Source organism: Bradyrhizobium sp. 604_D8_N2_3 (assembly GCF_051810765.1).
GTDB lineage: Bacteria > Pseudomonadota > Alphaproteobacteria > Rhizobiales > Xanthobacteraceae > Bradyrhizobium > Bradyrhizobium barranii.
Genome location: NZ_JBPWPM010000001.1, coordinates 8,459,026 through 8,571,152, shown reverse-complemented (window position 1 = coordinate 8,571,152; position 112,127 = coordinate 8,459,026). Strand labels below are relative to the sequence as shown.

Genomic DNA, 112,127 nt, shown 5'->3' with positions numbered 1-112,127 from the left:
GAGCGGCGTGATCAGCGGCGAGGATGCTGAACTCGTCGGCCGTTTCCAGGCGATGCTCTTGCGCGCGCCGGGCACGCGCGTCGAAGGCGGCACCGACGAGATCATGCGCAACATCATCGCCGAGCGGGTGCTGGGCCTGCCCGGCGATATCCGTGTCGACAAGGACGTGCCGTTCAACAAGATCCCGACGAAGGGAAGAGGTTAGAATCGTAGGGTGGGCAAAGGCGCGTAGCGCCGTGCCCACCAATTCTGTCGAGAACGAGGGAAGGTGGTGGGCACGCTTCGCTTTGCCCACCCTACGCACCGAGCAAGAATTGAGAGGTTCGCCATGAATTTCGACGACACCCCGCAGGAAGCCGCTTTCCGCGAGACCGCGCGCAAATGGGTCGAGGCCAATGCGCCCAAGGAATTGCATACCGAGCTGTCAAATTCCTCGCTCGGCCGCATCCGGCTGGCCAATCATGACATCGTCGATGTCGGCAAGGCCTGGCAGAAGAAGAAGTTCGAGGGCAATTGGGCCTGCCTGCACTGGCCAAAGGAATATGGCGGCCGCGACGCCACGCCGATCGAGAAGGTGATCTGGCAGCAGGAGGAGGGCGTCTACGGCAAGCTGACGCAACCGTTCCAGATCGGCGAGGGCATGTGCGGCCCGACCGTGATGGCTTTCGGCAGCGAGGACGCCAAGCGCCGCCATCTGCCGAAGCTCGCCTCCGGCGAGGAGATCTGGTGCCAGCTGTTCTCCGAGCCGTCCGCCGGCTCCGACGTCGCGGGGCTGCGCACCCGCGCGGAGAAGAAGGGCGACAATTGGGTCGTCAACGGCCAGAAGATCTGGACCTCGGGCGCGCATTATTCCGACTTCGGTCTGTTGATCGCGCGGACCGATCCGAATGTGCCCAAGCACAAGGGCCTCACCATGTTCTTCCTGGACATGAAGAGCCCGGGCGTCGAGGTCCGCCCGATCAAGCAGGCCAACGGCATGCAGGAGTTCAACGAGGTCTATTTCACCGATGTGGTGATCCCCGACAGCCAGCGCCTCGGCGCCGTCGGCGAGGGCTGGAGCGTGTCGCTGACGACGCTGATGAACGAGCGGATGTCGATCGGCTCGCGGCTTGCGACCGGCGTCCCTGAAATGTTCGAGTTCTGCTCCAATCTGATGCTGGAGGACGGGCTCGCCATCGACGATCCCGCCGTGCGCTCGAAACTCGCGAGCTGGGCGGTGAAGTCGAGCGGGCTGAAATACACCAGCTACCGCGCGATCTCGGCGCTCTCGAAGGGCGATCGCCCGGGGCCGGAGAATTCGATCGGCAAGCTCGTCTCGGGCATGATGCTCCAGGACATCGCGACCTACGCCATGGATCTTCAGGGCGCGGCTGGTGTTCTCACCGGCGCCGACGAGGAGACGGTGCAGGGCCAGTTCCAGCAGATGCTGCTGTCCTCACCCTCGATGCGCATCGCCGGCGGCACCGACGAGATCTTGCGCAACATCATTGCCGAGCGCGTGCTGGGATTGCCGGGCGACATTCGCGTCGACAAGGACGTGCCGTATAACAAGATCCCGACCAAGGGTCGGTGATCCAGCCTCTCGCTGTATCGCGTAGGGTGGGCAAAGCGAAGCGTGCCCACCATATGCAGATGCGCCGGGGCAAGTCTGTCGGTGGGCACGGCGCTATCGCGCCTTTGCCCACCCTACGAGGAGCGCGAGCTAATTCATGGATGCAAAAGTGAGCCAGACCCAAGACCGCATCGGCGTGCTCGAAGAGCTCCTCAACGAGCGCTACTCCGTCCGCGCCTTCTTGGCCAAGGAGGTCGACCGCGCGACCATCGAGCATGTGCTCGCCACCGCGCAGCGCACCGCGTCCTGGTGCAACAGCCAGCCCTGGCAGGTCATCATCGCCAGTGGCGCGGCCAAGGAGCGCTTCCGCCAGGCGATCTACCAGGAAGCATCAGGCGGATTGGGTGACGATTACGACTTCACGCCACCTCGCGAATATGCGGGCGTCTATCTCGAACGCCGCCGCGAGAGCGGCTTTCAGCTCTACAACACGCTCGGCATCGCCCGCGGCGACAAGATGGCTTATGCAAAACAGGCGCTGGAGAATTACAATTTCTTCGGCGCGCCCCATGTCGCGATCATCCACACCAACGAGCCGCTCGGCATCTACGGTGCGATCGATTGCGGCGCCTATGTCTCGAATTTCATGCTGGCCGCGCAGGCGCTCGGGCTCGGCACCATTCCGCAGGCGGCACTGGCGCGCCACTCCGGCCTGATCCGCCGCCACTTCAATCTGCCCGACGACCGCCGCGTCGTCTGCGGCATCTCGTTCGGCTATGCCGACGACGCCGACAAGGTCAACAGCTACCGCACCTCGCGCGCGAGCGTCGCCGACACCGCCACGTTCGCGGACGAATGATCCCGTCTCACGCGCGCCGTCCGGTTTTCACGCACGCGCAAAGGCGGCCGCAGAAACGGCCGCCTTCACATTCGTCTCGGTCCGGTTGACGCGGCCGTTATCCGCCGCTGCCGCCGATCACGGCGCGCACGGTCTCGTCGGGCCCGAAGTCCTCGGCGCCATCGACATAAAGCAGCGCAGCGAGCTTTGAGCGCGCGCGATTGACGCGGCTCTTGATCGTGCCGACTGCACAGCCGCAGATCGAAGCTGCGTCCTCATAGGAGAAGCCGGAGGCGCCGACGAGGATCAAGGCCTCGCGCTGGTCCTGCGGAAGCTTTTCGAGCGCGCCGCGGAACTCCTCGAACTCGAGATGCGCGTTCTGCGACGGCTGCGTCTTCAGCGTCTTGGCATAGTTGCCCTCGGCATCCTCCACCTCCCGCCGCCGCTTGCGATAGTCGGAGCGGAACAGGTTGCGAAGGATCGTGAACAGCCACGCCGGCAGGTTTGAGCCGGGCTGGAACGAGTCGATGTTGGCGAGCGCACGCAGAAGCGTTTCCTGCACCAGATCGTCGGCGCGGTCGGCATTGCCGCTCAGCGAGATCGCGAACGCGCGCAGACTTGGCACGGCCGCGAGGATGTCGTCACGAAGGGAGTCCGTGAGAGGCATTAATCCCTCCCATTGTTGTCGTTGGAGCCCCTGTCAGGTTCCACTTGGGGTGCGCCTCCGGGCGCATCAAGCTTCTTGATCAGTTCCGCGAACCGGTCCGGAACCCCCTGCCGCACCACGTCGTCGTACATGGCGCGCAGCTGGTGGCCGATCCGGGACTGAATCTCCGGAGTGAGGCCTCCCTTGCCGGGGGTCGTGCTTTTGCTGGCTTGAGACTTGAGATCTTTCATGACCTGTTCCACGTTTCCCCGAGTTAAGTAACTGTAAAATCGAGAAGTTCTCTCAACCGGGAGCCGTTCCCTGAATAGGCACAATTCCAGGTTCGACAAAAAGTTCCCAGATAAGCGGAACTTTTCTTGGCGTGAGGCGTAGACAGCCCAGCAGGGGAACCCGGGCCTCCCCGCTTGTTGCCTGGTTCGTCAAGGTTGGCCCGAAGATGAATGGAGTGGGGATGTCCCGTTCGCAGCTTGTTGCTGAACACTTGCCGTTGTTGCGCCGGTACGCGCGCGCCCTGACGGGCAGCCAGGCCTCCGGTGACGCCTATGTCGCAGCCATGTTGGAAGCGATGCTCGGAGATCCGTCCGTGCTCGACGAGAGCCATGGTCCGCGCGCCGGCCTGTTCCGGCTGTTCACCCAGATATGGAATTCGGTCTCCGTCAACGACGATGCCGAGGTGACGACCTTGCCGATGCCGCCGGAGCGGCGGCTGTCGAACATCACGCCGCTGCCGCGGCAGGCGTTCCTGCTGCTCTCGCTCGAGGGATTCTCGGAAGAGGAAGTCGGCTACATCCTCGGCACCGACGTCGCCGAGACGCGGCGGCTTGCCGATGCCGCGGGACGCGAGATGGCGGCCGAGATCGCGACCGACGTGCTGATCATCGAGGACGAGACCTTCATCGCCATGGACCTCGAGAGTCTGGTGAAGAATCTCGGTCACAATGTCGTTGGTGTCGCGCGCACCCATGCCGATGCGGTGGCGCTGGCCAAGAACAAGCGGCCGGGCCTGATTCTCGCCGACATCCAGCTTGCCGACGGCTCGTCGGGCCTGGACGCCGTCAACGAGCTGCTCCGCACCTTCGAGGTGCCGGTGGTGTTCATCACCGCCTATCCGGAGCGCTTCCTGACCGGCGAGCGCCCCGAGCCGGCGTTCCTGATCTCAAAACCGTTCCAGCCCGCGATGGTGTCGGCGGTGGCGAGCCAGGCGCTGTTCTTCCAGCGGAACTCGCGCAACCGCGCGCCCAAGGCGCCGGCGGCGTAAGCAAGCCTCTATCGGACTAAGGAAACGGCGCGTCGCAAGGCGCGCCGTTTTTGCATGTGGCAGAGAGTTGTTCTGTTCTGCTTCAGCAGCCGCGGCAGATGCTGCGAAGCATGGAATTCAGCTTGGTATCGTCTGGCCCAGGGGACTTCGCATTCAGCCTGGCCTGGTCCTCGATCCAGGATTTGAGCAATTTTTCTCGTTCCGGCGACGGCCCTGGGTTTAGCCGCGTTCCGTCGAAGCTCATGAGGACGGTCACTCTCTGCAGGTCGTCCTTCGCCTCAGCGGGCGGTTTCGGGAATGGCACGGATCGCTCGACCATGGCGAGCGTTGCGGCATCTAGCGGCGCGAAGCCTGTGCTTTCTACCAGCACGTTCGAGATCAATTTGCCTGAACGATCGACCACGAACGTGACGCCGGTATCGCCCCTCTGACCGATCGCCTCCGGAGGAAATGCCCTGTGGCGCCAGACGTGTTGGGTGACCGTCTTGCGCCAGGCGGCCATGGGATCGGCCTCCGTGGAGGCGGGATCCGTGGAGGCGGGATCCGGCCTGCTCAGCACGACCCCTAAGGGCGGCACCTGAAATTGACGGCCGCTGAAGACAATCTGCACCGTGAAAGGGAACGAGTCCTCCTTGAGCTCCGAAGGTGGCGCCGGAAACGGTTCGGCGCGGGCGATGATCGCCAGCGCAGCATCGTCGAGCGACCGCGAGCCGGCGCTTTCAGCCAACGCCCGCGAGATCAACGTGCCCGACCGGTCGATGACGAAAGTGACTCTGGCCTTGCCGGTTTGCCCCCGTGCTCCAACTGGAAAGAACCTGTTGCTTGCAATATGTGCCGACAGCCCCGCCTTCCAGGCTTTGACGGTCTCGCTCTGCGGTTCAGTCTGCGCATGTGCGGGGAACGCCGCCAACAATCCGAGAAGCGCGGCCAACAAGGGGAATTTCATCTGCATCGGTGCGGATACTAATCGCGGTCAGGTTGATTGCAAGGCTCCCTACCCGTATCGCGCTCGCGCGGCTGTGGGCAATTCGAAGGGCTGGGAAGCCCGCTTGACGGCGGCCAAATTGCCTCGTTCATACGTCGGGTCGATGACATCAGTCGCGACCTCGAGCCGCCAGGGGATTTTTCATCATGGACCAGCAACTCCTCGACCGCCTCGCCATCCGCGACCTCGTCGAGAACTGGGCGGTGTGGCGCGACGCCGGTGACTGGGAGCGTTTTGCTACGGTCTGGCATGACGAGGGCTGGATGTCCGCCACCTGGTTTCAGGGACCGGCGCGGGATTTCATGCGGGTCAGTCAGGAGGGGTTTGCCAAGGGCGTGCGCATCCTGCATTTCCTCGGCGGCACCAGCATCGATCTCGCAGGCGAGCGCGCCATCGCGCAGACCAAGATGACGATCTCGCAGCGTGCCCCGGTGCATGACGTGCTCTGCGACGTCGTCTGCACCGGGCGCTTCTACGATTTCCTGGAGAAGCGGCATGACCAATCCGGTATTGGCAAATGGGGCATCGTCCGCCGCCAGCCGATCTACGAGAAGGACCGGATCGATCCGGTCGATCCCGCCGCAACGCTTCAACTCGACCAAAAAGCGCTCGCCGCACTGCCCGAAGGCTACCGCCACCTCGCCTACATGCAGGAGCTGATCGGCTACAAGGTCAAGCGCGACATGCCGGGCCTGATCGGCACTGAAGTCGAGAAGCTCTATGGCGAGGGGCGGAATTGGCTGGCGGGGAAGTCGAAGTGAACCGCAGACAAAAGTAAGGCGCGACTGGCATCACCACAGTCGCGCCCTACGTCGCCGGCTTATGGGGCAGGGGGGAATAGCCGGCTGTTGAGACGACTCTCGGGCCTGAGAGTCGTTCCAGGCGGGTGAAAATTTTTTTGTGCGGCCTTTTTATGCGCCCTGCCGTGAATTTCGCACACGGTTAAGTGATCTTAACGGCTGAGAACTGCCGGTCCTCCCATCGCGTTGTTCCCGCGATCGCCATGGGGCGAGGGATCGACAGCCATGTTGCAGATGCAAAAGGTATTTTTGGGTGTTGTCGCGATTGCCGCGACGCTTGGTGCCGTCCAGGTCGGTGCCGTCCAGCTGGCCTCTGGCCATGATCTGGCCGACCGCTGGCAGGCGGTCGCCGACAGGCCCACGCAAGATGCGGGTCACAACGTCAACCGTTCCGGCAAGGCCGACCGGTTCGCCGACGTCAAGCAGGCCCCGGTTCCCACCCGCACCGTGTCGATGCGGCTGAACGATCTGGCCGAGACGTCGGTGCTGCTGCGGGTCCGCGCGGTCATCGAGACCGGCAACGCCAAGCCGCCGGTGCTGCTCCAGAACCGGAAGCAGGGTCCCAAGAGGCCGACGATTGCCTGCGAGCCGATGGTCAGCTCCCTGACCGAGGTCGCAAAGCTGCTCCAGCCCGGCCGCTGTGTGACCTGATTCGTCTTCGCCGCCCTTGGCCGCCACGGACAAATCGCCTTCCCGCCGGGAGGGCGATAGTTCACGTCCACTTGATCCCCTATCCCCTCGCGTTATATCCCGGGTTTCTTTCCCCTTTGATTGACCGGGTAAACGCATGACGACGTCAGATACGGCCGCGCATACGCAGCCTTTCCAGGCCGAGGTTTCCGAGCTTCTGCACCTCATGGTGCACTCCGTCTATTCCGAGACCGACATCTTCCTGCGCGAGCTCGTCTCCAACGCATCGGACGCCTGCGACAAGCTGCGCTATGAAGCCATCGCCAGCCCGGCGCTGCTGGGCGAGGGCGACGCGCTCAAGATCCGGATCATCCCCAACAAGACGGCCGGAACGCTCACGATCGCCGACAACGGCATCGGCATGGAGCGCCAGGAGCTGATCGACCATCTCGGCACCATTGCCCGTTCCGGCACCAAGGCGTTCGTCTCGAAGCTGAAGGAGGCCAAGGACGGCCTCGGCCTGATCGGCCAGTTCGGCGTCGGCTTCTATTCCGCCTTCATGGTCGCCGAGAAGATCGTCGTCGTCAGCCGGCGTGCCGGCGAGAGCGACGTGTGGAGCTGGACGTCCTCCGGCGGCTCCGGCTTCGAGATCGCGCACGCAAGCGATGAGGAAGTGGCGCGCGTGGCACGCGGCACCGAGATCGTCCTGCACCTGAAGGACGACGCCAAGAAGTATCTCGAGACCTACGAGATCGAGCGCATCGTCAGTGCCTATTCCGACAACATCCTGTTCCCCATCGAGCTGGTGCCGGAAGAGGGTGAGCCGCGCCAGATCAACTCGGCGAGCGCGCTGTGGCAGCGCTCCAAGTCCGAGCTGACGGCCGAGGACTACAAGAAGGCCTATCAGCAGATCGCCTCCGCCTTCGACGATCCCGCGATGACGCTGCACTACCGCGCGGAAGGCCGCTATTCCTACGCCGTGCTGCTGTTCGCGCCGTCGACGAAGCCGTTCGACCTGTTCGAGCCGAACCGCAAGGGCCGGGTGAAGCTTTACGTCCGCCGCGTCTTCATCACCGACGATGCCGATCTGCTGCCCGGCTATCTCCGCTTCATCCGCGGCGTGGTCGACAGCGAAGATCTCCCGCTCAACATCTCGCGCGAGATGCTCCAGAACAATCCGCAGCTCGCGCAGATCCGGAAAGCCGTGGCGACCCGAGTCGTTTCCGAGCTGGAAAGCCTTGCCGACAAGGACCCGGAGAATTTTGCCAGGATCTGGGACGCCTTCGGCGCAGTGCTGAAAGAAGGCATCTACGAGGATTTCGAGCGGCGCGAAAAGCTGCTGTCCTTGTCGCGCTTCGCCACCACCTCGGGCGAGAAGCGTTCGCTGAAGGACGTCATCGCCGGTTTCAAGCCGAACCAGACCGAGATCTACTATCTCGTCGGCGACAGCATCGAGCGGCTGAAGTCCAATCCGCGGCTGGAAGCCGCGACCGCGCGCGGCATCGAGGTGCTGCTGCTGTCGGATCCGGTCGATGCCTTCTGGACCTCGATGCCATCGGAGTTTGACGGCAAGCCGCTGAAATCGCTGAGCCAGGGCGATCTCAATCTCGACCTGATCCCGCGCACCGACGAGGCCGACGAGGCGAAGAAGGACGAGCCGCAAGCCGACGAGGCCGCTACCATCGCGGTGATCAAGGCCGCGCTCGGCGAGCGCGTCAGCGACGTCAAGGTCTCGACGCGCCTCACCAGCTCCGCCTCCTGCCTCGTCGCCGACAGTCAGGGCCCGAGCCGCGAGCTCGAGCGCATCCTGTCGCAGCAGAACCGCGGCATGCGCACCAAGCCGATCCTCGAGATCAATCTGCGCCATCCGCTGGTGACGGCGATCACCGGGGCGCAGGCCGGCTCCAGGGCGGTCGACGATCTCAGTCTGATCCTGCTCGAACAGGCGCAGATCCTGGACGGCGAATTGCCCGAAGACCCTGCCGCGTTTGCGGCAAGGCTCAACCGGCTGGTCCTGCAGGGGCTGGGCGGGTAGCGCGCGCAGCGCACCCTGCTCACCTTGCCGTCATCCGCCGGAGGAACAGTCGCCTCCGGCGTGGTGTTATGCCATAGGAGGACGTCGGCATCAGATCCGACGCCGCCATCGATTCGAGGATGTCTCCATGCGCCTGCCTGTCCTGACCCTCACCGCGATTGCCACGCTGTTCGTGGCGGCAGATGCCGAAGCCCAGACCTATGATCCGCGCTATCCGGTGTGCATGCACGTCTATACTTCGGGCGGCCGGGGCGGTGGCGGCGACTATTACGACTGCTCCTTCACCTCGATCCCGCAGTGCCGGGCCACGGCGTCGGGCCGCGCGGCGAGCTGCGATGTCAATCCCTATTACGCCTACAACGAACCGCCGCCGCCCCCGCGCAAGCGTCACAAGAAGGTGCAGTAGTTGTTCGCGATGCGGCACGCAGCAACATCCCTCATGCGTTTCTCATCCGGCCTGATCATCACCGTCGGCGCGCTGACCGCAGCTGCGCCGTCGCATGCGCAGACCTTTGATCCCAGCTTTCCCGTCTGCATGCACGTCTATTCCGGCGCGAACGGCGGCGGCGGGGAGTGGTACGATTGCTCCTTCACGTCGCTGCCGCAGTGCCGCGCCACGGCGTCGGGCCGCGCCGCGACCTGCGATCTCAATCCGTATTATCCGGTCAACGTTGCGCCGCCGCGCCCACGCTACAGGCGAAGCGGCTAGCGCCCACCACCCGTTCAGCTGCGAATCCGGCGGAGCATGCAGAACTAGGTGCCGTGAGGCGCCTTGTTGGCAGCCGCGAAGATCGCGTCGGTCAATTGCCAGGTCATCTTGTCCGTGGTCCAGTCGCTGGCGTGCAGCCTGGTGTCATCGCCCGGGTCGACCAAATGGTCGAACGAGATCCTTGCGACCTTGTGCCAGCTCTTCATCAGCGCGAAGCGGCGGAAGACGTTGACCTGTTTCTCGTACGCGATCTGGCTGATCGCCTCGACCATGGCGTCCGCTTTCTGGTGCTTGGCCGGTGTCAGCACCGCAGGCACATATTGAAGGTCCATCAGGATCACGTCGATCCGCTTCGCGCCGAGCAGCTGGTCGACACCCTCACGAATGGCCTTCGTGGTGTCCGCAAACGAGGGACCGTCGGCTTGCCACACCGAATTGGTGCCGACCTGCCAGATGACGAGATCGGGATTGAGATCGAAGACGTCGTGCTCGAACCGCTTCAGCTCCAAAGGAGCGTCTTCGCCGCCGACGCCCCGGTTGATCACCTCGATTCCGACATTTGGAAATTTGATCCGAAGATCCGCCAGCAGCCGTTGCGGATAGGGAGCGATGCCTCCTTCGCCCGCCGTGGTCGACGAGCCGATCGCAACCACTCTGGCCTGCCCACCCTTCACGCGGTTGCCGAAATTCTCCAGGCGCTGGTCGAACGGCGCGGCCTGGACCGGAAACTCTGACGGATCGAAAGCCACGGGACGCCTCCCTTTCGTAGCCATGACAACGCAGGGTAGAAAAGCATAGCCCGTTTACCAGGGAGCGCATAGCCTCGGCGAGGCCGGATCGCTACCCCGTCCCGATCCCCGACAACTCGATCACCTTGCACCAGCGATCGGTCCCCGCCGTCAGCACGCCGCCCAACTCGCCCGCGTCGGACGGCCAGAGTTAATCACGTACTAACCTGGCTTTACCTTGTCTCTTAACACCTGGGCAGGGCATGCGAGCTAAGCTTGGAGAAACAGCAGACACGTTCCGAAAGAATGGACGGCATGACCATCGGCGTCATCGAGCAACCGAAAGTCGCGCGCGCACCTTCGGCTTCAAAGATCTGGCTGAAGGCGATCGAGCTCACCGCACGCATCGAGACGCTGCCGGGCCGGCTGTTCGCCGACGTCGTTGACGATTGGGCGCAGCGTCAGCCCGATCGCACCGCGCTGGTCGCAGATGAGACAACGATCGACTACGCAGGCCTCTCGAAGCGCATCAACCGCTATGCGCGCTGGGCGCGCTCGGTCGGCGTGGCCAAGGGGGATACCGTCGCGCTGATCATGCCGAACGGCATCGACTATCTTGCCGCGTGGCTCGGCATCAGCCGGGTCGGCGGCGTGGTCGCGCTGATCAACACCAGGCTCGTCGGCCAGTCGCTCGCGCATTGCGTCGATGTGGCCAGGCCGTCGCATGTCATCGTCGCGCACGAGCTCATGGAAGCCTTGGACGGCGCGTCGCCGCACCTGAAGACAGAAGCAAAAGTCTGGACCCATGGCGATGCCCGCAGCGAGCGCGCGATCGACGTCGCACTTGTCGCGCTCGAGGACGGGCCGCTCTCGCCGGACGAGCATGGCGACGTGACGATCAACGACCGGGCCCTGCTGATCTACACCTCCGGGACCACCGGCCTGCCGAAGGCGGCGAGCATCAGCCACCGACGCATCCTCAACTGGGGCTTCTGGTTCGCCGGCCTCACCGGCGCCAGCCCGCAGGACCGGCTCTATGATTGCCTGCCGCTGTTCCACTCGGTCGGCGGCATCGTCGCGCCGTGCAGCATGCTCGCCGCCGGCGGCTCCGTGGTGATCGCGGAAAAATTCTCGGCCTCGAACTTCTGGCCCGACATCGTGCGGCACGATTGCACGCTGTTCCAGTACATCGGCGAGCTCTGCCGCTACCTTCTGAAGGCGGCGCCGTCCGAATACGAGAACCGTCACCGCCTGCGGCTCGTCTGCGGCAACGGCCTGCGCGGCGACATCTGGGAGGATTTCCAGGGCCGCTTTGCCATTCCGCGCATCCTCGAATTCTATGCAGCGACCGAAGGCAATTTCTCGCTGTTCAACGTCGAGGGCCAGCCGGGTGCGATTGGACGCGTTCCGCCATTGCTCGCGCATCGCTTTCCGGCGGGGCTCGTCAAGCTCGATCCTGATAGCGGTGCACCCTTGCGCAACGAAGAGGGCTTTTGCGTTGCCTGCGCCCGGGGCGAGGCCGGCGAAGCCATCGGCCGCATCGGCACCGCGGACGAGGGCGGTGGCCGTTTCGAGGGCTATACCGACGCGGGCGAAACCGAGAAGAAAATCCTGCGCGATGTCTTTGCCAAGGGCGATGCCTGGTTCCGCACCGGCGATCTGATGCGGCTCGACGACAAGGGTTTCTTCCATTTCGTCGACCGCATCGGCGACACCTTTCGTTGGAAGGGTGAGAACGTCGCGACATCGGAAGTCAACGACGCCGTGCGCGATTTCACCGGCGTGATCGATGCCACCACCTATGGCGTCAGCATCCCCGGCACCGACGGCCGCGCCGGCATGAGCGCCATCGTCGTCAACGAGGGGTTTGACATCGAGGGGCTGCCCGCCCATCTCGCGCAGCGTTTGCCGGCTTACGCCCGCCCCGTCTTCATCCGTATCTCCCGCGAGCTCGATGCGACCGAGACGTTCAAGCAGAAGAAGGGCGAACTGGCCCGGGAGGGCTTTGATCCGGGCCTGATAAGCGAGCCGCTGTTCATGCTCGACCCGAAATCCGGCGCCTACATCGCCTTGGACGCTGAGACATATGCGCGTGTCGTCGTTGGTACGATCAGGCTGTAACTCATGAGCACGTTGCCACGAGGCAGGTGCGCTCCCTCCCCCCTTGCGGGGGAGGGCTGGGGAGAGGGGTAGCCCCGGAAAAGGACTAACCGTCATCTCGGGTGTCGCAACAGAATTTGCCAGCGCCGAGAGAGTGTGCCGTGCGGCACCCCTCTCCCTGCCCCTCCCCCGCAAGGGGGGAGGGAATGCGAGCAGCGTGCTCACCTCACTGCAACACGCAGCAAAATCCGCCAGATAGGTCCAATTTTATCTGAATTGTCCAAGAAGCCATTTACTTCTGTCGGGTAAACAACACGGGCCTTGGGGAGGCGGTCATCAAGAGCCGCTGCAACACGAACCATCAATAACAAGAGTGAGCCAGCCATGTCGGTAAGGTCTAAGGTCATCGAAGCGATCCAGCAGATCGCCAAGGAGCAGCACGTCACGCTTCCTGCGCTCTCGGACGATCTGTCCCTGCACGAGACGGGTTTCGATTCCCTCGCCTTCGCAATTCTGGTGGCGCGCCTCGAGGACGAGACCGGCGTCGATCCCTTCACCATTTCTGAGGACGTAGCGTTCCCCGCCACCGTGGGCGATTTCGTGCGGGCCTACGAAAATGTCCCCGCGTGAGATTTTCGCGCTTCGCGACTATCTAAGCCCGGAGCTCAAGAGCCGCACGATCTCCGACGCCCATCATGTGGTGTCGCTGACGGACGTCCTGGGGCATACGGTCCTGGGCGGCCGCCTGCGTGAGCTGGCGGGCCGATCTGTCCTGCTGAAGCTGTCGGACCAGCTCAAGTCGGGCCTCGCCATGATCGAGCTCGACGGTGTCGCGCGGCGCATGCTGCTGTGCCCGCCCGATCTCAATCCTGACCACCTCGACGCGCTGATCGCGGACGCCGAGATCGATGCCGTTGTCACCGATGAGCCCGCGCAGTGGGCCGCAAAGACAATCGCGCTCGCCGTCACCGCGCAATTGCCGCTTCAGGCCGCCACGCCGGCCAGGACCGAACGCGGCACGGAATGGCTGATGCTGACGTCCGGCACGTCGGGCGTACCAAAGATCGCCGGCCACACGCTGGAAGCACTGACGGGCGCCATCGTCGCCGAAGGTCCTGCGCGCGGACTCGCGCCGGTCTGGGCGACATTTTACGACATTCGCCGCTATGGCGGTCTGCAGATCTTCCTGCGCGCCATCCTCTCGGGCGGCTCGATGGTGCTGTCCGATCCGCACGAAGCGCTCGGCGACCACGTCGCGCGGCTGAACACTCGCGGCGTCTCCCATATCTCCGGCACGCCATCGCACTGGCGCAAGCTCTTGATGAGCGGCTCGGCCGCACAGTTCGCGCCGGGATACGTCCGTCTGTCCGGCGAGATCGCCGACCAGGCGGTGCTCGACGGCCTGAAGGCCGCGTTCCCCAATTCCTCCGTCGGTCATGCCTATGCCTCGACCGAGGCAGGCGTCGGCTTTGCCGTGAATGATGGGCTGGAGGGCTTTCCGGCCGATTATCTCGGCAACCGCAACGGTGTCGAGATGAAGGTCGTGGATGGCTCGCTGCGCATCCGCTCGACGCGCACGGCGCATGCTTACATCGGCCGCAATGTAGCCGCGCTGACTGATGACGACGGGTTCGTCGACAGCGGCGACATCGTCGAGTTGCGCGGCGACCGCTATTATTTCGTCGGCCGCCGCGGCGGCATCATCAATATCGGCGGGCTGAAGGTTCACCCCGAGGAGATCGAGGCGGTCATCAATCGTCATCCTGACGTGCGGATGTCGCGGGCGAAATCGCGCCGCAGCCCGATCACCGGCGGCATCGTCGTCGCCGACGTGATCCTCGCCGACGGCACCGATCAGGCGCGGGCAAAGGAGATCCGCGACCAGATCCTGGATCGGTGCCGCGCGCAGCTCGCTTCTCACAAGGTGCCGGCGGTGATCCGCTTCGTCGAGGCGCTCGACGTCACTCCGGCCGGCAAACTGGCGCGCACCGATGCATAATGTCCTCGTCACCGGCGGCAGCCGCGGCATCGGCCTTGCGATCGGCAAGCGGCTGGCTGATGCCGGCTATAATGTGATTGCGGCGGCACGGCGCGAGAGCGAAGAGCTCAGGGCGGCGATCGGCCTCTCCGAAGGGCGCCTGCATTTCCGCGCCTGCGACCTCGCCGTGATCGACGCGATCCCGGCCTTCGCGAAGCTTATCCGCGACGAGTTCGGCCCGATCTACGGCCTCGTCAACAATGCCGGCCTCGGCACCGAAGGCCTGCTCGCCACCATGCACAATTCCGAAATCGAGGCGCTGGTGCAGCTCAACGTGCTGTCGCCGATCATCCTCTCCAAATATGTCGCGCGCCAGATGATGGCCGACGGCGCCGGCCGCATCATCAATATGTCCTCGATCATCGCGACCACGGGCTACAACGGCCTGTCCGTCTACGGCGCGACCAAGGCCGCCGCCACCGGCTTCACCCGCTCGCTCGCGCGCGAGGTCGGCAAGCTCGGCATCACCGTGAATGCGATTGCGCCGGGCTTCATCGACACCGAGCTGACCCACAATCTCTCCGACGAAGGACGCAAGCGCATCGCCGGCCGCAGCGCGCTGCGTCGCCTGCCGGAGACCGATGATGTCGCGCGCATGGTCGAATATCTCCTCGGCGAGGGCGGTCGCAACGTCACCGGCACCGTGTTCACGATCGATGCGGGGAATACGGCGTAAGCGGAACTCCGCCGCCACAATTGAGTTGATCCGGGCGATGACATCAAGCCGGAATTGGTCGTAAGATGCCCCGCAATCGGTTGGGTTATGTCAATCGATCTGCCCCAATCGACAGGGAGCAGTCCATGGCCACTTCAAACATGACCGCTTCAAATCAAGCCCGGATCGAGGAGCCTCGCGCGAAGCCGGACGATGTCCATTGCCCCCCGATGACGCATCAGAATTCCGGCGGACACGGTCATGAAATGTATCCGCAGCAATTCGTGCGCCTGGTCGGCTGCCACGACCTCTCTCTCGACGCCCTGCGCAAGCGCGAGGCCGAAAAGCTGCACTAGGCGTTCACTTCGGCAGGTCAATCCGCTCGCGTGAAAATTCCGGCGGCCCTTCGGTCAGGCGGCGGATGCGGCGTTCGCGTTCGTCCGTTGGCAATGCGGGGTCGAGCAGCCGCTCGATCTCGTGCACGGCCAGCGCCTCGATCTTGGTGGCGTCGGATGCGACCGGCTGGGCCGACGAGAATGCCGGGGGCGCGACCTTCAGGCCCAGTTCGACCAGCTTGCAGATCGCAGCCGAACGCGACAAGTGATGAGCTTCAGCCCAGGCGTCGACGGCCGCGGTCAGTCCTTCCGGCATCTTCACCGCGCTGAGCGGATCGAGCCCCGTACGCCGGTGCACCGGAGCGGTCGAGTCCTTGTTGTCGAAGTCGGGCACTTCGATCATCCCATCAATCTCTGGAGATGCCCCGACCATAGCCGCTCTTCCGGCCGGCTGTTTGACGCCGATCAATGACGGATCGCGCCATTTGCGCCGGCGCGATCTTGTTGTCCGGGTGCATTTCGGCCAATGATCGGGAATCGAAAGAGGGGCGCCGGCCGGCGAACCCGGATCGATCCTGCCTCGTATCTTTCCTCGGACGCGCTTCCCAACCATCCGGCATCACCCGATGACATCAGGCGAATCCTTCTACGGCGGCATTCCCGTCTTCCGCGGCTTCACGAGCCTGATGGACCCCGCGCTCTATGCGCCGCTGCCGGATGATTGGAACATCGGCGTCGCCGATATCGTCGATTCCACCAAGGCGATTGCGGCGCAGCGCTACAAGGCGGTCAACATGGCCGGTGCGGCCGTGATCGCGGCGGTGACGAACGCATTGGAGGGGCGCGAATTCCCCTTCGTGTTCGGCGGCGACGGCGCGAGCTTTGCGGTCGCGCCTTCTGATGTCGAACGCGCCCGCGAGGCGCTGGCCGCGACCGCGACCTGGGTGCGGGAAGACCTCGATCTGAAGATGCGCGTCGCGCTGGTGCCGGTGAGTGCGATCCGCGCCCAAGGGCTCGACGTGCGCGTCGCGCGCTTCGGTCCGTCGGCCAATCTGTCCTATGCGATGTTTTCCGGCGGCGGGCTCGCCTGGGCCGACGCCGCCATGAAGCGCGGCGAGTTCGCGGTCGCCGAGGCGCCCGCCGGCACGCAGCCCGATCTTTCCGGCTTGTCCTGCCGCTTCGAGGTGATGCCGTCCGCGCGCGGTCTGATCCTGTCGGTGCTGGTGATGCCGGCGCGCGGTGTCGATCCGCATGCTTTCCGCAAGGTGATCGAGGACATCATTCATCTCGTCGAGCGCAGTCCGGATGGCGGCCGCCCGGTGCCGCCGCAGGGGCCGCCGCTGAAATGGCCGCCGCAGGGGCTGGAATTCGAAGCCCGCACCAAACGCGGCGGTCCGCTGGTCGCGCGCCGCGCCCGCGTGCTGGCCTACACGCTGTTCGTCTATCTGATCATGCGTTTCGACCTCAACGTCGGCGGTTTCGTGCCAAACGTCTACAAGCGCCAGGTGGTCGAGAATTCTGACTTCCGCAAATATGACGACGGCCTGCGCATGATCCTCGACTGCACCCCGCAGCTCGAGCGCGCGTTGAGCGACCGTCTCGCGGCTGCGGCGCGCGACGGCGTCGTGCGCTACGGCCTCTACCAGCAGGACGCCGCGATGATGACCTGTTTCACGCCATCAGCCCTGCGCAGCGACCACGTCCATTTCATCGACGGCGCGCGCGGCGGCTACGCGTCGGCGGCAACGGCGTTGAAGGCGATGATGGCAGGCGCGAGCTAGCGTCCCGCGCGCGTCCAGGTCTCGCCGCCGCAGAGCGCGCCGACGCAGCCTTCGACCCGCAGCGAATCCGCACCCGTCACGGAGACGTTGCTCGCATAGGTGCTGCCGTCATCGGCATTGTAGATCTGGCCCGACCATTTGTTCGGCCCTGAGGGCTCCATGCCGCTGAACAGCGGCAGGCCGATCATCGCGCGTTTGGCGAGCGCGGGATTGGGATTCTTGCTGTCGGTCGCAGGCTGGCCAGTCGCGGTGTCATAGGGCTCGCGCAGCCAGACGATATGGCCGCAGATGCCGCCGCCGCATTTGCTGATCTTGACGCGCGCATCGCCGGCCTGAGTCAGCCAGGTCCCTTCGGCGCTCTGCGCGTGGGCGGCAGTCGCACCAAACAGCGTAGTCAGGATGACGGAAAGGATGGCGAATCTGCCGAACATAGAGAGCCCCCGAAAATGGAGGCGCCTCCATAGCAGTCCGGCAGGATAGTGCAACGCTGGATGGAATCACATTCCTGCGTTTATCTGCCCGCTTATTTGCCTGCGCTCATTTGCCCCAGCGGGCGAAGGCGACCGAGGCTGCGGTCGAAAGTCCGAACACGACCATGGCGCCGCCGACCAGTGCGAACAAGGTCCAGGCCGGCGCCTGCGCAGTCATTAGACCGACGCCGCCGATCGCGACGATCAGCAGCCTCGCCGTGGAAGCCAGCACCGGACCGCCGACGCGCGCCGCGCCTTGCGAGGAGAAGTACAGCGACACGCCCATGCCGAAGAACGCGAAGGCCGGGCCGGCCCAGTGGAAATAGCTGTGCGCCGCCGCGGCGACGCCGGGATCCCCGGTGAAGAGCGATACCCACAGCGCCGGATCAAGCGCGATGACGAGGCCGATCAGGCCGACGGTCAATCCCGAAGCCGCGGCTGCGGTCCAGGCGACACGCCGCGCGCGTTTCACATGTCCGGCGCCCATCGCCATGCCGACCATCGGCACCGAGGCGATGCCGAAGGCGAAGGTGATCGGGATCAGCAGGAATTCCAGCCGCGAGCCGATGCCGTAGCCGGCCAGCATCTCGGTGCCGAAGGTCGCGAGGATTTTTGTGAAGATCAGAATCGTGAGCACGGTCTGGAGCGGCGACAGACAGGCGACCGCGCCGACCTTGAGGATGTCCAGGAACATCGCGCGTTCGAAATGGAAGGCGCGGACCTTCAGCGGCAGCCGGCTGCGGCCGGACAGGAGATACCAGAGGAAGAAGATCGCCGCGCAGGTGAAGGCGATCAGCTGGCCGGCGGCGACACCGGGCATGCCGAATTGCTTCACGCCGAACAGGCCGAGCCCCAGCGTGCCGCCGAGCGCGATCTGGAGCGCGCTCGCCCCGATCAGCGTCATTGAAGGCAGGCGCATGTCGCCGGTGCCGCGGATCACCGAGGCCAGCGTGTTGACGAGCCAGATCGCGACCGCGCCGGAGAACAGCATTTGCGAATAGCCGCTGGCTTCCTCGAGCACGCGCTCGCGTCCGCCGAGCAGCGTGAAGAAGCTGCGGCCGAAAGCTAGCATCATCACCGTGAAGAACAGCCCGCCGCAGAGGCCGATGATGGCGGCATGCAGCGCCAGCGTCGCGGCGCGGTCACGATCGCCTGCGCCGAGCGCGCGGCTGATCGCGGACGAAACGCCACCGCCCATTGCGCCCGCGCTCATCATCTGCGTCAGCATCGCGAACGGAAACACTAGCGCGATCGCCGCCAGCGGAATGGTGCCGAGCCGGCCGATATAGGAGGTCTCGGCAATCGCAACCAGCGTGCTGCCGACCATCGCGATCATGTTGGGGATCGCGAGCCGCAGCAGTGTCGGCAGGATCGGCGCCGTCAGCAGGCTCGCAATGGGGGAAGCGACCGGTGCACGTGGCGGCGCGGCGTCTGCGGAGGCGTCGATCGTCATGTTCACCGGGCGGAATATTGGATGACGATCGACATCTTATCGGGCGCAGCATCTTCGCGCCAGTCCTCCCCTCACGCAGGGCTCACCAGGGCAGGCCGCATAGGTCGATGGTGCCCAGCGTCGGCGCGCGGACGATGTTGAAGACGTAGGGCGCCATGTAGTCGAAGCGGATCCGACCCTCCGGCTGCTCGCAATAGACCTCGCCCTTGAAGGGCAGCCAGCTGCGGGCCTCGTAGAACGCAAAATTGTTCGATTCGGAGAACAGCAGCCCGAAACGGACCGCCTCGTTGGCGCGCATGGTGTGGATGGCTGCGTCGATCGCCATGGTCGCGTAGCCGCGGCCGCGCCGGTCCTCGCGGGTGCAGACCCCGCCGATGCCGCCGATGTGAACCTTCTGTCCATTCCAGGTGACGGTACGGAAGTAGATGCCGACGTGGCAGACGAGGCCGTCCTCGGGCGTCTCGATCAGCACGCGAAGGTCGGCATTGGCCCATTTAACGTGGCTCCACGACGGCTTCTCGGCGGCGTCGCGTCCCCAGACCGCACTGAGCAGGGGCTGTGCGATCCGCCACGAAGCGTCGCCGTTCAGGATGTCGATCTCGATGCTCATTGCCTTCTCTTTCGCATCTCCGCGCCGTGGTGCGTTCGTTCTGCCATAAGCGCCTCAAAGGCAATGATATTTTACGGCCTGTCGAAGCGCGCCCCACGATGCGTCGATTTTATGCAATCCGGCCAATCGGCCGCATCACGCAATTTCGCAAATTGGCGGTATTTAACGGCGGTGGAACCTTCTATAAGAGTCCCCGTTAAGCCAGTTCCCCATCAGTCGCGGACAACAACCCATGACCTTTACGCTGCCCCCACTCCCTTACGCCTATGACGCCCTCGGCCAGTTCATGTCGAAGGAGACGCTGGAATTCCACCACGACAAGCATCATCAGGCCTACGTCACCAACGGCAACAACGCGCTTAAGGGCACCGAATGGGAAGGCAAGTCCCTTGAGGAGATCGTCAAGGGCTCGTTCGGCAAGAACCCGGCCGTGTTCAACAATGCCGGCCAGCACTACAACCACATCCACTTCTGGAGCTGGATGAAGCCCAATGGCGGCGGCACCAAGCTGCCGGGCAAGCTCGAGAAGAAGATCAACGAGGACCTCGGCGGCTTCGAGAAGTTCAAGACGGACTTCCAGGCGGCCGGCGTTGGCCAGTTCGGCTCCGGCTGGGCTTGGCTGCAGGTCAAGAACGGCAAGCTCGAGATCGCCAAGACCCCGAACGGCGAGAATCCGCTGGTGCACGGCGCTACCCCGATCCTCGGCGTGGACGTCTGGGAGCACTCCTACTACATCGACTATCGCAACCGCCGTCCGGACTATCTGAAGGCTTTCGTCGAGAACCTCGTGAACTGGGAATACGTCGAGTCCCTGTTCGACAAGGCCTGAGCCATCACACTTTCCGGGTGCGGCGTCGCCGCTCCGGGATGACGAACTCGAAGAGGCGGTCGCATGCGCGGCCGCCTTTTTGCTGTGCGGAATTCGACTGCTGCTTCGCATGGCCCTGCGCGAGATGCGCATCGCTTCCCATCATCGTACTGTTTGCATCGCATGGGCGGCGCCCTTAATCAGGATGGGCATCACCCTCGAGCCCACCGAGCCCGTTGTCAGAGCCTTCCCCGAACAATCCGGCGCCTGCCGAGGACGCGGAGTCCGAGCCGCGGCCGGGGCGTGTGCGCAAGCCGATCGGCTGGTCGACCATCATCATCGCGGTGCTGGTGGCGGTGAGCGCGGGCCTGGTCTGGCGGCGTGATGGCACAGACGGTGTCCTGGAGATTCTCACGCACGACCTCTCGCTGTTCGGCGGCATCCTGCCGCGCGTGCTGGCGGGCTGCCTGCTCGGGGCCTTCATCTCCGAAATCCTGCCGCACGAAAAAGTCTCGCGCTCGCTCGGGCCGAAATCGGGCCTGATGGGCCTTTTGATCGGCACCGCCTTCGGCGCGATCCTGCCGGGCGGACCCTTCACCGCCTATCCGGTGGCGAGCGCGCTGCTCGCTGTCGGCGCCGATTTCGGCGCCACCATCGCCATGGTCGTGAGCTGGACCCTGATCGGGTACGGCCGCGCGGTGGCCTGGGAAATCCCGATCATGGGCACCGACTTCACACTGTGGCGGATCCTGATCTCGCTGCCGCTGCCGGTGCTCGCCGGCGCGCTCGGCCGCTTCGTCTATGTCCGGATCTATCCGCAGCCGGCCGCGAAGGACGACGAGACTTGAGCGCGGCGCTTCTGATCGACATCCTGCTGTGGGGCTCGGTGTTCGGCGTCGGCCTGATCGCCTTCCGCCGCGGCCCACCGGTGTTCAAGGCCTCGCTCCGCGAAGGCTCCATGGACTTCATCAACATCGTGCCGCGCATTGCGCTCGGAGTGATCGGCTCCGGCTACATCGCCGCCATCATCCCGCAGGAGGTGATCACCGGCTGGCTCGGGCCGGACAGCGGCTGGCTCGGGGTTGCGACCGCCGTGGTCGCCGGCGCCGCCACCCCCGGCGGACCCGTGATCGGCTTTTCCATCGGCACGGTAGCGCTGAAGTCGGGCGGTGGGGTGCCGCAGGTGGTCGCCTATGTCGTGGCCTGGGCCCTGTTCGCCTTCCAGCGGGTGATTTTATGGGAAATCCCGTTCATGCCGGCCCGGTTCGTCTGGTTCCGCTGCGCCGTCTCGGTGCCGTTCCCGTTCGTCGCCGCCGCCATCGCGATGGTGATCGGCAAGCCCTGAGCCGGCCGTGGACAGGGGTAATGTTATAATATAACGTCGCTGGCATGGTTCCCGCCGCGTCCCACGCCCATCACCACGACCACGTTCATGACCATTCTCATGGCGACGGGCATTCGCATGGGCACGACCATACCCACGCCCATGTCCATGATGCGGCCTCGCCCCATCCGGCCCAGGACGCGCCTTGGTCGATCCTGCGCATGACCATGGCCGGCCGCCTCGCGGCCGCGCTTGCCGTCTGCGCCGTGCTCTGGGGCGTGGTCTTCCTGGCGATGAGGTGACCATGGCGGCCGTGCACTTCCATAATGTCACGCTCGGCTACGACCGGCATCCGGCCGTGCATCATCTCAACGGCGAGGTCGCCTCCGGTGCGCTGGTCGCCGTGATCGGCCCGAACGGCGCCGGCAAGTCGACGCTGTTGCGCGGCATCGTCGGCATCCTCCGGCCGCTCGACGGCAGCATCCATCTCGGCGGGCTCGATAGCCGCGATATCGCCTATCTGCCGCAGAGCGCGGAGATCGACCGCAGCTTCCCGATCTCGGTGTTCGACTTCGTCGGCACCGGGCTGTGGCGCGACGCGGGCCTGTTCGGGGGCATCGGCAAGGCTGCGCGGGAGAAGATCCTGCGCGCGATCGCCTCCGTCGGCCTCAACGGCTTTGAGAACCGCCCCATCGGCACGCTCTCGGGCGGGCAGATGCAGCGCATCTTGTTCGCGCGCGTGCTGCTCCAGGACGCGCGCCTGATCGTGCTCGACGAGCCCTTCAACGCCATCGACAGCAAGACCACGGCCGATCTGCTCGCGCTGGTGAAGCACTGGCACGGCGAAGGCCGCACCGTGCTCGCCGCGCTGCACGACATGGAAATGGTGCGCAACCATTTCACCGAAACACTGGTGCTGGCGCGCGGCCCCGTGGCCTGGGGACCGACGGCGGAGGTGCTGACGCCGGAAAACCTGCTGGTCGCGATGCGGATGTGCGAGGCTTTTGACGATAGTGCCACGGCTTGCGCCGAGGACGGACACTCGCGGGCGGCGTGATCGCAGATGATCTATGACGCGCTGATCGGCCCGTTCACCGAATTCGAGTTCATGCGGCGCGCGCTCGCCGCCGTGATCGCGCTGTCGCTGGCGGGCGCGCCGATCGGCGTGTTCCTGATGCTGCGGCGGATGAGCCTCGTCGGCGATGCCATGGCGCATGCGATCCTGCCTGGCGCGGCCGTCGGCTTCCTGCTCTCCGGCCTCAATCTGTTCGCGATGACGGCCGGCGGCCTGGTTGCAGGCTTTGCGGTTGCGATCCTCGCCGGCGTGGTCGCGCGTTCGACCGGGCTGAAGGAGGACGCCTCGCTTGCGACCTTCTATCTGGCCTCGCTGGCGCTGGGCGTCACCATCGTCTCGATCAAGGGCACCAACATCGACCTGTTGCACGTGCTGTTCGGCAACATTCTCGCGATGGACGACCAGACCCTGCTGGTGGTGGCCTTCAACGCCACGGTGACGCTGCTGGTGCTCGCGGTGATCTATCGCCCGCTGGTGATCGAGAGCGTCGATCCCCTGTTCCTGCGCACCGTCAGCCGCGCCGGCGGTCCCGCGCATCTCGCCTTCCTCGCGCTCGTCGTGATCAACCTCGTCAATGGCTTTCAGGCGCTGGGCACGCTGCTCGCGGTGGGCCTGATGATCCTGCCGGCGGGCATTGCCCGGTTCTGGTCGCGCGATCTCACTGTGATGATCTGCATCGCCGTCGTCGCTGCCGCCGTCTCGGGCTATGCGGGCCTTGTGCTGTCGTTCCAGACCCGCGTGCCGTCGGGCCCTGCGATCATTCTGCTGGCGACGGTGCTTTACATCGTCTCGGTGCTGTTCGGCCGCGTCGGTGGTATCGTCCGGCAGATGTTTCCCGGCCGGCATCTGGAAGCGTGACGATGCGGCGTCTCCTGCTTTGTGTGCTCCTGCTGATCGCCTCGCCGCTGCATGCGGCCGAGCGGCTCAACGTCGTCGCGAGCTTCTCGATCCTCGGCGATTTCGTCCGGACCGTTGGCGGCGATCGGGTCGACGTCACGACGCTGGTCGGCCCCGACAGCGACGTCCACGTCTACACGCCCGCGCCAAGCGATGCGAAGCGGATTGCGGATGCAAACCTCGTCATCGTCAACGGGCTCGGCCTCGAAGGCTGGCTGCCCCGTCTGGTGCAGTCCGCAGGAAGCAAGGCGCAGGTGGTCACCGTGAGTGCCGGCATCGTACCGCTGAAGCTCGGCTCGGCCGCGGATCCGCATGCCTGGCAGTCCGTCCCCAACGCCAGGATCTATGTGAGCGACATCGCCAATGCGCTGGCCGCGGCCGACCCTGACGACGCCGAGTTCTTCCGCGCCCGGGCAAAGGCCTATCTGGACAAGCTCGAAGCGCTCGACCGCGAGGTGCGGGAGGCCGTGGCGAAAATCCCGCCGGAGCGGCGCAAGGTGATCTCCACCCACGACGCCTTCGGCTATTTCGCCGCCGAATACGGTGTCCAGTTCGTGGCCCCCTTGGGGGTCTCCACGGAGACCGAGCCCAGCGCGCGGGACATCGCCGCCATCATCGGCCAGATCAAGGCCCAAAAGATCCCGGCTGTGTTCCTGGAAAACATCAGTGATGACCGTCTGATCCGGCGGATCGCGGCCGAGACCGGGGCCAAGGTCGGCGGGACCCTGATTTCGGACGGTTTGACCGGCGAAAAGGGGCTTGCACCCACTTACATTGATATGGTCAGGCACAATATAAAGGCCCTGACCAGCGCGCTTGACCACTAGGGCAGGGGGCCACCCCGCCTCGCGTCGCGCGGAAAAGCCCGACCCGGAGTTGTCATGTCTGAAGCGTCCCAAAAAATTCCCGTGACCGTGCTGACCGGCTATCTCGGCGCCGGCAAGACCACGCTGTTGAACCGCATCCTGTCGGAAAACCACGGCAAGAAATACGCCGTCATCGTCAACGAATTCGGCGAGATCGGCATCGACAACGATCTCATCATCGGCGCCGATGAGGAAGTGTTCGAGATGAACAACGGCTGCATCTGCTGCACCGTGCGCGGCGACCTCGTGCGCATCATGGACGGCCTGATGAAGCGCAAGGGCAAGTTCGACGCCATCATCGTCGAGACCACCGGCCTTGCCGATCCCGCGCCTGTCGCCCAGACCTTCTTCGTCGACGAGGACGTGCAGAAGAACGCGCGGCTCGACGCGGTCGTCACGGTCGCCGACGCCAAATGGCTGTCCGACCGGCTCAAGGATGCGCCCGAGGCCAAGAACCAGATCGCGTTCGCCGACGTCATCGTGCTGAACAAGACCGATCTCGTCACCAAGCCGGAGCTTGCCGAGGTCGAGGCCCGCATCCGCGCCATCAACCCCTATGCCAAGCTGCATCGCACCGAGCGCTGCTCGGTCGCCCTGGCGGACGTGCTCGACCGCGGCGCCTTCGACCTCGACCGCATCCTCGACATCGAGCCGGATTTCCTGGAGGCCGATGATCATGACCACGACCATGATCATCACCACCATGGCCACGACCATCACCACCATGATCACGGCCACGGCCTGAAGCACTATCACGACGAGGACATGCAGTCGCTGTCGCTCAAGACCGACAAGCCGCTCGATCCGAACGTGTTCATGCCCTGGCTCCAGAACCTGGTGCAGGTCGAGGGCGGCAAGATCCTGCGCTCGAAGGGGATCCTCGCCTTCCACGACGATGATGACCGCTATGTCTTCCAGGGCGTCCACATGATGCTGGAGGGCAACCACCAGCGGAAGTGGAAGGACGGCGAGCCGCGCGAGAGCCGCCTCGTCTTCATCGGTCGCGAATTGCCGGAAAAGGCCATTCGCGAGGGTTTTGAGAGCTGCATCGTCTCGTGATGAAAGAATTTACGCCGGCCCCCGATTCCGCCTCGATCGTCTCCGTCACCGATCGCGTCAAGCCTGTTACGCTCGGCATGGGCGTGACCTCGGTGTATTTCCTCGGGCCCCGCGCCGCCTTCGTCAGCGGCGAGGAGAATGTCGCGTTCGTCGACGCCAAGGGCGAGATCACGACGGTCGCCGTGCATGGCGGCGGCATTCTGTCGACCGCCTCCGATGGCAAGCGCCTCATCATGGGCGGCGACGACGGCAAGGTCGTGTCGCTCGACGCCAAGGGTGAGGTGACGCTGCTCGCCACCGACCCCAAGCGGCGCTGGATCGACGCGGTGGCGCTGCATCCCGACGGGGCCTATGCCTGGTCGGCCGGCAAGACGGCCACCGTCAAGAGCGGCAAGACCGAGGAGAAGTCGCTCGAGGTGCCCTCGACCGTCGGCGGCCTCGCCTTCGCGCCGAAGGGCCTGCGGCTCGCGATCGCGCATTACAACGGCGCGACGCTGTGGTTTCCGAACATGGAAGGATCCGCCGAATTCCTGCCCTGGGCCGGCTCGCATCTCGGCGTCACCTTCAGCCCCGACAACAAGTTCCTGGTCACCACGATGCACGAGGCGGCGCTGCACGGCTGGCGGCTTGCCGACAACAGGCACATGCGCATGACCGGCTATCCCGGCCGCGTCCGTTCGATGTCCTGGAGCGCGGGCGGCAAAGGGTTGGCGACTTCGGGTGCCGACACCATCATCATCTGGCCGTTCGGCAGCAAGGACGGCCCGATGGGCAAGGAGCCCGCGATGCTCGCGCCGCTGCAGGCGCGCGTGTCGGTGGTCGCCTGCCATCCGAAGAACGACATCCTCGCCGCCGGTTACAGCGACGGCACCGTGCTGATGGTGCGGCTCGAGGACGGCGCCGAGATCCTGGTCCGCCGCAATGGCACCCCTCCGGTCGCAGCGATTGCCTGGAACGCCAAGGGCACGCTGCTGGCCTTCGCCGACGAAAATGGGGACGGCGGTCTGCTGGAGCTATGAGGCCGACTATCCACAGCCTCTCCCTGTTATGTTATTTTTGTTATCATGTAACATAACCGACAAGCAGCCTCTGTAGGGTCGCAGATGTAGAGAGCACGGCGTGCAATTTCGAATTGCTGCCGTGCGATCGAATGTGCCTGGCGCCGGTTTTTCCGGGGCCAGTGTGCATTTCGAATCCTCGCATCAACACGCGCCACCGCAGGGAATTCAGATGCCCGTCATCCCCGATCTTCCGACCATCACCAGCATCACAGCGACCGATCCGACCCAGACCGACGCCGGAACGGTGCACTACACCGTCACGTTCTCGAAGCCTGTTCTTGGCGTCACGATTGATCAGTTCAGCCTTGCAACGAGTGGCAGCATCGGCGGCGCGGGCATCACCGACGTGACACCGGTCGCCGGCAGCAATCTTTCGAGCTATACGGTCACGGTGAATACCGGATTCGGCTCCGGCTCGGTGGCGCTCCAGTTCACGGGAAGCAACGTCCACGATACCAATGGTTACTATGTCGGACCGTACCAATCCGAATCGAAGCTGACCGTAAACAGCCCGACGTCCTTCGCGATCGGCGACGTCAACGGAGACGGGAAGCTGGACGTCGTGATGGGGACAAACTTTTTCGTCAACCCGAGCTACGTCAGCGTGGCGCTGAACGACGGCACCGGTCACTTCTCCTCAGCCTCGAACACCTCGAGCCCAGGCCTATTGCCCTTGCTGGCGCTTGCCGATCTGAATGGCGACGGCAAGCTGGACATCGCACAGGTCACCCTCGACGGTACCGTGACTGTTCGTCTCGGCAACGGTAACGGCACGTTCGGGGCCAACACGAGCTATTCCGCCGGCAGCGGCGTCTATCAAACACCTAAAGTGATCGACGTGACCGGCGATGGCGTGCTCGACATCGTCGTCGGCAGTACGGTCCTGCCAGGAAATGGCAACGGTACGTTTGGGACTGCCATCACCACGAATCTCGGGGTCAGCTCCATCGCCTATGGTGACTTCAATGGAGACGGCAAGCTCGACCTCGTGACGAGGAATTCGACCAATCTGGCAATAGCGCTGAGCTTCGGCAATGGTGACGGCACGTTCCAGGCTCCGTCGTCCCCGGTCGGGACGGCGACATCTGTCCTCACCGGCGATTTCAACGGTGACGGCAAGCTCGACATGGCGGCCGTCAGCAGCGCCACAATCTCGATCCTGCTCGGCAACGGCGACGGCACTTTCACCTCGTCCGGGACGACTCTTCAGGCGGCGGGTACGATCGGATCCGGCGCGGTCGCCGACATCAACGGCGATGGCGTGGCTGATCTCGTGGTCGTCGGAACCAACAACACGCTCTCGACCTTCTTCGGTCACGGCGACGGCACGTTCGGGCAAGTGAGGATCTCGCCGCTCGACAAGACCGCCGGGCAGATCGGCGCCGGTGACCTGAACGGCGACGGCAAGGCCGACGTTCTGGTCGGATATCAATTCGGCACCAATCCTTTCACTCAAAGTTCGGGCACCGATATCCTGCTGACCGGTTCATCCAGCGAGACGGGACCGGCGTACACGATCGTACGGACGTCGCCGGCTCTGACCATCACCGACGGGGACGTCACCCTCGGCGCCGACGGCAACAATTACATCAACGCGGCGCATTTCCATGGTGGGGCGACGACGTTGGCCGGCACCGGCAATGCCGGCGACACCATCTCGGTCACCGACGCCATGACTCACGCAGTCGTCGGCACGGCCACGGTCGGCCAGAACGGCACGTGGAGCCTCGGCGTGTCCGGCCTGCAGGACGGCACCACTTACAGCTATGTCGCGGCTGCGACCGACTCCCACGGCAACAGCAGCGTCGGCCCGGCGTTCACCTTCACGGTCGATGCGACCGCATCGCTCGGGATCACGGGCATCAATTTGTCGGCCGACTCGTCGGTGTCAAACCCGAAGGTCACCCTGCAGGGGACGACCGACGTGCCGGCGCAGGTGACCGTCTCGATCGGAGGGACCGACGTGATCGTCTCCAGCGCGACCGGATCGTGGCAGTTCAATAGCCAGGTCGTGCCATACGGATTGACGACGATCGTGGCTAGATTCTCGGATGCCGCAGGCAATGTCGGCGCCTCGCCGACCTATACGCTCATCAGGGGCAACTATACGCTTGTCTCCAGCACGCAGCTCGCCAACGCGGTGGTTGTCGACAGTTTCTTCACCGTGGATTCCAACGCCGCGGAGACCGGCGCGATCGTTCTCTCTGGCGCGGGCGAAATCGTCCGCGGGACCTCGACCGGGGCAACGATATACAATGGTGGGAGCCAAGGGCTCGAATACGGCACGGCGACCGGGACCCTGGTGCAGGCTGGCGCCACTCAGCTCGTGAGCTTCCAGGGGACCGCCAAGGACACGGTGCTTTATGGCACGCAAACGGTCGGCAACACGGCGATCCACACCACGATCAAGTCGGGCGGACTCCAGAACATCTACGTCAACGGCAGCACCTACGGCACCGTCATCGAGGCTCTTGGCACCCAAAGCACGGCCGGCGCCGACCACGATGCGACTGTCTTCGGTACGCAATATGTGACGGGCAGCAGCGCGAATGCCACGATCGGCTCGGGTGGCAATCAATACGATTACGGCACAGCGACCGGCGCAATGGTCCAGAGCGGCGGCTCCCAACACGTCTATCAGGGCGGCAGTGCCAGCGGCACCACCGTTGCTGCGGGCGGCTATCAGGACGTCTACCAGGGGACGGCCACCAACACCGTGCTCGCCGGCAATCAGCAGGTGCTTGCCGGTGGCCAGGCTGCCGGCACCGTCATCAATGCCGGTGGCCGGCAATATGTCGGCTCCGGTGGCGCGACCACCAATACGACCATCGCGATCGGCGGCTTCCAGTATGTCGACGCCGGCGCCACCGACAGCGGTGCGACCATCGCTGGTGGCCGGCAGTACATCGTCGGGTCAACGACGAGCGCGACCGTTGGCGCAGGCGGCGTTCAGTACGACTACGGGACGTCTATCGCGGTTCTTGTCGAGAGCGGCGGCATCCAGCATGTCTATCAGGGCGGCAGTGCGGATGGCACGACCGTTGCGGCGGGCGGCTATCAGGACGTTTCCCAGGGGACAGTCACCAACACCGTGCTCGACGGTGAGCAGCAGGTGCTCACGGACGGCCATGCCACCGGCACCACCATCAATGCCGGCGGGCGGCAATATGTCGGTTCGGGCGGCGCAACCACCGCCACGACCATCGAGACCGGCGGCTTCCAGTATGTGGACTCCGGCGCCACCGACGGCAGTGCCACGATCAGCGGCGGCTACCAGTTCGTGGCGGGCACGGCGACCGGCGCCACCGTCAGCGGCGGCGGCGAGCAGGATGTCGGCGCAACCGGCATCGCTGCGAATTCGCATCTCGACGGCGGTAGCGAGCATGTCTACGCTGGCGGCCTGCTCCAGAACGTCGATTTCGGCGGCTCGAACGGCGCAACGCTGGTGCTCGACGCGCCGACGGGCCTGTCTGGCGCGATCGCCAATTTCGGCGCTGACGACACCATCGACTTCCGCAACACGGTGGTCAGTAGTGTCGATGTCGACAGCGCGAACAATCTGACGGTCACGACCGACGGCGGCCAGAGCTACTCCTGGGCGCTGCTGGCGCAGTACGCAGCTTCGTCCTTCGTGCTCGCGGCCGACGGCAACGGCGGAACGATGCTGAGCTATGTGCCGCCACAGCAGACCTTGCTCGCGGCCGCTCACTAAGGCAGGCAAAACCAAGACGGACGGGCATTGGCTTCCATAGCGCCGATGCCCGTTCAAATTGACCGCGGCGCAACTCTCGCATGGATCGTCTGTCGATCTTGCGAGGGACCGGTTTCTGCGAGGCACAGGCTCCCTGCGTTATGTTGTTTATCGTTAATGTGTAACATAACCGACAAGCAGTCCCTGTAGGGTCGCAGATGTAGAGAGCACGGCGTGCAATTTCGAATTGCTGCCGCGCGATCAGTTGCGCTTGGCGTCGGCCTGTCCGGAGCCGGCGTGCAATTCGAATCCTCGCATCAAGCGCCACGCCAGGGAATCCCCATGCCACTCATCCCCGTTCTTCCGACGCTCGTCAGCATCACAGGCACCGATCCGTCGTCGACCGACGCGTCCGTCGTGCACTACACCGTCACCTTTTCGAAGCCGGTGTCCGGCGTCACGGTCGATCAGTTCACCCTCGCCACGACGGGGAGCATCAATGGTGCCGGCATCACGGACATCACGCCGGTGGCTGGCAGCAACGGCGCGAGCTACACGGTCACGGTCAACACCGGCTCGGGCAGCGGTTCGCTGGGGCTGCAACTGACCGGCACCAATGTGCACGATTCCAGCGGCTATTATGTCGGGCCGTTCCAGTCCGAAACGCAGATGAGCGGTCCGCGCTTCAGCATCATCAACACGGCGGCGGTCGGCGACGTCAACGGCGATGGCAAGCAGGATATGGTGTACATCCGAACCGTCAGCGCTTCCGCATACTTTCTTGATGTCAGGAACAATGACGGCACGGGCCAGTTCACGCAAACCTCGCTGACCGGCGCCTCGGAGCTGGAATCGTCGATTCGACTCGGCGACGTCAACGGCGACGGCAAGCTGGACGTCCTGATGGGCAACATCTTCACCGGGACCCTGGACGTCAGGCTGGGCAATGGCGACGGCACGTTCGCGGCGGCGACGAAGTATGCGACGGGTGGCAGCACTGGCGGCAATATCAGGGCGTTTGCCGACTTCAACGGCGACGGCAGGGCCGACGTGATCATGTCGAACAACATCGGCACGTCGCTGCTGCTCGGTAACGGCGATGGTTCTTTCGGATCGCCCATTGCCACGAATGCCTCCAACGCCTTCGCGAGCGGAGATTTCAACGGCGATGGAAAGATCGATCTGCTTGTGCAGGACTCGTCAAGTTCGCCGGTTGCCGTGCGGCTTGGCAACGGGGATGGCACGTTCCAATCCCCGATCACGGCCGGCACCTCATCCAGAACGATCAGCGGCGACTTCAACGGCGACGGCAAGCTTGATCTTGCACTCGGAACCAACAACTCGATTGCGATCCTGCTCGGCAACGGCGACGGCACCTTCGCGTCGCCACAGACCTTCCTGACACCGGCGCCCATCTGGAACTTGGCGGCCGCGGACTTCAATGGCGACGGTAAAACGGACCTCGCCGTGGTCGCTAGCAGCAACAATACGCTTTCGACCTTCTACAGTCGCGGTGACGGCACGTTCGGCCCGGCGGTGACGTTGCCGCTCGCTTCGGGCGCCAACGGAATCACCGTCGGTGACCTCAATGGAGACGGAAAAGCCGACGTGGTGGTGGAGTGGACAACGAGCAACTCCTCGACCGGCGAGGATGTTTTCCTCACCGCGCCGAATTCGACCACCACGCAATATACGATCAGCCGCACGCCTCCGGCCCTGACGATCGTCGATGCGGACGTGACGCCGGGTGCGGACGGCAACAATTACATCAACGCGGCGCACTTCCATGGCGGGATGACGACCCTGTCCGGCTCCGGCAATGCCGGAGACACCGTCACTCACGAATGCCGGCGACAATTCCGTCGTTGGCGTCACCACGGTTGGCAGCGACGGCAGCTGGAGCCTCGGCGTGTCCGGCCTCCAGGACGGCTCGACCTACAGCTACGCCGCGACCGCCACGGATAGCCTGGGCAACCATAGCAACCCCGGGCCCGCATTCACCTTTACGGTCGATGCGACCGCCCCCGTCCTCGCGATCACGAGCATCGAAAATTCCGATGCAACGCCCTTTTCGATCACCGTCCGGGGCACGCTCGACCTGGCTGACGCGACCTCCGCGCTCACCTTGTCGTTTGGTCCAACGGATCACGCAGTCACCAGCGCCGCCGACGGCACCTGGCGGCTGGACAATCTGTCTCCGGCAACCGGACTTTCCTATGTGACGGCCCGTCTGCGCGACGCCCCCGGCAATACCGGCGTGTCGCAATCGATCCCTCTCGCCTTTGGCTACACGCTAGCGAGCGGCGCCTCACTTGAGAACGCGATCGTCGCGGCGGCCTCCTCGTCCTTCAACCCGAGCCTTGTTGTCCGCGGCACCTCGGTCGGGGCGACCGTCTTGCGCAACGGAATCGAAGAAGACTACGGCATCTCGACCGGATCGGTGGTCAAGAACGGCGGCCAGCAGCATGTTTTTGGCACCGGCACGACCGGCGCGATGATCGAAGCCGGCGGCTATCAGGACATCCGCGCCGGTGGGCGTGCGACAGATACCCTGTTGTACGGTTTCGGGCAGGTCTACGCTAACGGCACCTCGGCCCACACCACGATCAAGGCTGGCGGACAGCAGTCCGTTGCCGCCGGCGGCCGCGACGTCAACTCGACGATCGACGGCGGAACGCAATATCTGAGCGGAACGGCGACGGGCACGACGGTGGGCGCCGGCGGCAATCAATACGATTACGGCACGGCGAATGGCGTCCTCGTCGCGAGTGGCGGCTCCCAACACGTCTATCAGGGCGGTAGCGCCGCCGGAACGACGGTCGCGGCGGGTGGCTACCAGGATGTTTACCAAGGTACCGTCACCGACACCGTGCTCGACGGCAATCAGCAGGTGCTCGGCAATGGCCACGCTGCCGGCACCGTCATCAATGCCGGTGGGCGGCAATATGTCGGCTCCGGTGGCGCGACAACGGGCACGACGATCGCAGCCGGCGGCTTCCAGTACGTGGACGCCGGCGCTACCGACGGCAGCGCGACGATCAATGGCGGCTATCAGTTCGTCGCAGGCGCTGCGACCGCAACGACGGTCAGCGGCGGTGGCGAGCAGGATGTGGGGGCGGGCGGCAACGTCTCAAACGCGCATCTGGATGGCGGCAGCGAGCATGTCTACGCTGGCGGCCTGCTCCAGAACGTCGATTTCGGTGGCTCCGGCGGCGCAACGCTGGTGCTGGACATGCCGGCGGGCCTGGCCGGCTCGATCGCCAATTTCGGCGGCGATGACACCATCGACTTCCGCAACACGGTGGTCAGTAGTGTCGATGTCGACAGCGCGAACAATCTGACGGTCACGACCGACGGCGGCCAGAGCTACTCCTGGGCTCTGCTGGCGCAATACTCGGCCTCGTCCTTCGTGCTCGCCTCCGACGGCAACGGCGGCACCGTGCTGAACTACACGCCGCCCCAGCAGACGTTGCTCGCGGCCGCTCACTAAGGCGGAGAAAACAAGACGACCGGGCATCGGCTTCCACAGCCGGTGCCCGTTCAAATTGACCTCGTCGGCACTCTCGCATAGATCGTTTGCCAACCCGTGCGAGGGACCATGCGGTTTTTGACGACATTCCAGATTGCTGACTTCGCGGACACGCTGGTCAGCCTCTTCACGGCCTTCGTGCTGGGCACGCTGATCGGCGCCGAGCGGCAGTACCGCCAGCGCACCGCGGGCCTGCGCACCAACGTGCTGGTCGCGGTCGGTGCCGCCGCCTTCGTCGATCTCGCCATGCACCTGACCGGCGCCGACGGCGCGGTCCGCGTGATCTCCTATGTCGTCTCAGGCATCGGCTTCCTCGGCGCCGGCGTCATCATGAAGCAGGGCATGGACGTCCGCGGGCTCAACACCGCGGCGACGCTGTGGGCTTCGGCCGCGGTCGGCTCCTGCGCCGGCGCCGACATGGTCGCACAGGCGGCCGCGCTGACCGTGTTCGTCATCGCCGGCAACACCATGCTGCGCCCACTGGTCAACGCCATCAACCGCATTCCGCTGAACGAGAAGGCCTCGGAGGCGACCTACTATTTCAAGCTCGCCGTCGCGGCCGACGCCCTGCCCGACATGCGCGACCGCCTCGTTGAAAAGCTGGAGGCCGCGAAATATCCGGTGGCCGATATCGACGTGGTTGAGATCGGGGATGATATTCTCGAGGTCGTCGCAAAGCTGGTTGCGACCGCAGTCGATCCGAACGAGCTCAACGCGGTGGCGACCAATCTTCAGCACCTGCCGGGCGTGCGCCACGCCACCTGGGAAGTTAACACCTCAGACTGAGCGCGGCGTTTTGGCGCGCGAAGGCACGGTTCCCGCCTCGTCCGCCACGGAACCGCAGTCGGGCAAGTTCGTTGATCCCGCGGATAAAGGCGGTGATCGACATGCCCGGCCCAAATGACAAGCGCAGACTGAAACGTGACCTGATGGTCGCATGCTCGCTGCTCGCAGCAGGCGCCGTGGTGTCAGGCCTCTCGCTGGCGCAGATCCGGGCCGAGAGCCGGATGCAGACGGCGCAGGCGACCCAACCGCTCCAGGGCACGCCATCCGGCGATCAGGATAAGACGCCCGCGGAAGCCAAGCCCGGCGGCGACCGGCCGACCACGCCGGCCCCCGAGCCCGCGCGCCCCGACCCGCAGACGCGGGGTGCGGCGACCAAGCCGGCACTGCCGGCGGCGCCCGCGGAGAAGATCGCGCCGCCGATCAAGGAGAAGTAGCCCGGCGGCCGGCGTATTGTGACGCGCATTTGATCTCGCCTCGGCAACCGGCCCGTTCCATAATCTGTCGCGCCAACGACAGATGGGGCCTCCCATGAAGATCGAAGACGTCCGCCGCACCGCCTATTCGATGCCGCTCACCAACCCGGCATTCCCGCCGGGGCCATATCGCTTCTTCGACCGCGAATATTTCATCATCACCTACAGGACCGATCCCGAAGCCCTCGCCGCCATCGTGCCCGAGCCGCTTGAGGTGGCGGAGCCGGTGGTGAAATACGAGTTCATCCGGATGCCCGACTCGACCGGATTCGGCGACTACACCGAAACCGGGCAGGTGATCCCGGTCCGCTTCAAGGGCGAGGAGGGCGGCTACACCCACGCGATGTATCTGGACGACGAGGCCCCGATCGCCGGCGGCCGCGAGCTGTGGGGCTTTCCGAAGAAGCTCGCAAGGCCCAAGATCGAGATCGAGAGCGACGTCCTGGTCGGCTCGCTGCATTACGGCTCGGTCCTCTGCGCTTCGGCCACGATGGGTTACAAGCACCGCAAGGTCGACCACGACACGGTGCTGAAATCGATGGCGGCGCCGAACTTCATCCTGAAGATCATCCCGCATGTCGACGGCAGCCCGCGGATCTGCGAGCTGGTGCGGTTTCATCTCGATGATGTCGTGCTGAAGGAAGCTTGGACCGGCCCTGCCGCGCTCGGGCTGTTTCCCCACGCACTCTGCGACGTCGCCCGCCTGCCGGTGCGCGAGGTGGTCTCCGCGCTGCATTTCAAAGCGGACCTGACGCTCGGGCTCGGCAGCGTGGCGTTCGATTACTTGGCGAAATAGGTCGGCAAAAAGAAATGCCCGGCACAAGGCCGGGCATCGCTATCGACCGGAAGCGCTGAGAGGTCAACGCACCAGGACATTCCGGAACTGCCAGGGATCGCTCGTGTCGATGTCTTCCGGGAACAGTCCCGGACGATCCGTCAGCGGCGTCCAGTCGGTGTAGAAACCCTTCACCGGGCCGAGATACGGCAGCTGGATCTCCAGCAGACGATCGAAATCCATCTCGTCGGCTTCGACGATGCCTTCGTTCGGGTTTTCCAGCGCCCACACCATGCCGCCGAGCACGGCGGAGGTCACCTGCAGGCCGGTGGCGTTCTGGTAGGGCGCGAGTCTGCGGGTCTCCTCGATGGAGAGCTGCGAGCCGTACCAATAGGCGTTGTTGTCATGGCCGAACAGCAGCACGCCGAGCTCGTCGATGCCGTCGACGATTTCGTTCTCATCGAGGATGTGGTGCTTTTCCTGCATCTTCGCGGCACGGCCGAACATTTCGTGCAGCGACAGCACGGCATCGTCGGCCGGATGGTAGGCGTAGTGGCAGGTCGGCCGGTAGACCGCCGTACCCGATGCGTCGCGCACCGTGAAGTAATCGGAGATCGAGATCGACTCGTTGTGGGTGACGAGGAAGCCATACTGCGCGCCGCGGGTCGGGCACCAGGTGCGCACGCGCGTGTTGGCGCCGGGCTGCATCAGATAGATGGCCGCGCCGCAGCCGGCTTCGTGGGTGCGCGCATTCTCGGGCATCCATTTTTCATGGGTGCCCCAGCCGAGTTCGGACGGCTGCACGCCTTCCGACAGGAAACCTTCCACCGACCAGGTGTTGACGAAGACGTCAGGCTCTTTCGGCGACTTGGAGCGCTGGGTGTCGCGTTCGGCGATGTGGATGCCCTTGATACCGGCCTGCCGCATCAGGTCCGCCCACTCGGCCTTGGTCTTCGGCTTGGGGGCATTGAGCTTCAGATCGGCGGCGACATTGAGCAGCGCCTGCTTGACGAAAAAGGAGACCATGCCGGGATTGGCGCCGCAGCAGGAGACGGCCGTCGTCGAGCCCGCGGGGCGCGCCTTCTTGGCGGCCAGCGTCACTTCGCGCAGCGCGTAGTTGGAACGCGCTTCCGGGCCCTTCGAGGAATCGAAATAGAAGCCGAGCCAGGGCTCGTTGACGGTGTCGATATAGAGCGCGCCGAGCTCGTTGCAGAGCTCCATGATGTCGGTGGAGCCGGTATCGACCGAGAGATTGACGCAAAAACCCTGGCCGCCGCCTTCGGTGAGCAGCGGGGTCAGCAACTCCCGGTAATTGTCCCGGGTCACGGCCTTCTGGATGAAGCGGACGTTCTGCTTCTCGCAATGCGCCTTGCGGCCCTCGTCCTTGGGATCGATCACGGTGACGCGCGACTTGTCGTAGTCGAGATGCCGCTCGATCATCGGCAGCGTGCCTTTGCCGATGGAGCCGAAGCCGACCATGACGATGGGACCAGTGATCTTCGCGTAGATCTGCGAGGGGTGGCTCATGGGATGGTTTCTCCGGAACGTGCTGGCAGACAAAGGGTGGGGGGTGGATCAGGCGCTGCGGCGCTTGGCGGTGACTTCGATCTCGACCTTCATCTCGGGCTTGGCGAGGGCGGAGACGACAAGCAGTGTCGCAGCCGGCCTGATGTCGCCGAGAACCTCGCCGCAGACAGCGAAGTGGGCATCGATGTAGCTGGCGTCGGTGACGTAGTAGGTCGCACGGACGATATCGGCCATCTCGAATCCGCCCTCCTTCAGGGCGGCTTCGATGGTCTTGAAGCAGTTGCGTGACTGGCTCGTGACATCGGCCGGCATCGTCATCGTCGTGTAGTCATAGCCGGTGGTTCCGGCGACGAAGGCGAACTCGCCGTCGATCACGGCGCGGCTGTAGCCGACGGTCTTCTCGAGGGGAGAGCCGGTGGAGATCAGGCGACGGGACATGGTCGTGGGCCTCGACTGAAGGGGGTGTTTGGCGGGTTAAAGGGCGTTTCTCAGGCCCGCGCAACCCTAAAGGAACGGGCCTGCGCGAGCATCGCCGCGGAACGCGGCTTAAGTCGTCGCCATCATGGCAATCCCTTAGGCCGCGTGCGCCTGGAGGGCGCGAACTACCCTCCGTTTGGGCATGGCCGCGCCGGTCGGGACGATCATCCCCTCAACGCCATCCAGCGCACCGGCCTGGAATTCGATCGCCAGCAGACGATCGCGCTCGAACGGGCCGGGCAGCATCAATGCGCCGGTCTTCTCGGGCGAGAAGCCGAAGCGGGCGTAGTAGGGGGCATCGCCGAGCAGGATCACGGCGGCATGCCCGCGTGCCCGGGCGGCGGCCAGCGCTTGTTGCATCAGCGCGGCGCCGATCCCGAGCTCGCGGAAGGCAGGGTCCACCGCCAGCGGTCCGAGGACCAAAGCGGGCCTGCCTCCGGCGCTGACGTGCCACAGCCGCACGGTTCCCACGAGTGTCCCCTCGCGCACAGCCGACAGGGCAAGGCCTGCGGCAGGTGCACGTCCGTCGCGCAGGCGCTGGCAGGTGCGGTCATGGCGGTTCTCGCCAAAGCAGGCATCCAGCAGCGCTTCACGGGCGGCGACGTCGGCAGCACGTTCCGCACGGATCGCGAACGGAGCGGCTTTCGAAGTGAGGGCGACTTGTGGCTTCCGAAAAGCAGTCATGGCGCGTCAGTCCCCGCTTGAACCCGCGTGCGAGAAGCACGCCGGCTCAAGACGTCGTCAGAATGGCAATGTCAGGAAGGGAGCCGGCGGACCGGCTCCCGGGTTCGTCAGGCCTCAGAACGAGAGGCGGATCAGATGCGGCAAATCAGATGTGGTACGTCTTCAGCGGCGGGATGCCGTTGAACGCCACCGACGAGTAGGTCGACGTATAGGCCCCGGTGCCTTCGATCAGCAGCTTGTCGCCGATCTCGAGCGTGACGGGAAGCGGATACGGGGTCTTCTCGTACAGCACGTCGGCGCTGTCGCAGGTCGGGCCCGCGAGCACGCACGGCGTCATGTCCGCGCCGTCATGCGGGGTGCGGATGGCGTAGCGGATCGACTCGTCCATCGTCTCGGCGAGACCGCCGAACTTGCCGATGTCGAGATAGACCCAGCGCACCTCGTCATCGTCGCTCTTCTTCGAGATGAGCACGACCTCGGATTCGATGATGCCGGCGTTGCCCACCATGCCGCGGCCCGGCTCGATGATGGTCTCCGGAATCTGGTTGCCGAAGTGCTTGCGCAGCGCGCGGAAGATCGAGCGGCCGTAGGTCACGACCGGCGGCACGTCCTTCAGGTACTTGGTCGGGAAGCCGCCGCCCATGTTGACCATGGTCAGGTTGATGCCGCGCTCGGCGCAGTCGCGGAATACCTGCGAGGCCATCGCCAGCGCACGGTCCCACGCCTTCACCTTGCGCTGCTGCGAGCCGACATGGAAGGAGATGCCGCACGGCTCCAGGCCCAGGCGCTTGGCAACGTCGAGCACATCGACGGCCATCTCCGGGTCGCAGCCGAACTTGCGCGACAGCGGCCATTCGGCGCCGGCGCAGTCGTAGAGGATGCGGCAGAACACCTTCGCGCCGGGAGCGGCACGGGCGACCTTCTCGACCTCGGGAACGCAGTCGACCGCGAACAGCCGGATGCCGAGCGCGAAGGCGCGCGCGATGTCGCGCTCCTTCTTGATCGTGTTGCCGAAGGAGATGCGGTCGGGCGTCGCACCCGCGGCCAGCGCCATCTCGATCTCGGCGACCGTCGCGGTGTCGAAGCAGGAGCCCATGGAGGCGAGCAGGGACAGCACTTCCGGCGACGGGTTCGCCTTGACGGCATAGAACACGCGGCTGTCGGGCAGCGCCTTGGCAAAGGTCTGGTAATTGTCGCGCACGACCTCGAGGTCGACGACGAGGCAAGGCTCGGTGTCCCGGCCCTCGCTGCGGCGGGTGCGCAGGAATTCCTGAATACGTTCGGTCATAGCACTCTCCCAAACGGCCCAGCGACGGGGATCCGTTCAAAAAATGACGTCGGATAAGAGCGCTCCGGCCAGATCGCGCGATGGAGGCGCGACGAGCCAAAGACTCAAACCAGACTGTGCTGCCGTGGATTGGTTGGGATTGTTCCCGCCCGCACACCTGGCAATGAAGGACAAGCCTTTTCAGTAGCCCGCGCCGGCGTTGGACTGCCGGTAGAGACCAAAAAAGCCCGATCCGTCGTTGCTTTAAGTCGCGTCCCCCGTTGAGAGCGGGGTGCGCCGGTTCGCCTCCGGCTGCCAGTCACGGTTGCAAAAAGTGAAGTCACCTTCGACATGGCATCTCTTTGAGAGAGATGCTGGACGCTCCGGGTTTGCTTCCTCGTCCGACCTTTCGGTCTCGCGACTTCCGCACTTCCGAAGAGCCCCTCGGCTTCTTCACCCCTTGGCGGCTGTCCGGCCTCTTGTCCGGATACCTACCGACTGACACACGACCACAGGCACGTGCGAAATTGGGCAAGAGCGCACATAAGCGTTTTGACTCAGCTTCGCAAGAATTTTTTTAGGCTGAGGACAGAATTGCCTAACATCTGCTTGCGCAGTGTTGCGCGAGCGACGCGGAAGATGAACGCGCGTTAAGTTTTCTCAGCCGTGCGCGCGTCTTGCGCGCGCGAGGAAGCGTCAGCGGCGCTTCGTGAACGGCTCGACGCGCTGAGCCGCGCGGATGAACGCGGTCATCACGAGCACGCCGAGCGCGAACAGCACAGCCTGCAGGATGTGCGTGCCCTGATCACCGAGCCCGAACAGGATCGCGAGCGCCCAGCCGCCGGCGAACGCGGCGCCGAACACCTCGGCGCCGATCAGGATGGCCGCGCTGACGACAGTGATGACGCTTGGCCAGACGATCTGACGGGAAGATGAGGCAGGCGCGTTCATGAGCTTTGGGGTCCGTAGCTTCGAGGGCCGCAATCTCCCCGAAAAGGCGGCCGGGAGCAAGGGCAAATGGCCCAAAAAAGCCCCATCGCGTGCTATAGCTGACCCCAACAATCGAGCCACAAAAACCGGGACTTGCGATGTCAGACCCCCGCCAAACCACGGACCCCGAGACCAACCCGCTGCTGAAGGCCTGGGTGACGCCGTTTGCGACCCCGCCCTTCGACGAGGTCAAGCCCGAGCACTTTCTGCCGGCCTTCGAGCAGGCCTTCGCCGATCACTCCGCCGAGATCGCGGCGATCACCAACGATCCGGCGGCCGCCGACTTCGCCAACACCATCACGGCGCTGGAGCGCTCCGGCAAGCTCCTCACCAAGGTCGCGGCGGTCTTCTACGACCTCGTCTCGGCGCATTCCAACCCGGCCATCCTGGAGATCGACAAGGAGGTCTCCTTGCGGATGGCGCGGCACTGGAATCCGATCATGATGAACGCCGTGCTGTTTGGTCGCATCGCCCATCTGCACGAGAACCGCGCCGGTCTTGGTCTTTCGCCCGAGCAGCTCCGCCTGCTGGAGCGCACCTACACCCGCTTCCACCGTTCCGGCGCCGGCCTCTCCGAAGAGGCCAAGGCGCGGATGGCGGAGATCAACGAGAAGCTCGCCCAACTCGGCACCGGCTTTAGCCACCACCTGCTTGGCGACGAGCAGGAGTGGTTCATGGAGTTGGGGGAGGCCGACCGCGAGGGCCTGCCGGAGAGCTTCGTCGCAGCCGCCAAGGCTGCGGCGGAAGAGCGCGGCATGGACGGCAAGGCCATCGTCACGCTGTCGCGCTCCTCGACCGAGCCGTTCCTGAAGAGCTCGGCCCGCCGCGACCTGCGCGAGAAGGTCTACAAGGCCTTCACGGCGCGCGGCGACAACGGCAATGCCAACGACAACAACGGCACCATCGTCGAGATCCTGCAACTGCGCGAGGAGAGCGCCAAGCTTCTGGGCTATCCGACCTTCGCCGCCTACCGGCTCGAGGATTCCATGGCCAAGACGCCGGATGCGGTGCGCGGCCTGCTGGAGCGGGTCTGGAAGCCGGCGCGTGCGCGTGCGCTCTCCGACCGCGACGAGATGCAGGCGCTGATCACGGAAGAGGGCGGCAATTTCAAGCTCGCGCCCTGGGACTGGCGCTTCTATGCCGAAAAACTCCGCCTCCAGCGCGCCAATTTCGACGACGCCGCGATCAAGCCGTATCTTACGCTCGATCACATGATCGCCGCCGCCTTCGACTGCGCCACCCGCCTGTTCGGCATCACCTTCGAGGAGCGCAAGGACGTGCCGGCCTGGCACCCGGATGTAAGGGTCTGGGAGGTAAAGGGGCCGGACGGCAAGCACAAGGCGCTGTTCTACGGCGACTACTATGCCCGGCCGTCGAAGCGCTCCGGCGCCTGGATGACCTCGCTGCGCGACCAGCAGAAGCTCGACGGCGAGATCGCGCCGCTCGTCATCAATGTCTGCAACTTCGCCAAGGGCGCGAACGGCGAGCCCTCGCTGCTGTCGCCCGACGATGCCCGGACCCTGTTCCATGAGTTCGGCCACGGCCTGCACGGCATGCTCTCCAATGTGACCTATCCGTCACTCTCGGGCACCGCGGTGTTCACCGACTTCGTCGAGCTGCCGTCCCAGCTCTACGAGCACTGGCAGGAGCGGCCCGAGGTGCTGCAGCAGTTCGCCCGCCACTACCAGACCGGCGAGCCGCTGCCGGACGATCTGCTCCAGCGCTTCCTCGCCGCACGAAAGTTCAACCAGGGCTTTGCCACGGTCGAGTTCGTCTCCTCGGCGCTGGTCGATCTCGAATTCCACACCCAGCCGGCTTCCGCCGCGCAGGATGTCCGCGCCTTCGAGAAGAAGGAGCTGGAAAAGATCGGCATGCCCGAGGAGATCTCGCTGCGCCACCGCCCCACCCAGTTCGGCCACATCTTCTCCGGCGACCATTATGCCTCCGGTTACTACAGCTACATGTGGTCGGAGGTGATGGACGCCGACGCCTTCGGCGCCTTCGAGGAGGCCGGCGACATCTTCGATCCTGCAGTGGCAAAGCGCCTGCACGACGACATCTACTCCTCGGGTGGATCGGTCGATCCCGAGGCCGCCTATGAAGCCTTCCGCGGCCGCCCGCCGGAGCCCGACGCGCTGCTCCGCCGGCGCGGCCTGCTCGATGACGCAAAGGCAGCCTGATGGGCATGCGTGCCCTGTTCGGCCTGTTGCTCGCCGCTGCGATGACGTTCGCAGCCGGCGCGGCGCGGGCGCATCCGCATGTCTGGATCACCGCGACTAGCGAGCTGCTCTACGCCGCCGACGGCAGCATCACCGGCGTGCGCCACGCCTGGACTTTTGATGACATGTTTTCGGCCTATGCCCTGCAGGGGCTCGAGAGCAAGACCAAGGGCGCCTATACGCGCGAGGAGCTCGGGCCGCTGGCGCAGACCAATGTCGAGTCGCTGAAGGAATACGCCTACTTCACCTTTGCGCGAGCCGACGGCAAGAAGGAGCGTTTTAACGATCCGGTCGACTACTTCCTCGACTACAAGGATACCGTGCTGACCCTGCACTTCACGCTGCCGCTGAAGAACCCGGTCAAGCCCAAGCAGCTGGTGCTCGAAGTGTTCGACCGCTCCTACTTCATCGACTTCCAGATGGCCAAGGACAATCCGGTCAAGCTGGTCGGCGCGCCCGCCGGCTGCCAGATGAAGCTCGATCGGCCCAGCGACGGCTCCGCCACCGCGCAGAAGCTCAACGAGCAGACCTTCCTGAACGGTGAGAACTCGAATTTCGGCATGATGTTCGCCAACAAGATCACGGTGGATTGCCCTTGATTGGTCGTCTTCGTTCCCCGCTTGTGCGCGGGCTTCTGGCCTGTGCGGCCGTGTTCCTTGTTGTGAGCGTGGCGGACGCCGCGCTTCACGATCTCCTCGCGCAAAATCCGTTCGGTGCACCACGCCCGGCGCAGGCCGCGGAGCCCGAGGCCAGCGGCGTCATTGGCTGGCTGTTGGCAAAGCAGTCGGAATTCTATCGCCAGATGTCGGCGACCATTCGCGCCGCCAAGTCCGACGGCTCGGCGGTGTGGACGCTGCTCTTCATCTCCTTTGCCTATGGCATCTTCCACGCCGCCGGCCCCGGCCACGGCAAGGCGGTAATCGCCTCCTATCTCGTCGCCAACCGCGAGACCGCGCGGCGCGGCATCGCGCTGTCGTTTGCCTCGGCGCTGATGCAGTCGCTGGTGGCGATCCTGATCGTCGGCATCTCGGCCTGGGTGCTGAACGCCACCGCCAAGACCATGTGCAAGGCGGAAGGCGCGATCGAGATCGCGAGCTACGGCCTGATCGCGCTGTTCGGCCTGCGGCTGGTCTGGGTCAAGGGCCGCACCTTCATCCGTGCGCTGCAGGCGGTCCAGCCGGTGCCGGCGATCGCCGGCGTGCCGCATGACCATCACGATCACGGCCATCACCATGATGCCCATGACCATCATGACCACGATCACGGTCATGATCACCATCATCACGACCATGGTCACGCCCACGCCCATCACCACCATGCGCATGACCACGTCCATGACGAGCATTGCGGCCATTCCCACGGTCCGACGCCGAGCGAGCTCGCCGGCCCCGGCGGCTGGCGGCGCGGGTTCGCTGCGATCCTGACAGTCGGCATTCGGCCCTGCTCGGGTGCGATCCTGGTACTGGTGTTCGCGCTGGCGCAGGGCCTGTTCTGGGCCGGCATCGCCGCGACCTTGCTGATGGGGCTCGGCACCGCCATTACGGTCGCGGCCATCGCCGTCGTCGCCGTCTCCGCCAAGGACATCGCCGCCCGCCTCAGCGCCGGGCGCGACGGCGGCGGTGCCCTGTTCATGCGCGGCATCGAATTCGGCGCCGCCGGCCTTGTGCTGCTGTTCGGCGCGGGCCTGCTGTTCGGCTACATCGCCGCCGAACGGACGACGTGTTTCTAAGGTTGCTCTTTCCCTCCCCCCTTGTGGGGGAGGGTGGCTCGCCGCGTAGCGGCGAGACGGGCGAGGGGTATCTCTCCGCGAGCAAACCTCTCACGATTGAATCGTGCGGAGAGATACCCCTCATCCGTCGCGCTACGCGCGCCACCTTCTCCCACAAGGGGAGAAGGAAGAAAGATCACACCGGCAAAAACCGCTTCAGCGCCGGCATGAAGAAGATCCCGAGATTGATCGCAAAACCGATGCTCCAGAGGATCGAGCGCAGCGTCGGGCGGTTGCCGAGATAGGTCAGCACGTAGGCGATCCGCACGATCAGGAACAGCACGGCGAGCTCGTCGATCAGCCGCTGCGGCGAATCCCGGAATTCGGCAAGCAGCACCGCGAAGGCGAAGAACGGAAAGGTCTCGATGCCGTTCTGGTGGGCACCAAGCGCGCGCTGCGCCAGCGCATCCTCGAAGAAGGCGGGGTCGCGCGGCCGGGAATTGTCGAAGATGCGAAACCGCGTCCATTTGATCGAGACGATCGTCGTCAGATAAAGCAGCAGCGCTCCCAATACGCAGAATTCCGCGAGTGTCATCAGCCCCTCCCCGCTTGGGCGCGACCCTAGCGAAATCGACCTCATCTTGACAAGTTCGGAGCAACGCGCGACGCAACTGATCATGACGACAATTGCCCCCATCGCAGCGCAAAAGCCCGCCGTCCGGTCCAGCCTGCGGCGCGTCGGCGTGCTCCTGGTCAATCTCGGCACGCCCGATACGGCCGATGCGCCCGGCGTGCGGGTCTATCTCAAGGAATTCCTCTCGGACGCCCGCGTCATCGAGGACCAGGGGCTCGTCTGGCAGTTCGTGCTCAACGGCATCATCCTGCGCAGCCGTCCCCGCACCAAGGCGCTGGACTATCAGAAGATCTGGAACAATGAGCGGAACGAGTCGCCGCTGAAGACCATCACGCGCTCGCAGAGTGACAAGCTTGCGGCCGCACTGTCTGACAGCGACCACGTTGTCGTGGACTGGGCGATGCGCTACGGCAATCCCTCGATCAAGTCCGGCATCGACGCGCTGATCGCGAAGGGGTGCGACCGCATCCTCGCCGTGCCGCTCTATCCGCAATATTCCGCCTCGACCTCGGCGACGGTCTGCGACGAAGTGTTCCGCGTGCTCGCCCGCTTGCGTAACCAGCCGACGCTGCGGGTGACGCCGCCTTATTACGAGGACGAGGCCTATATCGAGGCGCTCGCGATCTCGATCGAGACGCATCTGGCGACGCTGCCGTTCACGCCGGAGCTGATCGTGGCGTCCTTCCACGGCATGCCGAAATCCTATGTCGACAAGGGCGATCCCTACCAAAGCCACTGCGTCGCCACGACCGAGGCGCTGCGCCGCCGGCTCGGCATGGACGAGACGAAACTGCTGCTGACCTTCCAGTCGCGCTTCGGCAATGACGAGTGGCTCCAGCCCTACACCGACAAGACCATGGAGCGCCTGGCCAAGGAGGGCGTGCGCCGCATCGCGGTGGTGACGCCGGGCTTTTCCGCCGACTGCCTGGAGACGCTGGAGGAGATCGCGCAGGAGAATGCCGAGATCTTCAAGCATAATGGCGGCGAGCAGTTTTCCGCGATCCCCTGTCTCAACGACAGCGATCCGGGCATGGACGTGATCCGCACCCTGGTGCTGCGCGAGCTTCAGGGCTGGATTTGATGGCGTGTCCCATGAACCGCCGCGAGACTTTGGCGCTTCTTGGGACGATCGCCGCGCTGCCGGCCTCGGTGCTGGCGCAGCAGCCGAACGCGACCCGGCGGCTCGGCGTGCTCTCGGTCACGGCCGCGGATGACGCGATCGGGCAGGCCCGCAGCACGATCCTGGTCGAGACGCTCGCCGCTCATGGCTGGAAGGAGCACGACAACCTCAGGATCGATTGGCGCAGCGGCGCCGGCGACCGGGCGCGCATCGCGCGCCTCGCCGACGAACTCGTGGCGCTCAAGCCGGACATCCTGCTCGCGGTCGGCACGCCCTCGGTCGAGGAGTTGCGCCAGCGCACCACGACGATCCCGATCGTGTTCGCCGTCGTGACCGATCCCGTCAGCCAGGGCTTTGTCAAAAACCTCGCCCATCCCGGCGGCAACATCACCGGCTTCACCGATTACGACGGCCCGCTCGCCGGCAAATGGCTGGAGATGCTGACGCAGGTCACGCCAAAAGTGTCCCGCGTCTTCGTCGTCTACAATCCCGCCACCGCGCCGTTCGCGCCCCTGATGCTGCGCACGATCGAGGACGCCGCACGGACGCTTCACGTGACGGTCGAGGCAGCGCCGGTTCAGGACGCCGGCTCGATCGCCGCGCTGGCTTCGCGAAAGGACAGCGGCCACCTGGTGCTGCCTGACTTCTTCACCATGGCCAATCGTTCCCAGCTCCTGGCTGCAATCGGTGAAGCCCGCGTGCCGGCGGTGTTCTGGAGCCGCACCTTCGTCGACGAGGGCGGGCTGATGTCCTACAGCACCGACAGCGCCGAGCAGCTCCGCCGCGCTGCCAACTACATCGATCGCATCCTGAAAGGCGCGCAGGCAGCCGACCTGCCGGTCCAGAACCCCACCAAGTTCGAGCTGGCGATCAACCTGAAGACGGCGAGGGCGCTGGGGTTGACGATGTCGCCCTCGCTGCTTGCGCTCGCCAACACCGTGGTTGAATAGGGGCGCCGAAGCTACCTTCGACTGGTGATTCCGGAATTCCTGGGGCAGAATGACGGTGGGGATGTTGCCGCGAGCGATGCGGCTCGAACGGGGCGGGCGCGATTACATGCGGGGATTGTTGCTTGTAGCCGTCGTGGCCTGCGGACTCGCTGGCTGCAACACGACCGGGGACGTTGCGTCGACCATGTATCCGGAAGCGGTGCGGGCCGGCGGTGCCGTCAAGAGTGATACGGCCATTGTCCTGGTCGCAAACGGCGGCAGCGAGACGATCAACTATCTTCAGTTCGTTCACAACGGTTTTCCCGCGATCAACGCGCGAGGGATCAGCCTTGCTCCGGACGGCTTTGTTGCGATTCCGGTCGCTGTCGGAACGACGGGGCTTGAGCTGCAAAACTATACGACGACGGGTCGCCCGGGCACCTATCTCCCGAATGGCGCGTCGATGGGATTCGTGCCGGTGCATACGCCCAAGATCGATCTTCCCGCCCCCGGACTGTATTACGTTGCGACCGTCTTTCCAGGGCAGCAACGCAGTTTCGAGACAAGGCCGACGGCCGTCCAACTGGCGAAGCTGCGCAAGGAGCGGCCCGAGCTCGCCGCGCTGAAGCCGGTGAATTTTACATGGTCCAACTAGGACACCGGTCGTTGCTAGGTTGCCTCCGTGCCCTTTCAAGGGCTTTCTCACAATACTTATCGGCGATCGTTCCGCCTCCGTACTTCTTGTGGAAATGTCGCCCCGCGCCGACGTAAATGGTGACCGCTGAACCGGTAGGGTTGCGTTCCCGACCAATGACAGCGCGGGAAAGGGCTTTCCCGCCTTGGAGGAAGTATGAGCGGTTTCGATGTTTTCGCGATTGTTCTGGTGTTGCTCGTCATCGTCACGCTGGTCGCCGGCGTGAAGACGGTGCCGCAGGGCTATGACTGGACCATCGAGCGGTTCGGCAAATACACCCAGACGCTGAGCCCCGGGCTCAACCTGATCGTGCCCTATTTCGATCGCGTCGGACGCAAGATCAACATGATGGAGCAGGTGATCGACATTCCCGAGCAGGAGGTCATCACCAAGGACAACGCCACCGTGACGGTGGACGGCGTCGCCTTCTACCAGGTGTTCGATGCCGCCAAGGCGAGCTACGAGGTCTCCAACCTGACCCAGGCCATCACGGTCCTGACCATGACCAACATCCGCTCGGTGATGGGAGCGATGGATCTCGACCAGGTGCTGTCGCATCGCGACGAGATCAACGAGCGCCTGCTTCGCGTCGTCGACGCTGCGGTCTCGCCCTGGGGCCTCAAGGTCAACCGCATCGAGATCAAGGACATCGTGCCGCCCGCCGACCTCGTCGAAGCCATGGGCCGGCAGATGAAGGCCGAGCGCGTCAAGCGCGCCGACATTCTGGCCGCCGAAGGCCAGCGCCAGTCCGAGATCCTGCGCGCCGAGGGCGCCAAGCAGGGGCAGATCCTCCAGGCCGAAGGCCGCAAGGAAGCTGCGTTCCGCGACGCCGAGGCTCGCGAACGTTCCGCGGAGGCCGAGGCCAAGGCGACGCAGATGGTCAGTGAGGCTATCTCCAAGGGAGACGTCGCCGCGCTGAACTATTTCATCGCCGACAAGTATATCAAGGCGTTCGGGCAACTGGCGGACTCGCCGAACCAGAAGGTCATCATGCTTCCGGTCGAAGCGATGAGCATGCTGGGCTCGCTCGCCGGCATCGGCGAGATCGCCAAGGCAACGTTCGGCGAAAGCGCGGCGTCCGCGGCCGCTGCCGCCCGCCGCGGCGGCTCGGTGCCGACGACCGGCCCCACGCCGCCGGCGGTACCGCCGCGACAGGGGTAATCAAAGCGCATGCACTTTCGAAAAGTGCATGCGGCAATTTAAAGCGCATGCCCCGGAAAAGTGGGGACCGGTTTTCCGATCAGGGCATACGCCAGCATAAAGAGGTCGTGTCATGACCGACATGTTCGTATCGCTCGGCACCTGGAATTGGCTGATCTTCGGCTTCATCCTGATGGCGCTGGAGGTGCTGGCGCCGGGCGTGTTCCTGTTCTGGCTCGGCCTCGCCGCGTTGCTGGTTGGCCTGATCTCCTTTGCTGTCGCCGTGTCGTGGCAGATCCAGCTCGTGATGTTCGCAATCTTCGCTGCCGCCGCCGTGCCGGTGTGGCGCCGGCTCGCGCGGCCGAAGCTGGACGCAAGCACCAGCCCCTTCCTGAACAAGCGCAGCGAGGCATTGCTCGGCCGCGAGTTCACGCTGGAGAAACCGATCATCGACGGCAACGGCACCGTGCGCCTCGGCGACACGGTGTGGCGCGTGGCCGGGCCCGATACGCCGGCCGGGACGCGGGTGAAGGTGGTGCAGGTGGACGGTGCGAATTTGACGGTGGCCGCGGCGTGATCCTTTCTTCCCCTCTCCCCTTGCGGGAGAGGGTGGCTCGCCGCGTAGCGGCGAGACGGGTGAGGGGTATCTCTCACCGAACGCGATACTGAGTTTGTGGAGAGAAAGGCAGCGTGCTTGGCTGCTCTACCTCTTCCACCTCTCCGCAAACCGGTGCAGGGGCATGAACGTCTCGCACAGCTCCCGCCCCAGTGCCGTCAGCCCGTAACCTCCACCGTCGCCCAGCTCCACGAACCCTGCGTCGCGCAGCTCCGTCAGCCGCGCCTGCAGCACTGTCGGCGAGGCCTCGTCGCAGGCGGTGCGCAACGCGCGGGAGGTGAGGGCTTGGTCGCGCAATTCCCACAAGATCCGCAGGCTCCAGCGTCGGCCGAGGAGGTCGAGCAGCGCCATGATCGGCCGCCCGGTGCGCGAGCCGCGGACATTGCGGCTCCCTGATGCTGCCTGTTTCGCCATCCCGGCCCTCTTGCGTCGTGCTACAAATAATGTAGCGTATTGCTACGATAATTGTAGCAACGGAGACAGCTGATGTCCCAGGCCACGCCGCGCATCGCGCCGCTCGTCCCGCCTTATCCCCCGGAGATCCAGGCGCAGTTCGACCGCATCATGCGCGGTGCGCCGCCGCTGGTGCTGTTTCGGGTGATGGCGGGCCACGCCCGCGCCTGGGACAAGTTCCGCGCCGGCGGGCTGCTCGATCCCGGCCCGCTGTCATTGCGCCAGCGCGAGATCGTGATCGACCGCACCTGCGCGCTGACCGGATGCGAATATGAATGGGGCGTGCATGTCGCGATCTTCGCCGGGCCGGCGCGGCTCAGCGAGGAGGAGGTGCACGCGACCGTGCGGGGCGATGCGACGTCACCGTGCTGGTCGCCGGCCGAGCAGGCGTTGATCGCCGCCGTCGATGCGCTGTATCACCGCGCGACGTTGGACGACGCTGAATTCGCCGCGCTGTCGGCGCATTACGACGAGGCCCAGATCCTGGAGATCATGCTGCTGTGCGGCTTCTACCGCACGGTGTCGTACCTGGCGAACGGGCTGAAGCTGCCGCTGGAGGAGAGGGCGGTGAGGTTTCCGGCACCGCTCTAACCGCTCGTCATTGCGAGGAGCTCTTGCGACGAAGCAATCCAGACCGTCTCCGCGGAGGCGGTCTGGATTGCTTCGCTGCGCTCGCAATGACGATGTGGAAAGAGCGGCCCTACGCCACGCCCGCCCGCAGCAGATCGTGCAGGTGCACGATGCCCACCACCTTGTCGGCTTCGGTCACCACCAGCGTGGTGATCTTGCGGGTGTTCAGCACCTCGATCATCTCGCTGGCGAGCATCGAGGGCGGCACGGTCTTCGGCTGCCTGGTCATGATGTCGTCGACCGACACCGTCAGCAGGTCCGGCCGCATGTGACGGCGCAAATCGCCGTCGGTGATGATGCCGATGGCCTCGTTCGCGGCGTTGACGATGCAGACGCAGCCAAGCCCCTTGGCCGACATCTCCATCACCGCGTCCGACATCTTGGTGCCTTCAGGTTTCACCGGGATCTCCGCGCCGGTGCGCATGTAGTCGCGGACGAATTTCAGCATCGCGCCCAGCTTGCCGCCCGGGTGGAAATGCGCGAACTCCAGCGCGGTAAAACCGCGGCCTTCGAGCAGCGCGATGGCAATGGCATCGCCGATTGCAGCCTGCATCAGCGTCGAGGTGGTCGGCGCCAGATTGTGCGGGCAGGCCTCGCGCGCCTTCGGCAGCTCGATCACGATGTCGGCGGCCTGGCCCAGCGAGGACGCCGCGTTCGACGTCACCGCGATCATCGGGATCGCGAAGCGCGCCGAATAGTTCACCAGCGTCTTCATCTCCGGCTGCTCGCCGGACCAGGACAGCGCCATGATGACGTCGTCGGCGGTGATCATTCCGAGGTCGCCATGGGCGGCCTCCGCGGTGTGGACGAAGAAGGCCGGCGTGCCGGTCGAGGCCAGCGTCGCAGCGATCTTGCGCGCCATGTGGCCGGACTTGCCAAGCCCGGTGACGATGACGCGGCCCTTGGCGTTGCGGATCAGGTCGACCGCCTTGGCGAAGGTCGCGCCCAGCGGACCGCGCAGGGCAGCGGCGAGCGCGTTGATGCCGCCGCTCTCCGTCTCCAAGGTGCGGAGCGCGGATTCGACGCTGTCGGGGTTGGGGCCGGATGATGGGGTCATCAGGGGTTTCGAGCTCGACATGTTCAGGTCCAGGGAGGAGGGGCGCTCGCCCGTTGGCGCCTGCTTAGCATGGCCAGACCGGCGAGGCGACGAGAGCGCCAGGCCCCGAAACGGGTCATTAACCATAATTGTTTTAACTCCATTAACGATGGTTCCCGCCCGCTGGCGGAGGTCGTCGTGGAAGTCTTTGATTTCGTTGGAGTTCTTACATCGTGGGGGCGCCTCCAGGCACGAGCCGGAGCAAACGCGGGCATTTCCTGCGTGCGGCTTTGCCGTGCCTGGCGCTGACTGCCCTCGGAAGCGCGCCGGCGGCCGCCCAGAGCCTCACGCCCGACCTGTTCAATCCCAATCGCGGCGGCTTTGCCGCGCCCGACACGCTGCCGACGCGCCGCACGGCGGGCGTGCCGCAGGCGCCGTTGGATGCGCTCCCGGCGCTGCCCGATCCCAATGCCGATCCGCGCAAGCGCCAGCAGGCGCCGGCGACCTCGCGCGTCGGCCAGGTGCCGACCTACGGCCTGCCGGCCGCCAACGGCGCCAGCGGCTCCGGCTACGACTCGCTCAACCGCAAGCGGCAGCAGCCAAAGCTCTATCCCGGGCAGCCGAAGCCGAAGCGCCCGGTCGGACCCGGCTCGCCGGTGCCGCCAGCAACGCCGGACCGGACGCTAGGGCCGCCGCGCATCGCGCCGCCACCGTCGGAAACCGCAAACAAGGCGCCGGTGCCGCGGGCGATGGCGGGCACCGTGCCCGGCCAGCCGCTGCGCCGCCGCCTCAAGGCCGACGACGATGCGTTCGGAGCGGTCGGCGACTATGCCGGCAGCTTCCTGATCAAGGGCGGGCTCGAGCTCTCCGCCGGCTACGACACCAATCCGGCGCGCCTGAACAAGCCGGTCGGCTCGCCGGCCTATGTCGTCGCGCCCGATCTTCTCGTGATGTCCGACTGGGAGCGCCACGCGCTGGTCGCCGATCTGCGCGGCTCGTTCTCCGGCTACACCAACAACATGCCGGCGACGATCGACGGCTTTGCCTCGCCGTCGCCGGTCGAGATCGACCGCCCCGATTTCACCGGCCATGTCGACGGTCGTTTTGACGTCAGTCGCGACCTCAAGCTCACCTCGCAGTTCCGGCTGCGGGTCGCGACCGACAATCCCGGCAGCCCGAACGTGCAGGCGGGCCTGCAGAAATATCCGATCTACGCCAGCTATGGCGGCACCTTCGGCTTCGACCAGACCTTCAATCGCTTCCAGGTGGCCGCCGGCGCCACCGTCGATCGCACCGCCTACACCGATTCCAAGCTGACCGACGGCTCGACCTTCAGCAACAACGACCGCGACTTCAACCAGTATGGCGGCATCGGTCGTTTCTCCTACGACCTCAAGCCGGGGCTGAAGCCGTTCGTCGAGATCGAAGGCGACAGTCGCGTGCACGACCAGCCCGCCGACCGCAACGGCTATTTCCGCGATTCATCGGGTGGCTACGCCAAGGTCGGCTCGAGCTTCGAGTTCTCGCGCATCCTGATCGGTGAGATCTCGGTCGGCTATACCGCGCGCAACTATGTCGACCCGCGCCTCAGCCAGCTCGCGGGCTTCCTCACCGCGGGCTCGCTGATCTGGAATGCGAGCGGCCTGACCACGGTGAAATTCGCCACCGACACGCAGATCGCGGAGTCCACGGTCCCCGGCTCCTCCGGCGTGCTGGTGCACACCTACGGGATCGAGGTCGATCACGACTTCCGCCGCTGGCTCACCGCCGTCGGCAAGTTCACCTACGGCACCTACGACTACCAGAACCAGAATCGCAACGACAAAACCTACTCGCTCGAAGGCAATCTGATCTACAAGCTCAACCGCAACATCTGGATCAAGGGCACGCTGCGCCACGACATCCTGAACTCGAACCAGCCGGGGTCGAGCTCGCAGGGGACGGTGATGTTGGTGGGGGTGAGGTTGCAGAACTAGAGGCGGTGAGCACGTGGATTGACGCGCCATCTTGCCGCTTGCTCAACAGTCATGCCCCGGCTTGACCGGGGCATCCAGTACGCCGCGGCCTCTCAGTAGGCGACAGCTGTCTCGGAATACTGGATCGCCCGCTTTCGCGGGCGATGACACCTTTCGTAAATCTGGCAGCGGAGCGAGAACCTACCGCGGCAGATCCGTCTTCCCCATCAGGAACGTATCAATCGACCGCGCGCACAGCCGGCCCTCGCGGATCGCCCACACCACCAGCGACTGGCCGCGGCGCATGTCGCCGGCGGTGAACACGTTCGGGCGCGAGGTCTGGTAGTCGAGCGTGTTGGCCTTGACGTTGCCGCGCGGGTCGAGATCGACCGAGAGCAGCTTGAGCAGGCCCTCGTGCACGGGATGCACGAAACCCATCGCGAGCAGGATGAGCTCGGCATCGAGCTCGAACTCGGTGCCGGCAATCGGCTTGAACTTGTCGTCGACGCGCACGCAGTGCAGCTTCTTGACTTGGCCGTTCTCGCCGGAAAACTTCTGCGTCAGCACGGCGTATTCGCGGATCGCGCCTTCGGCCTGGCTCGACGAGGTGCGCATCTTCAAGGGCCAGTTCGGCCAGGTCAGGCCCTTGTTCTCGCGCTCGGGCGGGGCGGGCATGATCTCGAGCTGGGTGACCGAGAGCGCACCCTGGCGCAGCGAGGTGCCGATGCAGTCAGAGCCGGTGTCGCCACCGCCGATGACGACGACATGCTTGCCGCCGGCCAGGATCTCCTGGACGCCGCCGAGCGGCTCCTCGGAGACGCGGCGGTTCTGCTGCGGCAGGAAGTCCATGGCGTAGTGGATGCCTTGGAGGTCGCGGCCGGGGATCGGCAGGTCGCGCGGGGCTTCTGCGCCGCCGGTCAGCGCGACGGCATCGTAATCGTTGAGCATCTCGCGCGGGTCGACATTGCCGTCAGCGCCGACATGGCTGTTGTAGTGGAAGGTGACGCCTTCGCCTTCCATCTGCTTGACGCGGCGGTCGATGACGCCCTTCTCCATCTTGAAGTCGGGGATGCCGTAGCGCAGCAGGCCGCCGGCCTTGGCGAACTTCTCGAACAGATGCACGTCGTGGCCGGCGCGCGCGAGCTGCTGCGCGCAGGCCATCCCGGCCGGACCCGAGCCGATCACCGCGACCTTCTTGCCGGTCTTGACGGTCGCCACTTCCGGCTTCAGCCAGCCATTGTCCCAGGCGCGGTCGACGATCGCGCATTCGATGGTCTTGATGGTGACGGGGTTGTCGTCGATGTTGAGCGTGCAGGACGCTTCGCACGGCGCCGGGCAGATGCGGCCAGTGAACTCCGGGAAATTGTTGGTCGAGTGCAGGTTGCGCGAGGCCTCTTCCCAATTGCCCTGATAGACGAGGTCGTTGAAGTCGGGGATCTGGTTGTTGACCGGGCAGCCGGGCGTGCCGGGCGCGACCGAGCCGGTGCCGTGGCAATAGGGAATGCCGCAATTCATGCAGCGCGCGGCCTGGTCGCGCGTTTCCTTCTCGGTCAAGGGAACGACGAACTCGTTGTAGTGCTTCACGCGCTCGGCGACCGGGGTGTACTTGCGGTCATGCCGTTCGATTTCGAGAAAACCCGTGATCTTGCCCATTAAACCCGAAGTCCCTGCCGCTTAAATTCGTCTTCTCTCTAGCCAGACCCTCATCCTGAGGAGCGGCGCACTGGCGCCGCGTCGCGAAGGATGAAAGGCCCCGCTGGTGACCTCATGGTTCGAGACGCAGCTATCGCGCTCCTCACCATGAGGGCTTATCGCTCTACGCGCCGATCGCGATTTTCGGCTCGGCGTCCGCGTTGGCGGCCATTTCGCGCAGCGCGCGCCGGTATTCGACCGGCATCACCTTGCGGAATTTGGGCAGCCAGTCCTTCCAGTTGGCAAGGATGTCGGCGGCGCGCTTGGAGCCGGTCGCTTTCGCATGGCGCGAGATCAGGACGTGCAGGCGCTCGACATCGGAGTCGAGCAGGTTCTTGAACACGTCGACCCGGCCGTGCGCCTCGAGGTCACCCGAGTGGTTATAGGTGCCGGCGTTGATCAGCTCTTCCGACAGCACCGGCTCGAGCTCGACCATCGACATGTTGCAAAGCTTGTCGAAGTCGCCGGTCTCGTCGAGCACATAGGCGATGCCGCCGGACATGCCGGCCGCGAAGTTGCGCCCGGTCTTGCCGAGCACGACCACGATGCCGCCGGTCATGTATTCACAGCAATGATCGCCGGCGCCTTCGACGACCGCCACCGCACCCGAGTTGCGCACGGCGAAACGCTCGCCGGCGACGCCGCGGAAGTAGCACTCGCCCTGGATGGCGCCATACATCACCGTGTTGCCGACGATGATGCTCTCTTCCGGCACGATGCCGCTGTTGGCGGGGGGCTTGACGATGATCTTGCCGCCCGAGAGGCCCTTGCCGACATAGTCGTTGGCTTCGCCTTCGAGCTCGAAGGTGACGCCTTGCGCCAGCCACGCGCCGAACGCCTGGCCGGCGGTGCCCTTGAGGCCGACATGGATCGTGTCGTGCGGCAGGCCGGCATGACCGTAGATCTTGGCGACCGCGCCCGACAGCATCGCACCCGCGGAGCGGTTGGTGCTGTTGATCCTGGCCTCGATCTTCACCGGCGCGCCGCGGTCGAGCGCAGGCGTCGCCTTCTCGATCAGCGTGCGGTCGAGCACCGCTTCCAGATGATGGTTCTGGCGCTCGGAGTGATAGATCTTCTGGCCCTTCTCTTCCTTCTGCTTGACGAAGAGCTTCGAGAAATCGAGGCCCTTGGCCTTCCAGTGCGCGACCAGCCTGGTCTGGTCGAGCAGCTGAACCTGGCCGATCATCTCGTTGAAGGTGCGGAAGCCGAGCGATGCCATGATCTCGCGGACTTCCTCGGCGACGAAGAAGAAGTAGTTGATCACGTGCTCGGGCTGGCCGGTGAAGCGCTTGCGCAGGACCGGGTCCTGGGTCGCGACGCCGACCGGGCAGGTGTTGAGATGGCACTTGCGCATCATGATGCAGCCGGCCGCGATCAGCGGCGCGGTGGCGAAGCCGAACTCGTCGGCCCCTAAAAGCGCGCCGATCACGACGTCACGGCCGGTGCGGAAGCCGCCGTCGACCTGGACCACGATGCGGCTGCGCAGCCGCTCGCGCACCAAGGTCTGGTGGGTTTCGGCAAGGCCGATCTCCCAGGGCGAGCCGGCGTGCTTGATCGAGGTCAGCGGCGAAGCGCCGGTGCCGCCCTCGAAGCCCGCGATGGTGACATGGTCGGCGCGCGCCTTGGCAACGCCGGCGGCGACCGTGCCGACGCCGATCTCGGAGACCAGTTTGACCGAGACGTCGCCCGTCGGGTTGACGTTCTTGAGGTCGTAGATGAGCTGCGCCAGATCCTCGATCGAGTAGATGTCGTGATGCGGCGGCGGCGAAATCAGGCCGACGCCCGGCGTCGAGTGACGAACCTTGGCGATGGTCGCGTCGACCTTGTGGCCGGGCAGCTGGCCGCCTTCGCCGGGCTTGGCACCCTGCGCCATCTTGATCTGCATCATGTCGGAGTTGACGAGATACTCCGTGGTGACGCCGAAGCGGCCCGAGGCGACCTGCTTGATCGCCGAACGCATGGAATCGCCGTTCGGCATCGGCTTGAAGCGGTCGGCTTCCTCGCCGCCTTCGCCGGTGTTCGACTTGCCGCCGATCCGGTTCATGGCGATCGCGAGCGTGGTGTGCGCCTCGCGCGAGATCGAGCCGAAGCTCATCGCACCGGTGGCGAAGCGCTTGACGATGTCCTTGGCCGACTCAACCTGGTCGATCGGGATCGGCTTGCGCTTCTCCTCGTCCGCGTTCTTGATCCGGAACAGGCCGCGCAGCGTCAACAGCCGCTCCGACTGCTCGTTCAGGATCTTGGCGAAGGCGCGGTAGCGTTCCAGCGAATTGCCGCGGGCGGCGTGCTGGAGCAGCCCGACCGACTCCGCGGTCCATGCATGGTCCTCGCCGCGGCTGCGATAGGCATATTCGCCGCCGACATCGAGCGCGGTCTTGTAGACCTGCGCGTCGCCGAACGCGTCGGCATGACGGCGCACCGCTTCTTCCGCGATCTCGGCAAGGCCGACGCCCTCGACGCGGGTATGGGTGCCGGCGAAGAACTTGCCGACGAAGTCCGCCTTGAGGCCGACGGCGTCGAAGATCTGCGCGCCGCAATAGGATTGGTAGGTCGAGATGCCCATCTTGGACATCACCTTGAGCAGGCCCTTGCCGATCGACTTGATGTAGCGCTTGACGATCTCGTAGTCGTCGAGCGAGCCGGGCAGGCGGTCCTTCATCGCGATGATGGTTTCGAACGCCAGATAGGGATTGATCGCTTCGGCGCCGTAGCCGGCCAGGCAGGCGAAGTGATGCACTTCGCGCGGCTCGCCGGATTCGACGACGAGGCCGACCGAGGTGCGCAGTCCGACGCGGATCAGATGATGATGCACGGCGGCGCAGGCCAGCAGTGCCGGGATCGGCACCCGGTCGCTGCCGACCATGCGGTCGGACAGGATGATGATGTTGACGCCCTCGCGGACGGCGGCTTCCGCACGCGCGCAAAGCTCGTCGAGCACCTGGTCCATGCCGGCAGCACCGAGACCGGCGTGGAAGGTGGTGTCGAGCGTGCGCGACTTGAAGTGCGACTCGGCCACATCGGAGATCGAGCGGATCTTCTCGAGATCCGCATCGGTCAGGATCGGCTGGCGCGCTTCGAGACGCTTGGTGGTGGCGAGGCCCTGCAGGTCGAACAGGTTCGGCCGCGGTCCGATGATGGAGACGAGGCTCATCACCAGCTCCTCGCGGATCGGGTCGATCGGCGGGTTGGTGACCTGCGCGAAGTTCTGCTTGAAATAGGTGAACAGCGGCTTGGCCTTGTCCGACAGCGCCGAGATCGGCGTGTCGTTGCCCATCGAGCCCGCGGCTTCCTCGCCGGTGGAGGCCATCGGCGTCATCAGGATGGAGATGTCTTCCTGGCTGTAGCCGAACGCCTGCTGGCGATCGAGCAGCGACAGGTTGGAGCGCACGCCGGTGGTCGGTACCTTCGGCAGCTCTTCCAGCACGATCTGGGTCCGCTCCAGCCACTCCTTGTAGGGATGGCTCCGGGCGAGCTCGGCCTTGATCTCGTCGTCCGGGATCAGGCGGCCCTGCTCGAGGTCGACCAGCAGCATCTTGCCGGGCTGCAAGCGCCACTTGGTGATGATCTGGTCCTCGGGGATCGTCAGCACGCCCATCTCGGACGCCATCACGATGCGGTCGTCCTTGGTGACGAGATAGCGCGCCGGACGCAGCCCGTTGCGGTCCAGCGTAGCGCCGATCTGGCGACCGTCGGTAAAGGCGATCGCGGCGGGGCCGTCCCACGGCTCCATCAGGGCGGCGTGATATTCGTAGAAGGCGCGGCGCTTCTCATCCATCAGAGGATTGCCGGCCCACGCCTCCGGAATCATCATCATGACGGCGTGAGGCAGCGAGTAGCCGCCCTGCACCAGGAATTCGAGCGCGTTGTCGAAGCAGGCGGTGTCCGACTGGCCTTCGTAGGAGATCGGCCAGAGCCGGTTGATGTCCTTGCCGTAGAGCTCGGAGCTCACGGAAGCCTGGCGCGCCGCCATCCAGTTGGTGTTGCCGCGCAGCGTGTTGATCTCGCCGTTATGCGCGATCATGCGATAGGGATGCGCCAGCGACCAGGCCGGGAAGGTGTTGGTCGAGAAGCGCTGATGCACCAGCGCCAGCGCGCTCTCGAAGTCCGCCTCGTGCAGATCGGGATAGTACTTGCCGAGCTGGTCGGCGAGGAACATGCCCTTGTAGATCACGGTGCGGCACGACATCGAGCAGGGGTAATAGCCCGCAAGGCCGCGGTCGCGACGCTGGTAGATCGCCTGCGAGATCGACTTGCGCAGGATGTAGAGCCGGCGCTCGAAATCGTCCTCGGTCTTGGCGGTGCCGTTGCGGCCGATGAACACCTGCATGCAGGCGGGCTCGGTCGGCTTCACGGTGACGCCGAGCGAGGAATTGTCGGTCGGCACGTCGCGCCAGCCAAGCAGGGTCAGGCCCTCTTCCTTGATCTGGTCGGCGATGATGCTCTTGATGACATTGCGCCAGGCGGTGTCGCGCGGCATGAACAGCGCGCCGATGGCATATTCGCCAGGAGCCGGCAACGTGAAGCCGAGCTCCCCGGCCTTGCGGCTGAAGAAGGGGTGCGGGATCTGCACCAGGATGCCGGCGCCGTCACCGGCGCGCGGGTCGGCGCCGACGGCGCCGCGATGCTCGAGGTTGCAGAGGATGCTGAGCGCGTCCGCGACGATCTCGTGGGACTTCTTGCCCTTGATGTTGGCGATGAAGCCGACGCCGCAGGAATCCTTTTCCAGGCTCGGATCGTACAGACCTACGGCCGGCGGACGCGAATTGTGTTCCTGAATCGGATCAGTCGTTTTCGAGGCGACCGTCGCCGACAGTTCTTCTGCCACGATGTTTGCGCGCTCGAATTGCGACCCGTTCATTGTTCCAATCCTCTCCATGCGGCAAGCTGCCTCACCGCTATCTTCGGCGCACCTTGGGCGTTCCGCGGCACCCGCCTCTGGGTCACCGCTCGTCCGCTGCGAGCCGCATTTTCTTAAATTCAGGCCAAGGCGTTCTTCGTCCCCGAGAACGGCTTTGCCTGTTGCCTTCCTGGCGCTCGAAAGCACCGACTTTCGTTGCAATCCGTATGCCGGAACTGCAAGCAAAATTGAGACAGTCTTCCTGTCCTAACCATCACCTTGCCAAATTTTTGTCTATCACACAAGCGCGCGGAAGTCCCGATTCCCAGAGTGTCAATCAGCGCTTTCCGCATGGCACGCGGCCCCGGTTTTGAAGCAAACGCGCCCTGATCCGGCCCTGCCGACGCCGAAATCCCGAATGAAGCTTCGGATCAGCCCTTCGAAAGGCGCGCCACGCCGCAAGAAGCGAAAGAGCGCGAGGCATTCGGGGGCCTGACAGGAGCGTGTCGACCATGAAGTTTTTCACAGGATGTGTGGCCGCTGCCACGCTGGCGCTGGTGGCAACGGCCGTCGAGGCACAAGTTCCGGCCAACGGCGCTGCGCGGGGCGCCTATATCGCGGTCTCGGATTTCGACGGACCCTATGGGCCGCCGGAAGCCGCGCCGCCGCCGCGCTACGGTTACGGCTTTGGCTACGAGGAGCGCGGTCCGGCACCGGCGCTGCTGCCGCCGACCGAGGTCTACGCCGTGCTGCGCGACAACGGCTTCTCTCCGCTTGGCATCCCGCGCCTGCGCGGCGGCGTCTACACCATCGCGGTGATCGACCGCCGCGGCGACGACGGCCGGCTGGTGATCGATGCCCGCGACGGGCGAATTTTGCGCTTCATGCCGGCCGCTGACGCCTTCGGCATGGCCCCCAGTGATGAGGTGCCGACGGTTGCACCTTACCGTCCGCAAAGCGCGCTGCCGCCGCCGACCATGGTCCGCAGCGGCCCGCCGCGTCCGCCGGCCTCGATCCCGCATGTCGCCAGCCGCACCGTGCCGCTGCCGAAGGCCGCCCCGCGCCGCGGCGAGGCGCCTGTCGCCGCCACCAAGGCGGCCGCGCCAGCTCCGCAGCAGGTACAAGCGCCGCAGGCGCAGCCCGCCCAACAGACCGCTGCCGTGCAGGCAAAGCCCGCCGAAGCCGCACCACCGCAAACCGCCGCGCCAACCGTCGGTCAGGCCAAGCCGGCTCCGACTATCATGCCGACGCAGGAGATGCCGGCGGCGCAGGGGCTGGACTAGCGCGCGCTCGCTTGACGCGACTGCGCGCCACGCTCCGGACGGAGACCTGAGCAAAAAAAAGCGCCCGAAAATCGCGGGCGCTTTTTCATTGCGGCAATCGCGCGCTCAGCTGCGCGGATACCCCGCGGCTTCCAGGATCAGATTCGCCACGTCCTTCGGATGCGACACCAGCGAGAGGTGGCCGGCATCGAGCTCGATCGTGGTTGCGTTCATGCGCTTGGCGAGGAAGCGTTCGAAATCGGGATTGATGGTGCCGTCGTTCTTCGATACCGCGTACCAGCTCGGCTTCGTGTGCCATGCAGCTTCCGTGGTGCGGCCGGCGAAGATCGAGGCGGCGGTCGGCCATTGCACGGCGTAGAGCTCCCTGGCCTGCTCCGGCTTCACGCCATTGGCAAAATACTTCAGGAAGGCGTCTTCAGAGAGCTTTGTGTAGCCGTCGCGCTCGACGATGCCGGCGCGGGCCGGGCCTGCCGGAAACTGCTTCGACAGCGCGACGAAGTCTTCGCTCGCATCGGGCGCGCGTGCGGCGACGTAGACGAGGCCGGTGACCTTCGGGTCGTTACCGACCTGGCTGATCACGGTGCCGCCCCAGGAATGCGCGACCAGCACCGTCGGGCCGTCCTGTTCGGCCAGCGCGCGCTTGGTCGCCTCGACGGAGTCCGCAAGCGACGACAGCGGATTTTGCACGGCGGTGACGTGCAGGCCCGCGGCCTGGAGGATCGGGATCACCTCCGACCAGCTCGATCCGTCGGCCCAGGCGCCGTGCACCAGCACGACGTTCTTGGCTTTCACCGTCTGCGGCGTCTGCGCGTGAGCCAGGCTGATGGGGGCCGCCAGCAGGCTCGCGGCGATGAGAAGGCTGCGCCAAAGTGACATGATCGTGCTCCGTATTGTTTTTGCTGCGATGCCCAAAGGACGGAGCGCGTGGTCGCGGCGTTACATGTCCTCACCGTTCTGTGATGCGATGCAAAACGAAAAAAACGCCCCGGGGCACCGGGGCGTTTTCGCAACTTGGTGGCTGTCGACGTGCTTAGGCGGCGACCGAACTCTCGATCACCTGCGCCTTCGGCGCGCCCGCGTTGATGGCGATCTGGCGCGGCTTCTTGGCTTCGGGAATCTCGCGCACAAGGTCGACGTGAAGCAGCCCGTTCTCGAGCGAGGCGTCCTTCACCTGCACGAAGTCGGCAAGCTGGAAGGCGCGCTCGAAGGCACGCGCGGCGATGCCGCGGTAGAGCACTTCGGACTTCGAGTTCTCGTTGGCGACTTTCTCGCCCTTGATCGTCAGCGTGTTTTCCTTCGCGACGAGGGAGAGCTCGTCCTTGGCGAAGCCGGACACCGCAACCGTGATGCGGTAGGTGTTCTCGCCGGTACGCTCGATGTTGTAGGGGGGATAACCGGGGCTGCCGTCCGAACCGGCCTGGTCGAGTAGGCTGAAGAGGCGGTCGAAGCCGACAGTGGAACGGTAAAACGGAGTCAGGTCGTAGGTACGCATGGTCTAGTCCTCCATTGAGCGACTGTTGGTAACCCGCCCGCCAATCGGGCCGGGCTTTAGTCTGTGTGCAGCCTAATGTTCCGGTTCCGAAACACTGGTAGCGGCCTGCACCATGGTGATATGGGTTCAGGGGAACGGCGTTCAAGAGGGCGGCAAGTTGCGCCTTTTCGGCGCTCCAGCCCCTTGATTTGCAGCATTTCTCGCCCAATGACGCTGATCTCGATTCCGTCCAATCCCGTTCCCGAAGACGTCGTCAGCGGCACCATCAAGACGCCCGATGGCGCCGAGCTGCGCTTTGCGCGCTGGGCGCCGCCGGCGAACCGCAAGGGCACGGTCTGCGTCTTCACCGGACGCAGCGAGCAGATCGAGAAATATTTCGAGACCGTGCGCGACCTGCGCGACCGCGGCTTTGCGGTGGCGATGATCGACTGGCGCGGGCAGGGCCACTCCTCGCGCCGCCTGCGCGATCCGCGCAAGGGCTATGTGCGCGACTTCTCCGATTTCGAGATCGACGTCGAGACCTTCGTGCAGCAGGTGGTGCTGCCGGATTGCCCGCCGCCCTTCTTCGCGCTCGCCCATTCCATGGGCGGCACCGTGATGCTGCGGGTGGCGCATGCCGGCAAGCGCTGGTTCGACCGCATGGTGCTGTCGGCGCCGATGATCGACCTGCCCGGCCGCGCCACCTCGTTTCCGGCGCGGGCGCTGCTGAAGACGATGCGCCTGATGGGGATGGGCGGTCGCTATGTCCCCGGCGGCAGCGACCACATCACCGGGCTCAATCCCTTCATCAACAATCCGCTGACCAGCGATCCCGTGCGCTATGCGCGTAATGCCGCGATCCTGGAGGAGGATCCGACGCTCGGGCTCGCGTCACCGACGGTCGCCTGGGCCGATACCGCCTTCCACGCCATGAACACCTTCAAGGGCAAGAACTACCCTTCCCAGATCCGCCAGCCGATCCTGATGCTGGCGGCCTCCAGCGACACCGTGGTCTCGACCGCGGCGATCGAGGAGTTCGCCTATCATTTGCGCGCCGGCTCCCATCTCGTGATCGCCGGCGCCAAGCACGAGATCCTCCAGGAGCAGGACCGCTACCGCTCCCAGTTCTGGGCCGCCTTCGACGCCTTCGTGCCGGGCACGCCGCTGTTCAAGTGACGGGGTGGAAGCTTCCTGAGGACGGCTGATCGTTCCACAATCTCCGTCATGCCCGGGCCTGTCCCGGGCATCCACGCCTTGTTGCGCGATCAAAGAACGTGGATGGCCGGGACAAGCCCGGCCATGACGATGAACCTTCTCTGCCTCACAGCGTCTTCAGATATTCGATCAGATCGTAGCGCTCTTGCTCCTTGAGCACGCGGCCGATGGTGCCGTCCTTGCCGGGGCCCGGCGTGCCATCGAACGAGTGGCCGGCATTGCTGTTGCCGAAGGTCTCGGTGCCATCAGACGCTCGCGTCGAGAAGCGCGACTGCCCGGTCTTGCAGCTCTCGCCGTCGACGACCGCGAAGCCGACCTGCTTCGGATCGTAGTCGCGACCACCACCCATGCAGAACGATTTGGGGCGCTCGGCCGCGGGGCTCAGCATCCAGTAGAGCGAGGGCACCGATCCGTTGTGCAGGTAAGGCGCGGTGGCCCAGACGCCGTTGAGCGGGCGCGCGCGATACCAGGGCGGCGGCTCCTTCGCCTCGGCCGGCTGCGGACCGGGATTCGGGCAGTTTTTGCGCTCGCCCCACCAGGCCTGCTGAACCTTCGGGTCGATCTTCGCATCGTCCATCGCTTTGCGGCTGACGATGTCGACGAGCACCATCAGCCCGACCGAGTACGGCATGTCGGTCGAGGAGATAGCCGGCAGATTGCAGCTCCACCAGGCATTGAGCTTCTGCGTGGGATCGAGCTCGAGAAAGCCCGGGACCTGAACCGTCCGCGTCGCCAGCACACTGGCCTGAGCGGGATCGGTGCCCATGCCTTTGACGCTTTTCTGGACCTCGTTCAGGAATTTGTCTTTGCCGATGGTCTCCCAGCGCGACGAGGACCAGATGCTCTGGTCCGGAAACTCGGTGTCGAACACGGGATCGTTGACCGGCCCGAGATGGCATTCGACGCAGATCTGCGCGTAGAGCTTGCGGCCGTTCTTGACGCGCTCGCCATCGATCTTCCAGGCATTGTCGCCGAAGATGTCGGACGGCCATTTCGGTGATGTCAGTCCGGAGAGCTGCTTTTTCGGATAGGGCGCCGACCCCTTCAGCAGATCCTCGATCCAGTTCAGGTTCTTGATATCCATCGACGAGCGGAACAGCGTGTCCTTGGGGGTATTGTCGGACAGATTGAGCAGCGCCGTCACGCCCAGCGCTTCGCCGGCGTTGCGGATCAGCGGTTGTTCGATGGACGCGTCATATTGCGCGAATTTGAGCCAGGGCACGGTCCAGATCGGCGGGAAGCTGACCGGCGCGTCCTTGGCATGCAGATTCTTTTCGAAGCCGCTGAGGCCGCTGAGCGTCATGTCCTGGGCGAAGACCTGATTGCCGATGCGGTTGAGCGCGTCGAGACGGCCGTATCCTTCCTCGGTGTCCTGCTGCTTCTCTTCCCGCTTCGTCTTCTCGTTGAACCTCGTCTTGCCGTCGATGGTTTTCGCGTAGGTCTTCTCCCAGTCGATCAGGAACGTGCTGATCGTGCGCAGCTTCTGCTTCAGCGCGTCGCGATCCGCATCGCTGGCGGAGGGGCCGAGCACACGGTCGGCGAAGCGCGTAAAGCGACCCGGCACGAGGAGCGTGTAGGCGATCGACAGACCCGTCGTGACCTCGAGCTTCCTCAGGTCGGTCATCGCCGGGCCGCCGTCGAAACGGATGTCGATGCCTTTGTAGTGAATCTGGCCGGTGTGGCAGGCGGCGCAGGTCAGGCCGATCCGGTCGTCGCCGACCTGGCCGGTCGCAGGATCGGGTACGCCGGTCATGCGAGCAAAGCCGACGGGCAGGCCGTCGACGTTTTCAGCCTGGGCGCCCCAGTTAACCGGCGGATCCCAAAGCCGCGCCGGCACCGGCTTGGTCTTGTCGTAGACATTGGCGTAGCCGAACCGGCGCAGCGTGGCGTCGTCGGTGTTGATCGTCTGCGGGCTCGGGATGAAGCCGAAGCGCTGCAGATGGTCGCTGTCATGCAGCATCCCGGGCTTTGCGAAGAAATGAAGCCGCGGCTGCTCGAGCGCCATGAACCAGCTGTAGGGCACCGGGAAGGTCGCGGTGCCCTGGCTGGCGTGATGAAACCAGTGCCGGTCCTCCAGCGCCCAGTTTTGCTCGAGCCAGTACGCGGCCCGCGGTTCGACAAGCTTCGGCAATGGCGGCGCCACGAGGTCACCGAGGATGCCGGGCAGCATCGGCTGGAATTGATCGGGAAAGCGCAGCGCCACGACGCCAAAGACGAGCAGCGCGGCGACTAACCCGCCGGCAACGCGCCATATGAGCGAGGGCGGGGTGACCGGCTGGCTGACGACTCGCTGCGTGATCCTGTCAGGGAATTTGCGCTCGTTGAACAGCGTACGCACGTCGGCGATGGCGAGATAGCGGTTCTCGCCTTCGCCCTTGCCCATGATCTTCAGCAGGATGGGCCATTCGAACTGCATCAAGATCCGATAGTACCAGCGCGCAGTGCTCCCGGCGCGCTTGAGGTTGTCGCGCATGTAAGTTTGTATTTCCGACGCGTTGATGCCGGGCTCGGTGCCGCCGCCGTTCGGATCGGTATAGTCCCTGCCGAAGCTGGCCAGGCGGGCGATCTGATCCTCATTGACCTTGCCGTCGACGCCGAGGATGCGCGAACCGGCGCCGCGCTTGTCCAGGGGGCCGCCGCGCAGGGCATCGAGCTGTGCGCCCGAAAAGATGCTCTTCAGGATGTGACCGAAGCCGTTGGCGATCAGCGCGATGCCGCGGGTCTCGACGCGGGCCACCGTCTTCATCAGCCCCTTGTCGCCGCTCGCATTCGCGATCGTCTGCGATAGCTTGCCGATCGGGACGGTCCCGCCTTCGACGAAGCCTTCGCCGACCAGGCCGCGCAGGAAGGGGCAGGGATTGTCTGGCGAGACCTGGATCGAGGGATCGAAGGGAGGCTTCGAGGCGGGGTCGTTCATGGCCCAAAATCCTGAAAACAGCGAATCGTGAAATGAAGACGCGCCGATAGAGCGCGGAAAGTCCTAACAAACCGACAGCAGCTTATACTACTTCAGCGTGTAAAGAAGTGTGGCTGAATTCACGGTCCTGTCAATAAAAGCCGGCCCGCGTTTTGCGAAGGGGCTGGGTCGAGACCGAGAAGGCCCGCCTGTCAGGACTCGGCCGCGCGTTTGACGTCGCTTTGCACCAGGGTCAGCTTGCTGAGCGGCACGCCCGCGTTCAGAAGCCCCTCGCGGTAATGGGCAAGGTCCTCGGGCCGCTTCCAGTGGAAATTGCGCAAGTGACGATCGACATTCAGCGTCGGGTAGTTGCGCATCAGCACGCCGACGGCCTCGCCAGCCTCATCGTCCCGACCCAACTGTGCCAGCGCCGCGGCACGGATCGCCAGCGCCTGCATGTGGTTCGGGTTGATGTAGAGCTGCTCGCGCGCCCAGGACAGGGTCGCGTCGTATTGCCCCAGCAGATAATGGCTGAAGGCGTTCAGCGCGGCCCATTGGTAGCGCGGGTCGCTGTTGTCGCGCTGCGCGGCCATCGAAAACAGCTCGATCGCCTCGCGGTGCTCGCCGATGACGAAATGGCAGATGCCGAGCACGCCGCGTGCGCCGTTGTCGTAGGGGTTGAGCGCGACCGCGCGCTTGGCGGCGTCCATCGCGGCCTCGTAATGCGCCTCCATGGCATGCGCCCAGGACAGGATCGAGAAGGCGAAGGAGGAGCGCGGGTCGAGCCGGACGCTGGTCTCGGCGAGGGCCATCGCCTCGGCCCACATCTCGCGCGTGCCCTTGACCCACCCGAACTGGATGCTCTGGATCTGGATCGTGGCGAGATAGGCGTGCGCGATCGACAGTTTGGGGTCGAGGCTGATGGCTTCGCGGAACAGGTCGACGGCGGTGGCCAGGTCCTCCTTGGTCTGCCGGTAGTAGTGCGACAGCCCCTTGAGGAAGCGGTCCCAGGCGGTCACGTCGGTGGAGAGCCGCGCCGGCGCCGAGGCCTCGGCACGGACGATCTCGGTGGCGATGGCGGCGGACAGATTGGTGGTGATCTCGTCCTGCATCGCGAACAGTTCGCCGATGTCGCGGTCGTAGCGGCCGGTCCAGAGCTGCTCGCCGGTCTCCGGCGCGACCAGCTCGGCGGTGACGCGGATCTTGGCTCCGGCGCGCCGCACCGAGCCCTGGATCAGATAGGTGGCATCGATCTCGCGCGCGATCAGGCGGGTGCTGGTGTTCTTGCCCTTGAACGCGAAGGTCGAGTTGCGGCTCAGCACGCGATAGAAGGATTGCAGCGACAGCGCGTGGATCAGATCCTCGGTGAGGCCGTCGGAGAAATATTCGTCCTGGGCGTCGCTGAGATTGGCGAAGGGCAGCACGCCGACGATCGCTGTGCGGTACTGCTGCGACAGCACCGACGCCTCCCGGAGCTCGGGCGCGAGCGCCGGCGCACCCTCGGGCATCCAGGTCCAGACCCCGATCGGGTCCTTGATGTTCTTGAAGCGATGGTTGCCGGCATCGACCAGCAGCGCGGTCAGGTGCTTGCTCGCCTCCCGGTAGGCCTTGGCCGAGATGGCGAAGCCGCCGGGGCTCGCCACCGCTTCGAGGCGGACGGCAATGTTGACGTCGTCACCGAATACCTCGTCCTCGTCGGCGATGACGTCGCCCATGTGGATGCCGAGGCGAAACTGCATGGCGCGCTCGGCCGGCAGGTGATGGTTGCGCTCCGCCATCAGCGTCTGCATCGCGATCGCGGCCTCGACAGCGCCGACGATGCTCGGGAACTCCAACAGGAAGCCGTCGCCGGTGTTTTTGACGACGCGGCCGCCATGGTTGAGGATGATGGGATGGATCGCGCTGCGATGGGCCTTGAAGGCGGCATGGGTGCCGGCCTCGTCGCTGCCCATCATGCGCGAATAGCCGGCGACATCGGCGCAGACGATGGCGGCCAGACGTCTTTCCATAATCCGGAGCTCCAAGGGATCGATGACCGGCCCCCGCGTGGCAGTCGCCTCGAATCCCGCATTTCCAAGAACCCTGCCTTTATAGAGCAGATAAGGCCGGGCGAAAGCATGATCCGCATTGCAAATTTGAGGTAAATTCTCCGCAATCCTGGCGGTGGACGGCGGCGGCCGAACCGAATAAGCCCGCCTTTCAAGGCTGACGGGGGCACCTCACATGCTGGGCATTCACGAGATCTGGCTCTTCATCCTGTCGGGCATATTGCTCAACATCACGCCTGGCCCGGACTCGGTCTACGTGATCGGCCGCAGCATGCAGATGGGCTGGCGGGGCGGCGCCGCGGCCGCGCTCGGCATCAGTTTTGGCTGCTTTTTCCACGTCGCGGGCGCGGCAATCGGCCTTTCGGCGCTGCTGATGGCCTCATCGACCGCCTTCTCGATCCTGAAGCTGGTCGGTGCGGCCTATCTCGTCGTGACGGGACTTCAGATGCTGTGGTCGCGCCCGGCGCTGGCCGCAGCCATCGACGAGCCGGAGCGGAGCCCGCTGCGGCGGGTCTTCCTCCAGGGCGTCTTCACCAACGCGCTCAATCCCAAGGTCGCGCTGTTCTTCCTGGCCTTCCTGCCGCAATTCGTCGCAGCCGATTCCCCGCACAAGCCGCTCGCCTTCCTGACGCTCGGCCTGATCTTCATCTTTACGGGAACGTTGTGGTGCCTGGTGCTGGCGGCGTTCGCGGCAAGGGCGGCCCACCGGCTGCGCAAGTCTGAGGGCGCGATCGCCTGGGTGAACCGCGCGCTCGGCGGCCTCTTCATCTATCTCGGCATCCGCGTCGCCATGCTGGAGACGCGATAACTCATTCGAACGGATGACTGGTCCGGCATGCAGTCGGCCCGATAGAGGCCGCGCGGGGAGGTTTCGATGGTTCGTGGAAGCTGCCTATGCGGCGCCGTGCGTTTCGAGATCGATCAGGTGCGTGCGCTCACGCATTGTCATTGCGCCAATTGCCGCAAGCTGACCGGTGCCGCCTTCGCCACCTACGCCCATGTCGATGCCGACAAGTTTCGCTTTGTTGCCGGCGAGGACATGACGGTGGCTTACGAATCCGCGCCGGGGAGCTTCCGCCATCGCTGCAAGACCTGCGGCTGCCTGACGCCGGGCAAGGCGAGTTATCTGCCGACCGTCAGCATTCCCGCCGGCCTGCTCGATGACGATCCCGATGTCAGGCCCCGCCTCCACGTCTTCACCTCGTCGCGCGCACCGTGGTGGACGATCCAGGACGATCTGCCCCAGCACGAAAAATGGGTGCCGGGCTACGAGCCCAAATCGTAGGCCTCAGGCGAACTCCTTCAGCAGCGCGCTGCCGGCGAGATAAATGCCGAGCAGGATCATCGCGATCAGGAACCAGCGGCGAAACGCTTCCGCCGGCATCCGCGCCCGCACCGACTGGCCGACGAACATGCCGGCAAAGGCCATGGCCATGCCCACGGCGCCCGGCACGGCGTTCGCCGGCGTCAGCAAGCCGCCGGCGGTGAGATTGAAGGCGAGCGCCAGCGTCGCGGTCGTGAAGAACACGCCGAGCGCCTGCACCAGTTCGTCCTTCTCCATGCCGATCGCCTGCATGAACGGCATCGAGGGGATCACCTGCACGCCTGTCGAGGCCGAGATCACGCCGGTGATCACGCCGACCACGCCGCCGACCCATTTCTCGTTCTGCGGCGCGACGTGGAACTTGAATTTGCTGAGCCCGATGATCGCGTAGATCACGAGCAGGATTCCGAGCACGATCGTGCCGTAACGGGCATGCGGGCCGGTCAGCGCGCCGGCATTGAGCCAGCATCCGATCACGGTGCCGATCATCAGCGGCCACAGCCGCCTCAGGATGTCGCGCAGATAGGGGCCGGCGAAGGTCTGCCAGATATTGGTGACGATGGCGGGCACGATCACGATGGCGATCGCGCGGCTCGGCGCCATGTTCACCGCGAGCAGGCCCATGGACACGGTCGGCAGGCCGAGCCCGACCACGCCCTTGACGAATCCGGCGATCAGGAAGACGGCGGCGATGAGGATGAGGAGCGGGTCAATCATATCTTGCACATTGACCGAAGCCGCGCGCGGGCACAATCTGAAGGTTACGGAGACAGCCTTCGTTCCTGGCGGAGGCTGAGGAGAATCCGACCATGCGCTTCGACCTCGTCGACCTCCAGCTCTTCATCGCGGTTGCCGACCAGCGCAGCATCACGCGCGGCGCCGAGCGATCGAATCTCGCCTTGGCCTCTGCCAGCGCGCGCATCAAAGGGCTCGAGGACGCGCTCGGCGTCGCGCTGCTCAAGCGTGGGCGGCGCGGTGTCGAGCTGACTGCGGCGGGCGAGAGCCTGCTCGATCATGCACGGGTCGTGATGCACCAGGTCGACGCCCTGCGCGGCGATCTCGCCGGCTTTGCCAGCGGCGTGCGCGCGAGTGTGCATTTTCTCGTCAACACCTCGGGGCTGTCGGAGCATCTGCCGAAGGCGCTGGCGGGTTTCCTGCGCGAGCATCGCGACGTCGCCATCGACATCGAGGAGCGCGAGAGCACCGATATCGCGGCAGCAATCACCGCCGGTGCCGCCGATCTCGGCTTTGCCGCCGAGCACGCGCTGCCTGATCATATCGAGCGTTTCGTCTTCAGCGAGGACCACCTGACATTGGTGACGTCGCGGCGCGGCCCGTTCGCGGGCCGTCGCCAGATCGATTTTCAGGAGACGCGGGATTGCGAATTCGTCGGGCTCACCAGCGCCACTGCACTCCAGATGCACATTTCGAAGCACGCCGCCCGGCTCGGCATGCGTCCGCATTACCGTGCGCGTCTGCGCGATTTCGACGCGATCTGTCAGATGGTCGCCGCTGACGTCGGCATCGCCCTGGTGCCGATATCCGCCGCCCGCCGCTGCGCCAAGCTGATGCCGCTGGCCATGGTCCGCCTGCGTGATGCCTTCGCCAACCGCAAGCTCGTGATCTGCGCCCGCAGCTTCAAGGCGCTGCCAAGGCCGGCCAAGATGCTGGTGGAGCATTTAAGGGCAGAGGCGGCGTGAGGGCGGCTTTTTGATGTGAGCCTACGTTGCGGCGGTGCGCACAACTGCGCTCCCTCCCCCCTTGCGGGGGAGGGAGGGGGAGAGGGGTACCCAGAAAAAGGTGTCTCTGTCGCGAAGAAGAGAGATCGATGGAGTCCCCGTGTGGACCCCTCTCCCTGGCCCTCCCCCGCAAGGGGGGAGGGAACGCACCTGTCGCGTTGTGAGGCCGTTCGCCTACCGCGCGCTACTTCGCCGTCTCGACTCCGGCATCCTTGATCACCTTCGCCCACTTCGCGGTCTCGTCCGCGATGAAGCTGCGAAAATGCTCCGGCTCGTCGCCAATCAGGGTCGCGCCTTGGGCGGCGAGCTTTTCCTTTACGGCCGGATCCGCCATGGCCTTCGTCGCCAGGCCATGCAGAGCGGTGACGATCTCCTTCGGCGTGCCCTTCGGCGCCACCATGCCGTACCAGTTCTCGATACGAAGATCGGCAAAGCCCGCTTCCGCGGTGGTCGGCACGTCGGGCGCGGTCGCGGAGCGCTCGGCCGAGCCGACCGCGATCGGCTTCAACGCGCCCGCCTTGACCTGCGGCAGCAGCACCGGAAGATCCAGGAAGGTCATCTGCACCTGCTGGCCCAGGAGATCGTTCACCGCGGGAGCAGCGCCACGATAGGGCACGTGGACGATGTCGATCTTGGCCGTCAGCTTGAACAATTCGCCGGCGAGGTGCGGCAGGCTGCCGGGGCCGGAGGAGGCGAAATTGAGCTTTCCGGGCTGCGCCTTGGCGAGCGCGATCAGCTCGCCGATGTCCTTTGCGGGCACGTTGGTGGCAACCACCAGCATTTCCGGCACGGTCGCAACCAGCGTCACCGGCGTGAGGTCGCTCGCGGTGTCGTAGGCGACCCGCTCCATGCTCGGGCTGATCGCGAGCGCGCCGGCTGAGGAGATGGCGATGGTGTAGCCGTCGGGCGCGGCCTTGGAGACCGCGTCGGTGCCGAGCACGCCGCCCTGGCCGCCGCGGTTGTCGATCAGCACCGGCTGCCCTGACAGCTCCGACATGCGCTGGCCGATCACGCGGGCAATGATGTCGTTGGGCCCGCCGGCCGGGAACGGCACGATCAGCTTGATCGGTTTTGCGGGGAAATTCTGCGCGGAGGCGAGGGCGGGAAACAGGAGCAGGAATGCAAGGAGGAGCTTAGGCCAGTTGTTCATGCAGGCTCTTTTCATGCACGCTCCTTGGGGCGCTTATCCGTTGAGCAGTTTCAGTGCTTCTTCGTGAACTCTTGCATCGCCGGCCGCGATGATGCGGCCGCCGCCCTGGGCCGGCTTGCCTTCCCAGGTGGTGACGACGCCGCCGGCGCCGGTCACGATCGGGATCAGGGCGGCGATGTCGTAAGGCTTCAGCTCGGTCTCGACCACGAGATCGACGTGACCGGCCGCCAGCATGCAATAGGAGTAGCAGTCGCCGCCATAGCGCGACAGCCGCGCGCCCTGTTCGATGCGGCTGAAGATGGCGCGGTCGCGTTCGTTCATCAGCAGCGGGCTGGTGGTGTAGCTCGTTGCTTCCGACAGCGAGGCGCAGCGACGGACCTGGAGCCGGCGCTCGCCGGACGGGCCTTTATAGGTGGCCGAGCCGTTGTCGCCGGAGAAGCGCTCGCCGATGAAGGGCTGGTGCATCATGCCGTACACCGGCGCGCCCTTGTGCAGCAGCGCGATCAGCGTGCCCCAGATCGGAAAGCCGCCGATGAAGGATTTCGTGCCGTCGATGGGGTCGAGCACCCAGACATAATCGGCGTCCTCGCGCTCGTTGCCGAATTCCTCGCCGACGATGCCGTGCTGGGGGAAGCTCGCCTTGATCAGCCGGCGCATCACCGCCTCCGCGGCGCGGTCGGCCTCCGTAACGGGGTCGAAATCCTTGGTCTTGCTCTTGTCGTCGATCGACAGCGAGGTGCGGAAGAACGGCAGGATGGTTTCGCCGGAGGCGGTGGCGAGCCGTCCGATGAAGGCTGAGAAGTCGATCACCGTCACGGCGCATCCTCAAAACGAAAGTCGGGTGAAGCTCGCTCCTGCCTAGCTCAATTCGCTTCTCGCGTGCAGCGCTGAGTTGGTTTGCTCCCTGGTATTTTGGATGCCGCAACCGGCTGCCCCATCCCAGTCATATGCTGGCCAAATATCGATCATAGAGTTGAAAACTTAGTTCCGAGTATGCCTTGTTCGTATGCAAACGGTTATCAACCCATTGAATTTCCTTATCAAAGAAGCTGAATCTGGGTTTCGCTATAAGCAATTGAGCCATGTGCATATTGCATGGGAAACGGCTCAAAAGCCCTTGCACTTTGTGCGTCGCGGCCGCATATTGTTGCGGTGCGGTAGCGCTCTGCGTTACCGCTGCCCTCCTTGGGCGTTTCCTCCCTAGACTTGGGCCGCTTCTTCATCAGAAGCGGCCCTTTTTTCTTTGAGCCTCGATCTTCACTTCGAGCGCGCGAAAACGCGAAGCGAAGATTCGGCGCACGATACGCTGGCAGCTTGATCTGATGTTTGATCGGCGGCGCGATCGCGCGGCGACGGCTCGCTATTATTCCGCCGCGGCCTGGAACGGGCCGAGATCGCCGAACGGGATCGTCGTCGCCAGCACGTCGGCGAGCACGCCGAAGTCGCTTGCCACTTGCGCAAAGCGCGGACTGCGCTCGCGCCGCCGCTCGTCCATGTAGATCGCGCGGTTGAGCTCGAGCTGCACCGCGTGCAGCCCGCTCGCGGGGTTGCCGTAATGCTCGGTAATGAATCCGCCGGCATAGGGCTTGTTGCGGCCGATCGAATAGCCGAGCCCGCCCATGGTCTCCTCGACCCTGTCCGGAAGCAGCGGCGTGCAGCTCGTGCCGTAGCGGTCGCCGATCACGATGTCGGGCCGCCGCGGCTCGTCCCTGCTGACGCCGACCGAGGGCATCGAGTGGCAGTCGACCAGCACCACGGTGCCGAACATCTGGTGCACCTTGTTGATCAGCCGGCGCAGCGCGCGATGATAGGGCTTGTAGAGCGTCTCGATCCGCGCCAGCGCATCGTCGACCAGGATGCGTTCGCGATAGATCTCCTGGCCGTCGCCGACCACGCGCGGGATGGTGCCTAACCCGCCGGCGACCCGCATCGAGCGGGTATTGGCAAAGCTCGGCAGCCGTCCGGTGAACATGCGGGGATCGAGCTCATAAGGCTCGCGATTGACGTCGACATAGGAGCGGGGAAAGTTGACCCGCACGGTCGGAAAGCCGCGCTCGCTCAAATGGCCGATCAGCTCGTCCATGAAGGAATCTTCGGACCGCCGCAGCGTCGTCAGGTCGATCCTGGAGGCGCTGAGGAATTCGTCCGGATAGGTCGAGCCGGAATGGGGCGAGTTGAAGATGACAGGCGCGCGCCATTGCGCGGGCTCCACGATCTCGAAGGCGGGCGACACGTCGCCGTCAAACCGGGTCATCTTCTCAGGCTTCGTCCCTTCGCGCCGCGGGATCCGGGTCTCGGATCGAATTGATTCGGCCGGTGGAGCGGCTCTTATGTGTCGTCATTGTCTGGAATCGCAACCATTCTGCCAAGCGAAAAGATGTGATCGGCGCTGGAACATGTCTTAACCGTGTGGGCAGGGAAGCGGGGATGCGCCAGCGCGGCTCGATTGATTCGTGCCGCATTCGGGTTCACAAGGGACCGGCAGCGCAGCCAGCCCAGGGTAAAGATTTTCACCCCAAATTTACCCTCTGTCGGGCTTAGTAACCTCTGCTGATATCCTCTGGGGATTTGACGTTTCCTGCCATGCCCAAAATCCTGCTCGCCGAAGACGACAACGACATGCGCCGTTTCCTGGTCAAGGCGCTGGAAAACGCTGGTTTTCAGGTCTCGTCCCATGACAACGGCATGGCCGCCTATCAGCGGCTCCGGGAAGAGCCGTTCGAGATGCTGCTGACCGACATCGTGATGCCGGAGATGGACGGCATCGAGCTCGCCCGCCGGGCCTCGGAACTCGACCCCGACATCAAGATCATGTTCATCACCGGCTTCGCCGCGGTCGCCCTGAACTCGGATTCGGACGCCCCCAAGAACGCCAAGGTGCTGTCCAAGCCCGTGCATCTGCGCGAATTGGTCAGCGAAGTGAACAAGATGCTGGCGGCCTAAATCGGCCCCCTTCGGTCCTTGCACCGGCTCCCCTGAGCCGTTATAGGGACCCGACCCGATCTAGAGACATCTAGGGCGCGTAGCTCAGCGGGAGAGCACTACCTTGACATGGTAGGGGTCACAGGTTCGATCCCTGTCGCGCCCACCATCCTTCGCTCGCGATAGCGAGAGAAGGATGCCACGCCGAAGCCCAAAGGGCGCAGGCGGGCTGCCCGCGGCGAGCTTCGGCCAGGCAAGCCCAAACAATCCGCGATTGCGAAGCCTGCGTGTAGCCCGGATGGAGCGAAGCGCAGTCCGGGGTGTATCCTCTCCGACGCTGTCCCGGATTACGGTGCGCTCCATCCGGGCTACGATTCTGGATCGCGGCTATTTCAGTTCCGTGTTCGCGACCGGCAGGACCGAGGCGACGGACCAGCCGTTCGCATCCCGCACGTAGGTCTGGCTGATCAGAAACGTATTCTGTTGGGCCGGCTTGCCGGGAAGGCCGCGCGTGAAGACGATGGGAACGAGGACCTGCATCACCTCGTTCGAGATCACGGCGACGTGGAATTTCGACATATCGGGTTCGAGGTGCCAGGTGCCCTCGTAGTAGCCCTTGAAGCGGTCCGCGACCGCATCACGGCCTCTGGTTTCGATGCCTCTCGCAAACAACAGCGTGCCGGGCGAATTCCACAGCATGGCCTTCACATCGTCCGCGTTGTGCGCATTCTGCGCGGCAATGAATTTTTCGAAGATGGTTCGCGCCTCGGCATCATCTGCCGCGGCCAGCGCCGGCCCGGCTGACCAGGCGGTCGCCGCGAGAAACAGCGCTGCAGCAATTGCCGCAACATGACCGCGCCGTGCAAATCGTCGTAGCCTGATGGAGCCGCGAGACATCTTGGAAGGGGGCATGATCATCTCTCTTTTGGATGACAATGATCATACCATTGATCGTGCCGCCGGCTTTTCAGGATCGCGCGAGCGGCGGTCACCGTCGCATCACGGATGCGTTGGTTCAGGCCACGTCCGATACCGCGGACGTGGCGCATCGTCGTCACACCGCCATCCGCCTCACGTCAGCGGCAACAGATGATCCGGGATCGGCACGGGTGCGGCCGGCACCAGCGATGCGACCGAGACGTGCGGCCAGGTCAGCCCGGCGAAATCCAGCATGACCTTCTGTGAATACTGGATCTGCGTCGTCGCCACCCTGACGTGGCCGCCCTTGAATCCCTTGTTGGGCACGAACGGGATCGCGGCGACGAAGCTCGGAACCAGCGGCACGTTGCTCCTCTGGCGCGGTTGCAGGATCACCGGCGGCGTTCCGGGCGGCAGGGCCGGCACGTCGATGTCGTAAACCACCGTCTCGATCCAGAACACTGCGTCCATCTGGAAGGCGTTGGCGTTCGAGCCATTGCCGCCCGGTGTCGGAACGGGCAAGCCCTGAAGGAACGCGATGTTCGCGGCGCCGCCGGCAAAGCTCGGCGCCTGCGGATGCGGGCCGGGCGAGGGGATGGCCGGCAAGGGGCCGCCGGACAGCGGTGTGCCGGGCTTCGTCGAGGTCTCGATGACGATGGTCTGCGTGATGGTCTGATGCGCGATCTGATCGCGCAGCACCGTGTTCGGGTCGGTGATCATCGCCTGGGTGAGCTTGCCGGAAGCCATCAGTGCGGTCAGATCCTGAGGTAGCCTGCGAGTCGTCTTGTTGGTCGCGGTCTGGTTCTGGAATGTGATCTTGTTGCCCGGATTGCCGCCGATGAACGGTGTGATGTCGATGGCCGCGATGGTTGGCTTACCGGCGACCGGAGGCAGCGCGGTGCCTTGCGCAGTGATCGTCGTGCCGTGCGGGATCGACGCCATGCGCGCGACGGTGAACGGCTCGTGCGGATTGGTGGTGGCGGGCACCGCCAGCCAGATGCCGGGTTCGAAGTGAATGCCCACGGGCGTTCCCGTGGTGATGTCGTTGATGGTCTGGAGATACGGCACGCCGTTGAGGAATGCATCTGCCTGCTGCAGCGAGCCGCGATTGGGGATCGAGCCAAGATTGTTCGAGAACGACATCGTCTCGTCGGTGAGATTCAGCTCCAGCACGTTGTCGTCGGGGTCGGTGGTGCTGATCGGCCCCGGCATCGGCGTCGGCGTGATCTTGCTGTCGGGCCGGAAGATCGTATTGAATCCCTGTCCTGTGAAGGTGCCCGTGAAGGCCGACAGCGGACCGAGGATGGGCGGCAAGGTGACCGGCGGACGCGCAGCTCGCGCGGCGGCCCCCGCGGCGGGCTGCGCGGCGTCCCTGAACACCTCGTCGACCTCGTGGATGGAGAAATTCGCGGTCTTGGTGAATGCACTGGTGAGTGGTTTGGGCTCGTCCATGGTGATCCCTCGCGGTGCTGCAACTGTCGATGCCGGCATTTCCCCGGGCCGGCTGTCCGGGCAGGTGAGTCCTGCGCTATTGCGCCTCGTGATCCCGATCGCGTCTCGTGATCCGCCCGATGCCGGGCATGACAACATCGTTCACGCGCGCTCATGCGCGCGTGCCGACTACGAACATTGATCGGCCCTACGTTGTTGGCCGGGCCGGATACTGAACGGATCTGCGTGAATCGATCGTGATTTTCAACTTGTGGTTCGGGCAAATATGCGGTCGGGAAATAGCCGAGCCCTGCGAACTGAGTGAAGCATTGCTTCCTTCTCCGTGCTCGAAAATGAGATCATCAAAATGGAGGTCGGGCGCCTGGCCGGCTTCGGTTATGCTGGGCTATCATACAACCTTAAGATGGTCGCAAATGTGTGCCAGGTCACAGGGCCAAAGAGTCGCAGCAACGAGAGACGAGCGAGGCTGCCCATGAGCGTTTCCGTCATCGAGCAAGCAAAGATCCAGGCGCAGGTGCTGGTGCCGCTGGTCAAGGCATTGCAGGCCGAGCTCGGCGAGGCGCGCGCCAACGCGCTGGTGCGCAAGGCGCTCGGCGATCTCTATCGCGGCTTCGGTGAGGAGTTCTGGAAAACGAAGAACGAGACCGATCTCGGCAACGCTGTATCGTCGGCGTTCAAGACCTATGCCCGCGACGACGCGCTCGCCTATGACGTCGTCGAGCAGACGGCGGACACCTTCGCGTTCGACGTGACGCGATGCGCCTATGCCGAGTTCTACAAGGCGCTGGGCGAACCGGAGCTCGGCTTCCTCCTGGTCTGCACCGCCGATTTCGCGACCGCGGAAGGGTTTGGTCCCGACGTCAGGCTCACGCGCACGCAGACGATCATGCAGGGCGCCAGCCATTGCGATTTTCGCTACCGGCGCGATGCGGGGGGATCACGGTGAAGGGAATGCAAATGATGCGGGCAAGCTGCCTTGCCATGGCTGCGCTGGCGCTGATGGCATCACGCGCCGATGCGGCGATCATCGATTGGCAGGCCGAGCTCCAGCGCTGCCGCGTGCTGCGGCAGAACGTGGCGCCGCTGCTTCAGGCCGGCGAGGGAATATCCGCCGTCGGCCGCTCCAACAGATCCGTCCGTCGCTGCATCTGGATCCAGCGCATGGCGGTGCGCAAGAAAATCCCCGGCGCGGAGGCGTGGTAGCAGGCGCCCGTCAGGTGGACTGGCTCTTCTGCCGGAGCAGCAGGTCCTTCAGTCCTGTCGGATAGAGGCTCGGTCCGCCCTGCGGAGCGGCGTCTTGCGTCGATCGACAGTCCTGCGGGCGTCGCCTCAGCCGGCGGACACGCCCGGCTTGAACAGGGCTCCGACCGGCAGCTTTTCCTGGAGGTCATACGAACTCGGCCGGTTCTCCTTGACCCATCTTGTTTCGGCGTGGGATTCGAATGGCGGCGGAATTTGCCCCTGAATCGACCAAAGGTCGGCCGGTAGCTCGTCGATGGTGACCTCCCAGTCGTATCCCCGGTCCTTGACGTAGGGCGCGATCAACTTGTCGACTGCTTTCACCCACCATTCCCTGATGACGGGCCGGGCATCGTCCTCGCCATGTGGTCGATCTTGAAGCGGACGAATTTCTCGTGCGAAGCTCCGCCGACATAGACCGAACCTGCGGCGACTTCCTCGAAGATCATCACGGCGTAGAATTTCGGGATGGGAATCCTCGCATACATTGCGGTGACCTTCTCTGCGAATTCCTTCTTGTCATGAGCCGAGTAGGCCCCGACGGGGTGATAGACTTTCCACAACGGCACTCGAGTTCTCCTTGACGTTGGCTGGTTCTTAGGGAAGCCCGCGCAGCATTTGGTATGATGGGGATAATATCACTGACTGCGCCGTCGGCTCTTCAGGATCTGGCGACCCGCGGTAACCGCTGAATCACGTCTGCGTTGGCTCAGCCTTGTTGGGGCCGCCACAGCTGGGCGAGCCGGAGCTCGGCTTTTCTCCTTTGTCTGCACTTCCGACTTCGCGACTGCGGAAGGGTCCGGCCCCGACGTCAAGCTGACGCGGGCGCAGACCATCATGCAAGGCGCGCGAGCCATTGCGACTTCCGCTACCGGCGCGACGCGGGGGGATCACAGTGAAAGGAATGCGAACGATGCGGGCGACCTGTCTTGCAATGGCTGTGCTGGCGCTGATGGCGTCATGCGCGGATGCGGCGGTGATCGACTTGCAGGCCGAGCTCCAGCGCTGCCGGGCGCTGCGCGCGAACATCGCGCCGCTGCTTCAGGCCGGCGAGGGGATATCCGCCGTCGGCCGCTCCAACAGATCCGTCCGTCGCTGCATCTGGATCCAGCGCATGGTGGTGCGCAAGAAAATCCCCGGCGCGGAGGTTTGGTAGCCAGGCGCCCGTCAGGCGGACTGGCGCTTCCGTCGGAGCAGTACATCCTTCAACCCGTTCGGATAAAGGCTCGGCCCGCCCTCGACGTCGAGCTCCGCAAGATCGAACCAGCGTGCGACGATCTCTTCGCCGTTATCCTCGCGGAAGTCGATGCGGTCCTGGCCGCTGAACGCGCCGTCTGGAAGCGCGACCTCGGCGATGAACATCACCTCATGCCCGGTCGATCCCTCGTGCAAAAAAATGTTCTCCATCACCAGCGGCTCGCCCGTGATGGTGATGTCCACGCCGAGCTCTTCGTTGAATTCGCGCACCAGCGCAGTCCGCCAGCTCTCGCCGAACTCGATCTCGCCGCCGAGCGGGCGAACGCCCTTGATCCGCGCCGCATCGTCGCGCACCTCGGCCGCCAGCAGCCGCCCGCCCCGCCAGTGCAGGCCGAGCGCGACGACGCGGATGTGAGGGTGGGGCCGCCACGTGGACATGGGGGCATCGTTATCGTGCCCGCCGGCGCTGCGCAATGCGCGGTGGCGAGGCCTTGTCGGGCTTGATCCGCACTGCCTTCGGCATGCAAATGCTTCGCAGCCTTGATCCGTGAACCTCCGCCTGCCATTGTCCGGTCATCCATGACGGCGACGAGCCTGGTGAGATACAATTTGCGGGGTTCGGCGAAACGTGTCGCTTCGCCGGACGTGACGAGAAGGCAGTTTTCGAGATGAACAGCGTGAACAAGCCCGGCGGCAACTATTTGCCGGTGATCATCCATGGTGGAATTGCGTATGTCAGTGGTCAGCTGCCGCGTCGCGGTGAGGACCTGCTGTATGCGGGCAAGGTCGGCGCAAATGTCGATATCGCGGCCGCGCAGGAGGCCGCTGCTCTTTGCGCCGATCTCTGCATTTCGGCCATCAACCACGCAACAGGCGGAGAGGACAGGATCGTCCAGGTCCTGCAGCTCGTTGGATACATTGCTTCAGCGCCCGGATTTACCCAGCAGTCGCAAGTCATGAATGGGGCCTCCGACCGGCTGATCGAGCGCTTGGGCGATCGCGGTCGTCACACGCGCACGTCTGTCGGCGTCGCCGAGTTGCCGCGGGGCGCTCCCGTCGAGCTGAGTATGATTGCCGCTGTTCGGTCGTAAGAGGCGGTCTTATCAGACGAGATACTTCTTCACCGCTGCCTCGTCCCACGCGATCCCGTTGCCGGGCTCCTCGCCCGGCAGGGCAAAGCCGTCCTTGATCGTCAGCCGTGTCGCCAGCACCGCGTCGGCCCAGTCGACATATTCCAGCCAGTGCGCGGTCGGCGTCACGCAGAGCAGGTGCGCGCTGACCTCCGAGAACAGGTGCGTCGACATCTCGATGCCGGCGGCATGTGCGAGCGAGGCGGCGCGGAGCCACCCGGTGACGCCGCCGATGCGCTGCACGTCGGGCATCACGTAGTCGCAGGCCTCAGCGGACAGCGCCGCCTGCATCGAGAAGGCGCTGTCAAAATTCTCGCCGATCTGGACCGGCGTGCGGAGCGCATCCGCAATGCGCGCGTTACCAGCGTAATCGTCGTGGCGGATCGGCTCCTCGATCCAGGTCAGCCCCTCGTCGTCGAGCATCTCGCCGCGGCGGATGGCCTCGGTCACCGTCAGGGCCTGGTTGTAGTCGCACATCAGCGTGACCTGATCGCCGACGGCCTTGCGCACCGCGCGCACCACGGCGAGATCCTCCCGCGCATCGGGCCGGCCGACGCGGATCTTTGCCGCGTGAAAACCTTCGGCCAGCAGCTTGTGGGCTTCGTCCACCGCGGCGCCCGCCGGCATGATGCCGAGTCCCTTCGAATTGTAGGCCCTGACCGGCTTCGGCGCGCCGCCGAGCAGGCGCGCCAGCGGCAAGCCTTTGCTGCGCGCCAGCGCATCCCATGCCGCCATGTCGATGCCGGATTGCGCCAGCCGCTGCAGGCCGGCGAGGCCGAGCAGGGTGAAGCGCTGGGTCAGCTTGCGCTCGATCTCGAACGGCAGCAGCTCGTCGCCGGCGACGAGCTCCGACATTTCCGTGACCATCGCCGTCAGCGGCTTCAAGGCCGACGGCGTGATCGAGAACAGATAGGCATGCCCCACCGCGCCCTGGTCGGTCTCGCAGTCAATCAGCACCAGCGGCGCCTTTGCGACCGCGCCGGTCGAGGTCTTGAGCGGCAAATTCATCGGCACGATCACGGGGCGCGCATTGAAGCGCCTGATGCGGATGGTCTCGGTCATATGGAGGATCTCCCGGCGGAGTGAATGCAGGTTCATGCCGATCTTAAACATTCGCCATGAAACGAAAAGCCATTTGCTGCGACCCACCATGAAATGGGGTTGCGCGGCCTCGCATTTGCGGGCTCTGTGCCGCCGCAAGCTCTTGCCGCGAATTCCCGGGATTTGCGTCAAGATCGCACACGACGGAGCCACAGGGTGAAACAAGAGATCTCCGAAGAACAGCGCAAGAGCGGCATCCTCACGGGGGCCGTGATCGCCTTGCTCCTGCTCGCTTTGCCGGTCGCGGTGTGGCTGGACCTGACCGACCTCAGCAAGACCGCGCTGCGCCGGCAGGCCGCCGACCTCAACTCGGTGATCACGAGCGTGCGCAGCTACTATGCGTCCAACGTGGTCGGCCGCATCCTGGCTAACCCAAACGGCACCACCAGGGTCGTGCACAATTACGAATCCGTCCCCGGTGCGATCCCGATCCCGGCGACGCTGTCGCTGGAGCTCGGACGGGTGATCGGCGCGCAGCAGGAGAACATCGCCTACCGCTTCGTCTCGGATTTCCCGTTCCAGAACCGCGCCGCGCACCAGCTCGACAAGTTCGAGAAGGACGCGCTCGACGCGCTTCGCAAGGACCCCGAGCAGAAGATCGTCGAGACCGAGACCTCGCTGTTCTCCGACAAGGTCCGCCTGGTCGCGCCCGTCACGATGGGCCCGGCCTGCGTCAGCTGCCACAACAGCCACCCCGAGAGCCCGAAGAAGGACTGGAAGGTCGGTGACATCAGAGGCATCCAGGAGGTGATCATCGCGCAGCCGATCGCCGCCAACATCTTCTCGTTCAAGTTCCTGCTGGCCTATTTCCTGATCGCCGCCGGCTGCGGCCTGTCGTTCCTCTCGCTCCAGCGCCGCCAGGCCGGCCGTATCAAGGGCATGAACAAGGAGCTCGAATCCGCCAACGACTTTCTGGCTTCGTTGTCGATGAAGATCTCGCGCTACATCCCGCCGCAAGTCTACAAGAGCATCTTCAGCGGCCAGAAGGACGTCACCATCCACACCGAGCGCAAGAAGCTCACGATCTTCTTCTCCGATATCCAGAATTTCACGGCGACCGCCGAGCGGCTGCAGCCGGAATTGTTGACCCAGCTCCTCAACGAATACTTCACCGAGATGTCGGCGATCGCCCATGAATATGGCGGCACCATCGACAAATTCATCGGCGATGCCATGCTGATCTTCTTCGGCGACCCCGAGACCAGGGGCGACCGTGCGGACGCTGAGGCCTGCCTCCAGATGGCCTGGCGCATGCAGCAGCGTCTTGCCGAACTCAATGCGAAGTGGCGCGCCTCCGGCATCGAGCAGCCGTTCCGCTCGCGCATGGGTATCAATTCCGGCTATTGCAATGTCGGCAATTTCGGCAGCAGCGACCGCATGGACTACACCATCATCGGTGCCGAAGCGAACCTCGCCGCGCGTCTGCAATCGATCGCCGAGCCCGGCGGAATCGTGCTGAGCTACGAGACCTTCGCGCTGGTCAGCGACATCGTCCGCGCGCACGCGCTGCCCGCGATCACGATGAAGGGCATCAGCCGCGAAATCATTCCCTATTCGGTCGACGCGCTCAACGACGCTGCGGCGGAGAAGAGCGGTGTCATCACCGAGCGCGCGCCCGGCCTCGAGCTGTATCTCGACCCCGCCATGGTGAAGTCAGGCGATGCAGCACGCGTCCGCTCGCTGCTGGAAAACGCGCTGGCTTCGCTGAAGCCGGCGTGAAGGTGCTCTTACCCTCCCCTGGAGGGGGAGGGTCGATCGCGCGCAGCGCGAGCGGGGTGGGGTGATCTCTCAACACGGGCAGTGTTCGATGCGGAGAGACCGTCACCCCACCCCGCCTCATGTCTCGCTTCGCTCAACATGAGCCGACCCACGGGCGAGCTACGCTCGTCCCGGACCCCTCCAGGGGAGGGTAAGGGCCGACCTCTCACAACGCGACAGGTGCTCTCCCTCCCCCCTCTTGTCCGCCGCAGCCTTGGCGAAGGCGGATGCGGGGGAGGGCGGGGGAGAGGGGTGGCCCAGCAAAAGGTGCGTGCCTGAACGCCGCGCTGCACCAACCAGCGTCGACGCGAGACTCACCGCGCCGCGCCCTCCGTGAACGCGGTCTCGATCACATCGCCAAAAGGCTGCCAGGAACGGCCGTCGAACTGGACAAGCCGCATCTGCTTGATCGGCAGATAGCTGTTGGGCGAGGTGCTCATCCTGATGTTGGGCAACGCAACGGAGGGCTGCTGATCCCTCAGCGAAGCCGCCTGACGCATGATGTTCTCGCGCGACAGGTCGTCGCCGCATTGCTTCAGCACCTGTGTCAGCGCCTCGGCTGCGCCGTAGCCGTAGACCGCGGCGCTGTTGTTGGTGCTTTCGACGTGATGGTACTTGTCCATGAAGGCGAACCAGTCCTTCATGGCGGGGTCGTTCTTCCATGCGGGGTCGCTCGGATCCTTCAGGAAGGCCGCCGAGATCACGCCGGACGAATTCTCCAGGCCCGCGGGCGCCATCGCGTTGGCGATCGAGGCGGAGGCGTCGTTGACGATGATGACCGGGCGCCATTTGAGTGACGCCGCCAGCTTGATCACCTTGGACGCCGTCGACGGCACGCCGAGAAAGACGAAGATGTCCGCGCCCGCGCGCTTGAGGATCGAGACATGCCCTTCGAGATGCTCATCGGCAATGTCGAAGGCGATGTCGACGAGGACAAGGCGGTTCAGGTCGCCAAGACCTTCCTGGATGCCCCTGTAGAGCATGCGTCCGAACTGGTCGTTCTGCCAGAGCACCACGATCTTCTTCTTGGGGTAATAGGCCTGGATGTAGTTGGCATAGATGCGCCCCTCCGACCGGAACGACGGCTGCCAGCCCATGGTCCAGGGAAACGCCTTGGCCTGGCTCAGCTCCTCGTCGCCGGATGCGACGAACAGCTGCGGGATTCTCTTCTCGTTCAGGTACCAGCGCGTGGCGATATTGCCGGGCGTGCCGAACGAGCCGAACATCAGGTGTACGTCGTCCTTCTCGACCAGATTGCGCGTCAGCTCCAGCGCGGTGGCCGGATCGGAATTGTCGTCGCGCGTGATGAAGCGGATCTTGCGGCCGTTGATGCCGCCGCGCGCGTTGACCATGTCGAAATAGGCGGCCTCCGCCTGGCCGATGGCGCCGAATTCCGAGAGCGGTCCCGAATACGGCATCACGTTGCCGATGCGGATTTCATCGCCGCTCGCGGGTTGTTCGGCGTGTTGCTGGGACATCGCGCCAAGCGACGCGATAGCGATCATCGAAACGAACAGCATCCTGCCGATGACGCGCATGCTCGATACCTTGATATTGGCCCCTCCAAGAGGTCGGCTCAATCCGCACCAAGTCCGCTTGATCTACGTCAAGCGTTTGTCAAAGCTGTGGCTTGATCGCCCGCTTCAAGGCGACGCATCGCGAACGAAACGACAGCCGTGTTGACGGGCCATCAATCGACAGAGCGTGCCGTGTGGCACCCCTCTCCCTAACCCTCCCCCGCAAGGGGGGGAGGGAACGCATCTTTCGTTTGGCGAGTGACTCCATTCATTAGCGCGTCGGCGATGAGGGCACAGCGTGGCCACGTGCTCCGCTGCGCTCCCTCCCCCTTGCGGGGGAGGGCGGGGGAGAGGGGTGGCCCAGCAAAAGGTGAAAGTCGTCGCGCCGCCCGCAACGCGCCGCTACGGCAGCTCCCGCGCCTCGAGCTGATGCACCAGCAGCAGCGTCGGTTCGGCGAGGCTGTCGCCGGAGCCGTCGAGGCCGAAGGCGGCGGCGATGCCGTCGCGGCTGCGCAGCAGCGTGCTGCGCGGGCAGTGGCCGGCGCCGCACAGCGTCTTCTTCAAGGTCTCGCCCTGCGCCACGAGGCTCGCGGGATCGTTCGCGGCCCAGGCCAGCACGATCGGCGCATCGACGTTGAGGATGCCGGGGAAGACCGACCGCTTGTCATATTGGGTGGGGTCAGTGCCGAGATAGGCCTTCTCGCTGTCGCTCGCGTCCTTGCCCGCGCGGTAGATCCCGGACACCAGCACGACGGCGGCGACATCGGCGCGGTCGGTCTGGAACTCGGGATGCGCCAGCAAGGTGGCGACATGGAAGGCGCCGGCGCCGTAGCCGACCGCGACGATCTCGCGGGCATCGCCATTGAACAGGTCGATATTGCCGTGGACCCAGGATAGCGCCGCCGCGACGTCGGTTGCACCCATCGGCCAGGTCGCCGCAGGCGCAAAGCGATAGTTGACGCGCACGCCGATCATGCCGTTGCGCGCGGCAAAGCACATCGCCTGGTCCTGGACCTCGCGGGACAGGTCCGGCGCGCCGCGATCGCCGGTAAAGGTGTCGCCCCCCACGAACAGCAGCACGGGCCGGGGCGTATCCGCCTTGGTCTCGCTGCTGGTGGCGACGTCGAGCACATTGGCCTCGCTGTCGCCGTAGCGCAGCCCGCGCGAGAAGGAGATCTGCTCGCACAGCCGCGCGGTGCCACCGGCGGTCGTGTCGTTGTCGGTGAGGCCCACCCGGACGAGATTGGACGGCCCCGTGAGCCGCGCCGGCAATGGGCCGTGTGCCGAGGCTGCCGTCATGCCCAGGATGAGAAAGAAAGCGAGATAATTCTTCATGTTGGTATGTTGGTGCCGGCCCTGCGTGCCCGATATGGGTTCGCGCGTTTGGCCCGTCTTTTCAATTCGCCTTATTAGTTAGTTGGTCTTGAGGCGATTTCACGGCACCCGGTTTCTTGCCCATGTTCTTGCCCATGCGCGGTTCAATTCCCCGGCTGGAAGGTGCAGTCGGCTCCGCTCCCGTCCTTGCGGCGGATGGCATTGGGGTCGATCGTGCAGCTCAGCTTGCTCAGGCTCTCGAAGTTCGATCCCGCCGCACCATCGGGCGGAATGCCGGCGAGCGCTTCTGTCGCGAAAATTTCATTGGCCGTCGAGCCGTTCACGGTCCTGCTCTTCTTGCCGAAGGTCAGCTCGCAATTGCGTAACGTGATGTCGACATTGCCGGTGCGGCAGACGATTCTGTCCACAGTCACCACGATCGGCTTCTTGTAGGGAATCTCGGCATTGGCGGCGAACAGCATCGCCACCGCCTTCCTCTCGGCGCCGGTCAGGTCCGGCGACAGCGGCGCGATCACGCCCGCGAGCGCCAGCGCCGTCGAGCCCGAGACTTTCGCAGGCGTTGCCCCCGAGGCTCCGGTGGCGTTGAGCGCGCCGGCAAAAGCGAGCGCGGCGACGATGCGGGCCCAAATCCTGGATCGGGCCCTTGTCGTGAATGTCATTCGCGTCGCTTCCTCTCCGGTCACGGCTTCGCCGCCGCAAGGCGCCCCGAACCTATGACAGAATTGCTAGTCCGGGCAGAGCCATGCGCTTCAGGCTGCTTGTCGATGGCCTTGATGATCGCAGCCGCCGCCGTCTGGCCGGACTGGAGAGCCCCTTCCATGTAACCGAAATACGCAAAGCAGGTGTGCTCACCGGCAAAGAACAGGCGGTCCTCGAAGCCCTTGGCCAGCAACGGCCCGGCGAGGCAGACCTCGCCGGGGGCGGGACAGGAGTAGCCGGCGGCGGTCCATTCGTCGCGCGGCCAAGCCATGAACTCCGGCTGATCGGCCAGATGCGCGACATAGCCCTTGTAGACGCTGCCGATCTGCTGCGCGTAGAACAAGTCGACCTGCGTCTGGTCACCGGGCCGGTAGTGCTTGAGAGCTTCCGCCGCGACGTCGGCGCCGGCAAACAGGCTGAGCTCGACCGGTTGCTCCGGCGGGGCGATCTGGTTGTCCGTCCCTTCCCAGGTGACACCGAACTGGTTCGAGATGGCGGTCGGGGCGAGGCCCTCGCCGATCCAGAAGCGCTTCTTGAGCGGGCTGAGATATTTCACCGCCGTCCCCATCGTGACGTAGTAGTCGTGCGGCAGGTGGGGCGTGATCGTGATCTTGGCGTTGGGTGAGTCCGGCCACAGGCTCGGGGGTATCGCGAGCACGGCATAGTCGGCGGCGAAGGGCGCGCGTGCCGTTCCGTTGCCGGAGGGGCTGAATTCCAGGGTCACGCCTTCACTGTCGATGCGGATGGCGCGCACCGGCGTCGACAGGTGGGTGCTGGCGCCGTTGTCCTTGATGTCCTGCGCGAGACGAATGGCGAGCTCCTGATTGCCTTCCGAGCAGCGCAAAGTCTCGGTCTGGGTGAAGAAGGCGTCGATCTGGTCCTTCATCCGTCCGCCCGCGACGACGGCCAGATTAGCAAGAAGGCTCTGCTTGGTGGTCGGCTGGCCGGCGTCGTTGGAGAACTGCTCCTCCATGGCGTGCTTGGTGAGCTTCGAGCAGTCGAGGCTGGCGATCCACTCCGCAATCGTCCTGGCGTCGAGTTTCCTTGCGCCCTTGGCGCGCCAGGGCTTGTCAGGCTTGACCCTGCCGGCCCACCGACTGAGCTTGCCGAAAGCATCGTCCATCTCGTGATAGACCAGCTTCATCTGGCCGTCGGAGAGCTTGTGGCCGTCGAGAAACACCGGCATGTCGAGCTCGAGCGCGTCGAAATTGGTGTCCGAGGTGATGACGGACAGGCCGAGCTCGAACCGCTTGGCATATTTCAGCCAGAGCGGATGGTTGTAGCCGATCAGCTCGCCGCCGGCCTCGACGATCCCGCTCGGCTTCTTCTTGCTGAGAACCCGGCCGCCGAAGCGGTCGCGGGCCTCGAACAGCGTCACCTCGCAATGCGCGACGAGCTCGGAGGCCGCCATCAGGCCGGCGAAGCCGCCGCCGATGATCGCGACTTTCGGGCGTCGCACCGCCAGCGCGCGGAGCGCGGTGGGTGAGCGGATCGTGGGTGGGGTGGGTTGAAGGGCGAGCTTGTCCTTGACCCGCCGCTGGCGCTCCGCCCCCGAAATCCTGGGCCCGTAACGCCGGTGCAGCCGCGCAAACAGCGAACGCATCGCGAGCTTCCCTTGAAAATGTCTTCGGCCGGGACGGCGCCGTGCCGCGCCCTGAAATGCTGCAACATCGGCTAAAAATGGACCGGCCGATAGAATCGAGACTAACTTACAATCTTGCGGAGAGTCGAGTGGCGGCTTCTCTTCCGCCCGAAATCTTGCCCCTGCCCGGCAATTGAAGGGAAAATCCGCGAACCGCGCGGCGATTGCGCGGTGCGGCTGTTTTGGTCCGACGTGTCAAACATTTGGGGCGCGCGACCGCGGCCGCATGCCGGCCGCGCGTTCTACTGTGCATGGGGTTGTTTTCGCAGTTTTAGTTTTGGACCGGCCGTTACACCCGCTTCATCGTCCGGAAGGTGATGGAATAGCGGCGTGCCTCGACCGGCGGGATGCTGTGCTCCCATTGCGACCGCGCCTCGCCGTCCATCATGTAGAGCGAGCGCGGCAGGGCTTCGAGCGCGTGGCGCTTCCATTTGTCGCCGCTGCGGCGGCGGAAGCGGAATTTGCACGGCGAGCCCAGCGACAGGCCGAGGATCTCCTTGAAATGCGGCTTGTCGCGGTGCCAGCCGATGCCGACGCCGGTGTCATATTCGGTGCAGAGCACCTGCCGGACGCTGCCGCCAGCGAGGCCCGCCCAGGCCTCGACCTGCCGCACCACGGGCAGGACCCAGTCCGGGATCGGCTCGGCCTCGGCCAGCCGTTGCAGCGAATAATCATAACGATAGCCGAACGACGCCACCCGGCGGTTGCCCTCGAAGGCGCCGAACTGGAAGCGCTGCAGCGGCAATGCTGCGATGCGGCCGATCAAGTCCTGCTCGACGGCGGCCTCGACGAAGTCATCGGTATAGCGAAGCCCGCCAGGACCGGCTTGCGGTTCGGCGAACAGACCAAGTTGCATCATTCCTCGCATTTCCGTGATGGAACCTATTGGCGGCTGAAGCGACTTACATAGGACACGGAAAAAAACGTGCGAGGCTGTCATGGCAGAGAAGCATACCGCCGATCCGGCAGAGATCATGCGGGCGACCGGTCATCCCGAGCTGGAATATGCCGCCGGCTGGACCATCGCCGGTCTGGTCACCATCGGCACCATCGTCGCCGCCTGGGTGTTCGCGATCTAGGCTATCGGAAACTGGAGCTCGAAGGCCGCGCCCTCGTCGGTCGGCTTCAGCTTGATCGAGCCGCCATGGCTCGCCATCACCGCGCGCGCGATCGCCAGCCCCATCCCGGTGCCGCCCTGGTCGCGGCGGGTGGTGAAGAACGCATCAAAGATCCTGTCGCGGTTCGGCGCCGAAATCGGCTCGCCGTCATTGCAGACCGTCACAAGCAGGGTCGTCCGCTCGTCCACCGCCTCCAGCCTGATGGTCCTCGCCCGGTGCCGCATCGCGTTGTCGGCGAGATGCGACAGCACGATCAGCGCCTTCTCGCCGGACATACCGATCGTCCGATCGAGGCGGCCGCTGGCCTCGATTGAGCTTGCCGGAAACCGGCTCCTGAGGTCGGCGATCACGGGCGCAAGCTCGGTGCGTTCGTTCTGCGGCAGGCTTTCGGCGCGGGCGAGCTCGCGCAGCCGCTGCGCCATCGCCTCCAGCCGCTGCGTGTCCGACAGGATGTTGGCGATGAACGTCTTCTGCTCGGCCGGCGTCAGGCCTTCCGGCTTTCCTTGAAACGAATCCTGCAACAGCTCGGCCGCGCCCTTGATCGAGGTCAGCGGCGATTTCAGCTCGTGGGTGAGGTGGGCCGAGAACGTCGCGATATAGTCCGAGCGCCGCGCCAGCTGCTCGGCCATGCCGAGAAAACTGTGCGACAGCTGGGCGAATTCGCGGGTGCCGTAATGCCGGAGCGGCCGAAACGCCTCGCGATCGCCGCGGCCGATGCGCGCGGCGCGGTCGATCAGCTCGCGCATCGGCAGCGTGATGGTGCGCGAGAATACGAGGCCGATCGCGATCGTGCCGAGGATGACGGCGAGCCCCGCCAGCACGAACTTGGCCCGCTCCTGGTAGAGATGGTCAAAGATGTTGCTCGGCGTCCGCGTGGTGTAGATCACCCCGGCGACGCGGTTGTTGACGATGACGGGCATTGCCGAGAACACGTGCACGCCGAGGCCGCGGCTGAACGAATAGATTGGCGGCGGCGGCCGATCCGGGACGCGGTTGCGCAGCGTGGCGCGGTACTGCCCGTGCAGCGCGTCCGCGACCTCCTCGATATGGGCGAGCGATTGCCCGACCTCGTAGCGCCCGGCGATCACCACGCCCTGCGGATCGAGGATGCGAAAGCCCGCCAGCGTCACCTTCTGGGTCTCGCGGATGATCGGCGTCAGTCTTGCGCCGATCTCGACATAGGCTGGCTGCGCCGGCTGGGGCGCTGCTTGCGCATCCGGCCGCCGCCGCAAGAGATCGTTAGCGGTGAGGTCGAGCGCGGGACGGATCGGGGTGACCTGGTCGCCGGGGTCGGGCAGCACGTTGGGCGGCACCTCGGCGCCGAGTGTCAGGCCGCTGTCGAGCCGCGCTGTGACCTCCTGCGCATAGATCGTCGCGAGCACGCGGCTCTGCGCAATCAGCTCGGCCTGGGTCTGGCGGATGAGCTGGTTGTCGTAGAGGCGGAAGAAGAACAGGCCGACCAGCGGCAGCACGCCGACGGTCGCCAGCACCGTGAAGATCACGAGGGTGAGCGACGGCCGCCATTTGTCGGGCGCTGCGCTCATGCCTCTTTCTCGCAGCGGCCGAGCTTGAAGCCGACGCCGTGGATGGTCTCGATCACGTTGTCGCAGGCCAGCGCCGCGAGCTTGGCGCGGATGTTGCGGATGTGGCTGTCGATGGTGCGGTCGGAGACCTGGATGTTGAGCTGATAGGCCGCCCGCATCAGCTGCTCGCGGTTGAACACCGAGGTCGGCCGGGTCAGGAACGCGCGTAAAATGCCGAACTCGATCGCGGTCAGCTTTAGCGGCGTGCCGGCGAAGGTCGCGACATGCTGTTCGGGATCGATCAGCAGGCCGCCTTGCGACAGCGCGCCCGGCCCGGCCTTGGCCTCGCCATTGCGCGGGCTGAGGCGGCGCAGGATGACGTTGACCCGCGCCACCAACTCGCGCGGGCTGAACGGCTTCGTCACGTAATCGTCGCCGCCAATCTCGAGGCCGAGGATGCGGTCGATCTCCTCGTCGCGTGCCGACAGGAACAGGATCGGCACGTCGGAGGTCTTGCGGATCTCGCGGCAGACGTCGAGACCGTCGAACTCAGGCATGCCGATGTCGAGCACGATCAGATCGGGCCTGCCGGCGGCAAAGCGGGCGAGTGCCTCCTTGCCGTCGCGCGCCTCGATCACGTCCATGCCGGCCTTCTTCAAGGCGACGCGGATGACCTCGCGGATGTGGCCCTCGTCGTCGACGATGAGAATGCGATGCGCCAAGAACCTCTCCGCTTCCTCAGCCTGCCTGCTGATCCTTCGCCCGCGCGTCCAGCCTGCGCTGGAGCCGCCAGCTCCGAAAGCCCCAGCTCCGCCAGGCCAGATCCTGGCGCTGCTGTTCTACAAGGCGGTCGCGGCGCGACACAAGGCAGCTCTCGGGGGCGCCGGGCCGGAGCAAGATGGCCTTGTCGATGGCAGGCAGCGCCTGCGGCCCGAGCGTCAGGAGATAGTTGATGTCGATCTGCACGCCTTTGCCCGATGCTTCCCGGCTGTGGGTGACATTGTAGTCGGCAATGAACGCATCGAAGTTCACAAGCGAGCAGCCATAGAGCACGATCGCCAGCGCGATCAGATTGGCACCGACCAGCCATTGGTTGGACCGGTTGAGCGCGATGCGCGCCAAGATCAGGACCAGCCCGAGCGCCACCAGCCCCATCCAGATGAAGGCCGCGATCCGCCAATAGGTCAGCATGTAGATGTCGACATAGAGATCGAGGCGGAGGATGGAGGAGGCGACGAGCAGCACGTTCTGCCCGACCCAGAGATAGACCAGCGGCCGGATCACCTTCGATTTCTCGGCCGCCCCGCCCGGGCGCATCGCGACCAGCACGAAGGCAGCGGCGAGCAACGCCGTCGCTATCAGCGGATAGGCGCCGCGATGGGCGTAGGCCGCATAGGTCAAATTGTCGGGCAGCGCCACATGGCCCCAGAGATAGATGCCGTCGAGGATGGACTGCGCCGCGAACAGCAGGTTGAACAGGATCAACGAGCGCAGAATGGTGGAGGGGTTCAGAAATTCGGCCGAGACCAAGGGCGGGAGCGGGGGCGGCACGGGGCCGTCGGCAACGGCGGTGGTGACAATCGTCCTGCGCCGCCAGCGCACATGGATGAACGGCCAAACCAGCGCCAGCATCATGGCCCAGAACAGCAGGCGCGGGATGCTGATATATTCGAGGATGAGCTTTGGATTGAGCAGGGACACCCACTGCTCGATCACCGGATTGGCCGCAGCGAACAGCGCGACGAAGACGGTGCTGAGCGTTGCCGGGAGCAGCCAGAGTGCAAGGCCGCGGGTGAACGCCGACATGTTGAAGACCTGGAGCGCCTCGAGGAAGAACCTGAAGGGACCGAACAGGACAAAGTTGCGCAGCGCGCGGGCACGCTCCGTGAGCTCGGTCGTTTCCGGATTGGTCGCGATCAAATGCGCAATGGCCAGCGCCATGGTGAGGATCAGGAAGGACAGCATGTTGAGCTCCTCGATGGCCGGAACGAGGCCGGCGACGAGAATGGCCGTGCCGATCATGGCGCGCCGCAGATCCAGGGCCGCATGATTGAAGAGCACCGACACGCAGGCCATCGCGATCGCAAAGAGCGTCAGCGACAGCCCGATCCGCTGGCCGTAGAACAGCCAGTCGGCGAGCGTGGCCAGCACCAGCGCGAGGCCGACCTTGGCCGGGATCGAGGAATGCCTGATCGGCTGGATTTCCGCTGCTATCGTCGAAGCCAGGCTCGTCATGTCCAAATGACCTTTCGTGATGGGTGGCATCACGAAGTCTGAACGGCGCTTGTGCAGAAGGCGGGACCATCGTCTGCACGGTTTCAGGAGTCTTTTGCAGTTTTCGTGCAGGCGCGCGTTTGCCTCTCGCACAGCGTGATTCGCTTTGATAGGTGCGAAGCATTCGCCACTCATAGCGTGTGACGCATCATGCAATTCCTCGGTCGTATCGGTCTCGTCCTGCTCTGGCTGGCCGCGCCTCTCGTCGCATTCGCGGCCGCCAACAAGAACGATCCCTATCTGGTCCCGCTGCGCGGCGCGGGAAACCTCGCGCTTGTCGTCGCAAGCCTCGCGATCGTCATCCTGCTGCTACGCAAAGGGCGTTGGCGTACCATCGCGGGCAAGCTGCTCGTCGTGCTCTGGTGCCTGCCGCCGGTCCTGATGTCGGCGGCGCATCTGAAGTTCGAGCTGCGCAAGCACGACGTGCTCGCCGCGAGCGCCACCGAGGCGCGTCAGCTCGGACCTCACTTCATGGTGGGCTATTCCTCCTTTCCCGAGGTTGCGCGCCTTGCCGAGCAGGGCTTGATCGGCGGCGTCTACGTGACCCGGCGCAACATCCACGGCCGGACCGTCGAGACGTTGCGCGCCGAGATCGCGGCGCTCCAGGACAAGCGGCGCGCCGCCGGCCTGCCGCCGCTGGTCGTTGCGGCAGACCAAGAGGGCGGCATCGTCGGACATCTCGCGCCGCCGCTGACGAAGGTGCCGGCGCTGGCGACGCTCAGCGGGCTCGCCCCCGACGAACAGCAGGCCAGGGCCCAAGAGTTCGGCCGTATCCACGGCCGCGAGCTCGCCGGGCTCGGCGTCAACCTCAACCTCGCGCCGGTGCTCGACCTCAAGCCGCCGGTTCGGCGCAATCGTCTCGATTTTCACACGCTGATCGGTCAGCGCGCGATCGCGACCGACCCTGCCGTCGTCAGCACGATCGCGAGCGCCTATGTGCGCGGGCTGGAAGAGTCAGGCGTCGGTGCTACGCTGAAGCATTTTCCCGGCATCGGCCGCGTCCGCACGGACACGCATCATTTCAGCGCCAAGCTCGATACGCCGGTAAAAGAGCTCGAAGCCACCGACTGGCTGCCGTTCCGCGAGGTGTTGTCGCATTCGCGCAGCGCGCTCATGGTTGGGCACGTGACGCTCACGACCGTCGATCCCGATCGCGCCGCCTCGCATTCGAAACGCGTTATTGATGGCATCATCCGCGACAAGTGGGGTTACCAGGGCATGGTGATGACCGACGACCTCGTGATGGGTGCGATCTACCAGCACGACGTCTGCAAAGCCGTGGTCGAGGCGATCAACGCCGGCGTCGATTTGCTGCTGGTTGCCTATGACGGCGCGCAATTCTACCGGGTCTTCGCCTGTGCGCTGGATGGGGCGCGGCAGGGCAAGCTCGACGCCGCGATGCTGCGCACCAGCGCGGCACGGTTGGCGCTGGGCTTTCCGACCGAGCAGGCGCGGGCCGCCTCGGACGTCGTCCGCGTTGTCGAGCGGCATCAGCCCTTCGCGAACTGGCGGTAGTCGGGTTCGCGGTGAAACCAGAACTCGTAGCCGGTGATGGCCTTCTGCATGGCGACGTCGTGGATCGGCTGGTTGAGCGGAACGACGGGAACGTCGCGCATGCAGAGCGCGATGAAATCCTTCACGCACCGGTCGTATTCCGCCGCATCCGCCGTGAAGCGCGCCTTGTCGATCAGCGCGTCCATCGCCTTGTTCTGGTATGACGAGATGTTGAAGATCGAATTGTTGCCGTGGAAATTCCAGTAGAAATAGTACTCGGGATAATCGAGCCAACCGCTGAAGCGGTTGAGCGCGAGCGGCAGCTCCTTCTTGTTCAGCGTCGTGCGCCAGTTCGCGCCGGGGATTTTTTCGATGGACGCCTTGATGCCGATCTTGGCGAGGTTCTCCTGGATCAGAATGGCGGTCGGCTCGCCGACGGTCGCAGTGCCCGTGTCGAGCGACAAGGTCGTCTCCAGGCCAGACTCAAAGCCTGCTTCCTTCATCAACGCCTTGGCCTTGTCGAGATCGGTGACATAGGGAAACGGCTGCGGCCAGACCGGCTTTGAGACTTCGGCGGCTCCGCCATACATAGGAACGGCGCGGCCGAAGAACGCGCTGCTCTGGATCTGCTCATAAGGCATCGCCCAGGCGATGGCCTGCCGTAGCTTCACATTGTCGAACGGCGGCTTCGCCGTGTTGAGTGCGATGTACCAGAGCGCATTCGGGATCGGCACCCCCGATACCTTGACCTTGCCCTCCCGAATGATCTGCTCGAAATCGCGCGGCGCAAAGCCGCTGGAAATATCCGCATCGCCCCGCTCCAGCATCGCGCGGCGCGTGCCGGCCGAGGGGACGTCGCGCGCGATCACGCGCCTGATCTTCGGCAGCGGTCCGCTCTTCCAGTCGTCGAAGCGCGCCAGCACGGTCTCGCTTCCTGGCTTCCAGCTTTCGATCCTGTAGGCGCCGCCACCGGCCTCGTTGGTCCTCAGCCAAGCCAGCGCCCAGGGATCTTCCGCCGTCGCGTTCTTCTTGGCGAGTTCGGAATTGATGATAAAGGGCACGACGACGGCGACGTTGAACAGCAGCATCTTGTCCTTGCGGATATAATCGATACGGAAGGTGTGATCGTCGACCACCACGAACTGCTCGGGCTTCTCCAGCGAACCCGCCGACATCTGGAAGGTCGGAAAGCCGCCGACCTTCACGGCGCGGTCGAACGACCATTTGACGTCCTTGGCGGTAACAGGCGTGCCGTCGTGGAATTTCGCGTCCTTGCGAAGCTTGAAGGTGCAGGACATGTCGTCGGCTGCGACCTCCCAGCTCTCGGCGAGTTCAGGCGCGAGCTTCTCGCGATCATAGGACGCGGTCCCGTCGGGCAACGTCTTGGAGGCGTAGGTCAGCAGGCGGTCGTAGCAGTTCCAGGACAGGCCGTTCACGGTCTGGTTGGAGCCGACGCCCTGCATGTCGAGCGAGTTCGGCCCGAGCTCCTGCACCACCAGCAGTGTCTCGCTACGCCCTTGGGCGGTGGCGAAGCGAGGTGCGATGGCGGTCAATCCAGCTGCGCCAAGGCCTCCCAGCAACACATTGCGGCGGCTGATGTCGAAAGACGATGCATTCATCGATGCCTCCTTGAGCCAATTGCGACCAAAGGAGGCAAGCGCCATGCCAGTAAATGCGACGCATGGTGTCGCAGCCCGCTGTGCCCGCGGAACGGCCCGGCGCGTCGCTCATGGCGTCTGCTTCATGTCGGTCGCGAGATAGTCCACCAGAGCGCGCACCTTGGTCGAGGGGCGGCGGCCACCCGGGAAGACGGCGTAGACGTCGATGGGCGAAAGCTTGTAGCTCTTCAACAGGGGGACCAGCGTGCCGGCGGCGATCTCGGGTCCGGCCATGATTGGCGATGTGATCGCGATGCCGAGCCCCGCCTGCACACAGGCGAATACGCCGGGGCCGGAATCGGTGGTGATGCGGCCGCGGACATCGACCGATGTCTCCGTTCCGTTCCGCGTGAACGACCAACTGGTGCGGCCGGACTGGCCTGGTCCGAAAATGCAATCGTGGGACGCGAGGTCCGCCGGCGTTTTCGGTGTGCCACAGATGGCAAGATAAGACGGCGATGCCACCACGAGGCGCGGCAATATCCCGAGACTTCGCGCGCCAAAGCCGGAGTCGTTGAGCAGGCCGAGCCGAATGGCGACATCGGTCCCCTCGGCGACGAGGTCCTGGCGTTCGTCGACCACGGATAGCTCGACGCGCAGCAGCGGATGCGCAGCCAGGAATTTCGGCAGGCGCGGGATGATGTTCCGGGCGCCGTACATGACGGGCATCGTGATGCGGATCGTGCCACGCAGCGAGTCGATGCCGCGCGCGGCGTCCTCGGCGTCCTCGATATCGGCCAGCACTTCGCGTGCGCGGGTGAGGAACAGCGCGCCGGCGTCGGTGACGGTGATGCGGCGCGTGGTTCGCAGCAGCAGCTTGACGCCCAGCCGGGTCTCCAGCTCGCCGATGATGCGGGACACCGAGGGCTGCGACAGGCCGAGCTCGCGTGCGGCCTTCGAAAAGCTGCCGCTCTCCGCCGCGCGGACGAACACGGCCAATTCTTGCAGTCGATCACTCATTTGAAATCCAGATAAATGTTGTCCGTATCGACCGTATACCCCTTCATTTTCAAATGATCCAGATAGGACGGGCCAACAGCAAAAGATGGAGCTACCCATGGCCCTGCAAGACAAACTCGATGCCTTCAAAGCCGACTTCGAAGCCGGCCGCTTCCCGCTCAAGCCCAGCAAGGAGGCGCTCGACACCATGCACCGCGCCACCGCCGAACTGATCGCGAGCGGCCAGGCGCAGCGCGCCAAGAAGGCCGGCGACGCCGCGCCGGAATTCATCCTCAGGGATCCCGACGGCAAGCAGGTCGCGTCGCGCGACCTGCTCGCGAAGGGACCGCTGGTCGTGTCGTTCTATCGCGGCGTCTGGTGCCCGTATTGCAACCTCGAGCTCCAGGCGCTGCAGGAGACGCTGCCGGAGATCGCCGCGCGTGGTGCGAGCCTCGTTGCGATCTCGCCGCAGACAGCGCCGAACAGCCGCAAGTCGGAGCGCGAGAACAAGCTGTCGTTCCCGATCCTGAGCGACGTCGCGAGCGGCCTCGCCGACGCCTTCGGCATCCGCTTCGCGCTGCCGGCCGATCTCGTCTCGCTCTACAAGTCCTTCAAGAACGACCTGCCGACGTTCAACGACAATCCGGCCTGGGTGCTGCCGATGCCCGCGCGCTACGTCATCGGCCGCGACGGCATCATCGCCTATGCGGAGGTGAACCCGGACTATACGCAACGCCCCGATCCGTCCGAACTGTTGCCGGTGCTCGACCGGTTGCGGGCCGGCAAGGCGGCCTGATCGTTACGGCGTCACCGCTCCGCGTGTGACCGCACGCGGGGCGGTCAGTTGCTTCCACGTCGAGTTGGCGACATGCACCGGCGAGAACGCCGGACGCTCGACATAGTGCCCGTCGCCGGCCTCGGCGCGCAGATCGCCAGCCTTCCAGACGATGCGGCCACGCGACAGCGTCGCGGCCGGTCCGCCGGTGCAGGCAAAGCCTTCGAACACGTTGTAGTCGATCCGGCTCATCTGCCGCTTCGCGCTGATGGTCTTGCTCGCCCTGGGGTCCCACACCACGACATCGGCGTCCGAACCGACGGCGACGGCGCCCTTGCGCGGGTAGATATTGAGGATGCGCGCGATGTTCGCCGAGGTCACCGCGACGAATTCTTCCTTCGTGAGCCGCCCCGTCGCGACGCCCGCGGTCCACAACAATGCGAGCCGATCTTCGAGGCCGCCGGTGCCGTTCGGGATCTTCCTGAAATCGCCGAGCCCGAACCGCTTCTGCTCGGTGGTGAAGGCGCAATGGTCGGTGGCGACCACCTGGAGCGAGCCTGATTGCAGGCCGGCCCAAAGACTGTCCTGATGCGATCTGTCGCGGAACGGCGGCGACATCACGCGCTGCGCGGAATGATCCCAGTCCCTGTTCTGGTACTCGCCGGCATCCAGCAGCAGATGCTGGATCAACGGCTCGCCGTAGACGCGTTTCCCAGCAGCCCGTGCGCGGGCAATCGCCTCATGCGCTTCGCGGCAGCTCGTGTGCACGATATAGACCGGCGTGCCCGTCATGTCGGCGATCATGATGGCGCGGTTGGTGGCCTCGCCCTCGACCTCCGGCGGCCGCGAGTAGGCGTGGCCCTCGGGGCCGGTGACGCCGCGCGCGATCAGCGCTTCCTGCATCAAGGCGACGACGTCGCCGTTTTCCGCATGCACCACCGGCATGGCGCCGAGATGGGCGCAGCGCGCGAACGAGTTGTAGAGCTCGTCATCGTTCACCATTAGCGCGCCCTTGTAGGCCATGAAATGCTTGAAGGTGTTGATGCCGTAGGTTTTGACCACGGTCTCCATCTCGTCATAGATCTGCTTCGACCACGACGTCACCGCCATGTGGAAGCCGTAGTCGATCGCCGCCTTCTCGGATTTGTGCCGCCACTCCTGATAGGCCGCGAGCATCGACTGGCCGGGATCGGGCAGGCAGAAATCCACCACCATGGTGGTGCCGCCGGTCAGCGCCGCCTTCGTCCCGGATTCGAAATCGTCGGCGGTCACCGTGCCCATGAACGGCATTTCGAGATGGGTGTGCGGATCGATCCCGCCCGGGATGACATAGGCGCCGCCGGCATCGACGATCTCCGCGCCCGTCGGTGCATCGAGCGATGTTCCCATCGCGACGATGGTCTCGCCGTCGATCAGCACGTCCGCACGGCGCGAATGATCATGATTGACGACGGTGCCGCCGCGGATGAGGAGGGGCATGGGAGACTCCGGAGAGAGGACGAGATGCGGCGAAAGCTAAGCGTGCTGCCAGCGATGCGACAGGCGAAATTTTAGTCAGGCGTCGCCGCCGGTTTCGCTGCGCTCTCTCGGCTTCTACGCCGCCCGCGCGATCAAGCCGTCGATCATCGCCCGCACCAGGCCCGCGATTTCCTTCCGCAGCGCCGGCAGCGGCACGGCGACCAGCCTCTGCTCGAGCCCCAGCGCCACCATGCCATGCACGGCCGAGAACAGGCTGCGTGCGGTGATGCCGAGCTCTTCGGTCCCTCTGTCCGGAAACAACGCTGCCAGCGGCGCGTAGATGTGGCGGAACAGCTGCAACTGGTCGTCGACGGACCAGTCGGGGACTTCCTTGCCGGGCGCCATGCGATGCTCGAACATTGCGCGCCAGAGCTCGAGATTTTCTGCGGCGAAATCGCAATAGGCGATCGCGATGCGGACCAGCGTCTCCTGCGGCGACGGATTGCCCGCGCTCACCGCCGCGCTGAGCACCTTGTCGAGCCGGAGTAACGTGCGCGAGCCGACGCGCAGGACCAACTCGTCCACGTCGGCGACGAGATTGTAGACCGCGCCATTGGCGCAGCCGATCTCGCGGGCGAGATCGCGGGTTTTGAGACCCGCCAACCCGCGCTCAGCGATCATCCGCTCGGCCGCCTGGATCAGGTCGGCCCGCAATTTCTCTCGACGTTCCAAGGCTTTAGTCATTTATTAATCAAATTCTTGAGCGACGCTCAAATATTTATTGAACGATGTTCAAGGTTTCTGCTACAAACCATCTGTGAGCAACGCTCATAACAGGGAGCAGCAAATGTTCAAGACCGTAGTGACACTTTTCCGCGGCAGCGTGGCCGCCGCAGGCGAGGAACTGGAAGACCGTACGACCCTTCTGATCCTCGACCAGCAGATGCGCGACGCGGCCGCCGCCGTCGAGCGCAGCAAGCGGACCCTGGCGCTGGCAATCGCCCAGGACCAGCAGGAAGGCCGCAAGCTCGAGGCGACCGTGGCCCGCATCGCCGACCTCGAGACCCGCGCGGTTGCGGCGCTCGACGGTGGCCGCGAGGACCTCGCCAAGGATGCTGCCGAAGCCATCGCAGGCTTGGAGGCCGATCGCGATGCGGCGATGACCGCACGCGCATTGTTCGCGACCGAGATCATCAGGCTGAAGCGCCACGTCGCAAGCGCGCAGGCCCGCATCACCGAGCTCGATCGCGGCCGTCGTGTCGCCCGTGCCTCGGAAGCGGTGCGCTCGCTTCGTCGCAGCGGCATTGAGGCGGCACGCCCTTACGAATCCACGCTGCCGGAGGCGGAGAGCACCTTGAGGCGCCTGCGCGACCGGCAGATGGAAGCCCAGGCCGCTGACGACGCGCTGGTCGAGCTCGATGCGGCCAGCGGTCCGCTCGCCACCGCCGAACGGCTCGCCGAGCAGGGCTTTGGCCCCCGGCTCAAGACGACCGCGGACGACGTGCTGGCGCGGTTGAAGTCCAAGCGCATGCCGACCGCCTGATCCCAAACCCAATCATCATTCGAACCAACAGGAGACCATCATGAACCAGAACGGCCAGCCCCACAGCAGCGCCTGGGTGACCTTCACTTACGCGTCCTTCGCAGCCTCCGCGTTCCTCGTCGCCATCGGCATCTTCTTCCTGCCGATCGATCTCTGGATGAAGGGATATCTCACCATGGGCATCGTGATGCTGATCCAGACCTGCATCACCTTGACCAAGACGGTGCGCGACAATCACGAGAGCAGCCGGCTGGTGAACCGGATCGAGGATGCCAAGGCCGAGCGACTGCTGATGGAAGTGTCCAAGGCGGCTTGAGGCGAGAGCGCATAAAAGCGCGAAATAGCTGCAGTATGGAGCGGCGGATGCCGTAGCATCCACCGCTCGCGCCGTGAGACCATCCACCATCGAGCGGTCGCCGCGTGCGACGAATCGCGGATCTTCATATCGCGCCTGCGAAATGCAACCGAGCCATGACGGATCGCGCGGGCGGGCGACCTTGCGCGCCGGCACGGGCAGGGGCACTCTGCGCAAGCGGCGCACAAGAACGCCGCCAATAAGATTGCACGAGGAAGCTCCATGGCGGTGACGCGGATCGACTGCGACATCCACCCGGCGGTTGGTGGCACGCGCACGACGCTGCTTCCTTATCTCAGCGATCACTGGAAAGAGCAGGTCGTGAGCCGCGCCATCGACGGGCTTGATCTCACCTCCTATCCGCCGAGCATGCCGCTGACCGGCCGTGCCGACTGGCGGCCGGCCAATGGCGTCAAGCCCGGCTCCGACCTCGCCATGGTGCAGAAGGGCGCCTTTGATCAATTGGGCGCCAGCCACGCGATCCTCAACGTGCTCTATGGCGCGCAGGCCGTGTTCGACGCCTACATGGCGGCAGACTTCTGCAAGGCTATCAACGACTGGATCGCCGCCGAATGGCTGTCGCGCGATCCGCGCCTTCGGGCCTCCATCGTGGTGCCGATGCAGGATCCGGATCTCGCGATCGAGGAGATCGAGCGCCGCGCCGGCGACAATCGTTTCGTCTCCATCCTGGTATTGGCGCAGGGCGAGACGCTGTTGGGTCGGCCGCATTTCTGGCCGGTGTACCGGCTCGCCGAGAAGTACCAGCTACCGCTGGCGATCCATGCCGGTACGCAATATCGTCAGGCGCCGAGCTCGGCCGGCTGGCCGTCGCACCGCTACGAATATTACTTCGTCGAGGCGCAGGCGTTTCAGGCGCAGATCCTGAGCCTCATTTATGAAGGCGTTTTCGGCAAGTTTCCCAACCTGAAGGTCGTGCTGATGGAATCCGGCGTGAGCTGGCTGCCGGCCTTCATGTGGCGCGCCAACAAGACCTGGCGCGGCGTCCGCGTCGAGGTTCCCTGGGTCGAACGCGAGCCGGCTGCAATCATCCGCGACAATTTCCGCGTCACCATGCAGCCCTTCGATGCGCCGGGCGACGCCAAAAGCGTCGAGGAGATCATCGACCAGATCGGCTCGGAAAAGATGTTCCTGTTCGCGTCCGACTATCCACACTGGCAGTTCGACGGCGACGATCCGATTCCGCCGAACCTGCCGAAGAGCATCATCGCGAAGATGTGCGTCGACAATCCGCTGGAGACGTTTCCGCGGTTGTCGCTGAATTGACGCATGATCCGGAAAAGTGGGTACCGGTTTTCCGATAAGATCATGCGCAAACAAAAAGTTTGGAGGATCGCATGAGTGACGTCATCGACCGCCCGCTGCTCGACGAAGAAAAGCCCGCCGCCTCGCGGTTGCGCATCGTCGATTGCGACGTGCATCCGAGCTTGCGCTCGACCGATGATCTCAACGAGTTCCTGCCGAAACGCTGGCAGCAGCATCTGAAGGAGTATGGCAGCCATCTGCGCACGCCTTATCTCTTCACCACGCCCTATCCGCGGTCATCGCCCTTGATCGCACGGCGTGATGCGTGGCCGCCGACCGGCGGGCCGCCCGGCTCTGATCTCGCCTTCATGCAGAAGCAGCATCTCGATCCGCTCGATGTCGAGTTCGGCATTTTGCAGGTGCTCGATCTCTTCATCTTCTCGCAGCAGAACCTGGAATTCGGCGCCGCGATCCAGCGCGCCATCAACGATTGGCAACTGGCGTTCTGGTCGCATCGCGATCCGCGCCTGAAGGCGTCGATCCTGGTCGGGCAGGACGGCGTGGATCTCGCCATCGCCGAGATCGAGCGCTGCGCCAAAATCGGCGAATACATCCAGATCAACGTCTCGCCGCGCGCCAACGAGCCGCTCGGCCGCCGTCGCTACTGGCCGATCTACGAGCGCGCCGAGGCGCTGGACCTGCCACTCGGCATCCATGTCGGCGGCTATGGCGGGCATGCGCCGACCGGCGGCGGCTGGCCGTCCTATTATGTCGAGGAGCACCAGTCCAACGCACACACCATCGCGGCGCAGCTTGCGAGCCTCGTCATCGAAGGCGTGCCGGAGCGGTTTCCGAAGCTGAAGATCGTCTTCATCGAGGGCGGCTTCGGCTGGATCCCCTCGGCGGTGTGGCGGATGGACCAGCATTTCGAGCGCTTCCGCAGTGAGGTGCCGCATCTCAGGCGCAAGCCGTCGGAATATGTGCGCGAGCATTTCTGGTTCACGACGCAGCCGATCGACGAGCCCGACGAGGCGCGGCATCTGCGTTCGCTGATCGAATGGGTCGGCATCGACAGGCTGTTGTTCTCGTCGGACTATCCGCACTGGGATTTCGACGATCCGCGCTTCGCCTTCAAGACGCCGCTCTCTGAAGCCGAGCGGAAGAAGATCTTCAGCACCAATGCCCGCGCGGTCTACAAGTTCTGAGCAAAGAGGTTCTGAACGGATATGGCCCGTCACATCGTCGCGCGCACCTCGGAGATCCCGCCCGGCGGCAACAAGGTCGTCGATATCGCGGGCCGCGACATCGTCGTGTTCCACGTCAATGGCGAGTTCTTCGCACTGTTGAACCGCTGCCCGCACGAGGGCGCGCCGCTGGAGAAGGCCGCTTGCGTGGCGCGGCTGACCTCGCCCGAGCCCGGAATCTATGAGCGCTCGCGCGTCGGCGAGATGCTGCGCTGTCCCTGGCACGGCTGGGAATTCGACATGCGCAACGGCCAGTCCTGGTTCGATCCGAAACGGGTCAAGATCCGGTCCTATCCGGTCGCGGTGGAACGTGGCGAAGAGTTGCAGAAGGGCCCATATGTCGCCGAGACGTTTCCGGTGCATGTCGAAGACAGCTATGTGATTGTCGAGGTCTGAGCCGGCATTGCCGATTGAGATTCCAACGCAGGTGCGTTATGGCTCTCGCGCTTTCCAGAGGCGGAGATGAGCTTTGTCGAAACAATCCCTGCGTGAGGAGGCCGAGCGCCTGATCCGCGAATCGATGGAAAAGAAGACCATCGTCGTCAAGCAGGGCTCGACCCGCATCGAGGCCGTCTGCGGCAAGTGCGGCGCCCCGAACCGGGTGCAGGCGGAAAAGGGCCAGAGCCGGGTCAAATTCGCGTGCAAGAATTGCGGGCATCAGCAGGAAACGCTGTAGGGCGCTTGCGCGGTATTGCTGCGCCGCGAGGCTCTAGCTCCTCATCCTGAGGAGCCCGCTGAAAGCGGGCGTCTCGAAGGATAGAGGCCGAGCTGTCGCAGCGGGGCCTTCATGGTTCGAGACGCGCGTTCCGCGCTCCTCACCATGAGGGTCTGATAGTCAGTCCCCCTTCACGAACTTCGCGAACGCGTCGGCATAGTCCGGGTGCCAGCGCGACAGCGGCGGGCGGTTCTCGACGATGTCTCCCGCCGCCCACAGCATCCGCTTCTCGTCGAGCTCGCGCGGCACGTCGTTGTCCGGGCAGAGGATGTAGAAGTCGCCGGCTTCCAGCCGTGCCAGCATGAAATCCACGGTCTGCTCAGCCGTCCAGGCCCCGGCCGGCTTCTCGGTGCGGCCCTTCGCGGTCAGGCCGGTGAAGACGAAGCCGGGGATCAGCAGATGCGCGGTGATGCGGCAGTCCTTCGTGTTGCGCAGCTCGTGTTGGAGCGCTTCCGTAAAAGCCTTCACGCCGGCCTTGGAGACGTTGTAGGCGGGATCGCCGGGCGGCGTGGTGATGCCCTGCTTCGAGCCGGTGTTGATGATCAGCCCAGCCTTGCCGCGCGCGATCATGCCGGGTGCGAAGATGCGCGAGCCGTTGATGATGCCCCACATGTTGACGCCGATGATCCGCTGCCAGTTGTCGGGCTCGCCGAACAGCGTGCTGCCCGGCTGGATGCCGGCATTGTTCATGAGGATGTCGGTGCCGCCGAAGCGCTCGCGCACGCCGCGTTCCAGTTCCGTCACGCTCTCGGCCTTGCTGACATCGACCGCGAACGTCATCACATGTGTGGCAGGCGTGACGGATGACAGTTTTGTTGCAGCTTCCGCCAGCCGCGCCTGATCCACATCTGCGATGCACACCTTCATGCCGGCGCGCGCGAAGGCCAGCGCGGCAGCCAATCCGATACCGGATGCGCCGCCCGTGATCACGGCGACATTGTCTTTGACGATGGCGGAATGTGGCATGGTTGGTCTCCGGGGAAGGGCTCGGTCGAGCTATAACATGGCACTCGCGCGACCCTGCACAAGTCGGCATGGGAGGTCTTCGTTCCACGCCGCCTTTACGCCTTTCCGGCGGCGCTGTATTCTATTTGACCTAACGATCCCGCCCAGATCGAACCAATCAATCATTTGACAGGGAGTGCAGCCATGGCTGTGTCGCAGGCTATTCCGATCACGCGCCATCCGTTCGCCAACGGGTCCTACAAGCAGATGCTGATCGACGGGAAGTGGGTCGATGCTGCCTCAGGCAAGCGCTTCGAGACCCACAACCCCGCCACCGGCGAATTGCTGGCGACGGTCGCCGAGGGCGACAAGGAAGACATCGACCGTGCGGTCGCCGCCGCTCGCCGTGCCTTCGAAGGCCCCTGGAGCAAAGTCAAACCGTTCGAGCGGCAGAACCTGCTGCTCAAGCTCGCCGACCTCGTCGAGAAGAATTTCGACGAATTGTCGCAGCTCGACACGCTCGACATGGGCGCGCCCCTCAGCCGCACCCGCGCCTATCGTCTGCGCGCCGTCGGCATGCTGCGCTATTACGCCGGCCAGACCACCGCGATCCATGGCGAGACCATCGAGAACTCGCTGCCCGGCGAAATCTTCTCCTACACGCTGAAGGAGCCGATCGGCGTCGTCGGCGCCATCATTCCCTGGAACGGCCCGCTTACCGCGACGATCTGGAAGATCGGCCCGGCCATCGCGACCGGCTGCACCGTGGTGCTGAAGCCTGCCGAAGAGGCGCCGCTCACCTCGCTGCGCATCGCCGAACTGGCGATGGAAGCCGGCATTCCGCCCGGCGTCATCAACGTCGTGCCCGGCTATGGCGAGACCGCGGGCGCCGCGCTTGCTTCGCATCACGACGTCGACAAGGTCGCCTTCACCGGCTCGCATGTCACGGGACAATCGATCATCCGCGCCTCGGCCGGCAACCTCAAGCGCGTCTCGCTCGAGCTCGGCGGAAAGTCGCCGGACATCGTGTTTGCCGATGCTGATCTCGATGCCGCCGTCCCCGGCGCCGCGATGGCGGTGTTCGCCAATTCCGGCCAGATCTGCAGCGCCGGCACGCGCCTGTTCGTCGAGCAGTCGGTCTACGAAGAGTTCGTCGGCCGCGTCGCCGAGTTCGGCAAGAAGCTGCAGGTCGGCAACGGCCTCGATCCCAATGTGCAGATCGGCCCGCTCGTGTCCGAGGAGCAACTCAAGCGCGTCACCGGCTATCTCGACATCGGCCAGAAGGAAGGCGCGCGTGCGCTCGCCGGCGGCGGCCGCGTCACCGAAGGCGCGCTGTCGAAGGGCTTCTTCGTCTCGCCGACGGTGTTCGCGGGCGTGCAGGACAACATGCGCATCGCGCAGGAGGAGATTTTTGGTCCCGTCATCTCCGCGATCGCGTTCAAGGACATGGACGAGCTGGTCAAGCGCGCCAACAACACCACCTTCGGCCTCGGCTCGGGCCTGTGGACGCGCGACGTCAGCAAGGCCCATGCGGTGGCGAAGAGCTTGCGCGCCGGCTCGGTGTGGGTGAACTGCTACCAGGCGATGGACCCGGCCGTACCCTTCGGCGGCTACAAGATGAGCGGCTACGGCCGCGAATCCGGCAAGCAGCATGTCGAGGAATATCTCAACGTGAAGGCCGTCTGGATCAAGACGGCGTAGGGCGTTTCTGCTGCCGCGTCCGGGTTTCAGCGGCTGATCTTGCTTGCGGCGACGAGAGGCTGCTTGCGACGACCAGAAGTTGTTGCCCGGGCGCTACAAGCGTTTTGAAACGGCTGTTGTCCGCGATCTCGCAAGGATTGTTATCCCATTTCGAACGTCGGCCCGTTACTGCTGGTCAACGTCAATGTTCGGGTTGGGATATCGAGAATGCTTCGCTTCACTTCGATCATGCTTGTGGCTTTGGGCGTCGCCTCGACGCAGCCCGCGGTCGCAGCCGATATCGCCGCGCGTGCGCCGCTCTACAAGGCGCCGCAATTGCCCGTCGCCTACAACTGGTCGGGCTTCTACGCCGGCGTGAATGTCGGATATGGCTGGAGCGATGATGCGATCAAGCTCGTGCCGCACGACCCGGTTTTCACCGCGGGTGTGCTCGACGTGGCCCTCGCGGGTGGCCTTGTCCCGCCGTCATTGGCAACAAACCCGCGTGGTGTGCTGGGCGGCGTGCAGGCCGGCTACAATGTGCAGACGGGCTCCCTGGTATGGGGCGTCGAAGCCGATATCGCGGCCGCCGGCATCAAGGGCAGTTCGACGGTCTCCCGAACCCTGCCGGTCTTTCCGGACATCATGACCAGGCAAGAGCAGAAGGTCGACTGGTTGGGGACCGTGCGCGGCCGGATCGGTGCCACCGTTACACCCGACCTGATGCTCTACGCGACCGGCGGTCTTGCCTATGGACATGTCAAGGCGTCGACGTCGATCGTGGATCCCACGCTTGCGGCCGGCACGCCCTGCCTCAACGTGATCTGTGGGGCGGGGACGTCGGAAAGCTGGCGCGCGGGCTGGGCCGTCGGCGGTGGCGGCGAGTACCGCTTTGCGTCGAACTGGAGCGTCAAGCTCGAATATCTCTATTATGATCTCGGCAGCGAGAAATACACTTTCTTCAATCCGCTGTTCCCGTTCACTCCGGGCCCCGCGCGTGGCTTTGACGCAACCGCGGATTTCACCGGCCACATCGCGCGGGTCGGCCTGAACTACAAGTTCGGCTCGGGCCCGGTCGTCGCGAAATACTGATCCGCCGTTCTGGACGGACAGCAAGCCCCGGGCCCGGCCCGGGGCTTTTTGCTTCTGCCGCTTCTTTCGGCTGGCCAGCCATCCACCCAAGCGACTTCCGGGCTGCCACTCTTTCTCATATGATCCCCGTCCTCTCATCGATCATTCCGGGGATCACATGAAATTCGAGGCGTTGTTCAAACCGTTGCAGGTCGGTCCGTACAAGCTGGCGCATCGCGTCGCGTTGGCGCCGCTGACGCGCATGCGCGCCGAGCGCGCGAGTTTTTCGCCGCGGCCGCTCAACGCCGAATATTACGGTCAGCGCGCCACGCAAGGCGGCTTGATCATCGCTGAAGCGTCCCCCGTGCTCTCGCATGGCCGCGGCAACCCCGCGACGCCCGGCATCTATTCGGAGGCGCAGATCGCCGGCTGGCGCAAGGTGACGGATGCCGTGCACGCCAAGGGCGGCATCATCTTCCTTCAGCTCTGGCATGTCGGCCGCGTTTCGCATTCGTCCTTCCACGGCGGTGAGCCGCCGGTCTCGGCTTCGGCGATTGCGATCAAGGCCGAAGGCATGAAGGCGATGACCGCCGACGGCAAGATTTCTGATTACGAGACCCCGCGCGCGCTGGAGACCGACGAGGTCAAGGGCGTCGTTGAGGCGTTCCGGCAGGGCGCGAAGAACGCGCTTGCCGCCGGCTTCGACGGCGTCGAGATCCACGGCGCCAACGGCTATCTGCTCGAGCAATTCCTGCAATCACGCAGCAACCAGCGCACCGATCAATATGGCGGTTCGATCGAGAACCGCGCGCGGCTGCTCCTGGAAGTCACGCAGGCGGCCATCGACGTCTGGGGCGCGAACCGCGTCGGCGTGCGGCTGTCGCCCCACGGCATCGCCAACGATTCCGGCGAGCCCGATCCGATGCCCCTCTACACCCACGTCGTGAAGACGCTCGACAAGCTCGGCCTTGCCTATCTTCACTTCATCGAGCCGCGCTCCAGCGGCGCTGGCCGTGCCGACGTCCACTGGGAGAACGTGCCGTCGGCGATGGTGCTGTTTCGTCCGCTCTACAGCGGCGTGCTGATGACCGCCGGCGGCTTCACCGGCGAGACCGCGAATGCGGCGATCGCCGACGGCCATGCCGACATCATCGCCTTCGGCCGCATCTTCATCTCCAACCCAGATCTGCCGCGCCGCCTTCGGCACGACTATCCGATCACGCCGTATAACCGCGCGACGTTCTACGGCGGCGAGGAGAAGGGGTATACGGATTACCCGGTGTATGACGAGCTCGCGACGGCGTAGAGACCTTCGTAGCCCGGATGGAGCGCAGCGAAATCCGGGTTTCTCACCTCGCCGATAGACTTCCCCGGATTGCGCTTCGCTCCATCCGGGCTACAGGTCTATATTCGTAGCTCCGACGAGCCCACAAACTCCGT

Annotated in this window: 108 protein-coding genes and 1 tRNA gene (1 of these 109 running past the window's edge); 64 read left to right on the top strand and 45 right to left on the bottom strand. The window is 64.8% G+C overall.

The annotated features are described in order from the left end of the window. The 3 genes from AB7245_RS41205 to AB7245_RS41195 all read left to right on the top strand — a co-directional run. Positions 1–205: the end of an acyl-CoA dehydrogenase gene (locus tag AB7245_RS41205; RefSeq protein WP_085398970.1), read on the top strand. It extends 1,040 nt beyond the left edge of the window; the window shows 205 of its 1,245 coding nt (coding positions 1,041–1,245); its start codon lies off the left edge, out of view; its stop codon occupies positions 203–205. A 123-nt stretch (positions 206–328) separates the two neighbouring features. Beyond that, positions 329–1,573 (top strand): acyl-CoA dehydrogenase, encoded by a 1,245-nt coding sequence (locus AB7245_RS41200; RefSeq protein WP_085398971.1) that lies wholly within the window; start codon positions 329–331, stop codon positions 1,571–1,573. Between the two features lie 136 nt (positions 1,574–1,709). Continuing rightward, complete coding sequence (locus AB7245_RS41195) at positions 1,710–2,411, top strand: nitroreductase (RefSeq protein ID WP_085398972.1); 702 nt, start codon at positions 1,710–1,712, stop codon at positions 2,409–2,411. Positions 2,412–2,508: 97 nt separating this feature from the next. Here AB7245_RS41195 and AB7245_RS41190 read toward each other — a convergent pair whose 3' ends face one another. Next, the gene (locus AB7245_RS41190) at positions 2,509–3,057 is read right to left on the bottom strand and encodes a sigma-70 family RNA polymerase sigma factor (RefSeq protein WP_014491704.1); all 549 of its coding nucleotides are present in this window, start codon (positions 3,055–3,057) and stop codon (positions 2,509–2,511) included. After that, a complete protein-coding gene (locus tag AB7245_RS41185) occupies positions 3,057–3,287 on the bottom strand; it encodes a NepR family anti-sigma factor (RefSeq protein ID WP_063986724.1) in 231 nt (76 codons plus the stop codon). The genes AB7245_RS41190 and AB7245_RS41185 overlap by 1 nt, the downstream gene beginning before the upstream one ends. 221 nt (positions 3,288–3,508) lie before the next feature. Here AB7245_RS41185 and AB7245_RS41180 point away from each other — a divergent pair, with 221 nt between their 5' ends. Then, positions 3,509–4,315: a response regulator gene (locus AB7245_RS41180; protein ID WP_014491706.1), complete on the top strand. Its 807-nt coding sequence runs from the start codon at positions 3,509–3,511 to the stop codon at positions 4,313–4,315. Between the two features lie 82 nt (positions 4,316–4,397). Here AB7245_RS41180 and AB7245_RS41175 read toward each other — a convergent pair whose 3' ends face one another. Beyond that, a complete protein-coding gene (locus AB7245_RS41175; RefSeq protein WP_135214787.1) occupies positions 4,398–5,267 on the bottom strand; it encodes an energy transducer TonB family protein in 870 nt (289 codons plus the stop codon). A 179-nt stretch (positions 5,268–5,446) separates the two neighbouring features. On the opposite strand from AB7245_RS41175, the gene AB7245_RS41170 reads away from it, so the two are divergent. The 5 genes from AB7245_RS41170 (at position 5,447) to AB7245_RS41150 (ending at position 9,474) form a co-directional block, all read left to right on the top strand. After that, complete coding sequence (locus AB7245_RS41170) at positions 5,447–6,061, top strand: nuclear transport factor 2 family protein (RefSeq protein WP_085398973.1); 615 nt, start codon at positions 5,447–5,449, stop codon at positions 6,059–6,061. A gap of 264 nt (positions 6,062–6,325) precedes the next feature. Beyond that, positions 6,326–6,751, top strand: coding sequence for a hypothetical protein (locus AB7245_RS41165; protein WP_071909388.1), 426 nt, complete (start codon positions 6,326–6,328; stop codon positions 6,749–6,751). Positions 6,752–6,887: 136 nt separating this feature from the next. Then, the gene (htpG, locus tag AB7245_RS41160; protein ID WP_063985743.1) at positions 6,888–8,765 is read left to right on the top strand and encodes a molecular chaperone HtpG; all 1,878 of its coding nucleotides are present in this window, start codon (positions 6,888–6,890) and stop codon (positions 8,763–8,765) included. 127 nt (positions 8,766–8,892) lie between these two features. Then, on the top strand, positions 8,893–9,171 hold the full coding sequence (locus AB7245_RS41155; RefSeq protein WP_085398974.1) for a DUF3551 domain-containing protein: 279 nt from the start codon (positions 8,893–8,895) through the stop codon (positions 9,169–9,171). Positions 9,172–9,204: 33 nt separating this feature from the next. Next, positions 9,205–9,474: a DUF3551 domain-containing protein gene (locus AB7245_RS41150; RefSeq protein ID WP_085398975.1), complete on the top strand. Its 270-nt coding sequence runs from the start codon at positions 9,205–9,207 to the stop codon at positions 9,472–9,474. Positions 9,475–9,518: 44 nt separating this feature from the next. Here the strand turns inward: AB7245_RS41150 and AB7245_RS41145 are convergent, their stop codons facing one another. Beyond that, complete coding sequence (locus AB7245_RS41145; RefSeq protein ID WP_439035603.1) at positions 9,519–10,223, bottom strand: SGNH/GDSL hydrolase family protein; 705 nt, start codon at positions 10,221–10,223, stop codon at positions 9,519–9,521. 285 nt (positions 10,224–10,508) lie between these two features. Here AB7245_RS41145 and AB7245_RS41140 point away from each other — a divergent pair, with 285 nt between their 5' ends. From AB7245_RS41140 to AB7245_RS41120, 5 genes are all read left to right on the top strand, one after another. Beyond that, a complete protein-coding gene (locus AB7245_RS41140; RefSeq protein WP_085398977.1) occupies positions 10,509–12,323 on the top strand; it encodes a long-chain-acyl-CoA synthetase in 1,815 nt (604 codons plus the stop codon). A gap of 363 nt (positions 12,324–12,686) precedes the next feature. Then, complete coding sequence (locus AB7245_RS41135) at positions 12,687–12,932, top strand: acyl carrier protein (protein ID WP_014491754.1); 246 nt, start codon at positions 12,687–12,689, stop codon at positions 12,930–12,932. Next, positions 12,919–14,301: a class I adenylate-forming enzyme family protein gene (locus tag AB7245_RS41130; RefSeq protein WP_439035602.1), complete on the top strand. Its 1,383-nt coding sequence runs from the start codon at positions 12,919–12,921 to the stop codon at positions 14,299–14,301. Before AB7245_RS41135 ends, AB7245_RS41130 begins: the two co-directional genes overlap by 14 nt. After that, positions 14,294–15,016: an SDR family NAD(P)-dependent oxidoreductase gene (locus AB7245_RS41125; RefSeq protein ID WP_071909394.1), complete on the top strand. Its 723-nt coding sequence runs from the start codon at positions 14,294–14,296 to the stop codon at positions 15,014–15,016. Before AB7245_RS41130 ends, AB7245_RS41125 begins: the two co-directional genes overlap by 8 nt. Before the next feature lie 125 nt (positions 15,017–15,141). Beyond that, positions 15,142–15,351, top strand: a complete 210-nt coding sequence (locus AB7245_RS41120) for a hypothetical protein (RefSeq protein WP_094183850.1) — start codon at positions 15,142–15,144, stop codon at positions 15,349–15,351. Positions 15,352–15,355: 4 nt separating this feature from the next. On the opposite strand, the gene AB7245_RS41115 is transcribed toward AB7245_RS41120, so the two are convergent. Next, the gene (locus tag AB7245_RS41115; RefSeq protein ID WP_085398979.1) at positions 15,356–15,733 is read right to left on the bottom strand and encodes a hypothetical protein; all 378 of its coding nucleotides are present in this window, start codon (positions 15,731–15,733) and stop codon (positions 15,356–15,358) included. A 223-nt stretch (positions 15,734–15,956) separates the two neighbouring features. Between AB7245_RS41115 and AB7245_RS41110 the strand changes: the two genes are divergently transcribed. After that, positions 15,957–17,111, top strand: coding sequence for a DUF3095 domain-containing protein (locus AB7245_RS41110; RefSeq protein ID WP_085398980.1), 1,155 nt, complete (start codon positions 15,957–15,959; stop codon positions 17,109–17,111). On the opposite strand, the gene AB7245_RS41105 is transcribed toward AB7245_RS41110, so the two are convergent. The 3 genes from AB7245_RS41105 to AB7245_RS41095 form a co-directional block, all read right to left on the bottom strand. Then, positions 17,108–17,542, bottom strand: a complete 435-nt coding sequence (locus AB7245_RS41105; RefSeq protein ID WP_439035601.1) for a DUF2147 domain-containing protein — start codon at positions 17,540–17,542, stop codon at positions 17,108–17,110. The two genes, AB7245_RS41110 and AB7245_RS41105, sit on opposite strands and share 4 nt — an antisense overlap. A 106-nt stretch (positions 17,543–17,648) precedes the next feature. Continuing rightward, on the bottom strand, positions 17,649–19,034 hold the full coding sequence (locus tag AB7245_RS41100) for an MATE family efflux transporter (RefSeq protein WP_085398982.1): 1,386 nt from the start codon (positions 19,032–19,034) through the stop codon (positions 17,649–17,651). Positions 19,035–19,116: 82 nt separating this feature from the next. Continuing rightward, a complete protein-coding gene (locus AB7245_RS41095) occupies positions 19,117–19,644 on the bottom strand; it encodes a GNAT family N-acetyltransferase (RefSeq protein WP_063985731.1) in 528 nt (175 codons plus the stop codon). 232 nt (positions 19,645–19,876) lie between these two features. On the opposite strand from AB7245_RS41095, the gene AB7245_RS41090 reads away from it, so the two are divergent. From AB7245_RS41090 to AB7245_RS41020, 15 genes are all read left to right on the top strand, one after another. Further along, complete coding sequence (locus tag AB7245_RS41090; protein WP_063985730.1) at positions 19,877–20,473, top strand: superoxide dismutase; 597 nt, start codon at positions 19,877–19,879, stop codon at positions 20,471–20,473. A 215-nt stretch (positions 20,474–20,688) separates the two neighbouring features. Continuing rightward, positions 20,689–21,300 (top strand): permease, encoded by a 612-nt coding sequence (locus AB7245_RS41085; RefSeq protein ID WP_085398983.1) that lies wholly within the window; start codon positions 20,689–20,691, stop codon positions 21,298–21,300. Further along, positions 21,297–21,797 carry a hypothetical protein gene (locus AB7245_RS41080; RefSeq protein WP_008138982.1) on the top strand — a complete coding sequence of 167 codons (501 nt, stop codon included), beginning with the start codon at positions 21,297–21,299 and terminating at the stop codon, positions 21,795–21,797. The genes AB7245_RS41085 and AB7245_RS41080 overlap by 4 nt, the downstream gene beginning before the upstream one ends. 44 nt (positions 21,798–21,841) lie before the next feature. Further along, entirely contained in the window at positions 21,842–22,078 is a 237-nt protein-coding gene (locus AB7245_RS41075; protein ID WP_085398984.1) for a hypothetical protein, read from the top strand. Between the two features lie 2 nt (positions 22,079–22,080). Then, complete coding sequence (locus AB7245_RS41070) at positions 22,081–22,833, top strand: metal ABC transporter ATP-binding protein (protein ID WP_071909401.1); 753 nt, start codon at positions 22,081–22,083, stop codon at positions 22,831–22,833. 6 nt (positions 22,834–22,839) lie between these two features. After that, positions 22,840–23,709 (top strand): metal ABC transporter permease, encoded by an 870-nt coding sequence (locus AB7245_RS41065; RefSeq protein ID WP_085398985.1) that lies wholly within the window; start codon positions 22,840–22,842, stop codon positions 23,707–23,709. 2 nt (positions 23,710–23,711) lie between these two features. Continuing rightward, on the top strand, positions 23,712–24,575 hold the full coding sequence (locus tag AB7245_RS41060; RefSeq protein WP_085398986.1) for a metal ABC transporter solute-binding protein, Zn/Mn family: 864 nt from the start codon (positions 23,712–23,714) through the stop codon (positions 24,573–24,575). 54 nt (positions 24,576–24,629) lie between these two features. Then, positions 24,630–25,673, top strand: a complete 1,044-nt coding sequence (locus AB7245_RS41055; protein WP_014491771.1) for a CobW family GTP-binding protein — start codon at positions 24,630–24,632, stop codon at positions 25,671–25,673. Then, positions 25,673–26,692 (top strand): WD40 repeat domain-containing protein, encoded by a 1,020-nt coding sequence (locus AB7245_RS41050; RefSeq protein WP_085398987.1) that lies wholly within the window; start codon positions 25,673–25,675, stop codon positions 26,690–26,692. The genes AB7245_RS41055 and AB7245_RS41050 overlap by 1 nt, the downstream gene beginning before the upstream one ends. Positions 26,693–26,903: 211 nt before the next feature. Then, the gene (locus AB7245_RS41045; protein WP_135214790.1) at positions 26,904–30,446 is read left to right on the top strand and encodes an FG-GAP-like repeat-containing protein; all 3,543 of its coding nucleotides are present in this window, start codon (positions 26,904–26,906) and stop codon (positions 30,444–30,446) included. A 426-nt stretch (positions 30,447–30,872) separates the two neighbouring features. Beyond that, a complete protein-coding gene (locus tag AB7245_RS41040; protein WP_439035600.1) occupies positions 30,873–32,390 on the top strand; it encodes an FG-GAP repeat domain-containing protein in 1,518 nt (505 codons plus the stop codon). Then, positions 32,335–33,915 carry an AIDA repeat-containing protein gene (locus AB7245_RS41035; protein ID WP_439035599.1) on the top strand — a complete coding sequence of 527 codons (1,581 nt, stop codon included), beginning with the start codon at positions 32,335–32,337 and terminating at the stop codon, positions 33,913–33,915. The genes AB7245_RS41040 and AB7245_RS41035 overlap by 56 nt, the downstream gene beginning before the upstream one ends. A 108-nt stretch (positions 33,916–34,023) precedes the next feature. Continuing rightward, positions 34,024–34,740, top strand: a complete 717-nt coding sequence (locus AB7245_RS41030) for an MgtC/SapB family protein (RefSeq protein ID WP_085398474.1) — start codon at positions 34,024–34,026, stop codon at positions 34,738–34,740. A 101-nt stretch (positions 34,741–34,841) separates the two neighbouring features. Then, positions 34,842–35,174 carry a hypothetical protein gene (locus tag AB7245_RS41025; RefSeq protein WP_085398476.1) on the top strand — a complete coding sequence of 111 codons (333 nt, stop codon included), beginning with the start codon at positions 34,842–34,844 and terminating at the stop codon, positions 35,172–35,174. Positions 35,175–35,268: 94 nt separating this feature from the next. Beyond that, positions 35,269–36,009 carry an acetoacetate decarboxylase gene (locus AB7245_RS41020; RefSeq protein WP_071909407.1) on the top strand — a complete coding sequence of 247 codons (741 nt, stop codon included), beginning with the start codon at positions 35,269–35,271 and terminating at the stop codon, positions 36,007–36,009. A 63-nt stretch (positions 36,010–36,072) separates the two neighbouring features. On the opposite strand, the gene AB7245_RS41015 is transcribed toward AB7245_RS41020, so the two are convergent. The 5 genes from AB7245_RS41015 to AB7245_RS40995 all read right to left on the bottom strand — a co-directional run bounded on the left by AB7245_RS41015 (position 36,073) and on the right by AB7245_RS40995 (position 40,894). After that, positions 36,073–37,515, bottom strand: coding sequence for a homospermidine synthase (locus AB7245_RS41015; RefSeq protein ID WP_041954184.1), 1,443 nt, complete (start codon positions 37,513–37,515; stop codon positions 36,073–36,075). A 48-nt stretch (positions 37,516–37,563) separates the two neighbouring features. Continuing rightward, complete coding sequence (locus tag AB7245_RS41010; protein WP_085398473.1) at positions 37,564–37,953, bottom strand: RidA family protein; 390 nt, start codon at positions 37,951–37,953, stop codon at positions 37,564–37,566. 135 nt (positions 37,954–38,088) lie between these two features. Further along, complete coding sequence (locus AB7245_RS41005) at positions 38,089–38,676, bottom strand: GNAT family N-acetyltransferase (protein WP_085398472.1); 588 nt, start codon at positions 38,674–38,676, stop codon at positions 38,089–38,091. A gap of 145 nt (positions 38,677–38,821) precedes the next feature. Next, entirely contained in the window at positions 38,822–39,964 is a 1,143-nt protein-coding gene (locus tag AB7245_RS41000; protein ID WP_085398471.1) for a type III PLP-dependent enzyme, read from the bottom strand. Positions 39,965–40,639: 675 nt separating this feature from the next. Next, positions 40,640–40,894 (bottom strand): hypothetical protein, encoded by a 255-nt coding sequence (locus AB7245_RS40995; RefSeq protein ID WP_041954176.1) that lies wholly within the window; start codon positions 40,892–40,894, stop codon positions 40,640–40,642. A gap of 137 nt (positions 40,895–41,031) precedes the next feature. Between AB7245_RS40995 and AB7245_RS40990 the strand changes: the two genes are divergently transcribed. Genes AB7245_RS40990 through AB7245_RS40980 form a run of 3 tightly spaced genes read left to right on the top strand, consistent with a single transcriptional unit; the run spans position 41,032 to position 44,881 of the window. After that, positions 41,032–43,113 carry a M3 family metallopeptidase gene (locus AB7245_RS40990; protein ID WP_135214791.1) on the top strand — a complete coding sequence of 694 codons (2,082 nt, stop codon included), beginning with the start codon at positions 41,032–41,034 and terminating at the stop codon, positions 43,111–43,113. Further along, a complete protein-coding gene (locus AB7245_RS40985) occupies positions 43,113–43,751 on the top strand; it encodes a DUF1007 family protein (RefSeq protein WP_085398469.1) in 639 nt (212 codons plus the stop codon). The genes AB7245_RS40990 and AB7245_RS40985 overlap by 1 nt, the downstream gene beginning before the upstream one ends. Continuing rightward, positions 43,742–44,881 (top strand): nickel/cobalt transporter, encoded by a 1,140-nt coding sequence (locus AB7245_RS40980; protein ID WP_085398468.1) that lies wholly within the window; start codon positions 43,742–43,744, stop codon positions 44,879–44,881. The genes AB7245_RS40985 and AB7245_RS40980 overlap by 10 nt, the downstream gene beginning before the upstream one ends. Before the next feature lie 175 nt (positions 44,882–45,056). Here AB7245_RS40980 and AB7245_RS40975 read toward each other — a convergent pair whose 3' ends face one another. Continuing rightward, entirely contained in the window at positions 45,057–45,455 is a 399-nt protein-coding gene (locus tag AB7245_RS40975; RefSeq protein WP_085398393.1) for an MAPEG family protein, read from the bottom strand. A gap of 82 nt (positions 45,456–45,537) precedes the next feature. On the opposite strand from AB7245_RS40975, the gene hemH reads away from it, so the two are divergent. The 5 genes from hemH to AB7245_RS40950 all read left to right on the top strand — a co-directional run bounded on the left by hemH (position 45,538) and on the right by AB7245_RS40950 (position 49,954). Continuing rightward, entirely contained in the window at positions 45,538–46,575 is a 1,038-nt protein-coding gene (hemH, locus tag AB7245_RS40970; RefSeq protein ID WP_085398394.1) for a ferrochelatase, read from the top strand. A gap of 11 nt (positions 46,576–46,586) precedes the next feature. Then, complete coding sequence (locus AB7245_RS40965) at positions 46,587–47,564, top strand: ABC transporter substrate-binding protein (RefSeq protein WP_085398395.1); 978 nt, start codon at positions 46,587–46,589, stop codon at positions 47,562–47,564. 76 nt (positions 47,565–47,640) lie between these two features. Beyond that, positions 47,641–48,198, top strand: a complete 558-nt coding sequence (locus AB7245_RS40960) for a hypothetical protein (RefSeq protein ID WP_245343907.1) — start codon at positions 47,641–47,643, stop codon at positions 48,196–48,198. Positions 48,199–48,393: 195 nt separating this feature from the next. Further along, on the top strand, positions 48,394–49,398 hold the full coding sequence (locus tag AB7245_RS40955; protein WP_071909416.1) for an SPFH domain-containing protein: 1,005 nt from the start codon (positions 48,394–48,396) through the stop codon (positions 49,396–49,398). Positions 49,399–49,510: 112 nt separating this feature from the next. Next, positions 49,511–49,954, top strand: a complete 444-nt coding sequence (locus AB7245_RS40950; RefSeq protein WP_028148102.1) for an NfeD family protein — start codon at positions 49,511–49,513, stop codon at positions 49,952–49,954. A 126-nt stretch (positions 49,955–50,080) separates the two neighbouring features. Here AB7245_RS40950 and AB7245_RS40945 read toward each other — a convergent pair whose 3' ends face one another. Beyond that, on the bottom strand, positions 50,081–50,407 hold the full coding sequence (locus AB7245_RS40945) for a winged helix-turn-helix transcriptional regulator (protein WP_085398396.1): 327 nt from the start codon (positions 50,405–50,407) through the stop codon (positions 50,081–50,083). 72 nt (positions 50,408–50,479) lie between these two features. Here AB7245_RS40945 and AB7245_RS40940 point away from each other — a divergent pair, with 72 nt between their 5' ends. Then, positions 50,480–51,037 (top strand): carboxymuconolactone decarboxylase family protein, encoded by a 558-nt coding sequence (locus tag AB7245_RS40940; RefSeq protein WP_085398397.1) that lies wholly within the window; start codon positions 50,480–50,482, stop codon positions 51,035–51,037. A gap of 109 nt (positions 51,038–51,146) precedes the next feature. On the opposite strand, the gene AB7245_RS40935 is transcribed toward AB7245_RS40940, so the two are convergent. Continuing rightward, entirely contained in the window at positions 51,147–52,154 is a 1,008-nt protein-coding gene (locus tag AB7245_RS40935) for a KpsF/GutQ family sugar-phosphate isomerase (protein ID WP_085398398.1), read from the bottom strand. A 191-nt stretch (positions 52,155–52,345) separates the two neighbouring features. Here AB7245_RS40935 and AB7245_RS40930 point away from each other — a divergent pair, with 191 nt between their 5' ends. Then, entirely contained in the window at positions 52,346–54,088 is a 1,743-nt protein-coding gene (locus AB7245_RS40930) for an outer membrane beta-barrel protein (protein ID WP_135214792.1), read from the top strand. A 180-nt stretch (positions 54,089–54,268) separates the two neighbouring features. On the opposite strand, the gene AB7245_RS40925 is transcribed toward AB7245_RS40930, so the two are convergent. Together AB7245_RS40925 and gltB are read right to left on the bottom strand one after the other, a co-directional pair. Next, the gene (locus AB7245_RS40925) at positions 54,269–55,720 is read right to left on the bottom strand and encodes a glutamate synthase subunit beta (protein WP_085398400.1); all 1,452 of its coding nucleotides are present in this window, start codon (positions 55,718–55,720) and stop codon (positions 54,269–54,271) included. Positions 55,721–55,883: 163 nt separating this feature from the next. Further along, entirely contained in the window at positions 55,884–60,617 is a 4,734-nt protein-coding gene (gltB, locus tag AB7245_RS40920; protein WP_439035598.1) for a glutamate synthase large subunit, read from the bottom strand. 491 nt (positions 60,618–61,108) lie between these two features. On the opposite strand from gltB, the gene AB7245_RS40915 reads away from it, so the two are divergent. Further along, the gene (locus AB7245_RS40915) at positions 61,109–61,879 is read left to right on the top strand and encodes a hypothetical protein (protein WP_439035597.1); all 771 of its coding nucleotides are present in this window, start codon (positions 61,109–61,111) and stop codon (positions 61,877–61,879) included. Positions 61,880–61,984: 105 nt separating this feature from the next. On the opposite strand, the gene AB7245_RS40910 is transcribed toward AB7245_RS40915, so the two are convergent. Then, the gene (locus AB7245_RS40910) at positions 61,985–62,755 is read right to left on the bottom strand and encodes an alpha/beta fold hydrolase (RefSeq protein WP_439035596.1); all 771 of its coding nucleotides are present in this window, start codon (positions 62,753–62,755) and stop codon (positions 61,985–61,987) included. Positions 62,756–62,909: 154 nt separating this feature from the next. Next, the gene (locus AB7245_RS40905; protein ID WP_063985698.1) at positions 62,910–63,371 is read right to left on the bottom strand and encodes an Hsp20 family protein; all 462 of its coding nucleotides are present in this window, start codon (positions 63,369–63,371) and stop codon (positions 62,910–62,912) included. A 207-nt stretch (positions 63,372–63,578) separates the two neighbouring features. Between AB7245_RS40905 and AB7245_RS40900 the strand changes: the two genes are divergently transcribed. After that, positions 63,579–64,526 carry an alpha/beta fold hydrolase gene (locus AB7245_RS40900; protein WP_028148092.1) on the top strand — a complete coding sequence of 316 codons (948 nt, stop codon included), beginning with the start codon at positions 63,579–63,581 and terminating at the stop codon, positions 64,524–64,526. Positions 64,527–64,671: 145 nt separating this feature from the next. Here AB7245_RS40900 and AB7245_RS40895 read toward each other — a convergent pair whose 3' ends face one another. Both AB7245_RS40895 and AB7245_RS40890 read right to left on the bottom strand, forming a co-directional pair. Then, positions 64,672–67,482: a di-heme-cytochrome C peroxidase gene (locus AB7245_RS40895; RefSeq protein ID WP_085398758.1), complete on the bottom strand. Its 2,811-nt coding sequence runs from the start codon at positions 67,480–67,482 to the stop codon at positions 64,672–64,674. Between the two features lie 191 nt (positions 67,483–67,673). Beyond that, entirely contained in the window at positions 67,674–69,470 is a 1,797-nt protein-coding gene (locus AB7245_RS40890; protein WP_063985696.1) for an adenylate/guanylate cyclase domain-containing protein, read from the bottom strand. A 214-nt stretch (positions 69,471–69,684) separates the two neighbouring features. Between AB7245_RS40890 and AB7245_RS40885 the strand changes: the two genes are divergently transcribed. Continuing rightward, positions 69,685–70,317, top strand: a complete 633-nt coding sequence (locus AB7245_RS40885) for a LysE family translocator (RefSeq protein ID WP_071909427.1) — start codon at positions 69,685–69,687, stop codon at positions 70,315–70,317. 66 nt (positions 70,318–70,383) lie between these two features. Continuing rightward, a complete protein-coding gene (locus AB7245_RS40880; protein ID WP_014491803.1) occupies positions 70,384–70,794 on the top strand; it encodes a GFA family protein in 411 nt (136 codons plus the stop codon). Positions 70,795–70,797: 3 nt separating this feature from the next. Here the strand turns inward: AB7245_RS40880 and AB7245_RS40875 are convergent, their stop codons facing one another. Beyond that, positions 70,798–71,550 carry a sulfite exporter TauE/SafE family protein gene (locus AB7245_RS40875; protein ID WP_085398759.1) on the bottom strand — a complete coding sequence of 251 codons (753 nt, stop codon included), beginning with the start codon at positions 71,548–71,550 and terminating at the stop codon, positions 70,798–70,800. A 92-nt stretch (positions 71,551–71,642) separates the two neighbouring features. On the opposite strand from AB7245_RS40875, the gene AB7245_RS40870 reads away from it, so the two are divergent. Beyond that, positions 71,643–72,533: a LysR substrate-binding domain-containing protein gene (locus tag AB7245_RS40870; protein WP_135214795.1), complete on the top strand. Its 891-nt coding sequence runs from the start codon at positions 71,643–71,645 to the stop codon at positions 72,531–72,533. A 223-nt stretch (positions 72,534–72,756) separates the two neighbouring features. Here the strand turns inward: AB7245_RS40870 and AB7245_RS40865 are convergent, their stop codons facing one another. The 3 genes from AB7245_RS40865 to AB7245_RS40855 all read right to left on the bottom strand — a co-directional run bounded on the left by AB7245_RS40865 (position 72,757) and on the right by AB7245_RS40855 (position 75,976). After that, the gene (locus tag AB7245_RS40865) at positions 72,757–73,722 is read right to left on the bottom strand and encodes a Bug family tripartite tricarboxylate transporter substrate binding protein (RefSeq protein WP_085398761.1); all 966 of its coding nucleotides are present in this window, start codon (positions 73,720–73,722) and stop codon (positions 72,757–72,759) included. Between the two features lie 33 nt (positions 73,723–73,755). Continuing rightward, positions 73,756–74,538 carry a histidinol-phosphatase gene (gene hisN, locus AB7245_RS40860; protein ID WP_014491808.1) on the bottom strand — a complete coding sequence of 261 codons (783 nt, stop codon included), beginning with the start codon at positions 74,536–74,538 and terminating at the stop codon, positions 73,756–73,758. Positions 74,539–75,085: 547 nt separating this feature from the next. Next, positions 75,086–75,976 carry an N-formylglutamate amidohydrolase gene (locus tag AB7245_RS40855; protein ID WP_014491809.1) on the bottom strand — a complete coding sequence of 297 codons (891 nt, stop codon included), beginning with the start codon at positions 75,974–75,976 and terminating at the stop codon, positions 75,086–75,088. Between the two features lie 329 nt (positions 75,977–76,305). Here AB7245_RS40855 and cpdR point away from each other — a divergent pair, with 329 nt between their 5' ends. Together cpdR and AB7245_RS40845 are read left to right on the top strand one after the other, a co-directional pair. Continuing rightward, a complete protein-coding gene (gene cpdR, locus AB7245_RS40850; protein WP_007597092.1) occupies positions 76,306–76,665 on the top strand; it encodes a cell cycle two-component system response regulator CpdR in 360 nt (119 codons plus the stop codon). Between the two features lie 73 nt (positions 76,666–76,738). Then, positions 76,739–76,813, top strand: a tRNA-Val gene (locus tag AB7245_RS40845). 218 nt (positions 76,814–77,031) lie between these two features. On the opposite strand, the gene AB7245_RS40840 is transcribed toward AB7245_RS40845, so the two are convergent. Together AB7245_RS40840 and AB7245_RS40835 are read right to left on the bottom strand one after the other, a co-directional pair. Next, complete coding sequence (locus tag AB7245_RS40840; RefSeq protein WP_085398768.1) at positions 77,032–77,556, bottom strand: DUF4440 domain-containing protein; 525 nt, start codon at positions 77,554–77,556, stop codon at positions 77,032–77,034. A gap of 159 nt (positions 77,557–77,715) precedes the next feature. Continuing rightward, a complete protein-coding gene (locus tag AB7245_RS40835; protein ID WP_085398762.1) occupies positions 77,716–79,014 on the bottom strand; it encodes a heme-binding protein in 1,299 nt (432 codons plus the stop codon). A gap of 472 nt (positions 79,015–79,486) precedes the next feature. On the opposite strand from AB7245_RS40835, the gene AB7245_RS40830 reads away from it, so the two are divergent. Beyond that, complete coding sequence (locus AB7245_RS40830; protein ID WP_085398769.1) at positions 79,487–79,960, top strand: L-2-amino-thiazoline-4-carboxylic acid hydrolase; 474 nt, start codon at positions 79,487–79,489, stop codon at positions 79,958–79,960. An 11-nt stretch (positions 79,961–79,971) separates the two neighbouring features. Continuing rightward, positions 79,972–80,217 (top strand): hypothetical protein, encoded by a 246-nt coding sequence (locus tag AB7245_RS40825; RefSeq protein WP_085398770.1) that lies wholly within the window; start codon positions 79,972–79,974, stop codon positions 80,215–80,217. A gap of 126 nt (positions 80,218–80,343) precedes the next feature. Here the strand turns inward: AB7245_RS40825 and AB7245_RS40820 are convergent, their stop codons facing one another. Beyond that, entirely contained in the window at positions 80,344–80,577 is a 234-nt protein-coding gene (locus AB7245_RS40820) for a tautomerase family protein (RefSeq protein ID WP_439035595.1), read from the bottom strand. Next, positions 80,574–80,822 (bottom strand): tautomerase family protein, encoded by a 249-nt coding sequence (locus tag AB7245_RS40815; protein ID WP_439035594.1) that lies wholly within the window; start codon positions 80,820–80,822, stop codon positions 80,574–80,576. Before AB7245_RS40815 ends, AB7245_RS40820 begins: the two co-directional genes overlap by 4 nt. A 344-nt stretch (positions 80,823–81,166) precedes the next feature. Here AB7245_RS40815 and AB7245_RS40810 point away from each other — a divergent pair, with 344 nt between their 5' ends. Next, positions 81,167–81,409 carry a hypothetical protein gene (locus tag AB7245_RS40810; protein ID WP_085398765.1) on the top strand — a complete coding sequence of 81 codons (243 nt, stop codon included), beginning with the start codon at positions 81,167–81,169 and terminating at the stop codon, positions 81,407–81,409. Positions 81,410–81,420: 11 nt separating this feature from the next. Here the strand turns inward: AB7245_RS40810 and AB7245_RS40805 are convergent, their stop codons facing one another. Next, entirely contained in the window at positions 81,421–81,888 is a 468-nt protein-coding gene (locus AB7245_RS40805) for an NUDIX hydrolase (protein ID WP_085398766.1), read from the bottom strand. A gap of 230 nt (positions 81,889–82,118) precedes the next feature. Here AB7245_RS40805 and AB7245_RS40800 point away from each other — a divergent pair, with 230 nt between their 5' ends. After that, positions 82,119–82,541, top strand: coding sequence for a RidA family protein (locus AB7245_RS40800; RefSeq protein ID WP_063985690.1), 423 nt, complete (start codon positions 82,119–82,121; stop codon positions 82,539–82,541). A gap of 12 nt (positions 82,542–82,553) precedes the next feature. On the opposite strand, the gene AB7245_RS40795 is transcribed toward AB7245_RS40800, so the two are convergent. Continuing rightward, the gene (locus tag AB7245_RS40795) at positions 82,554–83,642 is read right to left on the bottom strand and encodes an enolase C-terminal domain-like protein (protein ID WP_085398771.1); all 1,089 of its coding nucleotides are present in this window, start codon (positions 83,640–83,642) and stop codon (positions 82,554–82,556) included. A 195-nt stretch (positions 83,643–83,837) separates the two neighbouring features. Here AB7245_RS40795 and AB7245_RS40790 point away from each other — a divergent pair, with 195 nt between their 5' ends. Continuing rightward, complete coding sequence (locus AB7245_RS40790) at positions 83,838–85,400, top strand: adenylate/guanylate cyclase domain-containing protein (protein WP_085398767.1); 1,563 nt, start codon at positions 83,838–83,840, stop codon at positions 85,398–85,400. Positions 85,401–85,753: 353 nt separating this feature from the next. On the opposite strand, the gene AB7245_RS40785 is transcribed toward AB7245_RS40790, so the two are convergent. The 5 genes from AB7245_RS40785 to AB7245_RS40765 all read right to left on the bottom strand — a co-directional run bounded on the left by AB7245_RS40785 (position 85,754) and on the right by AB7245_RS40765 (position 91,491). Next, positions 85,754–86,977 carry an ABC transporter substrate-binding protein gene (locus AB7245_RS40785; RefSeq protein WP_135214796.1) on the bottom strand — a complete coding sequence of 408 codons (1,224 nt, stop codon included), beginning with the start codon at positions 86,975–86,977 and terminating at the stop codon, positions 85,754–85,756. Between the two features lie 381 nt (positions 86,978–87,358). Next, complete coding sequence (locus AB7245_RS40780) at positions 87,359–88,291, bottom strand: alpha/beta hydrolase (RefSeq protein WP_085403430.1); 933 nt, start codon at positions 88,289–88,291, stop codon at positions 87,359–87,361. 143 nt (positions 88,292–88,434) lie between these two features. Next, positions 88,435–88,950 carry a hypothetical protein gene (locus tag AB7245_RS40775; protein ID WP_094184312.1) on the bottom strand — a complete coding sequence of 172 codons (516 nt, stop codon included), beginning with the start codon at positions 88,948–88,950 and terminating at the stop codon, positions 88,435–88,437. Positions 88,951–88,970: 20 nt separating this feature from the next. Beyond that, a complete protein-coding gene (locus tag AB7245_RS40770; RefSeq protein ID WP_135214797.1) occupies positions 88,971–90,593 on the bottom strand; it encodes a flavin monoamine oxidase family protein in 1,623 nt (540 codons plus the stop codon). Positions 90,594–90,921: 328 nt separating this feature from the next. Further along, positions 90,922–91,491, bottom strand: a complete 570-nt coding sequence (locus tag AB7245_RS40765; RefSeq protein ID WP_085403428.1) for an alpha-ketoglutarate-dependent dioxygenase AlkB — start codon at positions 91,489–91,491, stop codon at positions 90,922–90,924. Between the two features lie 79 nt (positions 91,492–91,570). On the opposite strand from AB7245_RS40765, the gene AB7245_RS40760 reads away from it, so the two are divergent. Then, on the top strand, positions 91,571–91,711 hold the full coding sequence (locus tag AB7245_RS40760) for a hypothetical protein (RefSeq protein ID WP_007597071.1): 141 nt from the start codon (positions 91,571–91,573) through the stop codon (positions 91,709–91,711). On the opposite strand, the gene AB7245_RS40755 is transcribed toward AB7245_RS40760, so the two are convergent. The 3 genes from AB7245_RS40755 to AB7245_RS40745 are packed head-to-tail and all read right to left on the bottom strand — an operon-like array spanning position 91,708 to position 95,508. Beyond that, positions 91,708–93,294, bottom strand: a complete 1,587-nt coding sequence (locus tag AB7245_RS40755; protein ID WP_085403427.1) for an ATP-binding protein — start codon at positions 93,292–93,294, stop codon at positions 91,708–91,710. The genes AB7245_RS40760 and AB7245_RS40755 overlap by 4 nt on opposite strands. Beyond that, positions 93,291–93,995 carry a response regulator gene (locus AB7245_RS40750; RefSeq protein ID WP_085403426.1) on the bottom strand — a complete coding sequence of 235 codons (705 nt, stop codon included), beginning with the start codon at positions 93,993–93,995 and terminating at the stop codon, positions 93,291–93,293. Before AB7245_RS40750 ends, AB7245_RS40755 begins: the two co-directional genes overlap by 4 nt. Before the next feature lie 16 nt (positions 93,996–94,011). Next, positions 94,012–95,508, bottom strand: a complete 1,497-nt coding sequence (locus AB7245_RS40745) for a DUF4153 domain-containing protein (RefSeq protein WP_085403425.1) — start codon at positions 95,506–95,508, stop codon at positions 94,012–94,014. Between the two features lie 189 nt (positions 95,509–95,697). Between AB7245_RS40745 and AB7245_RS40740 the strand changes: the two genes are divergently transcribed. After that, positions 95,698–97,062 (top strand): glycoside hydrolase family 3 N-terminal domain-containing protein, encoded by a 1,365-nt coding sequence (locus AB7245_RS40740; protein ID WP_085403424.1) that lies wholly within the window; start codon positions 95,698–95,700, stop codon positions 97,060–97,062. Here the strand turns inward: AB7245_RS40740 and AB7245_RS40735 are convergent. Then, entirely contained in the window at positions 97,038–98,660 is a 1,623-nt protein-coding gene (locus AB7245_RS40735) for an ABC transporter substrate-binding protein (RefSeq protein WP_085403443.1), read from the bottom strand. The two genes, AB7245_RS40740 and AB7245_RS40735, sit on opposite strands and share 25 nt — an antisense overlap. 108 nt (positions 98,661–98,768) lie before the next feature. Beyond that, entirely contained in the window at positions 98,769–99,659 is an 891-nt protein-coding gene (locus AB7245_RS40730) for a LysR family transcriptional regulator (RefSeq protein WP_439035593.1), read from the bottom strand. Between the two features lie 97 nt (positions 99,660–99,756). Here AB7245_RS40730 and AB7245_RS40725 point away from each other — a divergent pair, with 97 nt between their 5' ends. Further along, positions 99,757–100,434, top strand: coding sequence for a peroxiredoxin-like family protein (locus AB7245_RS40725; RefSeq protein WP_085403442.1), 678 nt, complete (start codon positions 99,757–99,759; stop codon positions 100,432–100,434). Between the two features lie 3 nt (positions 100,435–100,437). On the opposite strand, the gene hydA is transcribed toward AB7245_RS40725, so the two are convergent. Beyond that, positions 100,438–101,892, bottom strand: coding sequence for a dihydropyrimidinase (gene hydA, locus AB7245_RS40720; protein ID WP_085403423.1), 1,455 nt, complete (start codon positions 101,890–101,892; stop codon positions 100,438–100,440). A 114-nt stretch (positions 101,893–102,006) separates the two neighbouring features. Next, positions 102,007–102,615, bottom strand: coding sequence for a TetR/AcrR family transcriptional regulator (locus AB7245_RS40715; RefSeq protein WP_085403422.1), 609 nt, complete (start codon positions 102,613–102,615; stop codon positions 102,007–102,009). A gap of 103 nt (positions 102,616–102,718) precedes the next feature. Here AB7245_RS40715 and AB7245_RS40710 point away from each other — a divergent pair, with 103 nt between their 5' ends. From AB7245_RS40710 to AB7245_RS40685, 6 genes are all read left to right on the top strand, one after another. Then, positions 102,719–103,414, top strand: coding sequence for a PspA/IM30 family protein (locus tag AB7245_RS40710; RefSeq protein WP_085403421.1), 696 nt, complete (start codon positions 102,719–102,721; stop codon positions 103,412–103,414). 40 nt (positions 103,415–103,454) lie between these two features. After that, positions 103,455–103,730 carry a YiaA/YiaB family inner membrane protein gene (locus AB7245_RS40705; RefSeq protein ID WP_014491840.1) on the top strand — a complete coding sequence of 92 codons (276 nt, stop codon included), beginning with the start codon at positions 103,455–103,457 and terminating at the stop codon, positions 103,728–103,730. Between the two features lie 261 nt (positions 103,731–103,991). Then, positions 103,992–105,053 carry an amidohydrolase family protein gene (locus tag AB7245_RS40700; RefSeq protein ID WP_085403420.1) on the top strand — a complete coding sequence of 354 codons (1,062 nt, stop codon included), beginning with the start codon at positions 103,992–103,994 and terminating at the stop codon, positions 105,051–105,053. 71 nt (positions 105,054–105,124) lie between these two features. Continuing rightward, a complete protein-coding gene (locus AB7245_RS40695; RefSeq protein ID WP_167768044.1) occupies positions 105,125–106,237 on the top strand; it encodes an amidohydrolase family protein in 1,113 nt (370 codons plus the stop codon). 21 nt (positions 106,238–106,258) lie between these two features. Next, complete coding sequence (locus tag AB7245_RS40690; protein ID WP_014491843.1) at positions 106,259–106,672, top strand: Rieske (2Fe-2S) protein; 414 nt, start codon at positions 106,259–106,261, stop codon at positions 106,670–106,672. A 73-nt stretch (positions 106,673–106,745) separates the two neighbouring features. Beyond that, positions 106,746–106,952, top strand: a complete 207-nt coding sequence (locus AB7245_RS40685; protein WP_014491844.1) for a hypothetical protein — start codon at positions 106,746–106,748, stop codon at positions 106,950–106,952. 159 nt (positions 106,953–107,111) lie between these two features. Here AB7245_RS40685 and AB7245_RS40680 read toward each other — a convergent pair whose 3' ends face one another. Continuing rightward, positions 107,112–107,957: an SDR family NAD(P)-dependent oxidoreductase gene (locus AB7245_RS40680; RefSeq protein ID WP_085403419.1), complete on the bottom strand. Its 846-nt coding sequence runs from the start codon at positions 107,955–107,957 to the stop codon at positions 107,112–107,114. A 183-nt stretch (positions 107,958–108,140) separates the two neighbouring features. On the opposite strand from AB7245_RS40680, the gene AB7245_RS40675 reads away from it, so the two are divergent. From AB7245_RS40675 to AB7245_RS40665, 3 genes are all read left to right on the top strand, one after another. Beyond that, positions 108,141–109,637, top strand: a complete 1,497-nt coding sequence (locus AB7245_RS40675; protein WP_135214800.1) for an aldehyde dehydrogenase family protein — start codon at positions 108,141–108,143, stop codon at positions 109,635–109,637. Between the two features lie 207 nt (positions 109,638–109,844). Then, positions 109,845–110,708 (top strand): outer membrane protein, encoded by an 864-nt coding sequence (locus AB7245_RS40670; protein ID WP_085403417.1) that lies wholly within the window; start codon positions 109,845–109,847, stop codon positions 110,706–110,708. Between the two features lie 157 nt (positions 110,709–110,865). Further along, on the top strand, positions 110,866–111,993 hold the full coding sequence (locus AB7245_RS40665) for an alkene reductase (RefSeq protein WP_085403416.1): 1,128 nt from the start codon (positions 110,866–110,868) through the stop codon (positions 111,991–111,993). Positions 111,994–112,127: the final 134 nt, after the last annotated feature.

What these genes read in the sequence shown, in the direction of transcription:
- AB7245_RS41200 (WP_085398971.1), top strand. Translation starts at nt 329, where the DNA reads ATGAATTTCGACGACACCCCGCAGGAAGCCGCTTTCCGCGAGACCGCG.
- AB7245_RS41195 (WP_085398972.1), top strand. Translation starts at nt 1,710, where the DNA reads ATGGATGCAAAAGTGAGCCAGACCCAAGACCGCATCGGCGTGCTCGAA.
- AB7245_RS41190 (WP_014491704.1), bottom strand. Translation starts at nt 3,057, where the DNA reads ATGCCTCTCACGGACTCCCTTCGTGACGACATCCTCGCGGCCGTGCCA.
- AB7245_RS41185 (WP_063986724.1), bottom strand. Translation starts at nt 3,287, where the DNA reads ATGAAAGATCTCAAGTCTCAAGCCAGCAAAAGCACGACCCCCGGCAAG.
- AB7245_RS41180 (WP_014491706.1), top strand. Translation starts at nt 3,509, where the DNA reads ATGTCCCGTTCGCAGCTTGTTGCTGAACACTTGCCGTTGTTGCGCCGG.
- AB7245_RS41175 (WP_135214787.1), bottom strand. Translation starts at nt 5,267, where the DNA reads ATGCAGATGAAATTCCCCTTGTTGGCCGCGCTTCTCGGATTGTTGGCG.
- AB7245_RS41170 (WP_085398973.1), top strand. Translation starts at nt 5,447, where the DNA reads ATGGACCAGCAACTCCTCGACCGCCTCGCCATCCGCGACCTCGTCGAG.
- AB7245_RS41165 (WP_071909388.1), top strand. Translation starts at nt 6,326, where the DNA reads ATGTTGCAGATGCAAAAGGTATTTTTGGGTGTTGTCGCGATTGCCGCG.
- htpG (WP_063985743.1), top strand. Translation starts at nt 6,888, where the DNA reads ATGACGACGTCAGATACGGCCGCGCATACGCAGCCTTTCCAGGCCGAG.
- AB7245_RS41155 (WP_085398974.1), top strand. Translation starts at nt 8,893, where the DNA reads ATGCGCCTGCCTGTCCTGACCCTCACCGCGATTGCCACGCTGTTCGTG.
- AB7245_RS41150 (WP_085398975.1), top strand. Translation starts at nt 9,205, where the DNA reads ATGCGTTTCTCATCCGGCCTGATCATCACCGTCGGCGCGCTGACCGCA.
- AB7245_RS41140 (WP_085398977.1), top strand. Translation starts at nt 10,509, where the DNA reads ATGGACGGCATGACCATCGGCGTCATCGAGCAACCGAAAGTCGCGCGC.
- AB7245_RS41135 (WP_014491754.1), top strand. Translation starts at nt 12,687, where the DNA reads ATGTCGGTAAGGTCTAAGGTCATCGAAGCGATCCAGCAGATCGCCAAG.
- AB7245_RS41130 (WP_439035602.1), top strand. Translation starts at nt 12,919, where the DNA reads ATGTCCCCGCGTGAGATTTTCGCGCTTCGCGACTATCTAAGCCCGGAG.
- AB7245_RS41125 (WP_071909394.1), top strand. Translation starts at nt 14,294, where the DNA reads ATGCATAATGTCCTCGTCACCGGCGGCAGCCGCGGCATCGGCCTTGCG.
- AB7245_RS41120 (WP_094183850.1), top strand. Translation starts at nt 15,142, where the DNA reads ATGGCCACTTCAAACATGACCGCTTCAAATCAAGCCCGGATCGAGGAG.
- AB7245_RS41115 (WP_085398979.1), bottom strand. Translation starts at nt 15,733, where the DNA reads ATGATCGAAGTGCCCGACTTCGACAACAAGGACTCGACCGCTCCGGTG.
- AB7245_RS41110 (WP_085398980.1), top strand. Translation starts at nt 15,957, where the DNA reads ATGACATCAGGCGAATCCTTCTACGGCGGCATTCCCGTCTTCCGCGGC.
- AB7245_RS41105 (WP_439035601.1), bottom strand. Translation starts at nt 17,542, where the DNA reads ATGTTCGGCAGATTCGCCATCCTTTCCGTCATCCTGACTACGCTGTTT.
- AB7245_RS41100 (WP_085398982.1), bottom strand. Translation starts at nt 19,034, where the DNA reads ATGACGATCGACGCCTCCGCAGACGCCGCGCCGCCACGTGCACCGGTC.
- AB7245_RS41095 (WP_063985731.1), bottom strand. Translation starts at nt 19,644, where the DNA reads ATGAGCATCGAGATCGACATCCTGAACGGCGACGCTTCGTGGCGGATC.
- AB7245_RS41090 (WP_063985730.1), top strand. Translation starts at nt 19,877, where the DNA reads ATGACCTTTACGCTGCCCCCACTCCCTTACGCCTATGACGCCCTCGGC.
- AB7245_RS41075 (WP_085398984.1), top strand. Translation starts at nt 21,842, where the DNA reads ATGGTTCCCGCCGCGTCCCACGCCCATCACCACGACCACGTTCATGAC.
- AB7245_RS41070 (WP_071909401.1), top strand. Translation starts at nt 22,081, where the DNA reads ATGGCGGCCGTGCACTTCCATAATGTCACGCTCGGCTACGACCGGCAT.
- AB7245_RS41065 (WP_085398985.1), top strand. Translation starts at nt 22,840, where the DNA reads ATGATCTATGACGCGCTGATCGGCCCGTTCACCGAATTCGAGTTCATG.
- AB7245_RS41060 (WP_085398986.1), top strand. Translation starts at nt 23,712, where the DNA reads ATGCGGCGTCTCCTGCTTTGTGTGCTCCTGCTGATCGCCTCGCCGCTG.
- AB7245_RS41055 (WP_014491771.1), top strand. Translation starts at nt 24,630, where the DNA reads ATGTCTGAAGCGTCCCAAAAAATTCCCGTGACCGTGCTGACCGGCTAT.
- AB7245_RS41050 (WP_085398987.1), top strand. Translation starts at nt 25,673, where the DNA reads ATGAAAGAATTTACGCCGGCCCCCGATTCCGCCTCGATCGTCTCCGTC.
- AB7245_RS41045 (WP_135214790.1), top strand. Translation starts at nt 26,904, where the DNA reads ATGCCCGTCATCCCCGATCTTCCGACCATCACCAGCATCACAGCGACC.
- AB7245_RS41030 (WP_085398474.1), top strand. Translation starts at nt 34,024, where the DNA reads ATGCGGTTTTTGACGACATTCCAGATTGCTGACTTCGCGGACACGCTG.
- AB7245_RS41025 (WP_085398476.1), top strand. Translation starts at nt 34,842, where the DNA reads ATGCCCGGCCCAAATGACAAGCGCAGACTGAAACGTGACCTGATGGTC.
- AB7245_RS41020 (WP_071909407.1), top strand. Translation starts at nt 35,269, where the DNA reads ATGAAGATCGAAGACGTCCGCCGCACCGCCTATTCGATGCCGCTCACC.
- AB7245_RS41015 (WP_041954184.1), bottom strand. Translation starts at nt 37,515, where the DNA reads ATGAGCCACCCCTCGCAGATCTACGCGAAGATCACTGGTCCCATCGTC.
- AB7245_RS41010 (WP_085398473.1), bottom strand. Translation starts at nt 37,953, where the DNA reads ATGTCCCGTCGCCTGATCTCCACCGGCTCTCCCCTCGAGAAGACCGTC.
- AB7245_RS41005 (WP_085398472.1), bottom strand. Translation starts at nt 38,676, where the DNA reads ATGACTGCTTTTCGGAAGCCACAAGTCGCCCTCACTTCGAAAGCCGCT.
- AB7245_RS41000 (WP_085398471.1), bottom strand. Translation starts at nt 39,964, where the DNA reads ATGACCGAACGTATTCAGGAATTCCTGCGCACCCGCCGCAGCGAGGGC.
- AB7245_RS40995 (WP_041954176.1), bottom strand. Translation starts at nt 40,894, where the DNA reads ATGAACGCGCCTGCCTCATCTTCCCGTCAGATCGTCTGGCCAAGCGTC.
- AB7245_RS40990 (WP_135214791.1), top strand. Translation starts at nt 41,032, where the DNA reads ATGTCAGACCCCCGCCAAACCACGGACCCCGAGACCAACCCGCTGCTG.
- AB7245_RS40985 (WP_085398469.1), top strand. Translation starts at nt 43,113, where the DNA reads ATGGGCATGCGTGCCCTGTTCGGCCTGTTGCTCGCCGCTGCGATGACG.
- AB7245_RS40975 (WP_085398393.1), bottom strand. Translation starts at nt 45,455, where the DNA reads ATGACACTCGCGGAATTCTGCGTATTGGGAGCGCTGCTGCTTTATCTG.
- hemH (WP_085398394.1), top strand. Translation starts at nt 45,538, where the DNA reads ATGACGACAATTGCCCCCATCGCAGCGCAAAAGCCCGCCGTCCGGTCC.
- AB7245_RS40965 (WP_085398395.1), top strand. Translation starts at nt 46,587, where the DNA reads ATGAACCGCCGCGAGACTTTGGCGCTTCTTGGGACGATCGCCGCGCTG.
- AB7245_RS40960 (WP_245343907.1), top strand. Translation starts at nt 47,641, where the DNA reads ATGCGGCTCGAACGGGGCGGGCGCGATTACATGCGGGGATTGTTGCTT.
- AB7245_RS40955 (WP_071909416.1), top strand. Translation starts at nt 48,394, where the DNA reads ATGAGCGGTTTCGATGTTTTCGCGATTGTTCTGGTGTTGCTCGTCATC.
- AB7245_RS40950 (WP_028148102.1), top strand. Translation starts at nt 49,511, where the DNA reads ATGACCGACATGTTCGTATCGCTCGGCACCTGGAATTGGCTGATCTTC.
- AB7245_RS40945 (WP_085398396.1), bottom strand. Translation starts at nt 50,407, where the DNA reads ATGGCGAAACAGGCAGCATCAGGGAGCCGCAATGTCCGCGGCTCGCGC.
- AB7245_RS40940 (WP_085398397.1), top strand. Translation starts at nt 50,480, where the DNA reads ATGTCCCAGGCCACGCCGCGCATCGCGCCGCTCGTCCCGCCTTATCCC.
- AB7245_RS40935 (WP_085398398.1), bottom strand. Translation starts at nt 52,154, where the DNA reads ATGTCGAGCTCGAAACCCCTGATGACCCCATCATCCGGCCCCAACCCC.
- AB7245_RS40925 (WP_085398400.1), bottom strand. Translation starts at nt 55,720, where the DNA reads ATGGGCAAGATCACGGGTTTTCTCGAAATCGAACGGCATGACCGCAAG.
- gltB (WP_439035598.1), bottom strand. Translation starts at nt 60,617, where the DNA reads ATGAACGGGTCGCAATTCGAGCGCGCAAACATCGTGGCAGAAGAACTG.
- AB7245_RS40915 (WP_439035597.1), top strand. Translation starts at nt 61,109, where the DNA reads ATGAAGTTTTTCACAGGATGTGTGGCCGCTGCCACGCTGGCGCTGGTG.
- AB7245_RS40910 (WP_439035596.1), bottom strand. Translation starts at nt 62,755, where the DNA reads ATGTCACTTTGGCGCAGCCTTCTCATCGCCGCGAGCCTGCTGGCGGCC.
- AB7245_RS40905 (WP_063985698.1), bottom strand. Translation starts at nt 63,371, where the DNA reads ATGCGTACCTACGACCTGACTCCGTTTTACCGTTCCACTGTCGGCTTC.
- AB7245_RS40900 (WP_028148092.1), top strand. Translation starts at nt 63,579, where the DNA reads ATGACGCTGATCTCGATTCCGTCCAATCCCGTTCCCGAAGACGTCGTC.
- AB7245_RS40895 (WP_085398758.1), bottom strand. Translation starts at nt 67,482, where the DNA reads ATGAACGACCCCGCCTCGAAGCCTCCCTTCGATCCCTCGATCCAGGTC.
- AB7245_RS40890 (WP_063985696.1), bottom strand. Translation starts at nt 69,470, where the DNA reads ATGGAAAGACGTCTGGCCGCCATCGTCTGCGCCGATGTCGCCGGCTAT.
- AB7245_RS40885 (WP_071909427.1), top strand. Translation starts at nt 69,685, where the DNA reads ATGCTGGGCATTCACGAGATCTGGCTCTTCATCCTGTCGGGCATATTG.
- AB7245_RS40880 (WP_014491803.1), top strand. Translation starts at nt 70,384, where the DNA reads ATGGTTCGTGGAAGCTGCCTATGCGGCGCCGTGCGTTTCGAGATCGAT.
- AB7245_RS40875 (WP_085398759.1), bottom strand. Translation starts at nt 71,550, where the DNA reads ATGATTGACCCGCTCCTCATCCTCATCGCCGCCGTCTTCCTGATCGCC.
- AB7245_RS40870 (WP_135214795.1), top strand. Translation starts at nt 71,643, where the DNA reads ATGCGCTTCGACCTCGTCGACCTCCAGCTCTTCATCGCGGTTGCCGAC.
- AB7245_RS40865 (WP_085398761.1), bottom strand. Translation starts at nt 73,722, where the DNA reads ATGAACAACTGGCCTAAGCTCCTCCTTGCATTCCTGCTCCTGTTTCCC.
- AB7245_RS40855 (WP_014491809.1), bottom strand. Translation starts at nt 75,976, where the DNA reads ATGACCCGGTTTGACGGCGACGTGTCGCCCGCCTTCGAGATCGTGGAG.
- cpdR (WP_007597092.1), top strand. Translation starts at nt 76,306, where the DNA reads ATGCCCAAAATCCTGCTCGCCGAAGACGACAACGACATGCGCCGTTTC.
- AB7245_RS40840 (WP_085398768.1), bottom strand. Translation starts at nt 77,556, where the DNA reads ATGCCCCCTTCCAAGATGTCTCGCGGCTCCATCAGGCTACGACGATTT.
- AB7245_RS40835 (WP_085398762.1), bottom strand. Translation starts at nt 79,014, where the DNA reads ATGGACGAGCCCAAACCACTCACCAGTGCATTCACCAAGACCGCGAAT.
- AB7245_RS40830 (WP_085398769.1), top strand. Translation starts at nt 79,487, where the DNA reads ATGAGCGTTTCCGTCATCGAGCAAGCAAAGATCCAGGCGCAGGTGCTG.
- AB7245_RS40825 (WP_085398770.1), top strand. Translation starts at nt 79,972, where the DNA reads ATGATGCGGGCAAGCTGCCTTGCCATGGCTGCGCTGGCGCTGATGGCA.
- AB7245_RS40810 (WP_085398765.1), top strand. Translation starts at nt 81,167, where the DNA reads ATGCGGGCGACCTGTCTTGCAATGGCTGTGCTGGCGCTGATGGCGTCA.
- AB7245_RS40805 (WP_085398766.1), bottom strand. Translation starts at nt 81,888, where the DNA reads ATGTCCACGTGGCGGCCCCACCCTCACATCCGCGTCGTCGCGCTCGGC.
- AB7245_RS40800 (WP_063985690.1), top strand. Translation starts at nt 82,119, where the DNA reads ATGAACAGCGTGAACAAGCCCGGCGGCAACTATTTGCCGGTGATCATC.
- AB7245_RS40795 (WP_085398771.1), bottom strand. Translation starts at nt 83,642, where the DNA reads ATGACCGAGACCATCCGCATCAGGCGCTTCAATGCGCGCCCCGTGATC.
- AB7245_RS40785 (WP_135214796.1), bottom strand. Translation starts at nt 86,977, where the DNA reads ATGCGCGTCATCGGCAGGATGCTGTTCGTTTCGATGATCGCTATCGCG.
- AB7245_RS40780 (WP_085403430.1), bottom strand. Translation starts at nt 88,291, where the DNA reads ATGAAGAATTATCTCGCTTTCTTTCTCATCCTGGGCATGACGGCAGCC.
- AB7245_RS40775 (WP_094184312.1), bottom strand. Translation starts at nt 88,950, where the DNA reads ATGACATTCACGACAAGGGCCCGATCCAGGATTTGGGCCCGCATCGTC.
- AB7245_RS40770 (WP_135214797.1), bottom strand. Translation starts at nt 90,593, where the DNA reads ATGCGTTCGCTGTTTGCGCGGCTGCACCGGCGTTACGGGCCCAGGATT.
- AB7245_RS40765 (WP_085403428.1), bottom strand. Translation starts at nt 91,491, where the DNA reads ATGATGCAACTTGGTCTGTTCGCCGAACCGCAAGCCGGTCCTGGCGGG.
- AB7245_RS40760 (WP_007597071.1), top strand. Translation starts at nt 91,571, where the DNA reads ATGGCAGAGAAGCATACCGCCGATCCGGCAGAGATCATGCGGGCGACC.
- AB7245_RS40755 (WP_085403427.1), bottom strand. Translation starts at nt 93,294, where the DNA reads ATGAGCGCAGCGCCCGACAAATGGCGGCCGTCGCTCACCCTCGTGATC.
- AB7245_RS40745 (WP_085403425.1), bottom strand. Translation starts at nt 95,508, where the DNA reads ATGACGAGCCTGGCTTCGACGATAGCAGCGGAAATCCAGCCGATCAGG.
- AB7245_RS40740 (WP_085403424.1), top strand. Translation starts at nt 95,698, where the DNA reads ATGCAATTCCTCGGTCGTATCGGTCTCGTCCTGCTCTGGCTGGCCGCG.
- AB7245_RS40735 (WP_085403443.1), bottom strand. Translation starts at nt 98,660, where the DNA reads ATGAATGCATCGTCTTTCGACATCAGCCGCCGCAATGTGTTGCTGGGA.
- AB7245_RS40730 (WP_439035593.1), bottom strand. Translation starts at nt 99,659, where the DNA reads ATGAGTGATCGACTGCAAGAATTGGCCGTGTTCGTCCGCGCGGCGGAG.
- AB7245_RS40725 (WP_085403442.1), top strand. Translation starts at nt 99,757, where the DNA reads ATGGCCCTGCAAGACAAACTCGATGCCTTCAAAGCCGACTTCGAAGCC.
- hydA (WP_085403423.1), bottom strand. Translation starts at nt 101,892, where the DNA reads ATGCCCCTCCTCATCCGCGGCGGCACCGTCGTCAATCATGATCATTCG.
- AB7245_RS40715 (WP_085403422.1), bottom strand. Translation starts at nt 102,615, where the DNA reads ATGACTAAAGCCTTGGAACGTCGAGAGAAATTGCGGGCCGACCTGATC.
- AB7245_RS40710 (WP_085403421.1), top strand. Translation starts at nt 102,719, where the DNA reads ATGTTCAAGACCGTAGTGACACTTTTCCGCGGCAGCGTGGCCGCCGCA.
- AB7245_RS40705 (WP_014491840.1), top strand. Translation starts at nt 103,455, where the DNA reads ATGAACCAGAACGGCCAGCCCCACAGCAGCGCCTGGGTGACCTTCACT.
- AB7245_RS40700 (WP_085403420.1), top strand. Translation starts at nt 103,992, where the DNA reads ATGGCGGTGACGCGGATCGACTGCGACATCCACCCGGCGGTTGGTGGC.
- AB7245_RS40695 (WP_167768044.1), top strand. Translation starts at nt 105,125, where the DNA reads ATGAGTGACGTCATCGACCGCCCGCTGCTCGACGAAGAAAAGCCCGCC.
- AB7245_RS40690 (WP_014491843.1), top strand. Translation starts at nt 106,259, where the DNA reads ATGGCCCGTCACATCGTCGCGCGCACCTCGGAGATCCCGCCCGGCGGC.
- AB7245_RS40680 (WP_085403419.1), bottom strand. Translation starts at nt 107,957, where the DNA reads ATGCCACATTCCGCCATCGTCAAAGACAATGTCGCCGTGATCACGGGC.
- AB7245_RS40675 (WP_135214800.1), top strand. Translation starts at nt 108,141, where the DNA reads ATGGCTGTGTCGCAGGCTATTCCGATCACGCGCCATCCGTTCGCCAAC.
- AB7245_RS40670 (WP_085403417.1), top strand. Translation starts at nt 109,845, where the DNA reads ATGCTTCGCTTCACTTCGATCATGCTTGTGGCTTTGGGCGTCGCCTCG.
- AB7245_RS40665 (WP_085403416.1), top strand. Translation starts at nt 110,866, where the DNA reads ATGAAATTCGAGGCGTTGTTCAAACCGTTGCAGGTCGGTCCGTACAAG.